Raw genomic sequence first — 115,343 nt, 5'->3', positions numbered from 1 at the left:
ATGGTTTTTAGAGAAGCAATAGGTATAAAATGGGCACTTTCAGTTTTAGAATTTCCAAAACCATATAACCCTATGCCGCTCCTTACCATGTCAAAATGCGCCTCTGGGTAATTTAAAATTCCAGAGGTATTGCATATATGCATCAAAGGCTTATAACCTATTTTTTTATTAAACTTTTTGGCTATACTCTTAAAACTATTTATTTGCTTCAGGCTAAAGCTTTTTTCCATTAAGTCTTCGCTGGCTGCCAGATGTGAAAAAATAGAAACTACTTTAACACATGCCGCTTCATTTATTTTAGAAACTGCGTAATCCACATCATTTTCCGAAAATCCCAGACGATTTAATCCAGTGTTGAATTTAATGTGTATAGGATAATGCTTTTGGTTTTTAGCCGAAGCAACTTTAATAAATTGGTTTAAAACCGTTGCATTGTAAAGACTAGGCTCAAGACAATGGGAAATTAAGTCGGTAAAATTTACAATCTGGGGATGAAGTACCAAAATAGGCGTTTTAATACCCGCCTCCCTTAAAACTATCCCTTCATTTACATAGGCAACTGCGAAATAATCGACTTGAAGTTCTTGCAAGTATTTTGCAATTTCACAGGCATCACTACCATAGGCAAAAGCTTTTACAACAGCTAACAACTTGGTGTTCTTTTTTAACTTGGACTTAAGATGATCAAAATTATGTTTGAGTGCATTTAAATCGATTTCAAGTATAGTTTCTTGGGCTTTAGGCATCAGGTTCTTTGGTTTTAGGGCTAACCTCTTGGGCATCGTGAACTTTCATATTGCGTACCTTATCCCGCATGGTTGCTTTATAATATGCCGCTCTACTTAAGGGTTCATATTCTTCAACTTCACCTAAAAAAACAAGACTATCATTTTTTGCCTTTCGATAACTGTATTGTGCTAAATTTCCTGTTCGGGTACAAACGGCATGTACTTTGGTAACATATTCTGCCGTAGCCATTAAGTTGGGCATAGGGCCAAAAGGATTGCCTTTAAAGTCCATATCCAATCCTGCGACAATAACACGCACCCCTTTATTGGCCAAATCGTTGCATACTCGTACTATTTCATCATCAAAAAATTGGGCTTCATCAATGCCAACCACATCACAGCCATCAGCTAAAATGGGAATATTTGCGGCAGCTGGCACAGGCGTTGACCGAATTTCGTTAGCATCGTGAGACACTACCATTTCTTCATCATAGCGGACATCAAGGACAGGTTTAAAAATCTCCACTTTTTGCCTTGCAAATTTGGCACGTTTAAGCCGCCTGATGAGTTCTTCTGTTTTTCCAGAAAACATGGAGCCACAGATGACTTCAATCCAACCAAATTGTTCTTTATGATTTACAGTATTTTCAAGAAACATTTTGTAAATTTAACACTAAAACCAAGCCGTTGTTCGTTTGTATAAAGGTGGCGTAAATTTATTAAAAATCAAAAGCCTAATGGCTTAATTTCAAAATAAAAAATAATGGAGAAGAAGCTTGAGTCTGAGTTAATAAGTATAGCACATAGAATTTTAAAGTTAAAAGGAAAGGAAGACGTGGTTAAAATGCATGCTGAGGTCTCTGCGCTATACGAAAAGTTAACAGTTTTAAAATTTGCTCACGAAAATTTTGAAGATGCCTTACCTACAATTGGTAGCGATTCCTCTTTTTTTGACATGTTAGATACTGCTTTTAACAATAAAGTAAGTGATAATATTGAAGTAGAAGATAAAATTTACATTAATCTAGATGATGTTGAAGACGACGAGATTATGGAGCCAGTAATGAATAAAATTAAGGACATGGTATCGCATATGCCAGATGATGTTGAAGAGATTGATACGGTTTTTGAAGAAGCCATTCCTGAAAAAAAAACATATAAAAGTAACCTAGAGGAAATTACGGCTGGTTTTGAAAATACACCTGTTTTTGAACCAATTTCTAAAATCAATGATGGCTCAAACAATGAAAAAAAATCCTTAAACGATAAAATAAAAACAGGACGGTTAAATATTGGGCTTAATGATAAAATTGCTTTTATCAAGCACTTATTTGATGGTAAAAATGAAGATTATGACCGTGTTATTTCTCAATTAAATACTACGAGTTCTTATGCCGAAGCCAAGCGGTTTATTTATGATATGGTTAAACCAGACTATGATAACTGGGTTAATCAAGAAGAGCTTGAAATTCGATTTATGGAAATTATTGAAAGTAAGTACGAGTAAAACCTAATGAAGTGCAACAAAATTTAGGTTCCAAGAGAATTGTTTCGATCGATATCTTCAGGGCTCTTGTTATGTTTTTAATGATATTTGTGAATGACTTTTGGACCTTATCAGGCGTTCCAGAATGGTTACAGCATAAAGATGCTTTTGAAGATGGCATAGGTTTTTCGGATGTCATTTTTCCAGCCTTTCTTTTTATTGTTGGGTTGTCCATCCCATTTGCCATTAAATCTAGGCGAGACAAACTACAAAGTAATACTACTATTTTAAAACATGTTTTCAAAAGGGCTTTTGCGCTAATTATCATGGGTTTTTTTATGGTTAATTTTGAAAATATAAATTCTGAGGGAATGATCATAAATAAAGACCTTTGGGAAATTATTATGGTTTTTGCTATTTTTTTAGTTTGGTTGAATTACAAACCTTTTAAATTCCTTGGAAAAAAATCAATTGCACTATTTCAAAGTACAGGTATAGTCCTATTTGTTTTTTTAGCCCTTATATACCAAGGCGGTTTAGTACCTAATCTTGGATGGATGAAAGTATACTGGTGGGGTATTTTAGGGTTAATTGGCTGGGCCTATTTTTTTAATGTAATAATTTACCTCTATTTGGGAGCAAAATTTTTTGCCCTAGTTATAGCTTTTATCGTTTTTCAATTATTAAATGTTCAGGAGTTTTTTTCGGCAACACAGATAACACCATTCAAATTAATTGTAAGTGCTTCTATGCATGCTTCTGTTTGTGCAGGTATGATTATAGGAAGGATGCTTTTAAACTATCAAAAAATAAATAAAACATATTTATTTATTATAGGCTCAATCATATTTACGTTTGTAATTATAGTTTATGGCTTTGCCTTGAGACCCTATTGGGGTGGATTTTCAAAAATTAGGGCTACCCCTTCATGGATTTCTGTTTGTATAGGTATTAGCGCCTTAAGCTTTTTGATTATTTATATTATTGTAGATAAATTTAATTTTAGGATATGGGCTAAACCTATAAAAATTGCTGGAACAAATACACTTACCTGTTATGTTATGCCCTATCTTGTCTATCCTATCATGATTATGACAGGAACTTTGTATTTGCCCGAAAGTATTATCAACGGAAACAAAGGATTATTGAAATCGTTGTTGTTTTCCTTTGTGATAATAGGGATTGTATGGATATTAAATAAATTAAAAATCAAACTTAAAATATAATTTAGTGAGCAAACTCTTTCTGGTACCAACCCCAATAGGTAATTTAAAGGACATGACATTTAGGGCTATTGAGGTTCTGAAGAATGCCGATTTAATATTGGCAGAAGATACCCGCACTTCGGGAAAGCTTTTAAAGCATTTTGATATTGCAACACATATGCAATCGCACCATATGCATAATGAACATAAAACAGTTGATGCTATTTTGCAGAGGCTGAAATCGGGACAGTCTATTGCGTTGATAAGCGATGCGGGAACACCTGCTATTTCAGATCCAGGTTTTTTGCTCGTCCGTGCCTGCATTGAAAACAATATTGAGGTAGAATGTTTGCCTGGTGCTACTGCCTTTGTACCTGCTTTAGTTAACTCTGGCTTGCCAAACGATAAATTTGTATTTGAAGGGTTTTTACCGGTTAAAAAAGGGCGGCAAACCCGATTACAACTTCTGGCTGAAGAAACCCGAACCATGATTTTTTACGAATCGCCACATAAACTCCTTAAAACGTTGACTCATTTTTGTGAGTATTTTGGTGAGGACAGACTCGTTTCTGTCTCTCGAGAGCTATCTAAACTATATGAAGAAACCATTAGAGGAGCAATGAAAGATGTTTTGGAACATTTTACTAATAAACCCCCTAAGGGAGAAATTGTAATTTGTGTTGAAGGGAGAAAATAATTTAAAATTATTAATAGGTATTAATGCCTTTGGTTTTCTTTAACAGATAAAAGCTGTAATTATTTCAAAAGATAAAAACAAAAAATAATGAAACGATTGGGCAGAATAGACCTCTTCGTTTTAAGCATGTTTCCCCTTATTCCATCCATGTTTATCTAAATATTTTTTACCGCTTTTAACGGCATCAACTTCTATGGAAGTACCCATGCTATCATTCCAACGGTTAAGGAAACCAAAGAGTGAAATCACCCCAAGCATTTCAACAATTTCACCTTCATTCCAATGTTCGTATAAATGCTTTTTAATGTTCTCGTCTACAGCATTGGGTATTTGGCTAGCAGCCAAACTAAAATCTAGTGCTGCCTTTTCGGCTTCCGAGAAAGCAGGGTGTGTGCGATATTCCCAAATATTATCCAATTGTTCCTGTTCGGCACCATACCGTTCGGCTGCCCGAATAGCATGAGCTTGGCAATAACGGCAACCAGTAGTATTACTGCTCACCCAAGCAATCATGCGTTTTAAAGCTGAGGTTACCCTACCTTCATTGGCCATAACAGCTTTATTCAAATTAATAAACGCCTTACTAATGGCTGGACGGTGTTGCATAGTGAGTACCGAATTGGGGCAAAATCCCAAAGTCTCGTTAAAAAATTCAGCAAGCATTTTGGTCTCTAAATCATAGTCGGCAGATAAAGGAGGTACTAAAGGCATAATTATATTTTTTAATAGTATTTTTGAGACATACAAGAAACAAAAAACAATTAAATAATGACAAATCATATAACAACAAAGTGGTTGGGCAATACAAAGTTTGAAAGCACTAATCCTTCGGGCCATAATCTTTTTATAGATGCAGGATTAGATGGCGGTGGTAACGGGGAAGGGTATCGCCCTAAGGCATTAATGCTATCGGCATTGGCAGGTTGTTCTGGTATAGATGTTGGGGGTCTTATAAAAAAAATGAAGTTGGAAGTCGAAGATTTCAAAATCGAAATAGATGCTAATCTTACTGAAGAGCACCCAAAATATTATGATAAGGTTACAATGATTTTCTATTTTTATGGGGATAACCTAAATGAAAAAAAATTACAAAAAGCTGTTGATTTATCGGTTGAGAAATATTGTGGTGTAATGGAAATGTTTCGCCAGTTTGCCGATGTTAAAATCAATACGGTTTTTAACCAATAAACATTACAATGAAGCAATTAAATATCTTAATTTTTAGCCTATGGGTTATAGGTTATGTGCATACCCAAGAAAAAACGCATGTAATTTCCCATAATGGAGAAACGATAGTTACAGATCCCTCAAAAGGAAACAATAGTTATAAAAGGTGGGCTGTTTTTCCTAAAAAGACTAAAGACATACGCAGCATTATATTAAACTTAAAATTTCAGTGTCCCGATAGTATACGCTGTGCCGATTGGGATTATGTAGATCATATAAGAGCGCGTCAAAAAAACGATTCTACCGTTTATGAAATTGCACGTATGTTGACGCCTTATGGCGGTTTTTTTCAAAAGGATTGGGGTTTTGAATGGCAGGTTGATGTTACCGATTTTAGTTTGATTCTTAGGGATGAGGTAGAGATTGATTATATACACTCAGGCTATGAAGATAATAAAACGCGGGGCTGGAAAGTGACCGTGGATTTTGAAATTACCTATGGCACCCCAATAGCTAACCCTATTACCATTCACAAAATTTATGATGGGAGTTATAAATATGGTTATGAAGATGACCCTATTGAAAACCATTTGGTTCCAGTAACCATCAAAGCAAATTCTAATACCAGTTTTTCAAAAATGAAGATTCACCAAACCGGCCATGGTATGGATGCTAATGGCTGTGGGGAGTTTTGTAGTAAGTACCGCGATATAGTTTTTAATGGAGAAGTAGTAGACCATAAGGATTTATGGATGGAATGTGGTGACAATCCATTATTTCCACAGGCAGGAACCTGGATTTTTGACCGAGCCAATTGGTGTCCAGGGTATTTAGTGCAGCCCGATGAGGTACTTTTAAAAACTGTATCAGGGAAACCGTTTACTGTCGATGTAAATATGGAACCTTACCAAACCGAAAACCCAAGTGCAAATGAATTGATAAGTGCCTTTGTTATTGAATATGAAGAAGCAAATGCAGCTAACGATGTTTCATTGGTAGATATTATTCAACCCTCGACACGTATTATACACAGTAGAAAGAATCCATTTGGAGGTTTGCCTGTAATTCGTGTAAAAAACAATGGTAGTCAACCGCTTAAAAAAATGACTATTGTCTACCATTTGGAAGGAGAAAAACCTCAAAAATATCAATGGGAAGGAGATGTTGGTTTTGGAGAAGAGACCTTAATAGTTTTACCAACTGAAGTTTTCAGCAAAAAAGATACTGCTCAATTTCATGTGGCTTTGGAAAGGCCTAACGGAAAAAGAGATGTTTTTTCTACTGATAATCTAGGACAATCGACATACCAACGCCCCAATATTTTACCGGAAACTATTATTGTATATTATAAAACCAATAATAAACCTGGGCAAAATACATATGCCATTAAAAACAGCTTCGGGGATATTGCCTTTGAAAAAGACAGTATAGATATGAAACCAAGCACGGTATACTTGGACACCATAAAACTGAACCCTGGTAATTACAACTTTAAGTTTAACGATACTGCTGGTGATGGCTTGGAATTTTGGTTTAAAGCAAGAGATGGTAGAGGAGAGGTGAAACTATTGGATTCTTTGGGCAGGGCTATAAAACAATTTAAATCCGATTTCGGAAGTCATATTAATTATTATTTTACAGTGCGTGACGACATACCTTATGAATTGGATAATAAACCATCCATTGCCGTTTTTCCGGCAAGGACTAGTGGCCCCATTACTTTAGATTATTTTTCCAATACGTCAGCAAACGTAAAAGTGTTAATTGTCGATCAAGAGAATGAGTCTAAAATTTTGGAAGAGCATAACTACTATAATTTTACTAAAGGATCTTTGGATTATAACCTGTCCTACCTTCCTAAGCAACGCTACTATATTAAAGTATATGTAGAGGGAGAAGAGGTCTATAAAAACAGAATTAGGCTAAAAGAATAATACATGCGGTGGACGCTAAAACCAAAACCAGAACTACATAAGGTTGAGGCATTACAACAAGCCCTTCAGGTCGATGCTATTATAGCAACACTGTTGGTGCAAAGGGGTATACAAACTTTTGAAGATGCCAAACGTTTTTTTAGGCCGAGTTTGAACGATTTGCACGACCCATTCTTAATGAAAGACATGGATTTGGCGGTTGCCCGAATAGAAAAAGCTATTGCCAATAAGGAGAATATTTTGGTTTATGGTGATTACGATGTAGACGGAACTACATCGGTGGCTTTAATGGCATCTTATTTAAAGACAAGAACACCTAATGTAGCCACCTATATTCCAGATCGATACGACGAAGGCTACGGTATTTCATTCCAAGGGATTGATTTTGCACATGATAATGGTTTTACACTCGTTATTGCTTTGGACTGTGGTATAAAGGCCATAGACAAAGTTGCTTATGCCAAAGAAAAAAGCATCGATTTTATTATCTGCGATCATCACCGACCGGGAAATGAGCTGCCAAAAGCAGTAGCAGTGTTGGACCCCAAAAGGGGAGATTGTAGCTACCCCTATAAAGAGCTTTGCGGCTGTGGTGTTGGTTTTAAATTGGTACAGGCTTTAGCGGTTCAAGAAGGAAAAACAGTTGAGGATTTAACGGCATATCTCGATTTAGTGGCTATAGCTATAGGAGCGGATATTGTACCCATTACTGGTGAAAATAGGGTGTTGGCTTATTTTGGACTTCAGGTCATTAATCAAATGCCAAGAACTGGTATACAAGCCTTAATAGCTCAAGTCAGAAAACAAGAATTAACCATAACCGATGTGGTGTTTATTATTGCTCCGCGTATTAATGCTGCTGGACGAATGAAACATGGTAATTATGCCGTTGCCTTATTAATGGAAATAGATTTGAATCTGGCCGAGCAGTATGCGGCAGAAATAGAAGTTTTTAACACCGATAGGCGAGATGCAGATAAACAAATTACAGAAGAAGCTTTGGCGCAAATTGAAGCACAAAAAGAACAGGACCGCTATACTACTGTTGTTTATAACGAAACTTGGCATAAAGGTGTTATTGGTATCGTGGCTTCTCGGTTAACCGACACTTATTACAGACCTACATTAGTATTTACAAAAAGTGGTGAAAAATTAGCCGCATCGGCACGCTCGGTGTCTGGATTCGATGTTTATAATGCTTTGGAAGCCTGTAACGCTTATATCGAGCAGTTTGGTGGCCATAAATATGCTGCTGGACTAACACTTAAAGAAGAACATTACGAAGCTTTCAAAAAGGCCTTTGAAGATGAAGTTTCTAAAACTATTGACAAGCATTTATTGACTCCTGAAATTAAAGTCGATGCCAAAATTGATTTACAACAAATAGACTCCAAACTTTGGCGTATCATAAAACAGTTTGCACCTTTTGGCCCTGGTAATATGACCCCTATTTTTATGACCGATGATCTTATAGATACGGGTTATGGTAAGTGTGTGGGTGAAGACGATGCGCATTTAAGGCTTAATGTCACTTCGACTACGCTCAGTGATCAAAATTTAGTCGCTATCGGTTTTGGTATGGGTGATAAACTCGACATTATTTCCAATAAAAAACCGTTTAGTGCAGTTTATTCCATTGATGAAAATGAATGGCAAGGGCGTAAAAGTTTGCAATTAAAATTAAGGGATATAAAAGCATAATTTATGTTAAAGACCGATCCATATGCTGCCTTGCGTATAAGGGAGTTTAATATTTTCTTATTGGTACGTTTTGTGTTGGTATTTGCTTGGTCTATGCAATTTATAGTTATCGAATGGCAGGTGTATAGTTTAACAAAAGACCCCTTATCGCTCGGTATTATTGGTCTTTTGGAAATTATTCCAGCCTTTACCATGGCTTTATTTGCCGGACATATTGTAGACCAAAAGGAAAAACGTAATTTATTGATAACCTGTATCGCTGCGTTTTCATTAATAAGCTTGGGATTATTTTTATTGACCTGGGATAAGGTTGTTTCAGGTTGGTCTACCAAAGCCATATTGTACTGCATTTATGCCTTTGTTTTCTTTGGGGGGTTTTTACGATCGTTTTTTGGTCCAACTATCTTTTCGTTAGTGGCGCTAATTGTACCTAAAAAAATTTACCCTAATGCGGCGACTTGGAATAGTTCAACGTGGCAAATGGCGGCCGTTTTAGGGCCCGCATTTGGGGGTGTTGCCATTGGGTGGATTGGTGTACACTGGTCACTTTGTATCATTTTTGGACTGGTTATACTGTCTTTAATCATTCTAATACAGATAAAACGAAAACCTATACTTAATCCCAAAATTGGGGAGCCAATTGTGCAAAGTTTAAAAGAAGGCTTGAGTTTTGTATTTAAGACCAAAGCTATTTTGGGAGCCATGACTTTGGATATGGTGGCCGTACTGTTTGGTGGAGCCATTGCTTTATTACCTGTTTATGCCCAGGATATTCTAAAGGTGGGGAGTGAGGGATTTGGTATTTTAAGGGCAGCACCCGCCGTTGGAGCATTTATAACCATGCTTATCACAGCCTACATCCCCATTAGTAAAAACGCAGGCATCAAACTATTAGCAGCGATTTTCGGGTTTGGTGTATGTATTATTGTTTTTGGACTGTCCTCGGTATTTTGGATATCTCTATTGGCTCTGTTTTTTAGTGGGATGACAGATGGTGTTTCTATGGTCATTCGTCAAACCATTTTACAAATAAAAACCCCAGACGATATGCGCGGGCGGGTATCTTCTGTAAATTCAATGTTTGTGGGGTCGTCTAACGAATTGGGTGCTTTTGAAAGTGGACTTACCGCCAAACTTATGGGCACGGTAACAGCCGTTGTTTTTGGAGGCACGATGACATTAATTACGGTAATAACAACAGGCTTGGTGTCGCCATCGTTTCGAAAATTGGATTTGACGGAAGATTTGGAATCACACGAAAAGAGTTAATCAATAATGCTTTTAAAGAAAGCCCAAAGTTTATCGCAAGCATTAAAATCTTGCGTGGTATTGCCAACAACTTTTGAAATGAATCGCTGTTCTTTGGCTCCAGGCCATGTGTGGCCACCATTGGTAACCTTAATCAGTTCAATTTTTAAATAGGGGTTTTTAGGGTTGGGGAAAATGCAGTGTTCACTTGTGCAATTATCATTTAACGCTTTGTTTTTTATAGATAATTTTATAGGAAGCTTTTCATTTCCGTTAAGATTGCACATATAAGTAATGCTTTTATCAATGCCCAGAACATGACCTCTACTTTTATTAAACACTTGAATGTCCACTTCTTGATAGGGGAATATTGGATCGGCAGTGCCATGAATAAATAAGATGGAAAATGGCTGTACATTTTTTGATTCTTCAATTTGAATGCTACCAAAATTAGAAGCGACCATGCCAACAGCTTTAATTTTATCAGGTAACGCCATGGCTAGGGTCTGGGACATTAATCCGCCATTCGATATGCCACAAGCAAAAACCGCTTTCGGATTTATGGAATATTTCAATTCGAGCAGTTCGATCAGGTTCTTTATAAAACTTACATCATCTATATTTTTCTTTCTAGAAAAGCTGTTAGTGTCCCGTTTAGGGTTATCGTTCCATGACTTTTTTACGCCGTTGGGATAAACAACAATAAACCCATTTTTATCAGCTAATACATTAAAATATCCTTTAGTGCTTTGCATAATTTGGGTTGCTGTACCACCACCGCCGTGCAACACTAAAATTAAGGGGTGTTGTTTGTCTATAGAATAGGTTTTGGGAAGATAGGTAATGTAGCTTCGCTTGTAGTTATCATGGATAAGAAAATCTTTGTTTTGAGAAAAGCCTGTGTAAACCTTTAAAAACAGCATTAATAATATACATCTAAAAGCCATAAATCAAAATGTTCAAATGGGGGTTATTGACTTAGTTTGAATATTCCTTAAGTTCAAAAGTTGTGCCATCGAAAACGCCATAAGTAAAGTAGCCAATCCAATCACCAAGGTTAATGTATTTGGAGTTTTGGTTAAGGTCTATTTTTAGAGGTAAGTGTCTATGACCAAACACAAAATAATCCCGGTGTTTATTCTCTAATTTACGTTTGCAATAGTGTACCAGCCATTCGTTATCCTCGCCTAAAAACTTGATATCCTCATCGCCTGAAATAAGTTTGTTTTTAACAGAGAGGTATTGTGCCAAACGGACACCTAAATCGGGGTGTAACCAACGGAACAGCCATATACAAAACGGATTTGTAAACACTTTTTTCATGCGTTTATAACCTTTATCCCCTGGACCTAAACCGTCACCATGACCTATAAAAAAAGTCTTATTGTTAAAGGTGAATTCCTTGGGTTTATGGTACACGGGAATATTAAGTTCTTCCTCAAAATAACCGTTCATCCAAAGATCGTGATTCCCCACAAAGTAGTAGATGGGAATGCCAGAATCACTAATTTCAGCCAGTTTCCCTAAGGTTCTGGTAAACCCTTTGGGCACCACTTTTTTATATTCCATCCAGAAATCAAACAAATCACCTAACAAAAAAATAGCAGCAGCGTCTTTTTTGACCAAATCGAGCCATGCCACAAACTTTTTTTCGCGAGGTAAGGAGTCTTCACGCGTTGGTGCGCCCAAATGATTATCGGAAGCGAAGTATATTTTTTTGCCTTCGGGAATTTGCATTTGGTAAATATAAGTAAAGAAGTCGTAAAAATAGTAAATAGCCGCAGTATTCAGTTAGCAGTTCTTGGCTGGCAATGTTCAGCATTTATAATGGTATTTGTAACAAAGCGAGTCTATGATAAGCATTCACCAAGACTATATGTTATCGTATGCAAACCACTCGGCATATGAGCTTTCGGTTTCCTGAAGCTTTAAGGAGTGTAATTTTATATGGTTTGGGAGTCGAGTTTTAATTTTTTTAGCAAAGTCAATAACCATCATTTCGCTGGTGGGTTGGTAGTCTACCAACAAGATATTATGGCCGCGATTTTCCAATTCTTTTGCTAATTCAACATGGGGTGTGTTCTTGTTGAACACCGTAGCATGATCGAAGACATTAACGATTTCTTCTTTTACTATTTTCTTTAAATCACCAAAATCGATAACCATCCCATATTTTACATGGGCAGTATCTGTAATAGGTTTGCCAATAACGGTTACCGAAAGTTTATAACTGTGTCCGTGAACATTTTTGCACTTGCCATCATAGCCATAAAGGGCATGCCCGGTTTCGAAAGAAAATTGCTTGGTTATGCGAATAGCACTCATTGGTTGATAGATTAGTAACACAAAAGTACATGAATTTTTATGTTATTGCAGAGGAAAAACAGTCATTTTGTATAACGGATGCATTTTTAGATTACATTTGCGCACTTTTACCCATAAAGGATCTATGGGGTATTTTTATGAGTCTTTTATTTGAGTCCTTGGACTTTGTAGAGAATCCATTATTTGAACGTATTATTTCGGATTTATCCCAACAGCAATATAGCATTGTTGATGGATTTTTTACAGATGGAGAAGTACATCTATTAAGGAAAGCACTTTTAAAAGCTTATGAAGAAGATGCTTTTAAGAAGGCTGCTATAGGAAACCGGTTAAATGAAACTATAGAACAATCTATTAGAGGCGATTTAATTTTTTGGATAGACGAAACCAAGACTAATGCTAGTGAGTCATTGTTTTTTAATAAGATAAACAACTTGATAGGCTATTTAAATAAGACTTGTTTTTTAGGAATTTTACAAAAGGAATTTCACTATGCCGTTTATCCTAAAGGGACATTTTATAAAAAACATATCGATACTTTTCAAAATGACGATCGCCGTAAACTATCATTTGTATGTTATTTAAATGAAGATGGCTGGCAAAAGGAAAATGGAGGCGAGCTGGTCTTGTATTTAAATGAAGTAGAAAAAGCGATTTTTCCATTACCTGGGAGGGTAGTTATTTTTGAAAGTCAAATCATTGAGCATGAAGTTAAGCTCGTAAATACTGAACGGTTGAGTATTACGGGATGGTTGAAAACGAGATAAATATAAAATGGTAAATGTTCATTTCTATTGCTTAATCATAAGCCCTTGGATTCATTCAATATAAATCAAACCAAAGGTAAAGCGTAGTAAGGTTTTATTTTTTGAAAACAAAAAACCTACTTTCGTTTTCTTCGGTTTACGACGTAAACAATAATTAAAACCAAAGCCAGTAAAAGAAATAAACCGTTTCCGCTTAAAAAGGACATGATATCCATAAATTATTCTTTGTTAATTCGCTTTTTGTTATATCTGTATAATGCATAGGCAAATATGACCAATACCACAAAAGGCAACATAGAGCCAATAAACACCCCTATTTCATAATTTTTGTCTGGTGCATTTTTAATTTTCTCTTCAATATTTACCTGCTGAATTAGGGTTAATAGTATTGACATAACCTTATTATTTATGTTACAAAGTTAAGGGTTTTGTGAAAGTGGTATAAACGTTTTTCTGAATTTTATGATTAGAGGGACTCCTCGCGCAATAATCCATAGCATAATGGCAACGAAAATAGCATAGAGTTTATAATCTAAATTATGAAGAAAGAACAATACGGGTAGAAATATTATAAAGGTAGAAAACAACAATACATTTCGTAAATATTTCATTTTACCAAGTCCTTTAAAGATGCCATCAAAAATAAAAGCCAATGTACAGAAGGGTTGCATGAGTAGTACCAACCAAAAAATATTGTAAAATGCCGTTAAAACAGCAGGGTCTTTGGTGAAAATTTTCCCGATAGGATAATAAATTAAAGCTCCAATACACCCTAAACCAATGCCAACAATAACACCATATTTAATAAGCTTGTTGCTTAGTGCTATAAGCATTTTATATGCTTTTGCACCAAATAATTTTCCCGATAGAATATTACCAGCACTAGCATACCCATCTATAATAAACGCCCCCAAAAACCATAGGTTTATAGCAATGGTATAGGCAGCAATATATTCTGCACCGTAACTGGTGGCAAAGGCACTGGCATAATAAAGGGTAACGTTTAGGGCTATGGTCCTAACAAACAGATTAAGAATCATTAAAACAAACCGCTTTATTTCATGATGAAAAGGAAACCTTGGTATTAAGGGAATATGGGTTTTTTTCAACAAGTAGTAAGTGGCAACTACTGCCATAACCAGTTGGGCTATTACACTGGCATAGGCAGCACCTTTAATGTTCATGGCGGGGATATAACCATCTATGCCATACACCAAAATAACATCCAATACAATATTGGTAATTGTTCCAATAAGCGCAATAACCATGGGGTAATAGGTGTTTTGTAAGCCACGGAACGCACCAAAAATAGCAAAGGTAAACAAGGTAAACGGAAACCCGAGCACACGTATTTTATAATATGTCACCGAATAATCCAAAATTAAATGAGATGCATTGTAGAGTTTAAAAATTTCTCTTGCTAAAGGGTAAGTTGTAGCAATTATAATCAAACTTAAAGAAGTAACAATAAAAATGGCTTGCGCAGGGAGGTTTTTAATCTGCTCTAATTTGTTAGCGCCAACATATTGGGACACAATAGAAGATATAGCACTTCGTGTTTGCCCCAAGACCCAAATAAGCATGGAAATAAAGGTGGTTACAATGCCGACAGCAGCGAGGGACTCTGTGGCATTAACACCTATGTTACCAACAATAGCGGCATCGGTAAGTGATAAAATGGGTTCGGACACACCAGATATTAAAGCTGGAATGGCCAGTTTATTAATGTATTTAAAGTTTATGTGTGTATTCACAAGACCAATTCGTAACAATAGAATGGAAATTCACTTTGTTTCGGAAAGTAAATGTCCCCTATTTTTTTATAGCCGCGAAGTTCGTAAAATTTTAAGTTTCTGGGGTTTTGTGAAAACGTGTCTAATCTTATGGACGTATAGTTATTTTTTATGGCATAAGCTTCTGCATACGCCATAAGTTGTTGAGCATAACCTTTGCCCTGATGGTTGGGATGAACCGCCAAGCGGTGAATATAGATGTTGTTTTTATGTTCTGTTAACCATGGAACAGAAATGTATTCTTTGTCCATAAACGTTGAAACGCTAATGCATCCAACAGAGGTATTTTCTATTTCCAGTATATATAATTCACCCCGTTGAACATCTTTAACAAAAGCAGCTTTATTGGGGTAGGTATCATTCCATTGAAATATACGTTTGGCAATCATGTTTAATGCACAGGCTTTTGTTATCAATAAGATATTATCTATATCTTTAATGGTCCCCTTGCGAATCATTTTAATTTATACTTTTGCATTATAGTTCACCAAATTAGGCTTTTTTAAATAATTTTTGGTGAATAATTTAAAAACACTAAATAAACCTAAATGAAAAACATTTTAGTTCCTGTTGGCTCTTCTAAAAATGCATTAAGCCATTTACAATATGCTGTAGATTTTGCCAAGTTTTTTGGCGCAAAACTTTTTGTGGTACAAGTATATAATGTATATACCAAAGCGGGTACAATGATTAAGGTGGATCATATTATAGAACGTGAAAGTTTAGAGTTTTTAAATAATTTGGTATCGAAAATTGAGACTAAAGGTGTTGAGGTTATTGTTAAAACCTTAAAAGGAAAATTAATCGATACTTTGGAGTTGGCCTGTAAGGCTGCAGAAGTTGATTTAGTTTTAATTGAACCCAGGACTAATTCTATTAGAGATGAAGTGTTTTTAGGCAAAACTTCGGGAAAGATTATAAAGCAAATGCAAGTTCCGGCACTTATTGTTCCAGAGGGCTATAGCTTTTCACAACCTACCAACATTTTAATGGCTATAAAATCGGCTATTATTAAAAAAAAAGGTGTGCTTAATCCTTTAAAGGATATTAAAACACGTTTTAATGCAGTAGTAGATTTACTATTGGTAAAAACACCATATTATAAGGAAGGAGATTTTAACGTAAATAATGATTTAAAATCGCTAGTGAACAATATTACTAAAACTGAAAATGCGACCACATTTCATGGGGTATTACGTCATTACGAATCACACAACCCCGATATGTTATGCGTGGTAAGAAGAAAACGCGGATTTTTTACAAAAAAATGGGAAAAGAATACCATTCTTAAGAAAGCCTTTCACAGTACCATCCCTGTTTTGGTGTTAAGTGGGATGAAATAATTTCTTCTAGGGGAGGGTTCTTTAGTTTTTAAACTTTTAAACCTCTTTTTGTAGCTGTGCGATATGCGTAATTTTTTTCTTTTGTTAAGTTTTTCGGTTGTAAGTTTGTCTAAAATCTTCAATTTAAACGATTCGATTTAACATCTAATCACTTTGTCATTTTTGCGTATAATGTTAAAATTATGTAGACTTTATTCAGGACGAATCATAATTGAAGTAGAACGGTTAGGCTAAACTACGTTTTAAAGTAGTTTAGGTTGTGTTAGCAACCGTGTCATTTACTTACAAAATGTCTTTAGGAATAATTTTTCTGGTCCAAGTTTTTAACCGTTTAATCTTATTGACTTCGAAATCAGGATTGTAGTCTAATGTTGTTTCCCAAGAGTTTTCAGGTTGGAATTCTTCTTCCATTCCAACTAATACTCCTTTTGAAATTTTATCTGATTTAATAATAACAATGCACTCCGTGTTCAAATTGGCACTTCTAGGATCCAGATTAAATGTTCCTATAACAGTTGTTTTTTTATCAATAACCATTGATTTTGCATGAAGTCCAAATATTGGTTTATAGTGCAACGTTTCTTGTAGCTCACTGGTCATTATTCTAGTTCGTTCTAAAGCATCAGGACGATATTCATATATGCGAACACCTGTCCTCAGTAATTTTTCTCTGTCACTTTGATAGCCACCGAAAGCCTCAACATTATCTGTTGAAGCAAGACTGTTAGTGAGTATTCTAATTTTCACTCCACGTTCTACTGCTTCTTTGAATAAATTTCGACTTAGCTCAGTTGTAATTAGATAAGGTGTCTGAATATCAATAGATGATTTGGCATTTTTAATAAGATCAATTAAGGCATTAGTTGAAACTCCACCTCCTCCTAGACCATAAGTGCCATCGTTTTTACCTGGTATGTCTGAAATAAACTCGACATCATCCAGCCAAACCAGCTCGCCAGAGTTCTTTATTTTATTGAATGCAGCTGGTAAATTCGCTATACGTTCTCTCACTTGTGGCCAAAAGTTATCTGGATTACAGGCATATTCATGAAGCTTATCAAATCTATTTTTGGGATAGACTATACCCGGATCTTCGTTTATAATATCTTTTACATTTATACTTAATGAGCTACTCCAAAATTCATCGAAGGATGTATTCACTTCTTTTGATACCTTACCAAACAATAGAATATCCCTATCCCGAAAATTATATTCGTGATCATAGTCAAAATATTCATCAGCAATATTCCGACCACCAGTTATTACTATTTTACCATCTACAATAAAGGTTTTGTTATGCATCCGTTGATTGGCAGATCGAAAATCTGATGTAAATTTCTTGATCTTACTAAAAATGTTCTTGCCCAAATTGACCCCTGGATTATAAATTTTGACTGTAATATTTTCGTGAGAATTAAACATTAATATATCTTGAATGTCAGCATCAACCATTATATCATCAACAAGAATTCTAACTTGAACCCCTCGATCAGCCGCTCTTATCAAATAGTCACAAGCAATAAGTCCAACATTGTCCATTGAAAAAATAAAATATTGAACATCTATGGTCTTTTCGGCATATTCACTTAACCATGCCCTGGCCACCATAGAGCCACTACCATCTTCTAGGACGTAAACGCCCGTAAGGGTATCCATTTGTCCCTTTATATCTTCAAGTTCATTGGAAAGTGATAACGTGTCATTTCGGTGAATACTAGTACAAAAGTCTGTTTCTTGATATTCGTTATTCTTTGAAATACAAGAAGCCAATGTAATCAAACCAATCATATAGTAAGTGCTCAATTTCATGATTGATTCAATGCAATTTTTCATATTTAATATGTATTGTCCTGACAATATTGCTAAAGTTAATAATTAAAATTCAACCAAAATAATTATACATGTTTTTATCCTTTATCAATCAAATCTATTATCTCTGCAATATTAAGTTTGAGCTCACCATAATAATTTTCATTTAGATATTTTCCAGTCAAATAAAAGACAGAAATTAAATTATCAAATTCCTGCTTATTCAGTAATTGTATGTTTGAAGATTCTGTGTTTCTAGGCATTAAACCAAATTTCTTGAAATTAGTATCTATATAGCCATTTCGAAATTCTCCTTGGGTGTAAATCATATCCAAAATTTTTAATCTGGTATAGGCATGCTCTTCTTCTTGAAAACGGACTTTTAATAGAATTCCATTCCAAGAAGATAATTTAGACCTTAATTCGCTATTGGTAATTATCTCCAATTTTCCCGAGTTCAGAATTTCGTTTAGTGTGCCAGGGGCAGGTCTGTATTGAACTTCAGGAATTATGCTATTAAACAGCAGGTAGTTTAATTCAGGTTCAGAAAGGTTTAGTGAATCTGTTAATGTGTAATTGGCAAGCTTTAAGGCATTTTCGAAATAAAAATCACTATTCTTTATTAAATGCTCTAATGTCATTAGGTTTCTTGAGAATTCTGTTTTAAGATCATTTAAATAATGTTGTTCCTCTTTATTTTTTTTTCTGTTTTCATTCCAATTATTGATTTGAAGGGCAATCAAAATTCCTATTACAACGAGTATAATTTCTCCAATGGCATAAACAAGGTATTTGCTGAATTTATTTTTGGAGAGTAGTTTTTGTCTAATTTTTCTAAAGAATTTTATCATTGGTCATTGAATGGTTTTAATGAAGCACAACGGTCAAGGGTAAACGCCGTATACTCTCAAAGGGCGGATGGACGTTTTACACAGTAATGGACATAGTCGTTTTTATTCAGATTAGTTCTGAGGAACTGAAGCATGGATTTGAACAATTTTCCAAGAATTATTTCTTTTTTCAAGTACACCTGTAATTCTAATATCACTCAATTGTATATTTTCATTATCAATAACTAATATCCAATCATTGACATCTGCAAACCAAGCAACATCACAATTCTGACTCAGATAGATATTCATTTTTTTGGAATAGATTTCGGCCTTATCAAATCCTTCAAATTGAGCTATGTGATTTTTTCTCCATTCAGACCAACTATTGTGAAGGTCGGAAATACCAGTACCAAAACTAAGCATACTTTCGTCATGAGCCATAATTTCTGACATAAGGTCAATATCCTTATTTTCAAAGGACCGATATAATTGATTAATGGCTTCTATTACATCTGTTTTTTCATTATCCGAGTCAACTTTAGTAGTACATGAAAACAAAAGAAACAAAATTGATAAAGCAATAAATGGTAAATTTTTAGTGTTCATATTTTAAATATTTGTTTTGTAATTCATACTCTGTTATGCCCAACAACTGTATAAACACATTGTGTTTATGTTTATTATACATACACCAAAATAGGTGTTTATCTATAGAACTTTAAAGATAAGTCCTACAGACTAATTATCATAATAAATTTAGCTGTGGACCATATAAAAATTTAATTTGAGGTGGGCTATGGTGGTGGTTTTTTTTAATAAAAGTAGTTACTAACTAACAATAGATTCTCCACATCACACAATCACAGATGTAATTATATGATGCATAAATAATTCCAAACTAAATTAACTCCTGTACTGACCAATATCATTTCCTGATAATTTCTCAAATAATATCTTTTAACATTAAACTATAAATGGTTTTTATGTCGATACTGACAGTGACCATGTTTACATGTTCCAAAAGCAATGATGATTATAAATATAACAATCATGGTAAAAATGGAAGTTACAATAAAAGTAGAGCGATATAAGGTTTAATGATTAAATTATGTATAAAAAGATGCTAAATATAAAATTAAATGGTAATGAAAAATCCATTCTTAAAAGTGCCTATTCTGTGGAATGTTGTTATTATAATCATTTCAGTTGTTGCTTGTCAGATTCCCCTAATTTTTGGTTTTGCACACTTAGTTGAAGGAATCACGCAAATTATTGAAGGAACAACTCCAAACCATCCAACATTAGTTGCCATCCAAGGTTGGCTAACTGTTATTTCCTATTGTATTGTTGGAGTAGCTCTTTTGGCTATAGCCATAGCCGCACTCATTGCCATAATAAAAAGGGTTTTTAAATAGCTATTTTAGTTACCCACACATATATTACAATCACAGATGTGATTTTTTCAAATAGGATAAATAGGCTTTCCTTAAGACCTTGAACTTTTTTGGTTCAACGTTTGGAAATGCCTGTTTGTAGAAACTGTGAAATACTCGGTTGACAATTGGTACAATTAGCTTTACATGAATAAAATAGTACCTTCAAAATCTACCTTTCTTATTCGGCAAAAAAAAAATTAAATTGGTGGTGGGTTTTGGTGGTGGGTTTTTGCATTAAAATGTATACATTTGCATACTTTTGCTGTGAAATGCAAGTTTGCTTAAAATCGGCAAAAGCCTTGTAAACACTATAAATACTATAATTGGGGATGTAGCTCAGTTGGCTAGAGCGCTTGACTGGCAGTCAAGAGGTCGTCGGTTCGAGCCCGATCTTCTCCACATAATCCACCGCATCTGCGGTGGATTTTTGTTTTGTTTCGGGCGAGAAGCCTGTCCTGAGCAGAGCCGAAGGGAGCTCAATCTTCTCCACAGCAATAGAAAAGCTTTCGAGGAATTGGAGGTCTTTTTTATTTTAAAAAGTTAATGATTTTATAGGTTGCAGTTTGCAACAAAGTGGGCATTTTCTTTTCCAACCATGGATGATGAGCCCCAAAAACATGATTGGCTCCCTCAACAATATGTAATTCACTATTGTTGTTCCATTTATGGAGCTGGTAAGCTTCATCAATAAGCACACTGATATCTGCGTCTCCATGAATAATTAAATATGGTACCTTAAATTGTGAAACGGCACGTTTAATGGTCAATCGCTCTTCGTTGGCAATAAAATCTTCATAAAACTGATAGTAATGGGGCATTTGTTGTTTCGTGCGTCCGTTTAAAACATATTTAACCCCATCTTTTTTCCACTGTTGTACATCACCTGTTGTGGCTGTTCGTTTTCCAAAATCACAAACTCCTGCCAGGCTTATCACTTTTTTTATGCGTGGATCTTCCTGAGCTTTTATGGTCACAATGCCCCCGCCCCGACTGTGCCCAATTAAGCTAATGTTTTTTAAGTCGCCTTCGGTTTTTATAGGGTCACTATTAAAACACCAATCAATTACGGTTTCTAGGTCGTCCAGTTCTTTAGTATAATTATTTTTGCCGAAAGCATCCAAATCGGGGAAATCTATAGGTTGTTCTACTGTGCCGCCATTGTGTGAGAAATTGAATTTTATAAAACAAAAACCCGCTTTGGCAAATGCATTGGCCATTAAATTCCAAGCACCCCAATCCTTAAACCCTTTATAGCCATGACAAAATATGACTATAGGTTTTGGTGAGTTGTCTTCAGTATAAAAAACATCGACCAATATGGGTTTGTTGTGTTTGCCTTCAATAATTATGTTTTTTTGGATGGTCATCATTAAACTTCTTTTTCAACAAAATCAATAGTGGGGTTACAGATTTCAACAATCAGTTTTTTAAGTTCAGTTTCAAAATGGGAGAGGGTTTCTTGAGTAATTAAAGCCTCTTTTCTAGCTCCATAACCTGCTTTATCTTTTTTTGTAAACTTAATAAATCCTGAATTTAAGTTCTTAAACGATATAATTCCAGCTTCTATTGGTAATTTTATATGGTTAGATTGTGACATCATATAAGAATAGGTAAGTACTTGGAAGCTCTTACTGTATTTAGTATAGTCTGTAGTAAGATCTTCCCAATCGACAATTTCTACCTTATTTTGCTGAACGTTTCCCGTTTTATAATCTATAAGCCTTACCATACCATTGTATTCATCTACTCGATCAACTTTGCCAGTTAAGTTAATAGGAAATCCTAACTCTGGAATATTAATGGGGACTACATTATTGACTTCGATAGCTAAAATCTTTATGGTGTTTCCAGCTTCCAGTTGTTTTAATTCCAAGTCTAAAAAATTCGCAACATAACGTTTGGCAATTTCAAAGATGATTAAGTTTTTGCCCTTTGTAATATCACCAGCTTTATATTCCTTCTTAAAATGAAGTGTAACTGTTTTGGAAATATTGGATTTATGAGCTTTGATGATTTCAGGTGTTAGAAATTGTCCCTCTAATGGCTTATAAAACGCTTCCAAAGTATTGTGTACTACCGTTCCCAAAGTGTTTGCTGCAACGGTTTCTTCAACGTCTTCGAGCTCTTTTATACCAAGTACTTTTTCATAATAGAAGTCTATTGGATTTCTTATGTAATTTGTTAGCGATGATGGTGAAAACCCTTTTTCTGCAATAGATTTTAAAGTAGTTATAACATCGCTGGTTTTTTGTATGCTATTCGGCAAAGATTTAATTATTGGTACCTCTGGAGCAATAATATTATGATTGATGTTGTGAATGTTTTCTATTTCCAATTGGGTAATAAAACGACTTTTTTCGCCGCCGACCAGCACATCAGCTTCGGTGTTGTACAAGATGTAAACATTCTTTGCACGCTGTAACAGTCTATAAAAGTGATAGGTGTAAACGGCATCCTTCTCTTTAAAGGTGGGTAGATTGTTTTCCAATTTAACATCGAAGGGAATAAATGAGTTGTTGGATTTACCTGCTGGTAATAGGCCTTCATTTACAGATGAAATAATAACCGTTTCAAAATCCAATACCCGTGATTCCAGCATACCCATAATTTGCAAGCCCTGTAATGGTTCTCCTTGAAAATCTAAAGTTTCAGAAGCTAAAATTTCTTTATAGACCCCATATAAGGCTGAAACATCTTTAATGTGGTGATATGTTGTATTAAGCCTAGAAAGTTCATTAAATAGGGTGTTAAAACGGAATAGATATTCTAAAGCAAGGAGGTTTGATGATTTGTTTTTGTCTAGGTGTGTTTTTAATAATAGAATTAAAGCGGTGCAGTTTTCAATTACTTGTTCAATGGATGTGTCCCAATCCAAGAAAAGAATATCCAATAACTCATGACACTCTGTAACCATCTCCTTTAATTTTGTAAGAGTAACATATACCAAATTAGTATTGTTAATGGTATTAATGATGCTCAAGGCATGATCTACACCTTCAACTATAAACAAAGGCCTAATAAATTGGTGGGATAGTATTTTAATAAGATCCTTAAAATAAAATGTTTTGGAATCCTTTTTATGGATTTCTAATAAGGTTTGAAATAAAGAGGCTAAAGGAACGGACTTTAATGGCAATCCCATAGTAATGTTTAATGCACCAATATTTTTAGGTAAAGAATTTAACACTGGAATTAATAGGTTTTCATCTCCTAAAACAATGGCTGTATTTTGAAAAGAAGGATTTTCTTCTTGGAGATCCTTAAGAATGTTGCCAATATATTTGGCCTGGCCAACTTGTTTTGGAATGCCATATATGGATATGTTCTTTGGTTTACTATAATGGCTGGTTATCCAGTTAAAGGGGTGATGTGAAAAGTAATTCCATTTCGTTTTATGTTGCCTTGTAAAAAATCCTGCATCGTGTATCCTGTTTTCAATAAAAGTGGCGTCTATGTCCCAATAGATTTGAGCTAAATTATGTTCCAGTAATTCTTCAATTATTTTTTTTTCTGCTGTGTTAAGTGCATTAAATCCTAAAAACACATGGCTTTTGTTTCCATTATTTTGAATGTATGCATTTAGATTTTCAACAGCTTTGCGATACATTAATCCTTGATATCCTGAATTTTCATCTAACATAGATTGAGTAAAATCGTTGTAATAACTATTGAGTTTATTCCAAAAAGACAGGTATTTTTTGATGAAATCGGTTTGAGGTGTTTCTAAAGACCAATGTTGATGCTCAACTTCTTTAATAGCACTTAAGTAGTTGAATATTTTTTCCTGCAGAATTAAATAACGATCAATTTCGTTAAAATCCTGTAATAAAAGCTGTCCCCATTTAGTGAAAGATTCAAACGACTCTAAGTCTTCTTTTGGCGTTAATTGTTTATAGCTATTATAAAACAGAAAAAGAAGTTCTGTGTTTGGGATTTTTTTTAATGCTGATAAGTCTTCTACAAATTCTTCTATACTCAATATTTTTGGAGAAAATATAGGTCGATTAATAAATTTGTGGAGTTGATGTTTTAAAAAAAGCCCTGCTCTTTTACTTGGTAAGATAAAAGTGGTTTCGGTGAGATTTGTTTGTTTTTCTTTTAAGTCTGTTAAAACATCAAAAATAAATGTCCTCATTATATAAAAATAAAAAACGCTTCGGAAATCCGAAGCGTTTTTCTACTTATTTTATGTTGATTTAGCTATTAATTATTTAGCTAAATTAATTTCAACACGTCTGTTATTGGCTCTACCAGCTCTAGTTTTGTTTGTATCGATTGGTTTAGACTCTCCGTAACCAAGTGCAGATAATCTAAATTCATCTATACCATTTTTAACTAAGTAATCTTTTACAGAAAGGGCTCTGGCTTCAGATAAAGACTGGTTAAGTTTCTCGCTACCAGTACTATCTGTATGGCCTTCAACTGTAAATTTAGCTGTTGGGTATTCATTAAGGATACCGATAATGTCTTTTAATACAGTTTCAGATTGTGATTTGATAGAAGATTTACCAAGGTCGAATAAAATGGTTTTAGCGTACTCATTCAATGTTTTTTGAATTTCAGCAGTAACTTCAGGACAACCATTATTAGCTACAGTACCTTTTACGTCTGGACACTTATCGTCTTTGTCTAATACACCATCACCATCGGTATCTGGCCATGGGCAACCTTTGTTAGCAGCAGGGCCAGCAGTGTTAGGACAAGCATCGTCACCATCAGTTACACCGTCACCATCAGCATCTGGACATCCAGCTAAAGCTTTTAAACCAGCAACAGAAGGACAATTGTCATCTTTGTCAGCAACACCATCGCCATCAGAATCTGGGCAACCATTAAATTCAGCAGCACCAGCTTCGTTAGGACAATCGTCTTTAGAATCTTCAATACCATCACCGTCAGAATCTGGACAACCATTGAAAGCTTCTAGACCAGCAACATCTGGACAAGCATCATCCTTATCGTAGATGCCATCACCGTCTGTGTCTGTTCCTCCAAATTTAATAGCGATACCAGCAGTATGTTGGAAATGGGTTTGTAAATAGTCTTCAAAAGCATGTTTATATGCAGACTGGATAGTTAAACCAACATTTTCACTAAACCATAGATTGAAACCTAAAGTACCGTTTAAAGTACCAGCACCAATTTCGTCAACCCAAGTGTAACCACCACCTACACCTATATAAGGCTCAAAAGTGTTCCAATCAAAGGCTTGACCTAGACTATATTTAATAGTTCCGTCAACGGCATAGTAAGATAAATCATCTACAGACATAGCGTCTCCGTTAGCATCTTCTCCCCAATTTTCAATTTTATTTATTGAACCAGCAACTCCAAAAGAAAAGCCGTCTGATAAATATTTAGAAACAGAAACTGTAGATAGGGACGGTAAGATGTTGTAGTTGTCTACATCAAAGTACTTACTAAAAATAGTCTCACTAAAAGGGGCGCCATCTCCAGATGGGTAAGCGTCTACTGCGTTTGCACCAATATTAATTTGCCATGGGTTGTTTTTGTCTTGCGCATTTACGTTGCTATACCCAAGTACAAGCAACATTGCGAATAACAATCTGCTAAGATTTTTCATATTCAAAAGTTTAATTTTTAAGTGTTAATCGTAAACAAAAGTAAGTTGTTAATATTTATTAACAAAGACAAATATATAAAAATATTAAAGATTCGATTAATCCATAATGATTATAAATTTAACTTATATACTACTAAAATACGATTAAATACATGGATTGGACGTTGTAATTGTAAAAAAATAAAGTTTTTTTTGTATAAAAAAGCTTTCAATAAAGTTATGCAATATAATGGTTGTTGTATTTTATACCTTTTCAATAGAAATGTTTTTATTTATATAAACCAAAAACTTACCCATAACGCTATACCCCATGTTTTCTAACAGATCTTGATAAAGTTGTAATTGCTGCTTGTGCAATTTGTCCGATGCCCCAGTCTTATAATCAATAATTACAGCTTCGTTGTTAGAGTTTATTACGACACGATCTGGCCTAAGAACAATATTTTGATTGGTAATAATATCTTGTTCATTATAAATGGTTTGATTCTCACCGTAATAGGTGCTTAATATGGGATGTTGTACTATATTTAAAACGTTTGTTTTTAAGGATTTAGCTTGTTGGTTGTTTATAATTCCTTGACTGATATAGTTTTCAATTATAATATCAGTATCATCTTTTGTATATATTTGGGACATTATTTCGTGTATTAAATTTCCTTTTTCTATTGCTTTTTCTTGATGTGTATCCCATAAAAGACCTGATTTTGTAACAATTTTTATGTTATGGTCTTTTTTGTTTGTTGAAATAAATTCTAAAGCAGCTTTGGGTCGTTTTGGTAATATGCTCTTTTTGTGTTCTCTTACAGGATTTCCAAAGCTATATGTTAATTGGGAGTTTTTCCATACATTAAGGTGCTGTAAATAATGGATAAACATACCTGAGTATTTTTTATTCTTACTTTCTTCATTTAAAGCACTATCATTTTTGGAAATGATATAGAGCTGTTCTTTAGCACGTGTTAAAGCCACATACAAAAGGTTTATATTGTCTAACTCCTGCTCTGCTTTGTGTTTATTGTATATGGCCTTACCAGTGCTGCCATATTGCTCAAAATCCTTATTAAAATTAAGTAGGGCGTGGGTAAAGCCAAAGTATTTTTCTGGATTTAAGGGAAACCATTCTTGTGGGTCTCGTTCCAAATAAAGGTTTAAATCGGCATAAGGAAAAATTACTACGGGAAACTCTAAGCCTTTAGATTTATGAATGGTCATTATCTGTATGGCATTAGTTTCTTTAGGAGAGACCACGGAAAGGGTTTCCTTCTTTTTATTGAAGTAATCTAAAAATAACTGTAAATCGGAGCCATATTTTTGAGAAAACTCCAAAACCAAATCGAGATAAAATTGTATATAGGCATTGGAATGTGTTATTAATTTAAATTCCCTAACAATAGCTTCAACCAAATCATATAGCGGAAGCTGTAATAATTCATTAAAATTTATAGATACACCGTAAACTTCTATACTTTTAAAGAATTTTGAAAGTGAAAGGTTTATATGTTTTGTAAAAAAGGCATGTTTGTCATCTTCATTAAATAAACAGGCCAAATGATTTAAAACGGCAACTTTTACTATGTAGTCTTGAGGTTGTGTTAAAAGTGCCAACACATTATTTATAAAAATAACTTCAGCCGAACTGGAAAGCATTAATCCATCTTCAGAAATGACATCTATATCATCCTGAACCGATAAAAATAACGCCAAGTTCTTTTCGTCCTTTTTGAAGCGTGTTAAAATGCAAATATCTTTAAGTTGATACCCATTTTGTAAACAGTGCCTAATGGTTTGTAAAGTCTTATTAGCATATAATTCGTTTTTATCATCTTCTTTTTCAATGTTTAAAAATGATAATTCCACATACCCTATGTCTTTTTTAGTAGGGTTTTGGTGAGAGTTTACATATAGGTTTTTATAATTATTGTTGCTAAAAACGGAGTTTGATAAAAACTTGAAAAATCCATTGTTAAAAACAATTATTTCTTTTGAGCTACGATAATTAGATTCAAGATTATTAACGTCTTGTTTTATCTGAAAAGGCTGAGAATTTACAGTAAATAAGTCTATGAATTGTTCTGCCTTCCCACCACGCCATCTATAAATAGCTTGTTTGGCGTCACCAACAATCATGGCGCTTCCATTTTCAGAGGATAATGAATTGTCCAAAAGAGGAATTAAATTTTCCCATTGCATTATTGAGGTATCTTGAAATTCATCAATAAAATAATACTTTAACTTCTCACCTAATCGTTCATAAATAAAAGGGGTGGGCTGGTCTTTAATCTGGTTGCTTACCACACTATTAAATTCAGAAATCAATAACTTATTCTGTTCCGCTTTAAGTTTTTCTAATTCTTTGTTGATAACGTTTAACACCGATAAAGGTGTTATGTTTTTATAAAAAGCTATTAGAAATTTAAGTTGAAAGACATCTCGTTTGGTGTCGTAAAATGCATTTGCCAATTGAGATTGAATATCGTCTATAATAACAGCAACAGCATTGATAACACGTTTTGGGTATAAGGTCTTACTATCTAGGTCTTCTTGCCATTTAGCATTAAAATTAATATCGAAATTTTTATTTTTAAGATTATTAAAATGTTTGGGAAGATAACTTGAAGAAAAATCATTGTATTCTAAACCTGCTTCAGTGATTAGGGTTAAGGTTGCATTTGATTTTTGTACAATTTGCTCCTCTAAGCCTTTTATTGAATTAATTAAATGTTTCTTAAGAACTTTAAAGTCGGACAAGCTTTTATTAGATAAGTTTTTAACTAACATTGCATCATTTTCGTTAAATAAAAGCTTTCCAATTTTATTAAAATCGTAAGTAATATCCCAGCTTTTATCGTCATCAGCCTTTTCAATGGCAAAATCTACCAATACCTTTGTAAGATCTTTATCGTTTCCTGCACTATTAATTAAACTGTTTACAGCTTCATTTAAAAGAGACTCTTGATCCAGTTCCACTTCAAAATTTAAAGGCAATTTTAAGTCATATGCAAAGGTCCGTATTAATCTATGCGTAAAACCATCAATAGTTGAAATGTTAAAAGCAGCATAATTGTGTACAATAGTGTTTAATAATTTTTGTGATTTTATATGAAGTTGTTCCGGATCTAATCCCAATTCACAGCAAACCGCATGAAACATGTCATTGGGACTTTTAATAATGCTCTTATTGGAAAATTGTTTGAGTGTATCTATAATACGCTCTTTCATTTCAGCTACGGCCTTATTGGTAAAGGTTATGGCCAGTATGTTTTTAAAAAGAAATAAATCCTTGGAGCCAAATAGTATTTTTAAATATTCTTTTACAAGTGTAAAAGTTTTGCCACTACCGGCAGAGGCATTATAAACTTTAAAAGAGGTGTTTTTTTGCATTCATTAAATTTAATTAAAGATAAAAACTATTAATGGTTGGATAACAATTTATTATTTTTAATTGACCTGTTTTATGTGTAATTTTGAAATAAATTAAATACTAATATTTTAAAACAAAAAAATTATGGCTTTTGAATTACCGGAATTAGGATATGCATATGATGCTTTAGAACCACATATAGATGCCCGCACAATGGAAATACACCACTCAAAGCATCATGCGGGATATACCAACAACTTGAACAATGCTATTGCAGGAACAGACTTAGAAGGAAAATCTATTGAAGATATACTTGCTAATTTAGATATGGGTAATGCTGCAGTAAGAAATAATGGAGGTGGATTTTACAACCATTCTTTATTTTGGACAGTAATGAACCCCGAAGGTAAGGGCTATCTTTCGGGAGAGTTAAAAGATGCTATTGAAGCAGCTTTTGGGTCCAAAGAAGGTTTCATGGATGTCTTTTCCAAGGCTGCAGCAACGCGTTTTGGTTCAGGTTGGGCATGGTTGTGTGTGCATAAAGGAGGTAAGGTAGATGTGTGCTCTTCACCAAACCAAGATAACCCACTTATGCCAGGTGTTGGTTGTGGTGGAACACCTATTTTAGGTATAGACGTATGGGAACATGCTTATTATTTAAACTACCAAAACCGTCGTCCAGATTATATTAAAGCGTTTTTTAATGTGATTAATTGGAATGAAGTGGAAAGACGCTATGCTGAAGCAAAGTAATCAGCGAACCAATTTTTCCAATGGTGAAATTGTGTGAGCCGCTTATTTCGAGCGGAGCCGAAGGGTCTAAACAAAAAAAGAGGCTGTCTTAACTATTAAGACAGCTTCCTTTTTATTAAGGTATCATATTTTTTTCAAATCTATAGTTCTTAAGAACCTGAAAAAACTTTTCAGGGCCTATTTTTTGGCTTTCTTCCGGGGGATTAAAATGAAAAAGGTGAACGAGAGTCCACCTTTTTGCCCCAAATCTACCATAAACTTAACCTACTTATGTTATGGTACCGACAAAATTACATCATAACGACAGTTTAATAAAATAATTTAGGCAAACTACTAATATATTGGCTTAATGGGGTTTAGGGTTTTAAACACCTTACAACAGATTAATTTAAATAAATGTACTTATGAATAAATTAAGCACAAAAAAAAGGCGAACGAAAGTTCACCTTTTTAGCCCCAAATCTACCATAAACTTAACCTACTTATGTTATGGTGAATCGAATATATAGGAGTCTTTTGCTACCAAGAAATATTTTAGTTGAAATACAAATATATCGGCTTAAAAGAATATGGGCTAAAAGAAGTTGATTAGGAAGAATTGAATAAAATATTTTAGGAAAAACGCATAAAAAAAGGCGAACGAGTGTTCACCTTTTTTTGCCCCAAATCTACCATGAACTTAACCTACTTATGTTATGGTGATACCAAAGTAAATCTAAAAAATAGAAATTGCTCATTTTCTAGATGAACGGCATTTTTTTTAGTTTAAATGTTGTTTTTTATGGATTAAATGCCAACTTAGAAAAAATCATTAAATTAATAAGCACGTTCTTTATTGCCTTCATAAAAGTTGATAAAAGCGCGATTCACAACCCTATTTCCACCAACGGTCGGGTAGTTACCTGTAAAATACCAATCACCTAAGTGGTTTGGACAGGCTTTATGTAGATTTTCAACAGGTTGGAATATTATTTTTATCTCTGCTTTTACGCTTTTATCGCTTAAAAGTTCAGCTGCTTTATCAGATATTTCTTGATCAGTAAACGGATCGTAAATTTCTTTTACAAAATTCTTTACATTTTTATCTGCCAAATCAGTTTGCTCTAAACACTTTTGATAAACTTCTTCTACAACGTGGTATTTGTTCCTGTCTTTTAAAAGTGCCAATGCGGCCCTAAAGGCTATTAAGGTTTCTAGATTGGCCATATCAATACCATAACAATCGGGATAACGTATTTGAGGAGCCGATGAAACAATTACAATTTTTTTAGGGTTTAACCTATCTAGCATTTTAATGATACTTTTTTTTAAAGTTGTACCGCGAACAATGCTATCGTCGATAATGACCAAATTATCATTGGGTTTAATAACCCCATAGGTAACATCATAAACGTGAGCTACCAAATCATCCCTACTACTGTCTTCAGTGATAAAGGTTCTTAATTTAACGTCTTTTATGGCTATTTTCTCAACTCTCGTTCTTTCTGATAGTATTTCAGTAACCTTTTGCGCTGATAAAGAACGTTGCCCACTTAAAATAGCTGCTGTTTTCTTCTTGTTTATAAAGGCCTCAGCAGTTTCAATCATTCCAAAAAAGGAGGTCTCAGCTGTGTTGGGAATATATGAAAATACAGTATTTTTTGTATCTTCATCAATAGCTTCCAAAACTTTGGGCATTAATAATTTACCCAGCATTTTTCGTTCTTGGTAAATTTCAGCATCACTTCCACGGGAAAAATAAATACGCTCGAAAGAACATGATTTTCTTTCTAGTGGTTCGAGTATTTTTTTAATCGATACTTTTCCTGACTTTTTGATGATAATGGCATGTCCAGGATCTAATTCTTTAACCTCTTCAAACGGAACATTAAAAACGGTTTGTATTACTGGCCGTTCTGATGCTACAACAACAACTTCATCATCTTGGTAATGATAGGTAGGTCTAATGCCTGCGGGATCTCTTAACACAAATGAATCACCATGACCAATAAGCCCGGCCATGGCATAGCCACCATCCCAATTTTTAGCTGCTCGCTTTAATATTTTAGAGACTTTTAAACGTTCGGCAATAAGCGGTGAAGCCTCTCTTTTGTTATAACCTTCTTTTTTAAGGTCTTTATATATTTTGCTAACAGCATCATCTAAAAAATGACCAATCTTTTCCATAATGGTTATGGTGTCGGTATATTCTTTAGGGTGTTGTCCTAGTTCTATAAGGTTATTGAAAAGTTCTTTAACATTGGTCATGTTAAAGTTTCCGGCCATGATTAAGTTTCTGTGCATCCAATTATTTTGCCTTAAAAAGGGATGCACACTTTCTACGCTGTTTTTACCAAAGGTACCATAACGCACGTGCCCTAGTAATAACTCTCCAATATAAGGAATATGTTTTTTTTGCAATGCGACGTCATCACTATATTCGGGATGGGCTCTAAATTCATTATTAACACGCTCGTTAATTTGAGCAAATATATCTTGAATGGGTTGCTGCTGTACAGAACGAACCCTGCTAATGTACCTATCGCCAGGGCTCATGTTTAATTTTATGCTTGCAAAACCAGCACCATCTTGGCCTCTGTTGTGCTGCTTTTCCATCATAAGGTACATTTTGTTTACCCCATAAAAGGCTGAGCCATATTTTTCTTTATAGTATTCCAGTGGTTTTAATAGTCTAATTACGGCTATTCCACATTCGTGTTTTAAAGCATCACTCATTTTTTGTTTTTAATTTATTCTGTCTAAACGTAAAAGTAAATATTAATTAAAAAACGCGCTTCTTTTAAGCGCGTTGGGATTCTGTTAATTCTATATCAAATTTTGTTAATTGTTTAAATTGCATTAATCGTTGGTGAACTTCGATGCTCGATAAATTAACCATACGCTCTGTTCCAAACTTTTCCACACAAAAAGAAGCTAGAGTGGAACCATATATTATGGCATTCTTCATGTTTTCAAACGAAAGATCACCTGTTTTGGCCAAATAGCCAGCAAAGCCACCAGCAAAAGTGTCACCTGCTCCTGTGGGATCGAAAACCTCTTCTAACGGAAGCGCGGGGGCATAAAACACATGCTCATCATGAAATAGTAGGGCACCATGTTCTCCTTTTTTTAGGACAACATATTTAGGGCCCATAGCATGAATCTTTCTTGCCGCTAACACTAAAGAATATTCCCCGGTTAGTTGTCTCGCTTCTTCATCATTTATGGTAATAACATCTACACGCTTAATAACGTTTAATAAATCCTCTAGAGTACTATCCATCCAAAAATTCATGGTGTCCAAAATGGCCAATTTAGGTTTTTGTGTCATTTGATTCAATACGCTAGATTGTATTAATGGGTGTAAATTTCCCAACATAACTATTTCGGCGTCCTTGTAAGCGTCAGGTACTTTTGGGTCAAAATCAGCTAGTGTGTTCAATTCGGTTGCCAACGTATCCCTAGAATTCATGTCATTATGGTAACGACCGCTCCAAAAAAAGGTTTTGCCATCCTTGACGATTTCAACACCAGAAAGGTCAATGTTTTTATCTGACAATAAATCTAGGTATTTTTGAGGAAAATCACCTCCAACAACAGATACTGCTGCGGTATCAACATTAAAATGGGAAGCCGCAAGACCAATAAAAGTTGCGGCACCACCAAGAATTTTATCGGTTTTTCCGAAAGGCGTTTCAATAGCATCAAAAGCCATGGTGCCAACAATTACTAATTTACCCATAAATGAGGAACGCTAATTTTTTGCAAAAGTACATTATTTTTTTTCATTTAAAAACTAGCGAAAACTCAATGAAAAAATAAATATTCGAACAAAGCGATGTCCTGAGTGAGTTGAAGGATGGCTCCTAAAGTAAAATAAATTTTGTGTTTTTTTAAACAAGTCAACAGCTTATTTTCTATCAAAATCGGCTGGAATTTCCCCCCAGGCTTTGGTTTCCCATTTTACAATAACGGTAGTATAGGTGTTATTTTTTAACCAGTCGACAGCTCTGTCTACCAACTCAAAAAGTGATTTGTTTTTATAGGTACGCTCCAATTTGGTATTACAGTTTTTCTTTTTTACCCAACTTATAGCGGTTTTAGAGTCGGTGTAAATAATTCGTTCACTATTGTTCTTTTTCAACAAAGCTAAACCGTGGACTATAGCTAAAAATTCGCCAATATTATTAGTGCCCTCTTCGAAAGGGCCCTGATGAAAAATTTGCTTTTTAGTTTTAGTGTCTACACCACGGTATTCCATTTTACCTGGGTTACCACTTGAGGCAGCATCAACAGCAATGGAATTGTAATTAGGTTGCCCAATTTTTTTTAGCTCGGTTTCAGAAAGGTCACTTTTAAAAGCTGCTTTTTTGCCAACATAATCTTTAAAATCACCTTTTAGAGCTCTTTTGGCCATATCAAACGATTCAAAAGATTTGTATACAGCTCCTTGGTAATCCTTGATTTGGGCTTTACAGTCGTCCCAAGTTTCAAAAACCCCTGTTTTGTGGCCTTTCCATACGGTATAGTATTTCTTCTTTTTTTTGGACATGAATTTTACTAATTAGCACTAATGCTTTCTGTGTTTTTGGAATTTAAAAACCTTGGTAACTAAGGTTCTCAAAGTCACCGTGACAATCTAGTTCTTTAAAAGCTCTTCGAGTGTATCACTGCCCAGCAACCCCTCAACCACCTTTGGAAAATGTTCCATTTCCAGCTCATGGATTTTGGCAGCAACATCTTCCGAGGTGTCATTTGGTAAAACGTCACATTTAGCTTGAAAAATAATGGCGCCCTCATCATAATTTTCGTTTACATAGTGTATCGTTATGCCGCTTTTGGTTTCTTTATTTGCAACTACAGCCTCATGTACGTACATACCATACATACCTTTGCCCCCATATTTTGGCAATAAGGCAGGATGCACATTAATAATTTTATTAGGGAAGGCGTTTATAATAAATTCGGGCATTTTCCATAAAAAACCAGCCAAAACAATCAAATCGGGATTAGTGGTTTTTAATATATTAAGGACATCATTGGTATTAAAAAATGCTATTCTATTAAAGCATAATGAGCTAACGTTAAGCTGTTTAGCGCGATCCAATACTTTAGCCTGCGGATTGTTGCAAAGCACTTGAACAACAGATGCCTTATCGTTCTTTTGAAAAAAACGAATTAAATTTTCGGCATTGGTGCCACTTCCAGAGGCAAAAATGACAATACGTTTCATAAAAGCATATATAGATTAGGATTCTTCGAACAAAAAAAAGAATAATAATTAACAATTAGAAAGGAAAAAGTAAATACTTAAATGTAATTTTAGTAAATTACAGACACATTTTTAATTTAAAGACGTGTTTTAAAAATAAAGTTTTTTATTTTTGCCAACTAATTAAAACTTAAAATTAAAAGATTATGTCAGACATTGCATCAAGAGTAAAAGCGATTATCGTTGACAAATTAGGTGTTGATGAGAACGAAGTAGTAACAGAAGCTAGCTTCACTAACGATTTAGGAGCAGACTCATTGGATACTGTAGAGTTAATCATGGAATTCGAAAAAGAATTTGATATTCAAATACCAGACGACCAAGCTGAAAATATCGCTACAGTTGGTCAAGCTATCTCTTATATAGAAGAAGCAAAATAAGCAAAACACTTTATGGAATTAAAGCGAGTTGTAGTCACAGGATTAGGGGCTTTAACACCAATAGGCAATACCAAAGATGAGTATTGGGAAGGTCTAGTTAGTGGGAAAAGCGGTGCTGCGCCTATAACATATTACGATACCGAAAAGTTTAAAACCAAGTTTGCTTGTGAGGTTAAAAACTTTAACGCGACCGATTTTATTGATCGAAGGGAAGCTAGACGAATGGATAAGTTTGCACAATACGCTATGGTTGCTGCAGATGAGGCCATTGGAGATGCCAAGTTAGATTTAGATAAAGTTAATAAGTTGCGTGTTGGTGTTATTTGGGGGGCAGGAATTGGTGGACTGGAAACTTTTCAGCAAGAAGTTTTAAACTATGCCGAAGGTGATGGTTCGCCAAGGTTTAACCCGTTTTTTATTCCTAAAATGATTGCAGACATAGCTCCTGCAAATATTTCAATTAAGCATGGTTTTATGGGACCTAACTATACTACGGTCTCAGCATGTGCATCTTCAGCCAACGCTATATTCGATGCTCTCAATTCCATTCGGCTGGGGCATTGTGATGTTGTAGTTACTGGTGGAAGTGAAGCAGCGGTAACTATAGCAGGCATGGGTGGTTTTAATGCTATGCATGCGCTTTCTACACGTAACGATAGTCCTGAAACTGCATCAAGACCATTTGATGCTACTAGGGATGGGTTTGTGTTGGGAGAAGGTGCTGGTGCTTTGGTTTTAGAAGAATTTGAGCACGCTAAAGCTAGAGGTGCTAAAATCTATGCAGAAATTGCAGGGGGAGGATTATCATCTGATGCCTATCATATGACTGCGCCTCATCCTGAAGGCATTGGTGTTATTGAGGTTATGAAAAACTGCTTGGAAAATGCTGGTTTAAGTCCAGAAGATGTAGACCATATTAATACCCATGGTACATCGACTCCTCTTGGTGATGTGGCCGAGCTTAAAGCGATTTCGAGTGTATTTGGAAACCACGCCAAAAACATTAATATTAATTCAACAAAATCAATGACGGGTCATTTATTGGGTGCAGCAGGAGCCATTGAGGCTATTGCTAGCATTTTGGCAATAGAGCATGGTATTGTGCCTCCTACAATAAACCATGGTACTGTAGACGAAAACATTGATCCTGAATTAAATTTGACGCTCAACAAAGCTCAAAAAAGAGATGTTAAAGTGGCTATGAGTAACACTTTTGGATTTGGTGGGCACAATGCTTGTGTTCTGTTTAAGAAAATAGATTAAACCTCGAATGAAATAAATCCCTGAATTTATTTGATATAAAGTTTAAATGAAAAACGGTTTATTACATCTGACATTAAAATAAGATAGTAATTATCAGATGAGCATCATTCGTAACATATTAAATTCCCGTTATAAAGGTAACGGGAATTTTTTTATGGTATTAACTAAAATCCTTGGGTTTAAACCTAAGCATATCAAATACTATCGTACTGCTTTTACCCATCGGTCCATGAATATTAGGGATACAAAAGGAAATGCCATTAATTATGAGCGATTGGAGTTTTTGGGCGATGCTATGCTAGGAGCGGTTATAGCATCGCATCTATATAATGAAGTTCCAAGTGGTGACGAAGGTTATCTTACTAAAATGCGTTCTAAAGTAGTTAGTAGAGAGCATTTAAATGAATTAGGAAAGGAATTTAATTTAATTGATTTAGTCGAAAGTAAAATTCCTGCAGGACAATTTGGAGATAATATTCATGGTAATTTATTTGAAGCCTTGGTAGGAGCCATATTTTTGGATAAAGGTTACAAGCACTGTGAAAACTTTATATATAAACGTATTATTACCCCTTATGTGGATATAGAAAAGTTAGAAGGAAAAGTTATAAGCTATAAAAGCCTATTAATTGAATGGTGTCAAAAGGAAAAGAAAACTTTTGGTTACCATGTTTATGAAGATACAGGGAATGATGATGTCAGGCATTTTTCCGTAAAGCTATCCATAGACAATAAGGTTGTGGCTAAAGCTAGGGCTACGTCAAAGAAAAAAGCAGAAGAAAAAGCTTCGAAACGTGCTTTTTTTGCATTTCAGAAGAGTATCTCAAAAATGATTTAAAAAGTAGTTGGCTTAAAAAATTAACTATAACGTTTTAGTATATTTAATTATTAACATTAAGCTAAACTTAAATACCATTAACGTATTAAATGCTATATTTACAGCCTATTAATGTAAGGTTATGGCTGTTCGTAAGCTTGTTCTCGATGATTTTTTTGATGAGGAGCAATATACTTTAATAGGTATTCATTGTACTTTAGAAGACTATCGCCTAGCTTATCTACTCAATAAATATTTAGAGATTAATTTATTGAGAAAACCAGAAGACTTAGATTTTGACAAAGGAAAGTCTGTATATTCAATTTTTGAATGGGAAGATTCCAAACACCTAAAAACCTGGAGTTTGGTTTCTAATATTTGTAAAAGGGAAGAGCAAAATAAAACAACATATGTGTCATTGTTTGAAACTCAAGAACCTATTATAAAAACCTACAACTTAATACCCGAATACAAGCAGGTTAACTTTTTTTTAAAAATTGAAAACGAGTATAATGATTCTAAGGAAAAGTATATTGTAAAACAAATTCTAAGTATTCCTCAAATTGTAACAGCTTATAGCATTGACACAAGTCAATTAAAATCTAAAGCTAATTTAATTTTTAGTTAATGCCAACAAGAAAAAAAACAAAAATAGTAGCAACAATAGGACCCGCTTCAAGTACAAGAGAAGTATTAAAAGGAATGCTGGATGAAGGGGTTGATGTATTTAGGATTAATTTTTCTCATGCCGATTATGAAGATGTCAAAGCACGTATAAATATTATACGTGAGTTAAATAAAGAATTTGGATATAACGCAGCCATATTAGCTGACTTACAAGGACCTAAGCTAAGGGTTGGTGTCATGAAGGAAGAAGTAGTTGTAAGTCCAGGTGATGAAATCATTTTTGCTACAGGGATGTCTTTTGAAGGCACCAAAGAGCGCGTTTATATGACCTACGAACGATTTCCTCAAGACGCAAAACCTGGTGAACGTATTTTATTGGACGATGGAAAGTTAATTTTTGAAGTTGTCTCTACCGATAATCATACCGAAGTAAAGGCAAAAGTGATACAAGGAGGACCTTTAAAATCCAAAAAAGGCGTAAATCTACCAAACACCAATATCTCGCAACCGGCACTTACCGAAAAAGATATAGAGGATGCCATTTTTGCAATTGGTCAGGATGTCGATTGGATTGCGCTATCTTTTGTACGTCATGCCGAAGACTTAATGCAGCTTCGTGATTTAATAGCAGAACATAGTGACTATAAAATTCCGATTATTGCAAAGATTGAAAAGCCTGAAGCTATTGAAAATATTGATAAAATTGTATCACATTGTGATGGTTTAATGGTTGCTAGAGGCGATTTAGGTGTTGAGATACCAGCACAGGAAGTCCCCTTAATACAAAAACAGTTGGTACTTCGTGCTAAAAAAGCAAGAATACCAGTAATTATAGCAACCCAAATGATGGAAACTATGATTTCCAGTTTAACACCAACTCGAGCCGAAGTAAACGATGTTGCCAACTCAGTTATGGATGGCGCAGATGCCGTGATGCTTTCTGGTGAAACTTCAGTTGGAAGCTATCCAATACAGGTTATAAAGCAAATGGCTAACATTCTTAAAAGTGTTGAGGATTCCGATTTAATTCAGGTGCCTCAATTACCGCCGCATATTAGAACTAATCGTTACATTACCAAATCTATTTGTTACCATGCGGCAATAATGGCCAATGAAATTGATGCCAAAGCCATTTCTACTTTAACCAATAGTGGCTATACAGCGTTTCAAATATCGGCATGGAGACCGTCTTGCCATATTTTAGTGTTTACCTCTAATAAGCGCATACTTACCAGATTGAGTTTGTTATGGGGCGTACGTGCCTTTTATTACGATAAGTTTGTAAGTACTGATGAAACTATTGAAGATGTTAATGCTATTGCCTGTAAAAAAGGCTATTTAGGGGTAGGCGATATGTTAATTAGTCTTGCAGCTATGCCAATACAAGAAAAAGGTATGGTAAACACGTTAAGGGTTACCGAAATCAAGACGTGTAATTTTTAGCGGTATTGGGATAGTCATAAAATAAACTATACTTTATATAATACCCGTCTAAATTTAGACGGGTGTTATATAAAATTAAAATTCAAATTTTAACTGTACACTTATACTTCGTTGTTCAACTTTATTTTGGCTCCTGCTTACATCTTTCATTTTTTTGGATTCGGTATTTAAATTGGATAGCGAAATGCCCAATAACCTAACAGAGTTGCTTAGTTTTTCTTGATATAGCAAATCTTTCGCTGTATCTAAAATAATGCTCTTATCACTAATGTAATAAGTCAAGGTTTTACTTCGGGTTTGAAGGGTAAAGTCACTGTATTTTATTTTTAAGGTTATGGTTTTCCCAGCAACCTTACTTTTCGTCAATCGTCGTGAAACCTCATTAGCTATATGTTCTAATTTTTCCAGCATAAATACTTCACTGGAAAGGTTTTCACTAAAGGTACGTTCGGCAGCCAAACTCTTTCGGGTGCGATTGGGTTTTACTTCACTATTATGAATGCCTCGAACCACATAGTAGTAATACCTACCAGATTTCCCAAAATGCTTGTCTAAGTATTCCAAGGATTTTTGTTTTAAATCCAGTCCAGTAAAGATGCCCAATTGGTACATTTTTTCTGAAGTTACTTTACCAACACCATAAAATTTCCTAACATCCAATTCTTCTAAAAATGCAAGAACCTCTTCTGGATTTACTGTTTTTTGTCCGTTGGGCTTATTGTAATCGCTCGCCACTTTAGCGATAAACTTATTAATGGAAATACCTGCCGATGCTGTCAGCCCCACTTCATTTAGAATCCGTTCTCGAATCTCTTTGGCAATTAATGAAGCACTGGGATTTCCTTTTTTGTTTTTAGTAACATCCAGATAAGCTTCATCCAGTGAAAGAGGTTCAACCAAATCGGTATAGTCGTAAAAAATGCTTCTGATTTTTTTTGAGATTTCAGAATACCGTTCAAAATTGGGGCGTACAAAAATAAGTTCTGGGCACAGTTTAGTTGCTAAATTCCCTGCCATGGCACTTTTAACACCAAATTTTCTAGCCTCATAGCTTGCCGCACTTACCACACCACGTTTTCCACCACCACCAACGGCAATAGGTTTTCCTCTAAGGTTTGGATCGTCCATTTGCGCTACAGAAGCATAAAAGGCATCCATATCTACATGAATTATCTTTCGTATGGGAAAATGGTGAGTCATGGTCAACCAAATTTACAATTTAAAGTTTCACTAAGTCATTCAAATTTTCAATCTTTGGGTTATGGCAATAGAAATAGAACGAAAATTTTTAGTGACTTCAGAGGACTACAAAAAAAAAGCCTTCAAAAAAACACGAATCCTGCAAGGGTTTTTAAGCACCCATAAAGAGCGTACAGTGCGTATTAGGGTTAAGGATGACGAAGGTTTAATTACAGTAAAGGGGATATCTTCACAAGATGGTCTGTCTCGTTTTGAATGGGAAAAGACCATTACAGAACAGGAGGCCAAATTACTTTTAAACCTTTGTGAACCAATCATTATTGATAAAATACGTTATGAAGTTAAAGTTGGAAACCATATATTTGAGATAGATGAGTTTTTAGCTGATAATGAGGGCTTGGTGATTGCAGAAGTTGAGTTAAAAAATGAAGATGAGGTTTTTGAAAAACCACATTGGTTGGGTCAAGAAGTTACGGGAAATGTGAAATATTATAACTCACAATTAAGTATCAAGCCATTTAAAATGTGGTAGTCTTGATTTTTTGTGACTTAAAGAACCTCTGCTATAGTAAGGGTTGAATAAATATAAAAGTAAACGATATGAAAAGAACATTAATAAATTTTAGACATGTGAAAAGAGAATTAATTTATGTTTTTATCGGATTGCTTATTTCAGCTTGTAAAACTGAACCCAAAACAACAGAAATTATTACAGATACCATAGTTGACGCAAAGGTAGATTCTATCATTGAAGTGAATGAGGAACCTATACAAAAATCAACAAAAGAAATTAAAGCAGAATTAACAGCAAAAGGATTTAAAACGTTCGACTATTTTGACGAAAAAACACAGGACACCATTTTAATGCAGCAATATTTTATTGCCTTTTTAAAACGTGGCCCTATTCGCGGACAGAACGAAGAGGAAACCGCTGAATTACAGAAAGAACATTTAGCACATTTAGGTAAAATGTATGAGTTAGGTTATGCCGATATTTCAGGGCCTTTTGGAGACGATGGTGATATACGAGGTATTACCATTTATAATGTGCCTAGCTTAAAAATGGCAGACAGCTTAGCCAATGCAGATCCTATGGTAAAGGCAGGTAGATTAGAAATTGAAATTCATCCGTGGTGGGCTGCAAAGGGATTTCCGTTGCGATAGGTTATTTTGAAATAGTGATTTTCCGTTTAGCCTCATTCCCAAAAGCATCAACCACCGTAATACTATGTTCTCCATGACTTGGTTTTATGGCCAGCTCATGGATGTCTTTAGTGCTGCCCATATACCTTTCATCCAAATACCAAAATACCGTGCTTTCAGGTTTTGAATGGGCTATTTTTATAATAAGGTCATTGGTGTTACCACCAAAATCCTTTGGTAAAAAAATGGTGTTGTCTTCCTTGGGATAAATGAATGCAATTGCAATGTCGTTATCTCCTAAGCAATCATTCCTAAACTTGGGTAACGGTTTGTAAAACGGATTTTTACTTTTGTAATAGTGGGCCATCAATGGCGGTAATACAAACCAGGGTTTATGGGTGATGTTTGATAAACTTTCACAAGACGTATTAACCCGATATTGTTCAGTTTTATCTAAATGAACCAAAATATGATACGGACACGGTTTTGTTTTTAAACCACTGTTTTGAATAAACCTTTCCTCAGTGTCATGACAATGCGCAGAAGCCCGATGGCCGCTTTGTTTGCAAATGGTTACTTGCTGCATCGCATCAAAAGGTTTGGCGAACCATTCACTATTTGGGAGTATATCAAATACATCAAAAAGCAGGGGGGCTGCTGCTTCTATACCCACCAATCCTGGACGACCTTCGCCATCGGCATTACCTGTCCAAACGCCTACTACATAGTCTTTTGTAGTGCCAATGGCCCAGGCATCACGAAATCCAAAACTGGTTCCAGTTTTCCAAGCGATTTGTTTAGAGCTATCAAAAAACTCCCAATGGTCATCGCCTTCAGGTCTGTTAACCTCTTTTAAACTTTCGTAGGTCAAATAAATGGAAGCCGCATCATAAAGTATTTTTTCCTGGGATTTGTTTCCAAAGTCAATGGTTTCTGAAGCTAAAACTATGGGTTCACAAAACTCATTTTCAAAATACTCGCTCGACGTTTCAGAATAATGGTTTAAGGTAGAAGAAAGTGCTGCATAACTTTTACATAAATCCCACAGATTGCTCTCGGCCCCACCAAGAATAAGTGACAAGCCATAATGATTGGCATGATAAGTTAAATCCTTTAGGTGTAATTGTTTTAAATAGTGGTAAAACCTATCCAGTCCAAATTGCTGTAGCATTTTTACAGCTGGGACATTTAAGGAGCGCGACAAAGCCCTGCTGGCTGTTACAGCACCATCGTAGGTATTGTTATAGTTTTCTGGATGGTAATTTCCAAACTGCGAAGGCGTATCGGCCACTAAAGTGTTAGGTAGAATATCTCCCGCATCCAATAGGGCAGCATATAATAAGGGTTTTAAAATGCTCCCTGTACTTCTTGGTTTGTCCATTATATCGACATCCTTTTGACGGGATTTATCTGTAGGTGCATTCCCTACATAGGCTAAGACTTGTCGCGTGCGCACATCTAAAACCAGTATGGCAGCATTATGGATTTCATTTTGCTTAAGTTGGTTATAATGGTTTTTTACAATTTGGTTTACTTGTCTCTGAAGTTGTAGATCCAATGTGGTTTGCACCCGTTTACCCGAACGTGTCTTAGCGATTTTCTGCAATAAGTGAGGCGCTATTTGGGGCAACGGAAATGGTTTTTGAGGTAAAGTTTCCGTAATGGCTAATTCATAAGTTAAAGTATCTAAAATTTTATGATCCAGAAGTTTTTTAAGTAAAGCGTTGCGTTTTTGCAACAATCGCTCTTGATTTTTACCAGGGAATATCAAACTAGGCGCATTAGGTAATACGGCCAATGTAGCACTTTCCGCCCAAGATAAGTAGTAAGGGTCTCTATTGAAATAGCGCCATGAGGCGGCATCCAACCCTACAACATTGCCACCAAAAGGGGCGTTGCTAGCGTAGAAGTTTAAAATATTGTCTTTTGAAGTTTTTAGTTCTAAACGTGTCGCTAAAATAAGTTCAATAAACTTTTCAAAATAAGTACGTTCTTGTCCTTTTCGAGATAAACGGATTACCTGTTGTGTAATAGTACTTCCTCCCCGTTTTACGCTCCCCGATTTTAAATTCTCTCTTAATGCTTTAAAAATGGAAACAGGATTAAAGCCAGGATGCCTATAAAAATATTCATCTTCAAATTGAAGGATACAGGTTTTAAACTTTTCTGGGATACTGTCATTATATGGAAATCGCCACTGACCGTCTTTCGCAATTTGAGCACCGAGTAGTTCATTGTTTTTGCTTGTAATTATAGTTGCTGTAGGATCATTAAAAAGCTGTGTAGGTAAGCAGAAATAATATGTGATTAGAAATACAGCAATGACTGTCGACTTTATTTTATGGTGCATTATGTAGCGTAATATTCTTGTCACTTAAATATATACTCTAAACCATCTGTTTTAGACGTGATTTAAGAGAATTTTATAACAATATTAAGGATTAACAAATTCATATTCACGCTCAACCTTACAAACTTTCACATTGTACCAAGTGTACCAATACTGTCTTCCTTTTAGTTGGGCGGCAAGATGATCGGTCTGTTGTTTCCATTGTTTTATAGCCTTCAAACTCTCCCAATAGCTCACCGTTATGCCTACCTCATTTCTAGCACTGTCCATACCTAAATACCCTGGTTGTTGCTTGGCCAATGCAGCCATCTTTTCAGACATTTCTGCATAACCTTCAATAGTATCCTTTTGGGTTGAGGTAAAAATAACAGCGAAGTAAGGCTTGAAGTTTTCCATGTGCTTGTTTATTATAATATCAATGTCTCAAATGTAACGATTATTCAACCTTTCCGACTTTGATTTCTTCAGCCATCAGAAATTAAATTTACCTTCCCTAGGCTAAGGAAGGAATTGGTTTTGGTAATTTCATTATAATTCTCATCCTTTTTAAGGAAATCTAGGTGTTTGTGTTATTTCACAACTTCAATCCATTTGCCTTTAGTTCTCACAAAATAATCATTGTCATACATGGCTTCTGCTTGAATGCCCAGCAAATAATATGTGCCAAGGTAGGACGTATTAAGCATTACCTTAAAGGTTTTGGTGCTTGTTTTTCCCTTTTTGTCCAAATCGAAATAGAAGTTCACACGATCGTCCCTAATATCCGTATGTCTTGCTGGACTTGTTACAGTACTTCCAAAATCGGTAAAACGGGTATTCACAATTTCCCAACCTGATGGAAAAATTTGTGTTAGAGCCACGTCATTGATAGCTTCATCCTTTAAATTACTTACTGTTACAGTAGCCACAAAATCCTGTCCTTGCATTAATTTGGAAACATCAAGTATATTACCATTTAAATTAGAATAACTCACCGATACACTTAATCCGCGCTGCTCAACCAGCTCTTCGCCCAAAGGGAGTTTCCCTAAATTTAAAACATGTACATAAATAATATTTTCACCATTGTTGGTAAAGGACAAGGTATTGTTGCCATCAACACTGTTTAATGAGCGTTGAGCTATGGCTTGTTTGGTGTTTATGGTTTCCATTTTGCCATTAATGGTATAGCTGACGTTTAGGGCTTTGCCCCCATTAGCACCGACCATTTTAGCCATGGCCAATAGGCTATAAGCCGTGGTTTGTGTACTCATCCATCGGTTACTGGATAAATCTTTGGCTATGTATTCGGCCAATTCCCTAGTTTTTGGGTTTTTGGTAAGTACCATGGTTTCCAGAGCCATGGCACGGTTACGGTCTACAGACCCGTAGGTATAATAATCGTTCTTAACAGGTTCAAAACTAATATTAGCCGATTTTGAAATCGACTCACTGGCTTCTTTTTGTCCCGCTAATGCATAAGCCGCAGCCAATCGCCATTTGGCTTCATTGGAAATTTCACTGAATTCCCTTAAACGGTTCATTGCGGCCAAATCGGGACTCCCAGCCAATGCCAAGGTGAACAGCCTATAAGCTTGGGCCAAATCGGAATTATAAGTTCTGTAACTTGGGCGCCATTGCCGAGCGGCTTCCTTTTGATAGCGTAACCAATTGCTCTTAAAGGTTAATGGCAACACAAAGCCCTTCTTTTCAGCCTCAATCATAAAATGGCCAGCATAACTGGTACCCCAATGATTAACTGAACGTTCATCCATCCAATAACTCAATCCACCATCGGGCTTTTGAAAATGTGCCAATCGTTTAATGCCGTTTTCTATATTGGTTTGTATCTGTTGCTTTTTGTCTTGGGTTAAATCGAAGATATCGTTTAAAAATAACTGCGGAAACACGCTCGATGTGGTTTGCTCCACACAACCATGAGGATAGCGAATAAGGTATTGTAACCGTCTTGAAAAATCCATTGGCGGTAAAGTGGAAAACTCCACTAAAGCACTATTGGTTTCCGCAACTCCAAAGGTTGAAAAACTTAAGGTTTCCGAAGCCTTCGCTGCTAAGGTTTTGGTGATTTTTCTTGAACTTATGGGATTTGTGTTTTCAACATCCAATTCTACTTTATAACTGGATTGTTCCCCGTTTCCAGAAGCAATTACTTCTACGGTATTAATGCCCTTGGCCTTACTCACATCCAGTTCAAAATAGGCCATTTGCTCATCAGGTTTGGCAAAGTGTAATGCCTTATTGGCATTACCAACGACCGTAATACCAGAACTAAGCTTTAACGACACTGAAACGTCTTTTACCTTGTTTTCCATAGCAAAAACCGTTACTGGCAGGGTCACTTTTTCACCAGGACTTAATTTTCTTGGTAGGGAAGCCAAGACCATTAACGGTTTTTTTACTTCAACCGATTTATCCGTGCTACCGTAGGCTTCATTTTTAGGGTTTCCAGCAACCACCATAGTCCTAACAGCGCCAATATAATTGGGTAGTTTTAGGGTATGCGAAGCTGGCTCGCCTGCTTTTAATTCAAATGGACCTAAATAGGTGACTACAGGCTTAAAACGGTTAGCCTTTTTATTTTTGCCGGCCGTAGCATTGCCATCACCACCAATAGCAAAGACTTGATCGATACTTCCGGAATAAGCTCCAACTACATCATCGAAGATATCCCAAGTTTTTACCCCTAAGGCTTCACGAGCATAAAACGCATCCCAGGCATTAGGTGTTTTAAAACGGGTTAAATCCAATAAGCCTTCTTCAACCATCGCAATGGAGTAGGTCATGGGTTTGTTGTTTTTTTCTGAAATCGTAATCTTGAAAGATTCTTTGGGGCGTAATACATCGGGCATATTAAGCTGAGGTTCCAATTTGGTGTTGGGATCTTCAACCAGCATAGGAATCACACCAAACAAGCGTATGGGTAAATCGTTGGCTGTAATGGCATGGGGTTGCAATAGGGAAATATTAATAAACACGTTGGGTGCCATTTCCGAAGTTACAGGAATGTCTACCGTGGTTTCTCCTCGTTGTGCTTTTACCCACTTAAAATCCAATACTTCAGTGCCATTTTCAATGCTTACCAATGCCCTGCCTTCGTTGCCCGATTGAAAGGTGATTTTAGCCGTTTCCCCAACTTGGTATTGTTCTTTATCAGCTGAAAACATGAGCATTTTAGCAGCATCCTTATTGGAAGATGATGCATTTTGCCACCAGTTTTTATAAAAATAAGCTGTTCGACCGGTAGCATGGCCACCCACAGGATCAATGATTCTAATAAGGTAGCGACCACGATCTTCGTTGGGAATGTTAAGGTTTAGTGTGGCTTCGCCTTGGGCATTGGTGCTGATTTTTCGACTTAAATATGTTCTGTGGTAATTACTGGAAACATAACTTGATAAATCGTCGTAAGAGGAATTCCACCACCAGCGCCATTCTATCTTATAGATTTTAACTTCAAGATTGTCACGTTTTATAGGCTTTCCATGGGCATCGACCACAACTACATCAAAGCTTTGGTTTTCATCCGTAAAGTAAGAACCGTAGGCATTGCCTTTGGGTGAACGTAAACCGACAAAAGCATCATAAGGCGCATAAGGCTTGTTAAAAGCATCGATTGAAAAGTCACCGCCATTTTCAAACGCTCGAACCAAAAACTGAACGTTTAGCATACCAGGTGCATTTTTGCCTACCGTTAATTTACTATCAATGTTAGCCAAACCTTCTTCGTTGACTTTGCCTTCAAACACATTAATCTCTTCCGTTTGAAAATTGCGAGTAGGGTCGTTAAACACATAATCCTTATAATTTTTAAATCCTGAATACGAGGTGCTAAATTTCGCTTTGACTTCAGCTTTTAAGTTTTTAGCAACTGCACCGTGCAACCATTTTACATCCAGTTTGCCTTTTAGCGGCTCGTTATTGGTTAGCACATCATTTTCAAAATCGATTTTAATTTTTAACCGATTGGGCTTAACAGTTTCCATTTTAAGGGCTTTGCTAAAGGAGGCTCCACCAACCGATACTTTGGCATTGTAATTTCCTGTTTTATCCTCGTTTGACGTTGGTACAGTAAACTTGTAAAAGTTGTTCAGGTTATCGCTGGTAATGTTTTTATAGACCAATTTCCCGTTGGGGTTTGTTATTTCCAACTTTACGGGATGCCCTTTGGGAAGTTTATTCGCCTTATCGTTTAGCATAAAAGTAAGATGAAGTGTATCGCCTGGTCGCCATACCCCACGTTCACCATAAATGTAGCCCTTGAGTCCGCGTTGTAGTTTATTGCCAGAAACATCAAATTTGCTCAAGGATAAGGAGTTGCCATCTTGGAGTCTTATATAAGTGGTATTATTCCCTTTTGAAACGATGGCAAAAGCAGCATGTTTATCGGAATCGATAATGGTCAAACCTTGCTCGTTGGTTATACTGCTGGCTAATTCCTGTTGCTGGTAGTTATAGAGCGAAACTTTAGCATTAGCTTCTGGATTAGTGTTTAAAACATTGGTAACGGCAAAATAGTAGGAGTTGTTGGTACCCTGTTTAGCAATTACCCCTAGGTTTGAAGCTAATAGGTTTTGGGATACAATCCTATTTTCGTTGTAATAGGCATCATGACAGGGGTTGTTTTCTTCACGCCAATTATAGACGTAATTTTTATAGCGGTAAAGGCGGTTGTCCCAATAGGCTTCTTCACGTAATTCTTCATCTTCAGTATATTCGATATCACCAAAATCCTCTTCAAATTCTTCTTCATAATAATTTTCGTAATCATCGCTTTCAGAGGTTTCCCTGCCTTCACAATTGTACAGGGAATAACTTTTATCAAAACTTAGTTCAACGCGGTATATAGCTCCTGCATCGGCTTTAAAGAATTTTGAAAGATCGATACTGTAAGCCCTCCATGTGCCTAAATTTTCAGCTGGGGTTTGTAATTGAATGGTTTGCTTGGCTATACGACGCCCTACTTTTTTAATATCGTAGCTATTCGTGCTGTTAAGGTTATTGTCCTGCAAAAACTGAAGGATATTGTCTTCAAAGATTTTAATGATGCGTACATCGACGGCACTTAAATTAACCGCTTCAAAATTAAATTTGAGTTCTTCGGAATTCGGTAAAAGGGTACCACTATTAATTAATCGGACTTGTGGCTTTAAATCTTCAAATATGATGGTTTCAGAAAACGGGTTTTTAAGTTTATAGCCTTCAGTATTTTTTATTCCCTGAAACACATCGACCTGTATATTGCCAGCCAATTTAGAATCGGGATATACTTTTAGCAAATTACCATCAACAATATATTTTGGGTTCTGCACATTTTGAATGGTCACCAAGCCGTCAAAATTCTGTTGTCTTTTTAAAGGATCTGAAAAATTAATGGCCAAGTATTGTTCTGGGGTTTGTATAACATTAACCTTCGTAATGGTAAAATTGTTCTTGCCGGGAATAACAATGGTATTTTCGCCTTTGTTTGAAGCATTTATGGCTTTTCCATTCCATTTTACTAAGATTTCACCGTCTTCTACTGTGCGTTTAATACTGTCTATTTTAAATTCAAAGTTTTTGGAGGTTTCATTCGATTCATTAAAAACAATAATGAGTTTTTTGGCATTTTGTGTAGCTTCTACCAAATTTTTGGCATCGTTAATAGAAATCACATCAGCCGATTTAATAACGCCCTCCATATACTGCCAATCCTTACTGTACGATTGTAAACTTTGGGTTACGATATTAAAATTGGGTGTTATGGTCTTGAATTGAAAGATGTAGTTTTCATAACCTTTTGGAATATCTTTATAAATGTTATTGAGCTTAACCGTAACGGTGTATTCGGTATTGGGTTCCAAATGTTCGTCTGGGGTAAACACAAGCTCATGATTATTGACAACAGTAAGTTTACCTTCAACATAAGGTGAAATGGTAATTAATTTATCACTTATTTCTTGTCCTGCTTCCCAATCTTCCACATCGTTGACCAAATTAATTTGTATTGAGCCAGCTGCCGACACCATTCCAGAGGTGGTGTAACTAATATAATCCCTAAACTTAAAAAGGTTATCGGTTTTTACATCCTTCTTTTTACAGCAAACAAATAGGAAGATTAGACCAACTAACAGAGAAAACTTTTTTGATGCCATAACATGAGGTTTTTAAGTAAATATAAATTAGAAAAGAAGCGTAAGTGGATTCCTTAATAAAGCTACGGTTAATTTTTAAATTTTAGATTTAGGGTTTTTGTTAAATTACTCTTAAAGTTTAATAAGGGTTTAATCACCATAAATACCAATGTAAAGTTCTCCTTTGTCATTCATAGAAGCCCTATACATACCTTCGGTATTAAACTCCATGCTAATATTTCCATTTTTATCTAAAGCAATAATACCACCAGTACCGCCCATTTGGGTAAGTTTATTTTGAATCACTTCTTTTGAAGCCTCTTCCAAGGTAAGTCCTTTGTATTCCATAAGTGCTGAAACATCATAGGCGACCATACCACGAATAAAAAATTCGCCCCATCCTGTACTTGATACCGCACAAGTGTTGTTATTGGCATAAGTGCCCGCTCCAATTATAGGTGAATCGCCAATGCGTCCCCAACGCTTGTTCGTCATACCGCCCGTGGAGGTACCTGAGGCTAAATTCCCGTGTTTGTCCAAGGCAACGCAACCTACGGTTCCATATTTAGAGTCTTTAATGTCTTCATCATAAAAGGATATTTTGGTATCATGATCCAGTTCGGTATTCTCTTTATTCTTTATCTTTTGAAGTGATTTAAAACGTTTTTTAGTATAAAAGTAACTAGGATCTACGATAGTCAACCCATGCTCTTTGGCAAAGACCTCTGCACCATTTCCCGAAAGCATAACATGAGGTGAATTTTCCATAATGGCCCTTGCAAGACTAATTGGATTTTTAACTGTTGTTGTTCCTGCAGAAGCTCCAGCATTTAAGGTTTTTCCATTCATAATGGAAGCATCGTGTTCGTTTATACCTTCATGGGTAAAAACGGCTCCTTTTCCTGCATTAAATAGTGGAGAATCTTCCAATACATTTATGGTTTTTTCAACGGCATCCAAACTTGTTCCGCCATCTTTCAATATCTTGTATCCCGTACGAATGGCTTCTTCTAGTTTTTTGAGGTATTCCTCTTCCATTTCAGAAGTCATATTCTTCTTTAATATGGTACCGGCACCACCGTGAATGACTATAGCAAACTCTTTTTTTTCCTTTGGTTTAATAGTGTTTTCATTTAATTTATCTTCGGAATTTGAACCATCTAGTTTTTGATTTTCTTTACAATTACAGATAATTGATAAAATAATTAATAAACAAAGTCTTTTTTTCATTGTTTGACTGATTAATTTAACCTATTAAAGGTAGTGTTTTTTAAAACTTTAAGATGGATCTCGAAAGAATAATTATTAGTATCTTAGCTTAAAATTAAATAAATCGTAAAATAATGACGAAAACTAAGGCTGTTACTGCGGATTTCGGAATAAATAAGGTTTTGAAGGAATTAGGTGTTGGGGCTATAAATGAAGGAACTTCAACGGGTTCAGATAATTTTTCAAGTGGAGAGCTAATTGAAAGTTTTTCACCAGTTGATGGTCAATTGATAGGTAAAGTAAAGGCAACTACAAATGAAGATTATGTAAAGGTGATGGACGCTGCAACATCAGCCTTTAAAACATGGAGGTCTATACCTGCACCCCAACGTGGCGAAATTGTGCGTCAGTTTGGAGAAAAGTTACGAGAAAAGAAAGAAGCTTTGGGTAAGTTGGTGTCTTACGAAATGGGTAAAAGCTATCAAGAAGGTTTGGGTGAAGTGCAAGAGATGATTGATATTTGTGACTTTGCAGTGGGGCTTTCCCGTCAGTTACATGGCTTGACCATGCATAGTGAACGTCCGGGACACCGCATGTACGAACAATATCACCCACTTGGTGTGGTTGGAATAATTTCAGCCTTTAACTTTCCGGTAGCGGTTTGGTCTTGGAACACAGCATTAGCTTGGATTTGTGGTGATGTTTGTGTTTGGAAACCTAGTGAAAAAACACCATTATGTGGTGTAGCCTGTCAAAATATTGCAGCCGAAGTGTTTGCTGAGAATAATTTACCCGAGGGCATCTCCTGTTTGATAAACGGAGATTATAATGTAGGCGAATTTATGACCAAAGATTCGAGAATACCTTTAATTTCTGCAACAGGGTCTACCAGAATGGGTAAAATTGTGGCCCAGGAAGTCGCTGGTCGCTTAGGTAAGAGTTTATTGGAGCTTGGTGGTAACAATGCGATTATCGTTACCCCAGATGCCGATATAAAAATGACGGTTATTGGAGCTGTTTTTGGTGCCGTTGGTACTGCTGGTCAACGTTGTACCAGCACACGCCGTTTGATTATACATGAATCGATTTACGATACAGTTAAAAATGCTATTACAGAAGCCTATAAGCAATTGCGAATAGGGAATCCGTTAGATGAAAACAATCATGTTGGTCCGTTAATTGATACCGATGCCGTAAATATATACCAAAAAGCATTGAATAAAATCGTTGAAGAAGGCGGTAATTTAGTGGTTGAAGGGGGTGTACTTTCTGGAGAAGGCTATGAAAGCGGTTGTTATGTAAAACCTGCAATTGCAGAGGCCGAGCCACACTTTAAGATTGTTCAACACGAAACCTTTGCTCCAGTATTGTATTTATTGAAATATTCAGGGGATGTAGAAAATGCTATAGCTATTCAAAATGAAGTTGTACAAGGTTTGTCTTCAGCCATTATGACCAACAATTTACGTGAAGCTGAGATTTTCTTATCACATGCGGGATCTGATTGTGGTATTGCTAACGTAAATATAGGAACTTCGGGAGCGGAAATAGGAGGTGCTTTTGGAGGTGAAAAAGAAACAGGTGGCGGACGCGAATCGGGTTCGGATGCTTGGAAAATCTATATGCGCCGTCAAACCAACACCATTAACTACACAACCAATTTACCCTTGGCTCAAGGCATTAAGTTTGATTTATAGTTAATTAAAAACCTTGTCACAAATCCGAGGTTATCGGCAGGACAAGGTTTATATCATAAAAGATTAATAGCATTACAAATGTAAGAAATTTTAATTAACATATGTTAATTTAATGTAAAACTTTTTCACCTTAGCTATATTGTACTTTTCTTAGCACACGTAAAGACTCTTTGTAAAGGAAATAAAGGTTGCTATCATAGGATTTTAAATAAGCTTTGGACTCGTTAAGCTTGTTTATTGCTTCTGGAAATGCATTAAAATGACAAATTAAATACGTAATAGGTAAGTTTTTTAAATCATTTACTTCATGTTCTGTTAATTTAATTCCTTTCTTAAGTTTATTCAAAATACTATTATTGTTATTGTAAAGATGAAAGAGTATTTTTTTGTCAAATTGTGGTGGTTCAAATAACAACTTGGTTTCTATATTATAATTGGCGTTGTCTGAGAAGTAAATTAGGGTCTCTTCAAGCTTATAATATTTATTTGTGTTTTGAAGCCCAAGATTAACATATTCAACAATCTTAAAACTATCGTCGTTTATTTCAATTGACACTTCATCTAATGCAGAAAAGAAGAGTTTTACTTGTTCGTTAATTAATTCTATATCTACTCTTGAATAAAACGTTTCTTCTTTAACCACCTTTTTTTGTCCCGCCCAACAAACCACAAAGTATTCCTTAAAAACCTTGTATTTAGGGTTATAGTCAACGCGCTTATTCATAAAATCAATAACACCATCTAGAGTATGTTCAATATTATTTTGGGCATTGTTTTCTATAGCGGAAACAATTTGGGAATTAATATCTTTTACTTCAATATCAAAAACTTTAGGCATACTCATACTGCCTTCCCTAAAAAAGACGGAACCTCCATAATATTTCCATATGTTTTTTCTAAGTGAAGTAATTTTATCGTTCGGCCTTATGGTTACCAAACCAACAACTTTGTTACCTGTTAAATGGGGAAAGGGAATGTTTTCATATTGAACTATAGGAGGATTGCTTAAATACGCATTAATGAGGTTTTGAATTTTACTGTCATCAAAAAAATCTACACCTACAATATGATTGTCTTCATCTTCTACTCCAATAACGATATATGAATTGTTTTTAGGGTTGCTATTGGATAGTGCACAAATATGCTTTAAAAATTTAGCCTTACCTTCTTTATAGCTAATATCAACCTTTCTCTTTTTGTCATAAAAACTATTTTCATCATTATGAGCCAAAAGATGTTTTATAAGTAAGCGTTTATTAATCATAAAAAAGTAACGGGTCTTTTTTTATATAAAGTTAATTTTTTAAGTTGTTTATACACTAAATATTCAACGGAAAAATAGTGTGGTTTATCTAAGCAGTCAACACTTTACATAGTTTTTATGCATTTAATGTATTAAACTCTAGAAAGAGGTTTTATTATTGTAATATTGTTTTAAAAAATTGGGTGTAAAATCCAAGACGCTTTTTTATTCGTAGATAAAAATACATGAACTAAAAAACATTCGTATATGAAAAATTTAAAAATTTTAAAGTTTATCTTTCCATTATTCATTTCAACACTTTTCTTTTCTTGTAACGATTCCAATTCAGATGGAGTAAAAGCAGCTCCTACAATTTCAGTGAGGTTAGTGGATGCTCCTGGTGATTATGAGGCGGTTAATGTAGAAATTGTTGATGTGATGATTAAGATGAATGATGATAGTGATGATGAATCAGGCTGGATGTCTCTTGACGCTAATGCCGGCACAGTTAATTTGTTAGATTTTACAGGAGGCATTAGTAAGGTATTAGTTGATAGATTTCCAATCCCAGCAGGAACATTAAGCCAGATGCGTTTAGTACTTGGAGATGGTAATACGGTTGTAATTAAGGAGGGTGATATGAACAAGGAATATAACCTTAAAACACCCAGTGCCCAGCAATCGGGTTTAAAGGTTAAAATCGATGCCTTAATTGAAGAAGGCTTCACCTACGATTATGTACTGGATTTTGATGTTGAAAAATCTATCGTGCATGCTGGTAATTCAAGTAATATTATCTTAAAGCCTGTATTGTATGCAAGCGCAGAGGTTAGTTCAGGAATTATTGAAGGCACTGTTGGTCCAACTGAAGCCTTGCCTGCTTCGGTATCTGTTATAGCCAATGAAGGCACTGCAGATGAATTTGAGATTAACGCCGAAACCGATAGCGAAGGCGCTTTCGCTTTATGGGGTGTACCTGCAGGGACTTATAATGTTTCGGTGATATCTTCTAATGCCGATTATGCTTCTGGAAGTGCAATTGATGTAGTAGTCGTTAACGGAGAAATTACAACCATTGCCGATCCAATTGTATTAATGTTAAATGGGTCTATTAGTGGTACAGTTACAGGAGTTGATGAAGGTGTGGTCATTACCATAGCTATTGATGATGCTGATACTACAAGTGTTGAAGCTGACGATGAAGGCAATTACCTTATTGGAAATGTTGCTCCTGGAAACTATAAAGTAACTATTTCTGCTGAGGGTTATGTAACTCAGGAATTTGATGTTACTATAGATCCGGATGAAGATGAAATAGTTGATGCAGAATTAGTAGCATCTTCATAAACTACAAAATATAATATATACACAAGAGCAACACTTTTAAGTGTTGCTCTTGTGTTTTTTAAGCATCATTAATGCTTGTAGCATCAATATTTTAACCAATCATTAACATCATGTCCCAAATTATTTTAACAATTTGCAATGCTCAAATAAGCATGTTATATTCGGGCTTTTTAAAATTTAACAAATGATGGAAGATACAAGTACAATTGACATTAAGACGATTAACGAGAAAATTGAAAAAGAAAGTGCTTTTGTTGATTTATTGACGTTAGAAATGAATAAGGTTATTGTAGGGCAAAAGTATATGGTAGAACGCCTGCTTATAGGTCTCTTAGGCCAAGGTCATATATTGCTTGAAGGTGTGCCAGGTTTGGCAAAGACTTTAGCTATAAATACTTTGGCACAAGCAGTAGATGGTAGTTTTAGTCGTATACAGTTCACTCCCGATTTATTACCTGCTGATGTTACAGGAACATTAATCTATAACATAAAGGCAAACGACTTCTCTATAAAGAAAGGGCCTATTTTTGCCAATTTTGTATTAGCAGATGAGATTAACAGGGCTCCTGCCAAAGTACAATCGGCGTTACTGGAAGCCATGCAGGAAAAACAAGTTACCATTGGCGATGATACTTTTACCCTAGATAAACCATTTTTGGTAATGGCTACACAAAATCCAGTAGAGCAGGAAGGAACCTATCCGCTACCAGAAGCTCAAGTAGACCGTTTTATGTTAAAAACGGTTATCGATTATCCAAAATTGGATGAAGAACAATTAATCATCCGTGCCAATTTAAAAGGAGATTGGGATAAGGTTAATCCAGTGGTTTCTCTAAAACAAATTTTAAATGCACAAAAAGCTGTTAGGGAAGTGTATATGGATGAAAAAATTGAAAAATATATTTTAGACATCATTTTTGCAACACGATACCCAGAAAAATATAAACTTGCCGATTTAAAACCTTTAATTTCCTTTGGAGCATCACCCCGTGGAAGTATTAACCTTGCTACAGCTGCTAAATGTTATGCCTTTATTAAGCGACGTGGTTATGTTATTCCAGAAGATGTTCGTGCCGTGGTTCACGATGTTTTGCGACACAGAATAGGGATTACCTACGAAGCTGAAGCAGAGAATGTAACTTCAGTAGATATCATCAACAAAATCGTTAATGAAATAGAAGTACCTTAATCAGTAGACAGTATTCGGTTTACAGTTAAATAATTTTTACAACTATAAATGGGTTACTACAACTACATGCTGAAAAAATGGATACTAAAGAATTACTAAAGAAAGTACGTAAGATAGAGATTAAGACACGCCGGTTGTCTGATCATATTTTTGGAGGTGAATACCATTCTACCTTCAAAGGGCGTGGTATGACCTTTAGTGAGGTTAGGCAGTACCAATTTGGTGATGATGTTAGGAATATTGATTGGAATGTTACCGCGCGCTATAACGAACCTTTTGTAAAGGTTTTTGAAGAAGAACGTGAACTCACTATGATGCTAATGGTAGATGTTTCAGGATCGAAACTCTTCGGAACTATAGAACAGTTTAAAAATGAAGTCGTCACAGAAATAGCAGCGACTTTAGCCTTTTCAGCAACACAGAATAATGACAAAATAGGATTGATTTTGTTTTCAGATCAGGTAGAACTTTATATTCCACCTAAAAAGGGGCGCTCACATGTATTACGTATTATTCGTGAATTGATAGAATTTGAACCAGAAAGTAAGAAGACCAATTTGACTGAGGCTTTAAAATTCTTAACCAATGTAATGAAGAAAAAAGCCATCGTATTTGTATTATCCGATTTTATTGTGGAGAATTACGATCATACTATGAAAATTGTCTCAAGGAAACACGACGTAACAGGAATTAGGATCTATGATAAGCGCGAAGAGTTTATTCCTAATTTGGGTATGGTGCAAATGCTGGATGAAGAAACTGGTGAGCTTATGCTGGTAAATACATCTTCAAAGCAGATTAGGCGTAATTATGAAAAATTCCACAGGGAAAAGGTTAATTATTTTAAAGAAAGTTTCTCGCGATCAGGAGCAGGAACCATTGATTGTAGGGTTGATGAAAGTTATGTCAAAAAACTATTGGGATATTTTAAGCAAAGGGGATAAAACGATTAACGATTTATGAATTACGATTTTCGAATTATGAGAATAAAAGCATCGGTCATCGGTCATCGGTCATCGGTCGTGTTTTCTGTATTCTGTATTCTTTGTTCTTTATTCTCATTTGGTCAAGTTAAATCATCAATAGACTCCACTTCCATTACAATAGGAGAACAGATTACCTATAAAGTTGAAGTTGAAACCGATACAACAAACATGGTAGTTTTCCCCGAAGGGCAAACCTTTTCACCATTGGAAATGATAGAGTCTTACAGGATTGACACTATTAAAAATAGCGATAAATACAACCTGATTAAAAAATATGCCCTAACTCAATTCGACTCTGGGGCATATACTATTCCAAGCCAAAAAATACTTGTAGGAGATAAAACCTTTTTTACCGATTCATTAAAAGTTGAGGTTAACAATGTTGTTGTAGATACAACCAAACAGGGGCTTTATGATATTAAACCAATAATTGAGGTTAAAAAGAAAGGGAGCAATTGGTGGAAGTATGTTTTGATAACCCTACTGATAGTTGGTGTTATTGCCTTTTTAATGTATTGGTTTATTTGGCGGCAAAAACCTTTGACCGAAGAACAAAAAATAGCCTTGTTACCGCCTTATGACAGAGCTAAACTAGCTCTAAAAAAATTAGATGAAAGTCATTATTTAGAACAGGCTGAACTGAAAGAATACTATTCAGAACTAACACTTATCATCAGAAAATATTTAGACGAAAAGGTATACGATCATTCCTTGGAAAGTACTACCGAAGAATTGATAAGCAGACTACGGTTATTAAGGGAAGGAAATCAAATAGATCTAAGCCAAGACACCATAAAAAATATAGAAAGTATATTACGACGTGCCGATTTGGTAAAGTTTGCCAAGTCTACTCCAGATATTGCTTTAGCCGAATTGGACCGAAATACGATAGATACTGAGATTGACCATGTAAAAGAAGTCTTGCCAGAACCAACAGAAGAAGAAAAGTTGTTGGATGAGAAATACAGAGAAGAGCTTGCGAGAAAGAAAAAGCGCCGTAAAATTATGGTTACAACAGTAGTTGGTATATCATTACTCATAATGTCTTTTATTGGCTTTTCACTTAAATACGGTTTTAATTATGTAAAGGATACTATTATTGGGCATGACAGCAAAGAATTATTAGAAGGCGATTGGATAACTAGCCAATATGGAGTGCCCCCAGTAACCATTTCTACTCCTAAGGTTTTAAAAAGAACTGAGGTTTCATTACCAGACGAGTTAAAACAACAAATGAGTATGACTTTATTTGCTTATGGTACACTACTAGATGAATTTAGTGTTGTTGTTAATACCACGTTATTAAGTCAGCCTCCAAAAGATGGGATAGATATTGAAAAGACAATAGAAGAGAGCTTAAAGGGTTTAGAAGCTCAAGGAGCAAAAGATATAATAACATTCAACAATGAGTTTGCGACACCTAATGGAGCAGAAGGAGTCAAAACCTATGGTACTTTAAAATTCGATGTGCTTAAAACAGGTAATTTTGTTGAAGCCAATTATGTCATGTTACATTTTATTTCAGAAAACGTGATTCAGCAAATTATGATTACCTATCCGTTAGACGACGTATATGCCGACCAGATTATTGAACGCATTTTAAACTCAATAGAACTAAAACCTGGAGAAGCATAAATGTTAGAAGGTATTGAATTTTTAAATAAAGAGTTTTTTTGGTTGTTGTTGGTGTTACCAATAGTAATTCTATGGCACTTAGTAAAGCGCAATAAACTAACCCCTGAGCTTAAAATATCCAGCTTAAAAGGGTTTAAAACAACTGCATCTTGGTTGCCAAAATTCAAACACGCGCTTTTTGTTCTAAGGCTTTTGTCATTAGTCCTATTAATTACAGCATTGGCTAGGCCACAAACGGTTGATGTTTCTACAAAAACAAAAACTACCAAAGGGATAGATATAGTTATGGCCATAGATGTTTCTGGAAGTATGTTAGCTAAAGATCTGTTACCAAACAGACTGGAAGCCTTAAAAAAAGTTGCTGCCGATTTTATAAAAGGTAGACCGAATGACCGAATTGGATTAGTGGAATATGCAGGTGAAAGTTATACCAAAACACCTATTACGAGCGATAAAGCCATTGTACTTCGTTCATTAAATAGTATAAAATACAACAATATTATTGAAGACGGAACGGCTATTGGCATGGGTTTGGCGACTGCCGTAAATAGGTTAAAGGATAGCAAAGCCAAGAGTAAGGTTATTATTTTATTGACAGATGGTGTTAATAATTCAGGATTTATAGATCCTAAAATAGCCAGTGAATTGGCTGTGGAATATGGCATAAAAACATATACCATTGGTATTGGTACTAACGGTATGGCATTATCGCCTGTGGCAAGAGATCCTAGAACTGGAGATTTTCAGTATCGTAGAATTCAGGTTGAAATAGATGAAGCTCTTTTAAAGGAAATAGCCGATGCAACGGGAGGCAAATATTTTAGGGCAACCGATAATAAAAAGCTAAAAGATATTTATGACGAAATCAACAAACTTGAAAAAACAGATATAGAAGAATTTAAGTTTTATAACTATGAAGAAAAGTACAGACCCTTAGTACTTTTGGCTGGTTTTTTATTGCTATTGGAGCTGATGATTCGCTTTACTGTTTTTAGAAGCTTTATATAATAAAACAAAAAATAGTTTAGGGATTTGGAGTTTTAATATTGGAATTTTAGAAAGATGCAATTAGAAGAAAAAATATGGTTTTGGATTTTAGGAGTCATTCCTATAATTGTGTTATGCTTTTTAATATTGCAACTTTGGAAGCACAATACCCAAAAGAAATTTGCAGATAAGCCCCTGTTAAAAAGACTAAGCCCTAATAAATCATTATTTAAATCGGTGTTAAAAATAGCTCTTATTTGTTTAGTCTTTGCATGTATTGCTATTGCAATGGTAAATCCAAAAGTAGGTACAAAATTAGAAACTGTTAAACGAGAAGGCGTCGATATTGTTTTTGCTATAGATGTATCTAAAAGTATGTTGGCCGAAGACATAGCCCCAAACCGATTGGAAAAGGCAAAACAACTAGTGACTCAAATTGTAAACAACTTGGCGAGCGACCGCATTGGCATTATTGCCTATGCTGGCAAAGCATTTCCACAGTTGCCCATTACAACAGATTATGCAGCGGCCAAGATGTTTTTGCAGAATATGAACACCGATATGCTTTCCTCACAAGGGACAGCCATTAACGAAGCCATTAATCTAGCTAAAACCTATTATGATGATAAAGAACAGACGAATAGGGTATTAATAATCATTTCAGATGGTGAAGATCATAGCGAAGAGGCAGCAGTAGAGGCAAAGGAAGCTATAGAAGCCGGGATTAGGATTTTCACCATAGGAGTAGGAGATCTTAAAGGAGGTCCTATACCAGAGAAAAAAAACGGTGTTGTTGTTAGTTATAAAAAGAATAGTGAGGGAGAAACAGTAATTACCAAATTAAATGAAGAAACATTACAAAACATAGCCAAAGAAGCTAATGGAGCTTACATTAATGGTAAAAACACTAGCGATGTTGTAAATACCATAAGGGAAATATTGAACAATATGGATAAAACTGAGTTTGAAGCCAAGCAATTTTCCGATTTTAAATCACAGTTCCAATGGTTTTTAGGCTTTGCTATTTTCTTTTTAGTCTTAGATATCTTCCTTTTGGAACGAAAAACAGAGTGGTTAAAGAGATTAAACTTGTTTAATGAGAACCTATAATTTTATAAATATTTTAACTAACAAAAATAGAGGGTTTTATATCTTGCTTTAAGAGTTTTTGAAAGATGAAGAAGATAATTTATATAGTGTTTTTATTTAGTATTGGGGTTTCCAGTTCCCAAGAGCTTGACAAATCCCAAAAGTTGGCCTTAAAGAAAGCCAACAACTATGTTTATGAAGGAAATAAACTAATAGTTGAAGATTTTGTTGAAGCAGAGATGGCTTATAGAAAAGCTATTTCAGAACAGCAATCAACAGTTGCGGGGAATTACAATCTTGGGAATTCGTATTACGAAAATGGGAATTTTGAGGAAGCATTGTTTCGCCATCAAGAAGCTATTAAACATACTAGTTCCAAGTCAGAAAAGCATAAGGCTTATCATAACATAGGAAACATTTTAATGCAAAATAAGAAGTGTAAGGAAGCAGTTGAAGCCTATAAAAATGCATTAAGAAATAATCCTATGGATGATGAAACGCGTTATAACCTCGGCTTGGCCAAGATTTGTGCCGAACAACAAAAGGACCAACAAGACCAGAATAAGAACAACGAAAACAAGGATCATCAGGATCAAAAGAACCAGCAAGATCAACAGGATAAAAAAGATCAAGAGGGCGATAATAAAGAAGAAAACAACGAGGACCAAGAAGGTGAGGAGGATAAAAAGCAAGGTGAAGACCAAAAAGATGAAGATGGAAAACCTAAAGACGAAGAAAAGGATAAAGGTAAGGAAGGAGAAAAGGATAAAAAAGAACAGCCTCAACAGCCTAAGCCACAGCCTGGCCAGCTGTCCCCTCAACAAGTAAAAAGTTTGTTGGAGGCCATGAACAACCAAGAACAAAAAGTACAGGATAAAATAAATGCCGAAAAACAAAAAGGTATAAAAATTAAAACCGAAAAAGATTGGTAATAAACTTAGGAGACTGAAGTTAGAAGTATGAAGTTAACCAAATATATATCTATAATAATCTTGTTTGTATCAAGCTTAACTTGGGCTCAAGTAACTTTTGAAGCAAAGGTTAGCAAGAAAACACTTGGGATAAACGAACGCTTACGTGTCGATTTTGAAATGAATCAAGATGGGGATAATTTTAATCCGCCTGGTTTTTCTGGCTTTACTATTGTTGGCGGCCCTAACCAATCGGTTAGTAATTCCTGGATCAATGGTAAGAGAACATATAAAAAAATATATAGTTATGTTTTAGCGCCAAAAAAACGTGGAGATTTTACCATAGGCCAGGCATCGATAACAATTGATGACGAAACCTTTAAAACCATACCAATAGATATTACTGTTACGGCTGCTGTAGAAAAGCCAAAAGACCCTAATGACCCTAATTATATTGCTTCAGAAAATATCCATTTAGTTGCAGAAATATCTAAAACCAGTCCGTATTTAAATGAAGCCATAACGGTAATTTACAAGTTGTATTTGGCACCCAGTATTAATCCTTATGACGTAAATGTCTTGGATAATCCACAGTTTAATGATTTTTGGAATCAAGAAATTAAGTTAAAGGAATTAAAAATGGAAAGAGGCTCCTATAATGGAGAAGACTATAATTATATAGTATGTAAAAAGCTGGTTTTATACCCTCAAAAAACCGGTAAATTGGATATTGAACCGCTAAGCTTAAATGTAGTGGTGTCTGTACCAACCAATAGACGAGATATTTTTGGAAGCCGCATTATGACCCGTTTAAATACAACTGCTGTTAGTAGCAAAAGAATCATTGATGTAAAAGCATTACCAGAAGCAGGTAAACCTGTTGACTTTACTGGAGCCGTTGGCGACTTCTCGTTTAAAGTAACAACCTCTAAAACCGAGTTGGATGCTACAGAATCCTTACAGGCCAAGGTTGAGGTGAGTGGTAAAGGAAACTTAAAACTGTTTAATCTACCTAAAATTTCTTTACCTAGTTCATTGGAAGTTTATGAACCAGAACATTCAGAAAGTGTCAGGACCAATTTAGAGGGTATGCAAGGCAGTATTAGCGATAACTATACTATCGTACCGCAATATAAGGGTAAGTACCCCATACCAAGTATCTCGTTTTCTTATTTTGATTTAGAAACGGAAAGCTATAAACGTCTTTCTTCTGAAGAAATAATTATCGATGTATTGGACGGTCCAATAAACTCTAGCAATGGGAACAACAATGTAGTCTCAGATAATAATATAAAACAACGCATTGTTTTAAATAATGATCAGTTTAAGTTCATAAAAACTAAAACTAGTTTTACTGCAATAAGCACAGCACATTTCTTTAAAACTAAATTATTTTGGTTATTAGTGCTTTTGCCTTTTTTAGCTATTCCATTGGCTATGGTAATTAGAAAAAAGAAAAAAGACATGGCAGCGGACGTGTTTGGAAACAGAATAAGACAGGCAGATAAGTTGGCTAGAAAGTATTTGAGTAAGGCCAAGAGAGAACTTGGAAAAAAAGAAGCCTTTTACATTGCTCTAGAAAAAGCTTTGCATAATTACCTTAAGGCTAAATTACATATTGAAACAAGTGAATTAAGTAAGGATAGAATCAAGGCTTTGTTAAAGGATAAGGGAGTAGATGCTGAAGTAATTACAGGTTTCAACACTATTTTAGAGAGTTGTGAGTTGGCACGTTATACACCAATTACCACAGTAACCATGCAAGACGATTATAATAAAGCAGCAAAAACAATAACATTAATAGATAAACAGGCACGTTAACATGCGATACATTTTATACATCATAACAGTTTTGTTGAGCATTAATACAATGGCTCAAAACGAAGTGTTATTTAATGAAGCCAATACCCTTTATAATGATGGGAAATATGCTGAATCTATTGATATTTATAATCGCATTTTAGGTTCTGGAAAACACTCTGCCGAGTTATACTTTAATTTGGGCAATGCTCATTATAAATTGAATAACATAGCACCAAGTATTTACTTTTATGAAAAAGCCTTACAATTATCGCCAAACGATGAAGACATAAAAAATAATTTGGCATTCGCAAAAAATATGACAATAGACGATATAGACATTATTCCTGAAACCGGATTTGTCAAAGTATTAAATAATATTACCCATTATTTTAGTTTTGATAGTTGGGCAAAAACCACTGTGGTTTTTGTGTTTTGTTTTGTAATCCTGTTTTTAGTTTACTATTTTGCTTATGGGTCTTTAAAAAAACGTATTGCCTTTATGTCCAGTATGGTGTCTTTATTCTTATTCTTTATTTCAATAGCCTTGGCATTCCATAAATATAATTTGGACAGAAAAGACAGACCGGCTATAGTTTTTGTGTCAGAAAGTAAGGTGAAAAGTGAGCCTAATTCCCGAAGTGAAGAATTATTTAGGCTGCATGAGGGTGCAAAAGTTCAAATTTTGGATACCATTAATGATTGGAAAAAAATAAAACTTACCGATGGCAAAACGGGTTGGGTAGTTAATGATGATATTAAAGCACTTTAGACAATTTCACTATCTAAAGGGTTTTTTTCAACAGTTTCAATAATAGAAGGCAAGATTAATGGAATTAATGACTTAACAGGTTTGTAGAGTGCCGATTCCTCTAAATCATCATCACTCATATAAGACATGCTATTGTTTACCTTATCAAAAATAATTAGAAGTACACTTAAAATTAATGCGTATTTCAATCCGCCAAATACTGCTCCTAATAAACGGTTTAAAAGGCCTAGTGCTGCTAAATTAGCAAGTTTAGTTAAAGCCTTGCCAGCTAGAGCAATAGCTAAAACAATAATAATAAAAGTGATGGCAAAGGCAGTAATGTTTATGGTTTTTTCATCCCACTCGACTCTTTCAGATAAAAATTTGGCTGCAAAATTGCTAAAATGAACAGCACCATAAACACCAGCAATTAGCGCAACTATAGAAGCAACTTCAACAAAGAGCCCTTTTATAAAGCCATTAATAATGCCAAATAATATTAAAACAACTATAACAATATCTAAAACACTCATGATGTAAATATATGTATAAATTCTTTTTTAATACCAGATATTAAAAATAGATCAATTGCTTTCTTAACTTTGAACTTTGAAATTTAATTAGCTATGTCTAGAGATCAACAATTAAAGGAACGATGGGAAATGGTAGTCCAAAAGCTATCTAGTCAATTTGCTGATGGAGATTTATTAGATATTGATGCCATTATTTATTTAATAGGCGTTCAGGAACTGGGACAACTTCATAGAAGCTTTAAAAAAGACCAAAAGTTAGATCTCATGCATATAGCTATATGTAAACTTTTAACCCCTTATGGCTATTACGAACTTGATTTCGTTGATGATGATGGCTGGCCACATTACAGGGCAAAAGCTGAGCTTCCTTTTTTAAAAGCAGGGGAACAAAGTGTTTTAATGAAAGAAGCCATTGTTAACTATTTTTTAGAAACAGAGTTTATAGATTGATATTAGGAAGCTTTCAGAACACTTCTATGTATAGTTTCCAGTTATGCCAATATTTTCATTAAATTTGCCCTCAATATTTTGAATACTGGAGAAAGAATCAGTACAAGAGAGATGTCATGATAGATAAGATAAAAGAACTTATTGCCGAAGTAGAAGTCTTTAAAGCCCAATCTAAAGAAGAAGTAGAAGCCTTTAGAATAAAATATTTAGGTTCTAAAGGACTTTTAAAGGAGTTTTATGGGGAATTAAAAAATGTTGCAAACGATCAAAAAAGGGAATTAGGACAAATTATTAATCAGCTAAAAAACACAGCTGAAGATAGAGTTAATACCTTAAAGGCAGAATTTGAAAGCAAAGAAGAAGAGAAGGGTGTTTATGGGGATTTATCGCGCCCTGGCGAGCCAATGCCGTTGGGTGCTCGTCATCCTATTTCAATTGTAAAGAATCGAATTATTGATATTTTTTCGCGTATTGGATTTAATGTAAGTGAAGGTCCTGAAATAGAGGATGATTGGCATAACTTTACTGCATTAAATTTACCAGAATACCACCCTGCAAGGGATATGCAGGACACTTTTTTTATTCAAACCAACCCAGATATTTTGTTACGCACCCATACCAGTTCGGTACAGGTACGTTATATGGAAAACAATAAACCACCTATACGTACCATTTCTCCGGGGAGGGTTTATAGAAACGAAGCCATATCGGCACGGTCGCATTGTTTTTTCCATCAAGTTGAGGGACTTTATATTGACAAGGATGTTAGTTTTGCCGATCTTAAACAAACCTTACAGCATTTTACAACCGAAATGTTTGGTAAAAGTAAGATACGCTTACGCCCATCTTATTTTCCATTTACAGAGCCTAGTGCCGAAGTAGATGTGTATTGGGGATTGGAAACCGAAACCGATTATAAAATGACCAAAGGAACAGGTTGGTTGGAAATTATGGGCTGTGGTATGGTAGACCCCAATGTTTTGGATAACTGCGGCATCGATTCTAAAGAATACTCTGGTTTTGCCTTTGGTATGGGTATCGACAGAATTGCGTTGTTACTTCATCAAATAAGTGATATTCGCTTATTAAGTGAAAACGATGTCCGCTTTTTGGAGCAATTCAAGAGTGCACTATAAATTTTTTAAAGCTTAAAAGGTTCTCTAGTTAGACAATCATTTTGCCATATTTTATTTGTCGTTGCTTGATCTACATTAGCACCTGATAGGATAATTAAAATCGTTTTTTTACCCTTTTGTTTTTGTAACCATTGAAAAGCCGCTGCCATTCCCAATGCACTAGTGGGTTCAATGCGCAATTTGAGTAAATGGGTGAGCCATTGTGTCCAGTAAACGATGGACTCTTCTGTGATTTCATAAAAATCGTCGAGCTGTTTTAAATATTCAAAAGTAATATCACCAATAGCTAAGGTCATGGCGCCATCGGCTAAAGTATTTGGGGCAGAGGTTAACCGTTGAATGCTTTTTTTTCGCAAGGATTCAGCAGCATCATTTCCAGCCAAAGGTTCAGCACCAATAACTTTAGTTTTTTTAGATAGACCTCTAGTGGCTATTAGTGAACCAGACAATAGGCCACCGCCACCGCAGGGTGCAAAGACTGCATCAACTTTTCCAAGGCTATTCATGGCCTCAAAAGCAGCGGTGCCTTGCCCGCAGATAACTTGTTCATGGTTATAAGGTGGAATCCAAAAAGTATTTATCTCTTCCGAAGTTTGTTTTGCTAGGTTATCTACTTCTTGTCGGGTCTTACATAAAACAACTTGGGCACCATAGACTTTTGTGGCCTGTATTTTTACTTTAGACGAATAGTCTGGCATGTATATGGTAGCGGGAACACCAAAATGCTTCGCCGCCCAAGCTACTGCCTGAGCATGGTTTCCAGAACTGTTGGCAACAATATGTTTAGGGTTGTGATTATTTTCAATTAGCCAAGCTATAGTGTTACATGCACCACGAGCTTTAAATGCCCCTATCTTTTGAAAGCCTTCAGCTTTAAAATAAATACTATGTCCTAGCCATGCATTCAATAATGATGAGGTGAGTATGGGCGTTTCATTAACTAAACCAAGAATTCGAGATTTAGCATTTATAATATCCTTTAGTTCTAAAGTATTGCCCATAAAAGAATATAGCTTTCATAATCAATATTATAAAGATAACCTTTATAATATTGAAATGAATTATTTTTGAAGCTTATAATTTATGTTTAATGAAAAAGGATATTGAAATTCCTAAAGTTGAAGGCGTTTTTGTTGCTGTAGTGAATGAGTTTAACAACATCTATAACACATATGATTGGAATGCCTATATTATTAATGATAAAGAGGTTGATTTAGAGATGGTCATTATCGTTACCAGTGGCTATTCCCAAGATAAAACCACTTCGGTATTTAGAAAGCGTATCGATGTATTGCCCAAAAAGAGTTATGCCAAAATTGAACTCATGCAGGAGGAATTGTTTGCACTTAATAATACCTTTAAAGTTTCTTTTTTTGAAGGTAATCGAATGTTCGACAAAACTTACTTGTTTAGAAAAAACACCATTAACATCAAAGCGTTACAGTCTATACCCTTAATGACAGAAAAAGGAGTCTTGGTTAAATAGTAAATCAGAGATTATTTTTTATTTTGTTGGGGTTTAAGAGGTATTTGCACATTAAACGTACTACCATTCTTAAGGTTGCCCACATTTACCAAAGCAGAAGCACAGTATAGGGTGGTTGGAAAGCCATCATTATCAAATAATAACTGTGGGCGCTCTAAGTTCTTAACCTTTATGGTGTCGCCTAATTTAAGCACTACTTCCTTTTTCATAAACAATGGCTTTTCAGGTTTAGACCAAACGATACCATCAACCGACTCTAAAATCGCCAACGCAGGTTCATCATCTGTAATGCGCCCTGTAAAGTCTTTAAAAACCGCATAGAATTTTTGGTGCAAGTTGTGGTACCACACATAGGGATCTTCTGCTGAAGCTATAGAACCATCGTCCATCTTTATGTCGAAAACATAATTATCTAATGGAACAAACGGGCCTGTTGGGCTATCAGATATGGCTACTCCATGCACGCCGCGCCAATTGGGGATGTATATATTACCTTTAAAATACAGCAAGTATTTGCCATCGGATGGACGTTGAACAACTGAAGGATTAACCACAATAATATTGTCGGGTTTGGTTATGGTGCCTTCGGGCGAAGGATTTACAATATTATTAGGTTTAACTCGAGTTCGAGGCGATAGCAAAGGTGCTTCAGGACGCTTAAAATTTCCAGTGATTAATTGATTAAAATCGTCGAAAGCAATAACGCCTATTTTCTGATTTTGCTGCACACGGTCCCGCTTGCTTAGGTTATAGCCTGGAGAACCTTCTGCTTGTATTCCCGGATCACGAGAACCTATGAAGTAAAGATAGTATGTATTGTTAAACTTTTTAATATGCGGATTGTGTACCATCTGTGCATCCCAAGCTAGAGAATCTCCTGTTAACGCCTTGCCTTCTAAAACCATTTTTTGAAATTTAAAATCCCTGTCGGGATAATCGGAAACGGCATAAGCAATTTTGGAATGTAGTACCCAAGATTGGCCAAAAGCAGGAAGCGAATCGCCACATTCCCAAGTACTGTAAAGCATGTGGTATTTGTTGTCATCACCTTTAACCACACTGCCACCCCAAACAAATCGACTTGAATCATTTAACACTGATGCACCTTCCAAAATAGAACCATTTACCTTGGCATCTATTGGCCCTGCTATAACATTTAGCTCAATAGTTTTCTTTGAGTTACAACTTAATAGTGTAATAAGTAAAAAAATGCTAAAGAGACCAAACCTCATAGGTTAATCCAATTTTTCAGTTAGTTTTTTAAATACTTTTTTAGGGTTTTTGTTTTCATAAAGAATGCCATAAACGGCATTAATAATAGGGAGTTTCGTTTTATTAATATTTTTTTGGTTAAGTAAATGGGCGCTTTTTGTAGCATAATAGCCTTCAGCAACCATATTCATTTCCATCATGGCGCTTTTTACGGTATACCCTTTACCAATCATATTGCCAAACATACGGTTTCTTGAAAAAGTAGAGTAACCCGTAACCAATAAATCCCCTAAATAGGCCGAGTTATTGATGTTACGCTTTATTTTGTGCATTTTTTTAATAAAACGTTTCATTTCCCTAATGGAATTACTCATTAGCACACTCTGGAAATTATCGCCATAACCTAACCCATGAGCTATTCCTGCTGCAATGGCATAGATGTTTTTGAGCATTACGGCATATTCCACACCTATAATGTCATCACTAATTTTAGTTTTTATATAATCACTAGATAAGTTTTTAGCTATTGCCTTTGCCTTATTTGCGTCAGCACAGGAAATGGTAAGGTACGATAAGCGTTCTAAAGCAACTTCTTCGGCATGGCATGGTCCAGCTACCACGGCAATATTCTCGAATGGGATATTGTAGGTTTTGTTAAAATGTTCGCCTACCAATAATCCACTTTCAGGAACAATTCCTTTAACTGCCGATACTATTGTTTTGTTGGAAATGTCTGCATCAAGCTTTTTAAGTTCACTGTAAATAAAGGCTGAAGGAATTACAAAAATTAATACATCGGCATAGTTGGCTATCTCGTTAATGTTGTTGCTTAGCTTTAGCTGTTCCAAATGAAATTCAACCGAACTCAAGTAATTAGGATTATGCTGTTCCTTTAATAGATGTTCTTTGGTATATGCACTGCGCATGTACCATCCCACTTCATTTAAATTTTCGCATAACATTTTTACTATGGCAGTAGCCCAACTACCTGCCCCGAAAACAGCATACTTTAAGGAGTTTTCCATATAAAACAAGGATTGTTAAATTCAAAAATAAGCAAAATAATGCTTATGGTTGAAGTTATGATTTATACTTAAATTAATTTTTGGCACGTGTTTTGGAATTGCTTAAACAGAAACTCACAAAATGTTTGATTATGAAGACTGCAAAATTACTCTTAAGCCTATCGTTAATAGCAACCTTGTTTACCTCATGTTATACTGAAGTGATTGTTGAAGATGATCCAGGAATTTCGATTCATCAATTACTAACTTCACATGAATTGTGGTATGTCGATATAAGTAGAACAATTGGCTATGGCGAAACCCCGTTCTTACAAAAGGCGTTCACCATTTCATTTAGAAATGGCATACTATATGCCAATAATAATATAGTTGGATTGGGAGATACCGGAAATGGCTTTGGTATTGATGTAGGGGAATATAATGCCTATGATATGATTTTAGATGTGCATCACGATATTGACGGATTTGAAACTTTTGATGTGTATCAAATAGATAACAATACCATAGAGTTGTATAACCCTAATAATGATACCTCTTACTTTTTAGAGGGTTACCAACGTAGTAACTTCGATTACGATTTTGTATTCTACGATAACATTCATTATTTCCTGCAGGAGTACGAAGCTTGGGAAAAGACTTATACCAGTGAGTTTGGAGTCTTAAATGAGTTTGATAATGAAAACTATTTACAGTTTTTGGCTGGAGGTAATGACTCCGAATTTAGAAGTTCGCAAGATGATTTTGGTAGGGAACCAGCCAATTTAATATGGGATTATACGGGTATTTATAGTGTAGGTGATGTAACGAACAATATGTACCTAAAAACTTTAACATTAGATTATGATTATTTTGACAATGAATATTTTGAATTAAGCGTTATAAATGATGCTAAGATAGAGTTGTTCCACCCGGCATCTGAGACAGTATACGAATTTACAGGTAGAGGCTATATACAGTATTTAAAAACTGCTAAAACAAAAGGCGATACCAATACCGGATCAACAGGTAAGATGCGTAAGCCCAGAAAAGATAAAGTACCTAATCCAAGGGAAAACACAAGAAGTTAAACATATTTTGGTTGGTTATTTAGTTGAAAAGCCGTTTAAAGTGTCATGCTTTAAGCGGTTTTTTATATAATCAAAAGCTAAAACGGTGAAGCTTATTTATAAAAATTCATTTCATCCAAATACGACCAAACATGATCTGGTAGCATGGGTTTAACAAGTTTTCCTGCTTTAATGGATTGGCGTATAAATGTAGAGGAGATTTCCATGATGGGGGCATCAATAAAATGTACTTTATCGTGTTGGTGAAATTGGCTTTCAGTTGTATCTTTAGAAATTCGGGGGTACACATATAAATGGTACTCTTCTAAAATAAGCTCAAAGTTTTTCCATTTATGGAAACTCTTTAAATTATCCTCACCCATAATTAAGGCAAAGGTGTAATCTGGATATTTTTCCTGTAAATGTACCAGTGTATTGATGGTGTAGTTGGGTTGGGTTAGATTAAATTCAATATCGCTAGGTTTAAGTTTTGTATAATCTTGTGTGGCACGGTATACCATTTCCAAGCGTTGGTAATTGTTTAGCAAACTGCTTTTCTTTTTAAAGGGACTTTGCGGTGTCACCACAAACCAAACCTGATCTAAATCACTGTATTCTACCATGTGGTTTGCAATCACTAAATGGCCCACATGTATGGGGTTAAACGAGCCAAAAAATAAACCAACTTTCATTTACAGAAATTTAAGAATTTACAAAATCACCTATTAGTGTTTCAGCCTCTTGAAGTGCTTTCTCTAGGTTGTCGTTTTCAATAATCACGTCAAATAAAGGTGCTGTGGCCAGTTCGGCTGAAGCTTTGGCAACGCGCATGTTTATTTTGTCTTCACTCTCGGTCTTACGTTTTTTTAAGCGTATTTTAAGCTCGTCTATGCTTGGGGGTTTTACAAAAACGGCAATGGTCTGTTCTGGGAATTTACGTTTAATACGTAATCCGCCAGAAACGTCAATATCAAAAATAACATGTTTGCCCTTGGCCCAAATACGTTCAACCTCAGTTTTCAAAGTACCGTAAAAGTTATCACGATATACTTCTTCCCATTCTAGAAAATCCTCTTTCTTTATTTTGTTTTTAAATTCCTCAGCAGATAGAAAATAATAATCCTTTCCATCTATTTCCTCACCTCGTTTGGCACGGGAAGTTGCCGATATAGAGAACTCTAAATTTAAGTGGTCTATACCCAATAAATGCCTTACAATAGTTGTTTTTCCAGAACCAGAAGGAGCTGAAAACACAATTAGTTTACCTTTTTTAGAACTGTTGCTTTCCACTAAAGATTTAAATTTTATACTTGAGAAGTTATTACTTAAAGAACATTCAATAATTGTTCCTTTATTTTTTCGAGCTCATCCTTCATTTGAACCACCAATTGCTGCATGGGGGCATAATTGCTTTTAGAGCCAATGGTGTTAATTTCCCGACCTATTTCCTGACTAATAAACCCTAACTTTTTACCGTTGGAGTCACTGGAGTTTAAGCACTCTATAAAATAATTTAAATGGTTTTTTAAGCGCACTTTTTCTTCTGTAATGTCCAATTTTTCAATATAAAAAATAAGTTCCTGCTCAAAGCGGTTTTCGTCAAACTTGTCTTTTAATTCTTCAACACTTTTATGTAGTCGCTCCCTAACTCCCTGAACACGCTCTGGATCCATTTTAACAACCTCTTCTAGTATGGTGTCAATAGTATTTACCCTATTTCTAAAATCGGACTCCAAAACCTTACCTTCATCCAATCGGTGGTCATTTAAGTCATCGATGGCTTTTTTGATTTCAGCTTCAATCAGTTGCCATTCATTTTCATTAATCTCCTCACGTACTGTATTTAATGCATCTGGAAATCGAACGGCCATTTTAAGAAGCTCAATATCGTCACCATTAACAACTTGACTTAGTTGTTGTATGTACTGCTTAACAACAGGAGTGTTTATTTGAGTTGAGGTGTCTTCGGCAGTAGTTTCAACATAAATGGAAAAATCTATTTTACCACGTAACAGTTCATTAGCAAGCAATTTTCTAATCGCTAATTCTTTTTCTCTATAGATAGAGGGCATTCGTGAGTTTATATCAAGGTTCTTACTATTAAGTGACTTAAGCTCTATGGTTAACTTTTTAGTTGGTAATTGCAGTACAGATTTTCCATAACCTGTCATAGAATGTATCATAGACGGATGATTTAAGTTATGCAAAAGTACATGAATTTTTTCATTTGAAAATTTCCAAAGACATAATAGAAAAATAATATAGACCAATACTGTAAGTGTTGGGACGAAATAGCCAATTATAAAATGACTATCAAAAAATGGGGTTTTGTATCAAAGTATTTTAAGAGACAAATTGCTTTCTTTTGGATAGAAAAATTGGAATAATGAAATGCTACTAAAAAACCTAGGGGCAAAGAATTCAATCTAAGCCCCTAGTAAACTACATAAATAATCATCTTTCGACTAAATTATGTGACTAACTCAAAATAATCTTAACTACATTACAAATGTATATATAGAAGTGATAGGTCGCTACTAATAAACAGACTAGAACTAATACTTTTTTTGCACTTACTAAAAAATTTGTAATATTTTTCATTGTAATTGTATTTAAAGCTTAGGTTTTTATCTGTTATACAATTAAATATTGCTCTAATAAGCTTATAAAGGACTTACCAGGCAAAAAAAGTATATATTTTAGTTTTATAAATAGTAGTAAATTAGGTATTGTAAACTTAAGTTTGTAAAGGAACTTTATTTAAAGATTCCTTTAAAGTGTTTTTTGCTGATTTTTGAATTTAAGGTCAATGCTTTGTTTTATTAATCAATTATGGTAAAAGAATCTGTTAACAATAAATAATTAAATGAAATACTATCAATATATTGTCTTTCTGGCCCTATCAATAAGTGTTTTTTTATGCGGGGCGCAAAATAAAGCTTATGAGCCAACATGGGAGTCTTTAGATTCAAGACCAATACCAAGTTGGTTCGAGAATGCTAAGTTTGGGATATTTATCCATTGGGGACCTTATTCTGTACCAGCGTGGTCACCTAAAGGGACATACTCAGAGTGGTATCAGTATTGGATGCAAAGCAAATCCCTTTTTGGTAATGGCAACTTTAATGGAGATGAAGTAACGGCTTATCACAAAAAAACCTATGGGCCCCATTTTAGTTATTATGAATTTGGTAAAATGTTTAAAGCCGATTTGTTTAAACCTGATGATTGGGCGCAACTTTTTAAAAAGGCGGGAGCAAAATATATTGTATTAACTTCTAAACACCACGACGGATACACTCTTTGGCCCAACGAACAGGCTAATGACAGGGGGTTTGCATGGAATAGTATGGATGTTGGGCCCAAAAGGGATTTAGTAGGAGAATTAACTACAGCTGTTAAGAAAACCAATGTAAAAATGGGCTTATATTATTCACTTTATGAATGGTACCATCCGTGGTGGCAAAATGACAAGGAACGTTTTGTGGATGAACATTTTATTCCCCAAGTAAAAGATCTGGTAACTAAATACAATCCAGATATATTATGGGCTGATGGTGAGTGGGATATGGAAGATGATAAATGGAAATCTAAGGAACTTTTAGCTTGGCTGTTCAATGAATCCAATGTAAAAGATAGCATTGTTATTAATGACAGATGGGGAAAGGGCATTAGAAAACATCATGGAGGTTACTTTACCACAGAATATGAAGCGGAAACGCCCGAATTTGATAAGCCTTGGGAAGAATGTCGCGGTATGGGATTTTCATTTGGGTATAATCGCAACGAAGATGCACAGGACTATAATTCTCCTAAAGCGTTGGTGTTAACATTGGTAAACATTGTAAGTACGGGTGGGAATTTATTATTGGATATAGGACCTGATGCTAGAGGAAGAATACCTGTGATTATGCAAGAACGCTTATTACAAATAGGAAGCTGGCTGGAAAACAATGGTGAAGCAATTTATGGAACACGACCATGGAACCATTCGTTTCAATGGTCATTAAAAGGGGAAAAGAATTATATTCCTAAACAGCATTATTTGGGAGGAGATGTTATTTTAAAACAAACCGTTGATCCTGAGCCAGGTTATGCAGTAAAAGAGTTGTTCTTTACACAAAATAATAAAGCCTATTTTGTAATTATGCCTAAATGGAATTCAGAAATTACTATTAGGAATTTTAAGCCTTCAAAGAATACCAAAATAACATTTTTGGCCACTGGGGAGACCTTATTGGGCAAACAAGCGGGTAAAGATTTTGTTATAACCCTTCCAGTGTATCAGCCTAATAAAATGAAGGAAACCGATAATTATGCATATACCATTAAAATAACAAAAAACTAAGTATTTATGAACAAGTTATATAGTCTATTTATTGTATTAACAATATTTATTTCTTGTAAAACGGATAATGGTCTAGTACTACAAACAAGTAACACAATTGAAGTAACTGAAACTGATTCCAGAGATTCCATCATATTAAAGGCAGCTCATATAATTCCAACAAAAAATCAATACGAAGCGTTAAAAAATGAGTTTATAGCTTTTATCCATTTTGGACCTAATACTTTTACTAGAATGGAATGGGGCAACGGTATGGAAGACCCCAAAATTTTTGATTTAAAAACCTTGGATACTAATCAGTGGTGCGAGGTTATGAAAAATGCAGGGATGACAATGGTTATTATCACAGTAAAGCATCACGATGGTTTTGTGCTTTGGCAGAGTCGGTATACCAAACATGGCATTATGTCGTCACCTTATAAAGAAGGTAAGGGAGATATTTTGAAAGAACTATCGGAGTCCTGTCAAAAACATGGTTTAAAATTAGGGGTTTACCTATCACCGGCCGATCTATATCAAATTGAAAATGAAGAAGGACTATATGGTAATTTAAGCAAATATACAGACAGAACCATTCCAAGACCTGTTGAAGGCCGTCCGTTTGAAAACAAAACCACTTTTAACTTTAATGTTGACGACTATAATGAGTATTTTTTAAATCAGTTGTTTGAGTTGCTTACCGAGTATGGTCCCATCCATGAAGTTTGGTTTGATGGAGCACATCCTAAACGTAAAGGCGGGCAAAAATATAATTATCTGGCCTGGAAAGAGCTAATAGCAACACTGGCTCCACAAGCCGTTATCTTTGGTAAGCAGGACATACGTTGGTGCGGTAATGAATCTGGAGCTACAAGAGATACCGAGTGGAATGTAATTCCTTATCAAAATAATCCTCATAAAATGAACAGTTTTGCAGATATTACAGAGGAAGATATAGCAAGTAGGGAAAAACTTTACGAGGCTAAATTTTTGCATTACCAACAGGCAGAAACCAACACCTCTATTCGTGAAGGCTGGTTTTATAGGGATGAAGATAAACAGAAAGTACGTAGTTCAGACGATGTGTTTGATATTTATGAACGTTCCGTTGGCGGCAATTCAACCTTTTTATTAAATATTCCACCCAATAGGGATGGTAGGTTTTCATATGAAGATGTTCAGGTATTAAATGAAGTGGGCAAACGCATTGAAGCAACCTACACTACTAATTTGTTTGAAGGGGCGACAGGACCTGAAAAGGTTTTGGATGGGGATATTGAAAGTTATGAATTGCTAGATAATTCAAATGAAATTATTATTTCTACGAAGCAACCCGTCACCATTAATCGATTGATGCTTCAGGAAGCCATAACCACACATGGTGAACGCATTGAGGCACATGTACTTGATGCATGGATAGATAATGCTTGGAAAGAAGTTGCTCATGCAACCAATATAGGATATAAGCGCATCTTGCGTTTTAAGGAGGTAACTTCCAACAAATTTAGAATTCGTGTTACGGCATCACGATTTGTTCCTGCAGTTTCAAATGTTTCAGCACACTATTTTAGAACGCGACCACCACAGTTAACCATTAAAAGAGATGTTTCAGGGAAACTCAATATTACTCCAAAAAGACATGAGTTTGGTTGGAAACCTCATGGCGAAGATGCTATAAGTAATTTGAACTCAAGTTTTGAAATCCGTTATACTACAGATGGCACCAAACCAACAAGAACGTCCAAACTATTTAATGAACCTGAAATTGTTGCTTCAACAGAAGTAAAAGCCGTTGCTTTTAGTAAGGATGAACAAGGCAGTATAACATCACAGGTTTTTGGTATTTTAAAGACAGATTGGAAAAGTTTAGCAGGCGACAGTTTTATACCAGAACATTTTGATACAAATGCATTTGATGAAGATCCAAATACCTATTGGCAATCTAAAGCAACAGGTTCTAAACATCATTTAAATATAGATTTAGGAGTTGTGAAAACAATTAATGCCTTTTCGTATACGCCACCAAAAACTAATTTTGATGGCATGATTGAAAAAGGAGTTATATTAATAAGTGATGATGCTATAACATGGAAACCATTTGAAACCTTTGAGTTTGGGAATCTCATAAATGACCCAACCCCACGAACCCACTATTTTAAGGAAGCCCTAACGACACGTTATGTTAGAATTGAGACTAAGACTATTGCAGGAGGCAAACAAACAGCGGCTATTGCCGAGATTGATTTTTTTGAATAACTAAACAGTTTTAATTTAAACCCAGATTATTATAGTGTTTATGGAATACATTTGAAACCAGAGGGTTATTATGTTTGGGGAAATTTTATCAGAAAAAAATATAATGAATTAATAATAAAACCATGAGAATAGACGCACACCAACATTTTTGGATTTACGATCCGGTAAGAGATGCCTGGATAGACGACTCTATGGCAGTCATCCGAAGGGATTTTTTGCCAAAAGATTTAGCCCCAATTTTAAAATCAAATAGCATAGATGGTTGTGTAGCTGTTCAGGCAGACCAAAGTGAAACAGAAACCAATTTTTTGCTTTCCTGTGCCGCACAAAATCCGTTTATAAAAGGCGTTGTAGGGTGGGTAGATTTAAGGTCAGAACAGGTAGAAGATCGTTTAGCGCATTTTTCACAAAGCAAATTATTTAAAGGGGTACGGCACATTGTACAGGCAGAAGCCAATGACTTTATGTTGGGCAAAGCCTTTCAAAATGGCATATCAAAACTGGAGCAGTTTAATCTAACTTACGATATTTTGGTGTTTCCACCACAATTAAAGGCAGCAATGGTTCTGGCAAATAAATTTCCAAATCAAAAATTTGTGGTCGATCATATTGCTAAACCTTATATCAGAGACGGAAAAATTGAGGAATGGAAAGTCGATATGCAAGAACTCGCCAAAGCTGAAAATGTGTATTGTAAAGTGTCCGGTATGGTCACCGAAGCCAATTTTCAACATTGGAAAAAAGATGATTTCACACCTTACCTCGACGTAATTTTTGAGGCTTTCGGAACAAATCGAATCTTATATGGTTCCGATTGGCCTGTATGTTTGTTAGCCGCGAAATATGAACAACAATTGAACATTGTTCGAGAATATATTGAAGGCTTTTCAAAAGAAGAAAAAGATAATATAATGGGACTAAATGCGGGGCGTTTTTATAACTTATAGTCTTAACACCTATTAAAGTGCTTTGTTCTTTAAGGTTCTTTATATTTTTTTATTATCATATATAGTTCAAGTAAGCTTTGAAATTTTTCGCCTACTATTTTTTGAAAACAATTAAATCTTTACCTTGATTTAAAATAATTAAAGGCATTGTCTACTCATTTTCAAAATGCCACATGCTATTAAAAAAGGTGTTTTAAAAAGTATCTTTTACCAATAGAATGAGACTAAAGTTAATATCAAGTGATGTTGCCATTATTTTTTGAAAGCAATTATGATACTAAAAAGTAAAATAAACGAACTAAAAAAATGAGGCTGTGATTATAGGGTAATACTTATTGTTTAATGGTCAATGTATTTAGTTAAAAGAATAAATTTTTAAAATGTTATAACACAGTGCTCGATGAGAACGGTGCGATATTTTAGGTTTGGGTTGACTTAGATAATAAACTACTTTGGTTAACAATTACCTGTTAACTGATTTTTCTCATAGTGTATTGATACTTATAGTATTATATTTATTTTTCATCTAACACATCATCATGAAAAATAATGTAAAAATATGGTATTGGACGCCCCGTATACTCTGTATAATAGCCATTTTATTTATCAGCTTATTTGCTTTGGATGCCTTTTCGCCCGAATTGTCGTTTTGGCAGCAAATAGGTGGGTTTTTAATTCATCTCATACCTTCCTTTATTTTAATAGCCCTACTCATTTTAGCTTGGAAAAAGGAATTCATTGGAGGTATAGTATTTATGATAATAGGTTTAGGCCTAAGCCCTGTTGTATTTTCACATAATTATAGAATGAACCATTCTATTTTTATGAGTTTGGGCATTATTCTAACCATCACCATTCCTTTCGCTATCGTTGGAGTGCTTTTTATTATCAGTCATTTCAAGAGAAAAAGATTAGTGAATCATCGAAGTATAAAAAAATGAGTGCTCAAGTTCAATTTGTATTTCTTTTAAACATGGTTCTTTTGGGGTGCGCTTCTATTGCAAACCCTAACGAGGAAAAAATAAAATATGGGACGGATCATAAATTTGTACAATACATAGGCAATAATACATCTACCCCTACTACTAATGAAGGGAATATGGTGACTCCGGAAACCAATGCGTATTGGATATTACATCCAACAGACACCTTAGGACAAACGGTTAAAGAGAATAAGAGACTTCAAATTACTTCACGAAATATCAATAATAAGGAACACGGAATGGTTTCATATTCGGAACCTAAAAGCCCTGTTGCCATTAGGATTGTAGAAAATTATCTAAAAAGCAAAAACAAGGAGCCAGGAGGTCATTGCCTTATTGTAAGTAAAACCCGTTTTGAAAAGGCGTACAAAGATGTTTATGGGCATTCGGTGTATGAAGACCTTCCTGCTAGTATAGCAACACCTTACTATACGCCGAAAGAGGTATTCGATTTTCTTTATTTTTCTGCTTCAGGCACCCATATAGGGTGGCAAACCTTACCTATTGAATATCGAGGCAGAGGCAATGCCGGGGCCATCGCTTATGCCGGTATGGGGGCACTGGTTGATAGTTTGGGAATATGGCATGGAAAACTCAACCCGGGAGCCATGTTGCAAGTGTGGAGATACCGATTGGATTATGAAATGGTTGTAAATGGCACAAGCGATAAAGATTTTGATCCCTATGGACACTCCTTTATTTTCATGGGCTATGTACGTGATGAAAAAAATAAAATTATTGGCTTACGAATAGCCGACCAGGGATTTCAGAGCTATAGACCACTAAACCCTAATGATTATGAGGTATGGTGGGGGGTCAACCTTAGTATTTAAAAGTATTAGAACCCTTAGACCCAGAAAATTTTAACATTCTTGATAAAATTTGTCTTCAATTTGTGCGTTTGTGACATTGAAGACAAAATTCAATTATTAAAAAGGATGATATTATTATTTTCTATGTTATTTCTTTTTGGCCCCAATAACCAATGGCCTCCTACAGTAGGATTAGCTATGGAACACAGTATCGTTAAAGAAAGGGCTAAGACTCTCTTTAAAGCTAAATCATTAGCTGCCAAAACCGATCCGGATGCAACCTATGCTTCTGCCAAGGCAGATATTCATGAGCTTCGGAAAAATTTAAACGAAAGATATAAAAAGGGTGACATTTCTTTTGACCAGATAAAAATTGAATTTACCAATCATTTAGTAGATAGGATTATTCCACATTGGTATGGTACTCCATGGAGTTTTGAGGGCCATACAGCTGTACCTAATCAAGGTGAGATTGCCTGCGGGTATTTTATTTCTACAACGTTACGTGATATGGGGATAAAACTAAACCGCTATAAATTAGCACAAAAATCACCTATTGACGAGGCTAAGGTGATTAGTTGCGGAACGATCATTCACAACATTGATCAAGATAGTGACACAAAAGCATTTGAGCACATTAATCGACTGACAACCGAAGGACTCTACTTTATTGGTTTTGACAAGGGGCATGTTGGTTATCTTCTTAAACGTGATGGCCTATTGTTTTTGATACACTCTAACTACCTTTCACCGGGATTGGTTTGCATGGAACCTCTAGAAGCTTCTCGGGTTTTTAAAAGTTTTTCAAAATTCCATATTGTTGCTATATCAAATAATGATCTCCTCTTACAGCACTGGCTTAATAGTGACATCATACTGTAAATAGAGATACTTCAAAACAATTTTCAGGAGCTAACAACCGAGCTAATCTAGGGCCGAATAGAGGTATGTGCATGCATCCCAAATTTCATGTGCAGTGAATTAAGGAAAACTACATAACACTTGAAAAAACATGCAATTATTTGGGAGAAAGAATTTTTCTTAATAATTATGTTGCCAAAGACATTAAAATTAATTGTTGGTAATAATTACATTTGGTGTTTAAGTTACATTTAATCAAATTTACTTACTTCTGGTCTAATTAAAGTTATTTTTAAAATAATTTTATTTAATTTAATGTTGTTTCATTTCTTTTAAACTTATCTACTTTTTAAAATCATTATCAATGAAAAGATCTGTTTTTAAAAGAAGCCTACTAAATTTAGAATCAATTTTTTTATGTTTACTAATTGTATTCTGTTTTTCTTTACATGCTCAAAGAAGAAGCAATAATGGCAATAATAGAAATAATTTAAAGCACTGGACTTGGGAAGAAGTAAACAATAATGCGAATTGGAGCCCAAGAGCTGGACTTAAAGTTTTAAATCATCAAAATCAATTTTTTTTATTCGGAGGAAGAACGCCTTTAAATCCAGCGTCTTTACCATTTCCTGTTCCTGGAGCCAGTATAATTTGGGGCGATGTTTGGAAAAGTGAAAACTATGGTAATTCATGGGACAATATTCTTCAAACCAATGATAATTCGCATTGGCCTGCTCGAGCTTATTTTCAGGCTGTTAGCAAAGGAGACTTCATGTATATCATTGGTGGTCAAAATTTTAACATAGTTCAAAATCCAGGCATTCCAAATTTACCTCCTTTTTACTCTCAATCTGATTTTTTTAATGACGTTTGGCGTAGTGAAGATGGGATAAATTGGACAAATATGACGGAGAATGCTGGATGGAGTGCTCGTGCTGGATTAAGCGCTGTGGTTTTTAATAATGAAATTTATGTCATGGGCGGTTCTGTTAATGATGATTCTTCGATTACACCTCAAGGCCCTAAAAGGATTTATTACAATGATGTATGGAAATCTACAGATGGAATAGACTGGGAATTAGTTACTGAGCATGCACCTTGGGCCGAAAGAGCTGGGGGTATTGCAGTAGTTAAAGACAACTACATGTACATGATTGGCGGCGAAGAAGGGTTTACCTGTCCTTTCAATCCAAATTATCCTCCAACACAACAACCACCATGTCTTGACCCTCCATATTTTAATGATGTATGGCGAACACAAAATGGAATAGACTGGGAATTAGTTACTGATAATGCTCCATGGGTTGCAAGACCTGGACATCAGGTTGTGGTGGCACAAAACAGATTTATACTGTTTGGAGGTTTCGGACTTGGCCCAGATAATGGTATAAATCCTGCAAACCCAATGGATGTATGGACCAGTAATAATGGTAGTATTTGGAAAAAAGTTAGTGATTCACCCTGGAATGCGAATAATCCTTCAGAAATAAAATATGATTTTGATACCGTTGTCGTTGAGGGAGAAGGAAATAATTCAGATATGATTTTTAGTTTTGGCGGCGACAGAGAAACATTTAATTTCTTTGATCCTTTTAATTATTTAAATGTAGATAATGATGTTTGGAAATTCTCCTTTGAAAATGAAAATAACCAAAGACAATTAAAACTAAACCAAAAAACACCCATTAAAAATAGTAATACCACAACACTATATTTTGAAATCCCATCCAAGGGAAACGTTCTAATAGAAGTTTATAACTTATTTGGTCAACTTGTTAAAAGGTTTGAAATTACCAATAAAAATATAGGGAAGCATAAAATAGATTGGGATGAATATGATTGTAATGGAAACAAAATAAAAACAGGGATTTACATTTCTAAATTAATATTTAAAGGCAATTCAGTGTCAAATAATATTGTAGTTTTAGATTAAAAGTAAATAACCAAAGACATCAGGGCGGTGCAATAATACCTCATGACTGACCAATATCATTTCTTGGTTTTGTAGTTCTAATTACATTTGTTGGTCATGAAGAATCCATTTTTAAAATTTCCTTTTTGGTTTAATTTTATTATTCTAATTATTTCCCTACCGATTAGCGCATTTGGGTTAATGTTTGGTTTTGCCCATGTTGTTGAAGGAATTAGGCAATCAATTGAAGGTGTTACCCCTCCTCCGGATGCTTTCGAGGGTGGGGTTATCGTTGTCGGCCTTTGTTTGATTGGTATTATTACTTTATTAATTACTATAGGAGCATTCCTTGCCATCCTTGGCGGCAAAAACAAAAGTTAAGTTTGTTTCGCTTTTAATAACTCTTAATGATAGGATGTCATCTTATTATTTCTTAGCAATCTCAAAACAGCTTGAGTCATTTCAATGGAATAATCACGGACACTAATTTTTTTAAATCTTAAATTATCCGAATTTCTCTATAGAATATTATCTGGGATAATACTCTTATTTGTTAAGTTTAAATTTAGTACTGTAAATGAAACATAAAGCAAGAGATTAAGAAACTATCTCCTCTAAAAAGAAACATTTATACGTTAAATACATTAATTATGAAAAAATCATTTTTAATTCTATTGATTTTTATGATGTTTAATTGCGATGCTGAAGATATTGCAGACATAGGCAGTCAACTAACAAAAAACGAAAGATATCAAGTAGGTTTAAGTGCAGTTTGCAGTGATACAAGCAGTAAAACTTGGTATTGTATTTCAAAGGCTGAATATGATAGGCTAGCGGCACTTTCAAGATCTTGTGATATTATCACAATAACTTCTTCTAGTGATAATAAATATACTGGTATTATAACAAGTGATAATAGTTTTCGAAAATCTGAAAGTCCTTGTTTTAACTAGAGTTATGAGTGCTACATTTATTAATAAGCGTATCATTGTGCTTAAAAGCAGCTAAAATACTTCATTATATCTTTTGTAGTCTAATAATTTTCAAGGTATGTTGTTTATTTTCTTTGTAATCATTTTCATAGTTTGATATAATATTGTCTAATAAGTTTATTGTTGTATTCATTGAGTTCTCTTTACCAAAGCTAATTGAGTTTAGCAAAAAAAGTCTGTTTTTTGTTTTTTCACTATCGAACTCAGTTTATTAGTCATGGAGAAGGAAATAATAATAGGCAGTAATAATGAATTGTTAGAATTTATTAAACAAGAAGATATAACAATTGAAGAGGCATTAGAAGTAGTTAGTAAATTTCTAAATGTCATCTGCATAGATTTAAAAATAAAAAAGGAATTAATCGAATCTACTGAATATTATATAAACAAATTTTGCCAAAATCATCTTGCTGAGAAACCATTATTTTTGTCCCCAGTTTGAGACAGCCTTAATTCTTTTTTTGTGGTTATCTTTTTAAATTATATAAGAGATGGTAGACTTTTTATTATAGTATAGTTTCACTAAAAAAGAATTGTTTAAGAGTACAAAAACCGTAGAGTTATATAAGCAAGAAATCCGCAACTTATTAATTAATAATTAGTTACGGATTTTATCTGTACTCAAGGTGGGAATCGAACCCACACGATATTGCTATCACTGGATTTTGAATCCAGCGCGTCTACCAATTCCGCCACTTGAGCATTTCGGACAGCAAAAATATATATTTTTCCCTAAATAATCACAAAAATAGCATTCAATATACTTTTTAGGTAAAAATAAATGTATAAATTTGCACCTCGTTAAAAATCATGTCGTCTTTGTACGCTAAAAAACAAGAAGTTAACTATGCCAATTGTAATTACAGAAGCCAAAATTTTTGCGTGTACCCAAAGTAAAGTTCTAGGAGAAAAAATAGCAAAAGCTTTTGGGACAGAACTAGGCAATGTTATTACTTCTAAATATAGCGATGGCGAATTTCAACCGTCTTACGAAGAATCTATAAGAGGAACACGTATTTTCATTATAGGATCCACGAATCCTGGACCAGAAAACTTAATGGAAATGCTCTTAATGATTGATGCAGCTAAGCGTGCATCGGCAAGGCATATTACGGCGGTATTGCCTTATTTTGGTTGGGCCAGACAAGATAGAAAGGATAAACCTAGAGTGCCTATAGCAGCGAAATTGGTCGCTAAAATGCTTGAATCGGCTGGGGCAACCCGTATTATTACTATGGATTTACATGCCGACCAAATACAAGGATTTTTTGAAAAACCTGTAGACCATTTGTTTGCATCTACAATCTTTTTACCCTATTTAAAAAGTTTAAATCTGGATAACTTAACGGTAGCTTCTCCAGACATGGGAGGCTCTAAACGGGCTTACGCCTATTCAAAGGCATTAGAGAGCGATGTGGTTATTTGTTATAAGCAACGCGCTAAGGCCAACGTCATATCACATATGGAATTAATTGGTGATGTAACGGGTAAAAATGTGGTATTGGTAGACGATATGGTAGATACAGCAGGAACATTGACAAAAGCAGCCGACTTAATGATGGAACGTGGGGCCTTAAGTGTTAGGGCTATTTGTACACACCCTATACTATCTGGAAAGGCCTACGATAATTTAGAAAACTCTAAATTAGAAGAGCTTATCGTTACAGACTCCATTCCTTTATCAAAAGAAAGTGATAAAATTAGGGTGTTGAGTTGTGCCGATCTGTTTGCCGATGTCATGCATCGTGTGCATGAGAACAGTTCCATAAGCTCTAAATTTATAATGTAGCTTATACATGTTCGGCTACTAAAATTGTATAATTTAAATTAATATATAAACAAAATGAAATCAATTACAATCAACGGATCTCAAAGAGAAAGCGTGGGCAAAAAAGCAACAAAAGCCTTACGTAATGCTGGTCAGGTTCCTTGCGTATTATACGGAGGAGATAAGCCAGTGCATTTCTCAGCACCAGAATTGGCATTCTCAAAACTTGTATACACGCCTAATGCGCATACAGTTGTGATTGCTTTAGACAATGGCGAAACATTTAACGCCATTTTACAGGACATCCAATTTCACCCGGTAACCGACAACATCTTGCACATCGATTTCTATCAGTTATTCGAAAACAAAGAAATAACTATGGATATTCCAGTTCAATTTGTTGGAAACTCTAGAGGTGTTAAAAATGGTGGTGTTTTACGTAAAAACAAGCGTAGCTTAAGGGTAAAAGCATTACCAGCTAATTTGCCAGATTTTATAGAGGCAGATATCACACCGCTTAGAATAGGTGGTAAGTTGTATATCACTGCTTTAGAAAACGATGCTTACAGATTTATGCATCCAGATAATACAGTAGTATGTCAAGTAAGACGCTCTAGAGCTTCTATGGATGTTGAAGATGAAGATGAAGAAGAAACAACTGAAGCAACTGCATCTGAAGCTCCAGCAGCAGAAGCAGCTCAGGAATAGATAGTCTATTTTAAGAAATACGAAAAGCATCCCGTTTATTCAGGATGCTTTTTTATTTTTACACAAATTGTGATTAAGTGTTTAGGTTTATTAAGAAATTGTTTAAAAAGAGTGTAAAGCCCTTTATTGTTGAAGAAGAAAACCCTATGAAAAAATTTTTAATTGTTGGTTTAGGTAATATTGGAGAAAAATATGAAAATACACGTCATAATATCGGGTTTAAAATCTTGGATTATTTTGCGAAACAAGAGGAGCTAACTTTTGAAACCCAAAAACTAGGTGAAATAGCAACTTATAAGCTAAAAGGGAGAACATTTACATTGCTTAAGCCAAGTACTTATATGAATTTAAGCGGTAAGGCAGTGCTTTATTGGTTAACTAAAGAAAAAGTACCTTTAGAAAATCTATTGGTGATTACCGATGACCTAAATTTACCTTTTGGAAGCATTCGTTTGAAAACAAAGGGAAGCGATGGTGGACATAATGGGTTGAAGGACATTCAAGACAAATTGAATACCACTAAATACAACCGTTTTCGATTTGGCATAAGCGATGCCTTTAACAAAGGCAGACAGGTAGATTATGTATTGGGTGAATGGACTGTAGAGGAAACCGAAAAACTACCTGAACGCTTAGATAAATCCATAGAACTCATTAAATCTTTTGTGTTATCGGGAGTTAATAATACAATGAATGCTTTTAATGGTAAGTAGGTGTAAGTAATTAAATTGTTGATAGACATATCAATAAAAGTATTATTTTTAGAAAAAAATTCCTCGAATTAATAGTATAGACATGAAAAGAACTACTCTAATATTCCTTTGGATTTCTATTATTGCTTTTACTAAAACTTTTGGTCAAATTGAATCGAAAGAACCACATCTCATTCGTTGTGGTTCTGTAGAGTACAATAAAGCGCTTTTAACTGAGTTCCCCGAAATGATGGGTAGTGATGTTTTTGAAGATAGGTTAAAACAATTTACCGAAGCTTATAAATTACAACGATCTGCTGCTTCAAATAAACTTGCTGTAATAACTATTCCTGTTGTGGTTCATGTATTACATAATGGAGAGCCAATAGGAGATGGCCCAAATTTATCTGAAGCACAGGTGTTATCTCAAATTACAGTTTTGAACCAAGATTTTAGAAAGTTATCTGGAACCAGAGGAGATGGAGGCGGAGTCGATACTGAAATTCAATTTCAGCTAGCTAAGCAAGATCCTAGTGGTTGTCCAACAAATGGTATTGATAGAGTAAATATTGGGCAAGATGGTATTAATGAAAGTAGCCAAAATGATGCCCAAAATCAAATGAATGCGTTAAAACCTTCATCGATTTGGGATGCTACAGTCTATTTAAATATATGGACCGTTAAGTTTAGAGGGGGCTCTGGATTATTGGGGTATGCACAATTACCAGGGGGCTCAGTCAATACAGATGGTGTTGTCTTGGATTATAAATATTTTGGAACAGATGATGATCCTAACGTATCTCTTGCGGGGAGCTATAATTTAGGAAGAACAACAACTCATGAAGTTGGACACTATTTAGGGTTATTACATACATGGGGAGACAATTGGACAGAAGGAGACCCAGATGATAATAGTTGTGGTGATGATGATAATATAGCCGATACACCAAATAGTGGACGTCCCAATTACGGTTGCCCGCAAACTATTCCAGACACCTGTCCTGGAGGTGATGACGATATGATTGAAAATTACATGGATTATTCTGATGATGTTTGTTTTGATACATTTACTGATGGTCAAAAAACAAGAATGCAGGGCATATTGGGATCAACCAGGTCCTCTTTGGCGAGTTCAACAAAAAATAATTTAGTGACTGGAGAAAATAATGACGCTGGAGTTCATGTCGTTATGCTAGAGACTCAAGGATGTAGTCTCAACATGACTCCATTAGTAAAGATTACGAATTGGGGAGATGTTCCCATGACTTCAGCTTCACTGTCTTATAATGTTGATGGAGGTTCCAATATGGTTTATAACTGGTCTGGTAATTTGGCCCAAGGTGTTGAGGAAGAAATTACATTACCTGTATTAGTAAGCACATCAGGAAGTCATACATTTAATATTTCTGTTGCTGGTGTTAATGGGACTTCTGACCAAAGAATTTGTAATGATAATAGCAGCAGTAATTTTATTATAGGCGATTCCTATGATTCAACAACTAAAGTACTTTTAACACTTGTTCTCGATGATTATGCATCAGAAACTAGCTGGGAGTTTAGGGATAGTAGTAATAATTTATTATATAGTGGTAATTATATTAGTCCACAAGACAATAATAAAACGGTTAATGAGGAGTTTAATGTTGTTGCCGATGAGTGCTATACCTTTACCATATTTGATTCAGCTGATGATGGTATTTGTTGTGGCTATGGTGATGGCTCTTATTTGTTAGAAACTGACAATAACACACCGATTGCTTCAGGCGGGGCGTTTACAGATTCAGAAACAGTAAGCATTTCAACCCAAACATTAAGCGTTAATTCGTTTTTTACCAGTAACAGGATAATTTTATATCCCAACCCTACTAGTGATAAACTTAATATTAAGTTGGCTTATGGGAATGTGTTGCCTGAAGGCTACAAAATATATAATATGTTGGGACAACTTGTTAAACAACAAACCATAACCAATATCGACCATTTAGCTATGGAAACTACATTTCTAAATAAAGGTATGTATTTTATTAAAGTATATAAGCAAAATGAATTTATTACTATTCCTTTTGTAAAAAAATAAAATTACTTTTTAGTAAATATATTCTAAGAGGATTTATAATATAATCCTCTTTTTTATTTTTGCTCTAATTATATTAATTTGAAAATACTCAACAAAATAGAAATAAATCAGGGTTCTATTGTCACTATTGGAACCTTCGATGGTGTACATATTGGTCATCAAAAAATTATTTCACGTCTGGTTAATACTGCTAAGGAAGAAGGTTTAAAATCGGCAATACTCACGTTTTTTCCACATCCCAGAATGGTATTGCAAAAAGATGCCAGCATAAAATTAATAAACACTATAGACGAGCGCTATGCCATTTTGGAGTCCTTGGGGTTGGATTATCTGCTCATTAAAAAATTTACCAAAGAATTTTCCCGTATGGGGGCCGAAGATTTTGTTAAGGATATTTTGGTGGATAAACTACATGCTAAAAAGATAATTATTGGTTACGACCATAGGTTTGGTAGAAATAGAAATGCCAACATAGACGATTTAAAACGATTTGGAGACCAATATGGCTTTGCAGTTGAAGAAATCTCTGCCCAAGACATTGATGAGGTAGCGGTGAGTTCTACAAAAATTAGAAACGCATTAAACGAAGGGGATATCATTAAGGCCAATGCTTATTTAGGCTATAATTTTATGCTTAACGGTACGGTTGTTAAAGGCAGGAAATTAGGAAAACAATTGGGTTTTCCAACAGCTAATGTTCATATTAACGAAGACTATAAACTTATACCTAAGCAAGGGGCTTATATTGTAAGTTCGGTAATTGACGGCGTTTTAGTTTATGGCATGATGAATATAGGTGTAAATCCAACCGTAAGTGGAGAAAGGTTGTCTATTGAAGTCCATTTTATTAACTTCAACAAAGATATCTATAACAAAAAAATTAGAATTGAATTATTGCAACGTTTACGTGATGAACAAAAGTTTGACTCTGTGGATAGGCTCAAGGCCCAATTGCTCGAAGATAAAAAAGTCTTGTTGTCGTATATTTTAAATGAAGATAATAACTAAAGAAATATTTCTTTACGCTTACGAATTCACTAAATTTGTCGCTTAAATTTTCATTACATGTTACAGGTCCCATTTATAAGAGAAAACAAAGAGCAGGTAATTAAAGGGTTGGCAAAGCGTAATATTGATGCTGTCATTATGGTCGATGCTGTTATTGCTTTAGATGAAGAGCGAAGAAGCATTCAAACCCAATTGGATAATATCTTGGCCGAGTCTAATAGTATTTCTAAAGAAATAGGATTGTTATATAAATCGGGAAACGTAGAGCAAGCCAATGCCTTAAAAGCAAAGACAGGGGAGTTAAAGGAATCTTCTAAAACGCTTAATGATGCTTTAAACAATAAGGTAACTGAGCTTAATGAGTTACTCTACAAAATTCCAAATGTGCCCAATAATTTGGTGCCAGATGGAAATACCGATGAAGATAATGAAGAAGTCTACCGAGAGGGTGATATCCCTAAATTATTTGAAGGCGCCTTACCACATTGGGAGTTGGCTAAGAAATATGACATAATAGATTTTGAATTGGGGAACAAAATCACAGGAGCTGGGTTCCCAGTTTATAAAGGTAAAGGTGCACGATTACAACGTGCTTTGATTGCTTATTTTTTAGATAAGAATACTGCTGCAGGCTATACCGAATATCAATTACCCCATTTAGTAAATGAAGCTTCAGGTTTTGGTACGGGCCAGTTGCCGGACAAAGAGGGTCAAATGTATCACGTCACAGCAGATAATTTGTATTTAATTCCTACAGCAGAAGTGCCTGGGACCAATATTTTTAGGGACACCTTATTAAACGAAAGTGATTTGCCCATAGGCATTACGGGCTATACCCCTTGTTTTCGTCGAGAAGCAGGAAGTTATGGAGCACATGTGAGGGGGCTGAACAGATTGCATCAATTCGATAAGGTTGAAATTTTACGTATAGAGCATCCCTCCAATTCTTATAGGGCATTAGATGGCATGGTAGATCATGTGAAAACTATTTTAAAGGAACTTAAACTACCTTATCGCATTTTAAGACTTTGTGGGGGTGATTTAGGTTTCACGTCGGCATTGACTTACGATTTTGAAGTGTTTTCTACAGCGCAGGAAAAGTGGTTGGAAATATCCTCTGTATCCAATTTTGAAACCTTTCAAGCCAACCGATTAAAGTTGCGTTTTAAAAACAGCAATGGCAAAAATGAATTGGCCCATACCCTTAATGGAAGTTCTTTGGCCTTGCCAAGGGTACTAGCAGGTATTTTAGAAAATTATCAAACAAAGGAAGGCATTCTTGTGCCAGAAATACTGCAATCCTATACTGGTTTTAGCATCATAAATTAGTAAGACTATACCTTCAAAATATAATAACGCTACTTAAAATCATCGTTGAAATACATGTTTATCATGTTTTTTGACGATTTTTTTATACAATCCTTTGTGTTTTCTTAGATATTTCTCAAGTTAGCACAACCAAATCTCAAATTTAACCTACCATGAAAAATGTTAAACGCATTATTTTGCTTATTACTCTTGTTTTTTTCGTAAGTAAAGTTTTGTTTTCAGATTTCGAAATCATAAAATCTGAAAACAAAATTGCGGCAATTGTTAGTAAATAACACAGGGATTATTTAATTAAAATTATTGTCCCCAATCGAGTAATTATATCGTTTTTTAACTAACGGTAGTTAATAGGCAAATTTATTTTGGTTGGTTAGTGCCCGAATTTCTATTCGGGCATTTTTTATAACCATATTAGCAATGTAGCCAGTTCTCATTTATTATATTTACAATATGAGAGTCCTCTATATTATATGTTTTCTTTTTACACTTGGTGGCGTAGCACAGAACGATGCTATTGCTAAAGACTATTATAATAATGGAGACTTTGAAAAGGCATTACATGAATATAAAAAATTATATGCCCAATCACCTTCCAACATCAATTACATAAACCAAATAGTAAGTACCCATCAGCAGTTGGAACAGTATGATGAAGCTGAGACATTTTTACTAAGCATCATGGAACGGCTTAATTACCCTGCTTTTTTTGTTGAATTGGGATATAATTTTCAGTTGAAAAACGATTTGGATAAAGCAAATAGCTATTACAATAAGGCATTGCTAAGCATAGAGGAGAACCCAAATCATGTATTTGGTATTGCTAGGACCTTTCAAATACATACGCTTTTGGATCAAGCTATTCAATCCTATACCAAAGCCAAAGCGTTAAAACCTGAATTTAATTTTGATCTTCAGTTGGCACAACTGTATGGTGAGCAAGGTAATATTGAACAGATGTTTGTTAGTTATGTAGATTATACATTGTCCAATCCAGTTGCACTTAACACGATTAAACGAGCGATTAATAATTTTATAACGGAAGATAGTACCAATGAAAATAATATTCTTTTTAGGAAAATCCTGCTTAGAAAAATTCAGGAAGAGCCCAATGTGTTATGGAACCGATTATTAAGCTGGCTTTTTATTCAACAAAAGGATTTTAAAAAAGCATTTATACAAGAGAAGGCCATTTTTAATCGTGAAGAAGGAGGTATATCCGGATTGGAAGAGCTAGCACTTATTGCACTTAATGACGGTCAAGATATTATTGCCTTGGATATCTTTACATTTTTAATTGACACTGCCCAAGATATCGACACCCAATTAAGCGCTTACTACAATACTATGCTTATTAAAACAAAGTTGGCAAGTAAAACAGATTATGAAGACATTAATGAGCAATACCTAAAAATATTTGAATTATATGGTAAATTGCCCCAAACCTTGGGTATTCAAATCTCCTATGCCCACTTCTTGGCATTTTATATGGACGACCCTAAACAAGCGACCGAAGTTTTGGAAGCTGCTTTGGAACTGCCCTTGACAGCATTGGAAAAAGCCGAGGTGAAGTTGGAATTGGGTGATATTTTATTACTTCAGGAAAAGTTCAATAAAGCGCTAATTTATTTTTCACAAATACAGCGGAATTTAAAAAACAGCACCATTTCACAAGAAGCGCGCTTTAAAGTGGCTAAGGCAAGTTATTACAAAGGCGATTTTAAATGGGCCGAAGCACAATTAAAAATTTTAAAATCATCAACGTCCCAACTTATTGCGAACGATGCCCTAGATTTGAAATTATTGATTTCAGACAATAAGTATGAAGACTCAACCCAAACGGCTTTAAAGCTTTATGCTAAGGCCGATTTGTTAGCGTTTCAAAACAAAAAAGAGGCTGCAATAGCTATACTTGATAAGATTTTGAAAGCACATAAAACAGAACCTATTATAGCCCAAGCACTATATAAGCAAGGTCAATTGTTTGAGGAGCAAGAACAATATGATAAGGCGGTTACCAATTACGAATTGGTTATTGGCAATTATCGTGATGGTATTTTAATGGACGATGCCCTTTTTAGATTGGCCAAAATATATTTGAAACAGTTCAACGAAGTCGAAAAAGCCAAGTCCTTATTAGAGCAAATTATTTTTCACCATGCTGATAGTATTTATTTCGTAGAGGCTAGGAAATTATATAGAACGTTAAGAGGAGACGCTATTAATTAACAAATTAAAATTTTCAAATTTTAAAACTTGGGGATATTCTTTTTTTGGATTTGAGATTTTAGTTTTTTGGAATTTAATCAATGATACAAGCAGAAACAGAAAGACTCCTACTCTCAAAAATTACATTAAAAGAGGCTTCCTTTTTTGTAGAACTCATGAATACACCAAGTTTTTTAAAATACGTTGGAGATAGGTATATTAAATCGCAGAAAGATGCTAGGGAACATATAAAAAATAGATTTTTAAAAAGTTATAATACGTATGGGTTTGGATACTATAAATTGACCTTAAGGGAACAACCCAATATACCCATTGGTGTTGTTGGTATTTTAAAACGTGAAGTCATGGAACATCCCGATGTTGGTTTCGCATTGCTTCCTCAATATGAAAAGCAAGGCTATGGTTATGAAGCTTCAGTGGAAATGTTGAAATGGGCTAAAGAAAAATTCAAGATTAGAAGGATATTGGCCATTACAGATCCAGATAATGGTAAATCAATTAAGTTGTTGGAAAAATTAGGGTTAACCTTTGAAAAAAGAATAAATCCTTTTGATGAAGACAAGGAACTCTTGTTATTTGCAAAAGATTTATAAATCTAACGCACTAACTAAATCCCAGATAACAATTTAATTACTGAGCTGTTTTTGGAATTTGTTATTTAATTTTTTCGGAATTTTTTAGATTATGATAATATACAACGTCACCGTAAACATAGACGAAAGTATCCACGACGAATGGTTGCAGTGGATAAAAGAACATATCCCACAAGTATTGGGTACTGGTAAATTTGATAAAGCAACGCTATCAAGAGTGCTGGTTGAAGAGGATATGGGAGGGGTTACCTATTCCATTCAATACCGTTCTTATTCCCGAGAGGCGTTAGATACATATTATAGAGAAGATGCCGAACGGTTAAGGACTGATGGTTTAAAAAAGTTTGCCGATAAGATGCTGGCGTTTAGAACAGAGTTGGAGATTATAGATGAATATTCAGTAGAATTTAAGTAATTCCCATTTTAGCAGAGCTAGGAATCCATTTAGATAGTTTACTTTTGTTTTAATCAAAAGTTGAAAATCTGTGGCCGATAATTACCAAGTAAAAGCAAAAAAGCATTTAGGACAGCATTTTTTGAAGGATGAAAACATTGCCCAAAAAATAGCTGATTCCTTAACCTTAAAAGGTTACAAGAAGGTGTTGGAAATAGGTCCAGGTATGGGGGTTCTTACCAAGTATTTACTTAAAAAGGACTTAACAACTTATGTTATAGAAATTGACACAGAATCGGTTGAATACCTAAAAGTCAATTACTTAAATTTGGCATCACGAATTATTGAAAAAGATTTTTTAAAGTACGATTTAAACCAAGTATTTAATAATGATCCTTTTGCTATTATTGGAAACTATCCATATAACATATCGTCACAAATTGTTTTTAAAGCCTTAGAAATGCGTCACCAAATTCCTGAGTTTTCAGGCATGTTTCAAAAGGAGGTAGCACAACGTATTTGTTCTAAGGAAGGTAGTAAGGTATATGGTATTTTATCGGTGTTAACTCAGGCATTTTACGAAGCCGAATACTTGTTTACCGTACCGCCATCGGTATTTAATCCGCCGCCAAAGGTAGATTCTGGAGTACTAAGGCTTATTAGAAAAGAGAATTATACGTTGCCTTGCGGTGAAGCTTTATTTTTTAAAGTGGTAAAAACGGCTTTTGGGCAGCGTAGAAAAACATTGCGTAACAGTTTAAAAACATTCAATTTACCCGATAATTTAAAAGCAAATAGTATATTTGGAAAACGTCCAGAACAATTAAGTGTGCAGCAGTTTATAGAACTGGTGCAATTAATTGAAACCAATATACAAGGATAATAACTTTGTCATTTCGACAGAGTGCAACGACGAGAAATCTCATGTCTGAAGAAAAGGAGAACATACAATTTGAATTGACCGATGCGCTTATCGAGCAAGTGGAGTTGCTTATCGAAACAAAAAACGATAAGGAACTTAAAAAATTGCTGGATGAGTTCCACTATGCAGATATTGCTGAAATTCTAGATGAACTCAATCTGGAAGAAGCCATCTATGTCATAAAATTGTTGGATTCTGAGACAACTTCCGATGTGTTAATGGAGCTTGACGAAGATATTCGTGAGAAAGTTCTAAAAAACCTATCGGACAAAGAAATCGCTGAAGAAATTGAAGAACTAGATACCGACGATGCTGCTGATATTATTGCCGAATTACCTGAAGAACGACAACAGGTTGTTATCTCCCAAATTGAAGACCAAGAGCATAAGGCTGAAATTGAAGAGCTTTTAGCTTATGATGAAGATTCTGCAGGAGGTCTAATGGCCAAAGAGTTAGTAAAAGTTTACGAAACATGGACGGTAGCAGGTTGTTTACGTCGTATTAGGGGTCAGGCTAAAGAAGTAACCCGAGTACACTCCATTTATGTTGTGGATAAGCAGGATAAATTGGTGGGACGTTTGTCCCTAAAAGATTTAATCGTCGCCAAAAGCGAACAAAAAATAGCAGATATTTCGAATAGTAGTGTGGATTGGGTACACGTTAATGATGACGTAGAAGATGTAGCTAAAATCATGGCCAAATACGATTTGGAAGCCATCCCAGTTGTAGACGACAATAAAACGCTGTTGGGAAGAATTACCATTGATGATATTGTAGATGTTTTAAAGGAAGAAGCCGATAAAGATTACCAACTCGCCGCTGGTATTACCCAAGATGTCGATTCAGATGATAGTATTTTAGATCTAACCAAAGCACGTTTACCATGGTTGTTTTTGGGTTTGGTTGGTGGTGTTGGGGCGTTTTTGATTATGGAGGGCTTTCAAGAAGCATTTAATAAATATGCCGTTTTGTTCTTTTTTACGCCGCTTATAGCAGCCATGGCGGGTAATGTAGGGGTTCAATCCAGTGCTATTATAGTGCAGGGTTTGGCAAACGACGATGTTAAAGGCAGTGTTAATAGTCGTTTAATCAAAGAGATGCTTCTTGCAGCTTTAAATGGACTTATTTTAGCTGCATTTTTATTTCTATTTGTATGGGCTTCCAAAGGTGAAATGAATACCGCTTTTGCAATTTCAATATCCTTGGTGGCCGTTATTATTGTAGCAGGGCTCATAGGTACTTTTGTGCCCTTATTTTTAGATAAACGAGGTATAGACCCAGCCATTGCAACAGGCCCATTTATAACCACGAGCAACGATATTTTTGGCATCCTTATCTATTTTTGGATAGCAAAATTGATTTTGGGGATTTAAGCATATTATATGCTGAACTTGTTTAAACATTCCATTATTTTTTACATTTGAGCAATATTCATTTTTTATGAAAATCCTCCATCTCGATACCAATCATCCACTTTTAATAGATCAGCTTAATGATTTAGGATTCGTTAACCATGAAGATTATAAGTCTTCAAGGGCTGACATTGAAGAAAAAATTATGGTTTATGATGGTATAATAATTAGAAGTCGTTTTACAATAGATAGATCATTTTTAGATGCTGCAACTAATTTAAAATTCATTGGTCGAGTGGGTGCTGGGCTAGAGAATATTGATTGTGATTATGCACAACAAAAAGGAGTGCATTTAATAGCTGCGCCCGAAGGTAACCGCAATGCGGTGGGTGAACATACCTTAGGTATGTTGTTGTCCTTGTTTAACAAGCTTAATAAAGCGGACGCAGAGGTTAGGCAAGGCAGGTGGTTACGTGAAGATAATCGTGGTATTGAATTGGATGGCAAAACAGTCGGACTTATTGGTTATGGCAACATGGGAAAAGCCTTTGCAAAGAAACTAAGAGGATTTGACGTTGAGGTTCTTTGCTATGATATTAAAAATGGCGTTGCAGATGAAAACGCGAAGCAAGTTTCTTTAACAAAGCTTCAAGAAAAGGCAGATGTGGTTAGTTTGCATACGCCACAAACCCCTTTAACAATGAATATGATTAATACCGAATTTATTTCTGCCTTTGAAAAACCATTTTGGTTTTTAAATACGGCTCGTGGTAAAAGTGTAGTGACGGCCGATTTGGTTGCGGCATTACAATCAGGGAAAATTTTAGGGGCAGGTTTGGATGTTTTAGAATACGAAAAAGCCTCTTTCGAGAACCTTTTTAAGAGAAGAGATGTTTCAAACAAAATAGAGACAAAAGAAATGGATGAAGAAATGCCAAAGGCATTTCGATATTTAATTTCAGCTGAAAATGTTCTATTGAGCCCACATGTAGCAGGTTGGACGGTTGAAAGCAAAATAAAATTGGCACAGACCATAGTAGATAAGATTAAGGCAAAATTTTGTTAACTTTAGGTTTTACTTAAGTCCATGCTATGCAATACAAAGCCACATCGCCCGATGATTATATCAATCTGGTTCCAAAAGACCATCGGGATGCCTTAATAAAGCTACGAAAAACCATTGCAGCAAACTTACCTGAAGGTTTTGAAGAAGGCATAAACTATAATATGATAGGGTATTACATTCCACATTCGGTTTATCCAAACGGATATCATTGCGATCCAAAACTGCCTTTACCCTTTATGAATATTGCTTCACAAAAAAATTCTATAAATGTATATCACATGGGGATTTATACCAATGAAAGTTTAAAGAAATGGTTTGTGGATACCTATAAAAAGCAATCGACCAAAAAATTGGATATGGGGAAAAGTTGTATACGGTTTAAAAAGGGGGAAGATATTCCCTTTGGTTTAATAGGTGAGCTGGCAGGTAAAATATCAGCTAATGAATGGATAACTTATTATGAAACTGTAATAAAAAAATAAGTTTTAAAAAAGTAATCACTCTAATGAAACATTATAAGAACTTACACAATAACTACTTGCAAAAAGACGATACTGAAACTAAACGTTAGAAGAATAGATGGTCTGTATTTTATGGAAGAAAAACAATCAAGGAAATGATGGTAGCTTGTAGTGGAGTATGTTTACCAAGGATACAAAATACGATAAACCTTCAAAAAATTATGTTTAACTATCGTGTGGAGAACCTCGAGAAACTTATTTAGGTTTTTTAAAGATGAAGACATTACTGTAATTGGCCAAGTTAAAACTTATTAATATGGTAAGTTTGGTTGGATTATAGATAACCGGGAGAATAAAATTGAATTGTGGGAACCTATAGATAGTGCTTTTTTGTAACTTCGTTGCTTCAAATAATTGCTCTTGTCTTACATAGAAATACTAGAATCTTATAACTTAACTGCACTACAATGGATAGCCATAAGTTTTGCGGTTTTTTTATTAGGTCTAGCCAAAGCAGGTGTTAAGGGCATAGGGATTATTATTGTCATTATTCTTGCTTTTGTGTTTGGCGAAAAAGCATCCACGGGGATATTGTTGCCCATGCTTATTGTGGCCGATATTTTGGCTGTGATATACTATAATAGACACACCCAATGGATTTATATTAAAAAATTAATGCCTTGGATGATAGTTGGTGTTTTGATTGGAGTTTGGATAGGCAATGATATTTCAGAGTTACTGTTTAAAAGAATCATGGCGATCATTATTATAGTCTCTGTGTTTATTATGGTTTATACCGAAAACAAAAAGACTTTAGTGTTACCTAAACATAAATTGTTTTCTGGTTCAGCTGGTTTTTTGGCTGGGTTTACAACCATGATAGGCAATTTAGCTGGACCAATATCGAACATCTACTTTCTGGCTACTCGATTACCAAAAAACGAATTTATTGGAACGGCCGCATGGCTCTTCTTTATTATTAATGTGTTTAAGTTACCATTTCACTTTTTTGTGTGGCATACCGTGAGTAAGGAAACCCTAGTTTTAAATTTGGTTATGGTGCCAGCAGTTGTAATGGCTTTTTTTATTGGAGCATCTGTAGTAAAGTTAATCTCTAATTTAAATTACAGGCGCTTTATTTTATTCGTCACGGCTTTGGGAGGTATTTTAATGTTGTTTAGGTAAAATGTGAGTTTTTTTTTGCTAAATTTAAACCACTAATTTAAAATCAATTAAAATGTCTGATGATAAAAATTTAAGAGATGACCTAAATGATATGTTAGGTGACGCTAAGGAAAAAGCAAATGAATTTGCAAAAGAGGCCAAAGAATCAGCTTCAGAGTTTGCTGAAGGAGCTAAAGAAACCTTTGCTTCTGGCGAAAACAAAAAAATATTGGCTGGAGTTTTAGGCATTCTTTTTGGCGGACTTGGTATACATAAGTTTATTTTGGGTTATAATAAGGAAGGAGGGATTCTTCTGGGAGCAACATTAATAGGTATTCTTTTATCATGTGTTGGTATTGGTATTTTGTTTGTTTGGATACCTGGTGTTATTGGATTTATTGAAGGTATCATCTATTTGACGAAGTCTGATTCAGAATTTTATAACACCTATCAAGCAGGGAAAAAACCTTGGTTTTAATATTACAAATAATAAAAAGTCAAAAATATAAGTTTTGGCTTTTTTATTTCATTTTAATATCGTAATATTGCGATATGTAAATAATTAAAATCATGGGAGTAACAAAAACACAAATATTTACAGAGCAACAAAACGATTTGGCTCAGTTATTTAAGGTATTGGGACATCCTGCCAGAGTTGCTATTTTACAGTATATAAGCAATCAAAATGCTTGTATTTGTAATGATTTGGTTGCAGAAATAGGCTTGGCTCAAGCCACCATTTCCCAACACTTAAAAGAACTTAAAACCATTGGATTGCTTAAAGGCGAAGTAGAAGGAAAAAGTATGTGTTACTGTATTGATATTGAGCGCTGGACTGCAATTCAAAAGCAATTGAATCAATTTTTTAATACCACAAAGTCAAACTGTTGTTAAATGAAGTTAACAGGATGAAATTGAGTAATTAGTCTCTTTTTGCCATTACAATAAAACAAAACGGCAATGAAAAAAGTTTAACAAGAAATAACACACATTAAAATAATCATGAAAACACAAGAATTATTCACAGTATTGAAGAGCAATAAAGATAAATCTTTGTTGTTTGAGTATGCGCCTAACTTGTTGGTTGGTGCTAATTATCACATTACCGAAGTAAAACATGTAACAATTGACTCTGTAGATTGTGGTGCACAAACCGATGCATGGAAAGAAACAATCATTCAGTTATGGGAAAGTCCTATGGAGTTGGGTAAAACAGAATATATGTCGGTATACAAAGCTCTTTCTATTTTAAAGAAAGTAGAAAAAATGAAACCGTTTCAATTAACTTCCGAGGTAAAGTTTGAATATGGCAATACGACTTTCCATACGACTCAGTTATTTGTTAACGATTTCGAAATACGAGGTAATAACTTAATGTTTAAATTAGCCGTTGAAAAAACAGATTGCAAGGCAAAATCCACATGTGGCACTTCGACTACGCTCAGTACAAGTGAACCAGAAGAGCAACATGCATTAGTAGAGGAACCCTGTTGTTCACCAAGTGGAAATTGTTGTTAGAAAACAGTTATCATTTCTGAGAAGACAGGAATCCATATGATGAAAAAACCATTTAAAAATAGATTCCTGCCTTTGCAGGAATGACAAATTGAGATGAAAAACATACTTGTTTTATGTACAGGAAATTCCTGTAGAAGTCAGATTGCCCATGGTTACATAAACCATTTTTTGAAAGGGCGAAATGTTGCCGTTTATAGTGCTGGAATTGAAACCCATGGTATTAATCCGGGAGCTGCGGCCATTATGAAAGAAGATGGCATTAGTATAGACCATCACACTTCAAACCATGTAGATGAATATAGCCATATAAACTTCGACTACATCATTACCGTTTGTGACCATGCCAACGAAAATTGCCCATATATCCCAAGTAAGAATGCCCTGCGCTTACACCATAATTTTTATGATCCATCAAAATTAGAAGGAACAGAAGACGAAAAGCATACCGCTTTCTTAAAGGCCAGAGAGGAAATTAAAGCGTATTTTAAGGATTTTGTATCAGAGTATTTTAGGGGTTAATCCCTTTAAAATAAATGTTATTTTTGGATAAACTTTGTTTGTCCAATGAAAAAACCAGCGTTTGTTTTAGGGCTTTTATTCATGATACTTTGCTCTTGTCGAGGAGGTGTAAGAGAAAATAAACCAAATATCATCATCTTTTTTACAGACGATCAAGGTTATGCCGATGTAGGGGTTTATGGTGCTGAAGGATTCGAAACACCGCACTTAGATGCCTTGGCTAATGATGGTATAAGGTTTACCGATTTTTATGTTCCTGCAACGGTGTGTACCCCTTCTAGGGTCGCCTTATTAACAGGGAAATACCCAAAACGCGTGAATATGCAAGAAGGCGTGCTTTCACCATATTCAACTAGCGGACTAGATCCCAATGAATACACACTAGCTGAGTTATTAAAGGACAATGGATATACAACCTCCTGTATAGGCAAATGGCATTTAGGACATTTGGAAGAATTTATGCCCAATAATCAGGGGTTTGATGAGTTTTATGGTGTACCCTATTCCAACGATATGGATGGCTATTATTATTCCCATAACAGTTTTCAATCACCGCCATTGCCGTTTTACAGAAATACAGAGCTCGTTGGTGAAGGTATAGACCAACGCTTATTGACCAAACGGTATACCGAAGAAGCTGTTAAGCAAATAAAAGAGCAGCAAAAAGGGCAACCATTTTTTATGTATTTGGCGCATACTATGCCCCATACCCCATTACATGTGTCTGAGCAATTTTCAGGAAAGAGTACTTTAGGTCTTTACGGTGATGTTATAATGGAGTTAGACTGGAGTATGGGGGAGATTGTTAGCGCATTAAAAGAAGAGGGGATTTATGAAAACACAATAATTATATTTACATCAGATAATGGGCCACAAATTGGTTCTGCAAAACCTTTAAGGGGTAAAAAAGCCCAAACCTGGGAAGGAGGCCAACGTGTTCCAGGAATTATGAGTTGGCCAAAAAAAATACCTAAGGGTACTGTAAGCTCAGAAATGGTGACAACTTTGGACGTATTCCCAACTTTAGCCAAGGTGGTAGGTGCAAATATTGAAACGTTAAAAGGATTGGATGGGGATGATATTTCAGCCTTTATAACACGCCCTAATTCTGTGAAATTAAAAGAACGCCCATTTTATTATTATGCCAGGAACGGTGATTTGGAAGCCGTTCGCTTAGGTGATTGGAAACTGCACATTTCAAAAAGTTTGGGATGGAATGCTAAGGAAGATGGCGAATTTCAAACGGCACTTTATAATTTAAAAACTGATATTGGTGAGCAACATAATATTGCTGAAAAGCACCCAGCTATTGTTGACCGATTAAAGCAAATTATGATTGTGTTTGATGCTGAGTTATATAACAAAGCATTTAAAAACTAATCCCCGTTATTCTCCAGCTTACGTTCCAATTCGGCCTGGAATTCTTCCATAACTGGACGTACGGTGCTTTCTGGAAGATCAGCAATTTTAATGTACATCAACCCATCTACCGCATTATTAAATAAGGGGTCTACATTAAAGGCAACCAGTTTGGCGTTTTGTTTAATGTATTTTTTAAGCAGTACGGGCAAGCGCAAGGCCCCTGGTTCCACTTCATCAATAATTTTATCGAACTTGTTTAAGTCGGCTTCGGTTTCATCAAAAACAAAGTCCTTGTCGGCATCCTTCAACTTCACCTTAAATTCCTTTTTTGGGTGCACGTATTGTGCTATGTAGGGGTCGTAATAATGCGATTTCATAAACTCAATCATCAGCGACTTTGAGAAGTTAGAAAACTGGTTGCTAATACTTACCCCACCAATTAAATACTTATGTTCTGGATAGCGTAAGGTGGTATGTACAATACCTTTCCAAAGTAAAAATAAAGGCATAGGGCGTTGCTGGTATTCTTTAATAATAAAGGCACGTCCCATTTCTATGGACTGGCTCATCATCTTGTACAATTCTGGTTCAAAACGAAACAAATCCTGCAGATAAAACCCGTTAATTCCATAACGGTCAAAAATTAGCGATCCTAAGCCCATACGGTAAGCCCCAACGATAACTTGCTTGTCGTTATCCCATAAAAACATGTGGTGGTAATAACTATCAAAGCTGTCCAGATCTATGGCTTCGTTGGTACCTTCTCCAACTTCCCTAAAGGTAATTTCCCGTAACCGTCCTATTTCCCTTAAAATATTAGGAATATGTTCAGCCTCGGCTAAAAACACTTCATAATTTTTACTTGTTAATAAGCGGTTGTCTTTTTCTCGAAGGGCTTCAACTTCTTGGTTCATAGTATTACTGTCAACCGGAGTAACGATATTTTTAGGAAGTTTAGGGGTTTTTAAGGACGAGGATATATTTTCTAATATTTTTGGTTTATCCTCAAAAGCATTAGACAACATATAGGTTTTTTTGCGCACAAAGTTTGAAAATTCCTCTAGTCCTTCAAACTCTTTTTGATCGGCTACAGCAATGGGTTTCCCAACCCTTACCTTAATCACACGTCGTTTTTGCGTTAATAGTTCCGAAGGTAATTTGGCCGTTCTAAAAGTGTCATTAATTTTTGATAACTTGTAAAATAGCTTACTGTTCTTGGCGTGAAAATAAATGGGTACAATAGGCACTTCAGCTTTTTTAATGAGTTTCATAGCAGCCTCTTCCCAAGGCTTATCAACCACCAATTTACCATCCCTGTAGGTCGATACTTCTCCAGCTGGAAAAATACCTAAAGGATGCCCATCCCTTAAATGTAAAATGGAATTTTTAAATCCAGAAACACTAGACATCACTTCCTTTCTGTCCTCGAAAGGATTAACCGGCATAATATAAGGTTTGAGTGGCTCTATGCGATGCAATAAAAAATTAGCGATAATCTTAAAGTCCTTGCGTTGTTCCAACATTAGTTTTAAAAGCAATATACCATCTATGCCTCCCAGCGGATGATTGGACACGGTAATATATGGCCCTTCTTTGGGCAAGCGTTTTAGGTCTTCCTCGGGAATTTCAAATTTGATTTGGAAATCATCTAAAATACCGTTTAAAAAGTCTAGATCTTTTAGGTGTTTGTTGCTGAGGTAAATTTTGTTGAGGGTGGATATTTTAAGTAGTTTCATTAAAATCCAACCGATGAACGTGCCTATAACACCATATTTATCCATTTGGATGGCCTTGGCAACTTCTTTTGCAGATACTAATCCAGAATGTTGTGGTTTGGTCATGGGCATAAATGTACTAAATAAAACTATTGGGTAACGACTTGAACAGTTTCTTGTGTTAATTGTTTTAATAATACCGTTTTACCAGTTTCGATTTGGAAAATGGCCTTATCATTATAGTGTCTAATGGTGTACAACGACACATTTTGGTGGCAAACCACTTTAAATTTAGCTTTTAATTGCAACAATAATTTGTCCAGATTATTATAAATGTTGTCCACGCATACTGAAAAACTAATAGCCGAATTTTGAATAACGTCCACCTTCATTTTATGCTGATGCAACAAGTTGAAAATATTACTTATGTTTTCTTCAACAATATATGAAAAGTCTAATGAGGACAAACTAATGAGCACTTGATTATTTTTAACGATAAAACAGGGTATCATGGGTTCTAAAACAATATCCTTACATATTTTTGTGCCGTTGGCTTTGGGGTTTAAAAATGATTTCACAAACAAAGGTATTTCCTTACGTTGTAAAGGCTGAAGGGTTTTAGGATGTATTACCGATGCACCATAAAAAGCCAGTTCTATGGCTTCGCGATAGGATATTTTGTTGAGTAATTTGGCATTTTCAAAATAGCGAGGATCTGCATTTAACACGCCCGGAACGTCTTTCCATATGGTTACACTTTTGGCGTTAAGGCAATAGGCAAAAATGGCGGCGGTATAATCGCTTCCTTCCCTGCCTAAACTGGTCGTAAAATTATTGGCATCGCTGCCTAAAAACCCTTGTGTAATGTTTAGCGTTGCTGTGTTTAGGTTTTGGCTTATTAAACGCTGCGTCGCTTCCCAATCAACATTGGCACGTCGGTAATAGGTGTCTGTTTTAATATAATTTCTAACATCTATCCAATTGTTTTTTATATTGACGCTGTTAAGGTATTCGCTTATTATGGTAGTAGAAATTAACTCACCATAACCAATAATCTGATCATAAACAAAATTATAATCGGGCGATTTGTTAGTGTATAAAAAAGTGTTTAATTCATTAAAAAGTGTACTAACGTTTTTAAATACTGAATGGTTCTCGTTGTCGAAAAGTTCTAAAAGGATTTCATTATGGTATTTTTTAACCTCTTGTAATGCACTTTGTAGCTGGGGCTTGTTGTTGAAATAGTTTTTAATGACCACTTCCAGCGCATTAGTGGTTTTTCCCATTGCCGAAACCACGACCAAGGTATTATCATAACCTATAGTTTGTAAAACATTAGCTAGGTTTTTTACACCGTTGGCATCTTTTACTGAAGCGCCTCCAAATTTGAATATTTGCATGTTGGGTTTTATTTGAAGTTATTAGTTAATGGTTATTAGTTATTAGGGCTGTCTTAACAATTTTCACTTTCCAAATAGTCTAGACAAAAAACCTTTTTTCTTATTCTTAATCATCCAAACCAAATCGTTTGGGTGTCTTTCAATAATTTGGTTGGCACCAAATTTCCCCCATGCAAATCCGTTATTATTTTGTCCATTCCTTAAGTCTGCAACTGTCCATTCAACTCCATCAAATTTGCCTAAAAAATCTTTAAATTCAGGGTTGTTAACAGCGAATACCTCTTTTGAAAAACAAAACTCATTATGATTCCAAATAGTCATTACTGTTTTGTCATGAACTTCATTAAGATGACATTTCGCAGGGTTTTCATAAAATTCAAGCAGATGCTGAAGGTAATCATTAAGATTTTGGGAGTGAATAACAAAAACAGCAGGATCATGACAAGCAAAAAACACTTTGCCAAGATTACCATTTTTATCCAAATCCAGAATCCAATAATTTCCAAATCCGTCATGTCCAAGTGTTATAGAGTACTTAGATAGCTCTAAAAAACCAAAATGACCAATTGAGTCAAAATAAACCATCTCTGGGCCATATCCGTCCCACCCTCTAGTTTCTTTTAGTACCTCTATTAACTCGTTGTCAATTTTTTGATTTGGAAAAAGCTCTTTTAGTTGTTCAATTTCTGAATTAGATACTCCCTCCTGAAATTCAAGTTGGTAATTTTCTCCATCTTCATCAGTAAAAGTTGATGATCTGAGTTTGTTTATAATTTCAAGATTTGTCATGTTTTTATCAAATAACCATTATAACTTAATAACCCAATAATTCAATTCTAAACGACTAAATATTATCAACATAATTTTTTATTGCAGTTTCATTTAAATGCACCACGTCCCATTCGCGCATCACATTAGCACCTTTGCTTTCATAGAACTTAATGGCCGGTTCGTTCCAATCCAACACTTCCCAGTTCACACGTTTAACACCTAGCTTATGGGCGTATTTTACAACTTCATTCAGCAGTGCTGTACCAAGTCCACTGCCACGCATGGATTCGCTTACTATTAAATCTTCCAAATGAATAGCCTTGCCTTTCCATGTGGAGTAACGATTATATATTAAGGCGATACCTTCTATTTTTGAGTTAATTTCGGCAACAAAACAATGAAATGCCGGAGCCTCACCAAAGCCATCATTTTGTAAATCTTCAACCGTTACCTCAACCGCATCGGGTTCTTTTTCAAAAACCGCTAATTCTTTTATCAGTTCCAGAACGGCAGACATGTCATCTTTTGTAGCGTCTCTTATTATATAGTCCATAATTGTTTTGAGATTTTTCAAATATAGTTTAAAGTTGATTATTTAAAGCCATGATTAGTTTACGAAAACGTTGTAGTTAGCTAAAATTTGTTGGATATTTGCAGCAAAAAATAACCACGTATGTCCTATAAAAAGCAGACTTTAGGTGAATTTATTATTGAAAACCAGACTTCTTTTAAATACTCCTCTGGGGAATTGTCCAGTTTACTCAATTCCATTCGTTTGGCGGCGAAAGTAGTAAATCACGAAGTCAATAAGGCTGGGTTGGTCGATATTATAGGTGATGTGGGCGATACTAATGTTCAAGGGGAAAACCAGCAAAAGCTGGATGTTTATGCGAATGAAAAGTTTATACAAACCCTTACCAAACGTAACATTGTTTGTGGTATAGCCAGCGAAGAGGAAGACGATTTTATAAGTATTAACAGTCAGGATGAAAACCACCAGAATAAATACGTTGTTTTAATTGATCCCTTGGATGGGTCTTCTAATATTGACGTTAATGTTTCAGTAGGGACTATCTTCTCCATTTACCGTCGTGTTACTCCCATTGGGACTCCTGTTGGACTTGATGATTTCCTTCAAAAAGGAAGTAAACAGGTAGCGGCAGGCTATGTGGTATATGGTACGTCTACCATGCTAGTTTATACTACTGGGAATGGTGTTAATGGGTTTACGCTTAACCCAGCAATAGGGACCTTTTACCTATCACATCCCAATATGCAGTTTCCTTTAGATGGTACTATTTATTCGGTTAATGAAGGGAACTACGTTCATTTTCCGCAAGGCATTAAGGATTATATCAAGTACTGCCAAAAGGAAGAAGGTGATAGGCCATATACATCGCGTTATATAGGATCTTTAGTATCCGATTTCCATAGGAATATGATAAAAGGGGGCATTTATTTATACCCACAGAGTTCTAACAATCCTAACGGGAAATTACGTTTACTATACGAGTGTAACCCTATGGCTTTTTTAGCCGAACAAGCTAATGGTAAGGCCAGTGATGGCTTTACCCGCATTTTGGATATTGAACCTACAGAGTTACATCAACGTGTGCCTTTTGTATGTGGGAGTAAAAACATGGTTGAAAAAGCAGAAGCGTTTATGGTGGGGCATAGAAATTAAACTTTTTGGTAAGTTTATAAACCACTTCGATAAACACATTTCCATAACCTTTTGGTAACTGAGATTATGAAATGAGTTTAATTATCATTCTTTCATATTGGCCTTAATCCACTTGGTACACTCCTTAAAATTGTCAAAAATATGCTCTTTGGGAATTAAATCGGGGATAATATCAATACGTTCCATCATATAACGTGGCTGCTTCAACACGTTGACCAAAAGTACAGTGATACCCGATTTTTCCAAATCAACCAAAACGTCTTCCAAAGCATACAAACCTGACTGATCAATATATTGCATGCGACCGGTTCTAATAATAACGGCTTTAGCATTATTAGGGATTTGTTTTGCCAGTTGTTGGAACTCACTGGTAGATCCAAAAAACAAAGGGCCTTTAATGTGTTTTATAAATACCTGCTCTTTTAAATTTTCAGGAAAATCGACTTCGTCTGCCCAAGCCTTTTCTTTTAGGGGCTCTACATCAGAGCGTTCGGCAGTTAAATCGCCTATCTTCTTCATAAACATTAACGAAGCAATGACCAAACCTATACCTACAGCGTATACTAGATTCCAGAAGGTTGAAAGTAATAAAACAGTAAGCATAATCAATACTTCAGAACTTAATTTTACACCTCCTAGGGTTATATCTCTAGGTAAGCTGGGGATGGCTTTTAAGCCTTTATAGTCCATAACGCCAATGCCTACAGTAATTAAAATACCTGCTAAAACAGCGGCAGGTATTTTAGAGGCCACAGGTCCTAAGCCCAGTAAAATAACGAGTAGCATAATGCCGGCAATCATTCCTGAAAGTTTAGTTTTTCCGCCAGAAGTAATATTTACAACAGTTCTAATGGTCGCCCCGGCACCTGGAATACCACCAAATACGGCAGCGATACTGTTGCCAATACCTTGACCTACCAATTCCTTATTGGGTTTGTGCTTGGTTTTGGTCATGTTGTCGGCTACAACACTGGTAAGCAACGAGTCGATGGCCCCAAGTAAGGCTAGGGTCAATGCCGTGAAAATGTAAGGAGTAAGGCTACTTAAGCTAAAGCTTGTAAAGATTTCCAAATTTGGTACTGGTAGTCCGCTTGGTATTTCTTCAATAGGTCTATAATTCAAACCGAATCCTACGGCAATACCCGACATGATCACTAAGGCAACAAGGGTGCTAGGTACTGCTTTAGTAATACGCTTAAAGCCATAAATGATAATAATGGTGCCAATGGCTAGTAAAAGCTCTAACCAATTAATATGTTCTAATGCCCGTGGCAATACTTTTATGGCTCCGTAAGCCCCAGAAGCATCTTTGGCTGCTAGGGTTTGTGATTCCTTTAAAATATCGGCATCGGTTATTTTTTCAGCACGGCTTATGGTTTCCTTAAAATTTTCTAACACTAAAATACCTTCACCAGCTTCTTCTTTTAGGATGTTTTCTAGAATTACTTCTTCAGCTTGAGGCTTAAATTGATTTACAAATTCTGAATCTTCTTTGGGATAATACCCTAAAGACGGTAAAATTTGGGTCAGCAAAATAATAACACCAATAGCGGTCATAAATCCAGAAACTACAGGATAGGGAATGTACCTAATGTATTTTCCCAGGCCTAAAACCCCAAGACCTATTTGCATTAGTCCCGCCAATAAAAACACAGTAAGTATAATGGGTAGGGCTTTATTAACATCACCGTCGTTAACCGCTATAATACTGGCAATAACCACCATGCTTACGGCTGTCATTGGTGCTGTTGGTCCCGATATTTGCGTATTGGTACCACCAAATAGGGCAGCAAAAAAACTAATAAATATAGCTCCGTATAACCCTGCCGTGGGACCTAAACCAGATGACACCCCAAAAGCCAATGCCAAAGGCAATGCAACAATACCTGCCGTAATACCTCCAAAAGCATCTCCTTTAATATTTGAAAACAAATTCTTCATAGTTGTAGTCTTTTATTTCTACTAATTTACTTTTTTTTAGCACAAAACAAAAAAGTAAGTATAAAGCCTAAAACTATAAGGAGTGTTTAAGATGTTTTATTCTATTGGTTTTTTAAAAGTGGTTTGATTAGAAATTGACAAAAGTGATAATGTTTAGTTGGTCTCTTCCAGAATTCTCAAAAAATTGGTTCATGTAACCTAACTCTACTTTTACGGCATCTGAAAATTTATACCCCAAACCACCGTACAAACGATTTCTATCAAAAACCGAAGATTTTGAGTTTAGGAAAATCTCATTATAAGCTGAAAAATATAACGGGTTTTTACCCGACTCTTTATATTGTAAAGGCACGTTAATCCCTAAGAAGTACCGAAAGCGTAATTTAAAATCTGATTCCACAAAACGTTGCTCAAATCGGTAACGGTGATTTAATTTGACCTGGCCAACAGATTGCTTAGTAATAAACTGCTGGAATATTCTATGCTCGTTGATGGATATTTTATCATCTTCATTAAAATAATTTTCAGATAAGATATAACCATAACCTAACAGGATATTATTTTTGTTTTCGTTAAAACTATACCCTAATCCAGTACGTAATAACAATTGCTCTAAATCACCAATGGCGTTATAATTTCTATATTGGACTTCGTTATGGATGTTCCATTTGTTATTAAGCTTTTTGTTCCCAATATAAATTAACCAATTACCAAAATTACTTTCTTGACCCTGTATGTAGACTAATGGCATTAACATAAAGGTTAATGCCATTAGTATTATTTTCTTTTTCATAAAATTTTCTCCCAACAACGGTTTTTATTCATAAAATGTAACAGCGCCTGTTGCTATGTCGTACATAGCACCAATAATTTTAATTTCTCCATTCTGTTCCATTTCAGCCAAAATAGGACTTTCTTTACGAATTCTTTCTATAGTGAGGTGTACGTTTTTTTCAGATACGCTATCTACAAAATCTAGATTGGAAGAATTTCTTTGACTTTCATTTTTTGGTTCTTCAACAGCATTAACGGCTGGTTCTATCTTTTGAATAAGCTTGGTTAAATTACCCATTTCGGCATGGTCGCAAGCTCCTTTTATAGCGCCACAGCTAGTGTGACCCAGTACCACAATTAACTTAGTTCCAGCTAGTTTGCATGCAAATTCCATACTGCCTAAAATATCTTCGTTAACAAAGTTTCCGGCAATTCTTACACTAAAAATATCACCAAGTCCTTGGTCGAACACCAACTCTGCTGATACCCTCGAATCTATACAGCTTAAAATGGTAGCAAAAGGAAATTGTCCCTCACTAGTATCGTTTACTTGTTCTAAAAGGTTTCTATTGGCTTTAAGATTATTTTGAAATCTTACATTTCCCTCCTTTAGGAACTGTAATGATTTTTCTGGTGTCATTGTGGCCTGTGTTTCTCTTGTATGTGCTTTCATAATTTATTTTTAATTAATGTTCTTTGATTGGAGTGTTTAATTAACCCCCGATAATAATAATGAAATATCTAGATTATTGATAATTTGGTTTATGTCCGACCCTTTTAGCGTTGTCTTTGTTTTTGCTTTTTGGGACGCTCTATTTAAGCAAAGTAAGTTAACATTATTTTTCAAAATATAATTTGAAAGATTTTTAACCGAATTATCATTATGTTCAAAAATATATTCCTCTACATCTTTAGAAAAGGGTTTTGGCCTTTCTTTTAAGGGATGGTTTGGTTTAATCATTTGAAAAGCCTTTAAAGGGCTGTTGGTACAATCCATTAATTCTTTCTCAAAATCAAACTTAAGCGAACCTTCAAAATTATTTAACAGACCAATGTTCAATGCTTTATTTGGTTCAAAGAGATTTTCTTCAGAAGAAATTATAACGGTACCTTTAAAATGTTTCAACACGAAAGGTGTAATAGAATCCCCGGACAATTGTGTTCGCCTTGGTTTTCTTTTACCAAGAACAATAACGTCTGGTTTGTACTCATTAATATAATGCCTTATTTCATCTTTCACATTGCCATAAGATAAAGTATGGCTTATTTCGATACCATGTTTTTTAGAAATAGGTGTAATATTTCTTAATATTACTTTTTTCGTATTAAGGTATTCTTGGTTCATGGTGCGCATGGCCGATAATTGGTTGTCGCTTTTTATAACACCGGAAGGTTCTTTTACGCACAAGATCTCGACCGAGGCGTTGATTATTTTCGCCAGTGACACCGAATTGTTTAGCATCGTATTTACAGGACTTTTAAAGTCTGTAAGCACTGCTATTTTGTATTTATTTGTTTTCATGACGTTTTAATTTAAGCCTAAACTCGATTTAGGTCGTTCTTTAAAAAATTGAACAAAACTAGGCGGGTTTTCTACTACTCCACGTTTAGAAACAAGATTAATGTCAATGTTGCGCTCTTTGGCCTTTATGGCAAAGTCTTCTAAAATTTCGATAATGTCGTTATCCAAGTATCGCGTTTTAATAAGATTGAGCTCTAAGTATGTATCCCTTGGTAAGCTATCCAATTCCTTTAAAATAGCTCCTTTATTGAAAAAGGTTACTTCTTCGGCTAGGGTCATTTTTATTTTATGCTTACCATTACTCTTATCTTCTATATGAAGGAAATGCGAATTTTGGTAACTTTTTAGAAGGATGACAACTACACCAACAGCCAAGCCCAAACCAATACCCCATAGTAAATCAATAAATACGATACCGAGCACTGTAATAGTAAATGGAACGGATTGCTTCCAGCCTAAATCATACATTTGTTTAAATAGCTTTGGTTTAGCAAGCTTATATCCCACTACAAACAAAATAGCTGCCAACACAGACAAGGGGATCATATTTAATAATGTAGGAATTAATACCACAGAGATTAGCAATAAAATTCCATGTATTATAGTTGATGATTTTGAAACACCTCCCGATTGAATGTTTGCAGAACTCCTTACGATTACCTGAGTTATGGGCAAGCCTCCAATTAATCCCGAAATAATGTTACCCGTACCTTGCGCCAATAACTCCCTGTTTGTTGGAGTAACATTTTTGTGAGGGTCTAATTTATCTGTAGCCTCTACACACAACAAGGTTTCCAAACT

Annotated in this window: 104 protein-coding genes and 2 tRNA genes (2 of these 106 running past the window's edge); 63 read left to right on the top strand and 43 right to left on the bottom strand. The window is 35.1% G+C overall.

Features of this window, described 5'->3' with window-relative positions; translation table 11 throughout:
• Both alr and MR053_RS02680 read right to left on the bottom strand, forming a co-directional pair.
• A protein-coding gene (alr, locus tag MR053_RS02685; protein ID WP_242130932.1) for an alanine racemase crosses the window boundary here: on the bottom strand, window positions 1–746 show its 5' portion. The gene continues 364 nt to the left of window position 1, outside the view; 746 of the gene's 1,110 nt are visible here — the first part of the coding sequence; its start codon is at window positions 744–746; the stop codon falls past the left edge of the window.
• Window positions 739–1,386, bottom strand: coding sequence for a thymidine kinase (locus MR053_RS02680; protein ID WP_223549922.1), 648 nt, complete (start codon window positions 1,384–1,386; stop codon window positions 739–741). Before MR053_RS02680 ends, alr begins: the two co-directional genes overlap by 8 nt.
• Window positions 1,387–1,491: 105 nt before the next feature.
• On the opposite strand from MR053_RS02680, the gene MR053_RS02675 reads away from it, so the two are divergent.
• The 3 genes from MR053_RS02675 to rsmI are packed head-to-tail and all read left to right on the top strand — an operon-like array spanning window position 1,492 to window position 4,116.
• Window positions 1,492–2,235: a hypothetical protein gene (locus tag MR053_RS02675; protein ID WP_242130931.1), complete on the top strand. Its 744-nt coding sequence runs from the start codon at window positions 1,492–1,494 to the stop codon at window positions 2,233–2,235.
• 11 nt (window positions 2,236–2,246) lie between these two features.
• Window positions 2,247–3,440, top strand: a complete 1,194-nt coding sequence (locus tag MR053_RS02670) for a heparan-alpha-glucosaminide N-acetyltransferase domain-containing protein (protein WP_242130930.1) — start codon at window positions 2,247–2,249, stop codon at window positions 3,438–3,440.
• Window positions 3,441–3,444: 4 nt separating this feature from the next.
• The gene (gene rsmI / locus MR053_RS02665) at window positions 3,445–4,116 is read left to right on the top strand and encodes a 16S rRNA (cytidine(1402)-2'-O)-methyltransferase (RefSeq protein ID WP_242130929.1); all 672 of its coding nucleotides are present in this window, start codon (window positions 3,445–3,447) and stop codon (window positions 4,114–4,116) included.
• A 120-nt stretch (window positions 4,117–4,236) separates the two neighbouring features.
• Here the strand turns inward: rsmI and MR053_RS02660 are convergent, their stop codons facing one another.
• Window positions 4,237–4,827 carry a carboxymuconolactone decarboxylase family protein gene (locus tag MR053_RS02660; RefSeq protein WP_242130928.1) on the bottom strand — a complete coding sequence of 197 codons (591 nt, stop codon included), beginning with the start codon at window positions 4,825–4,827 and terminating at the stop codon, window positions 4,237–4,239.
• A gap of 57 nt (window positions 4,828–4,884) precedes the next feature.
• Here MR053_RS02660 and MR053_RS02655 point away from each other — a divergent pair, with 57 nt between their 5' ends.
• The 4 genes from MR053_RS02655 to MR053_RS02640 are packed head-to-tail and all read left to right on the top strand — an operon-like array spanning window position 4,885 to window position 10,187.
• Window positions 4,885–5,304, top strand: coding sequence for an OsmC family protein (locus tag MR053_RS02655; RefSeq protein ID WP_242130927.1), 420 nt, complete (start codon window positions 4,885–4,887; stop codon window positions 5,302–5,304).
• An 8-nt stretch (window positions 5,305–5,312) separates the two neighbouring features.
• On the top strand, window positions 5,313–7,217 hold the full coding sequence (locus MR053_RS02650) for a peptide-N-glycosidase F-related protein (RefSeq protein ID WP_242130926.1): 1,905 nt from the start codon (window positions 5,313–5,315) through the stop codon (window positions 7,215–7,217).
• Between the two features lie 3 nt (window positions 7,218–7,220).
• Window positions 7,221–8,918 (top strand): single-stranded-DNA-specific exonuclease RecJ, encoded by a 1,698-nt coding sequence (gene recJ, locus MR053_RS02645; RefSeq protein ID WP_242130925.1) that lies wholly within the window; start codon window positions 7,221–7,223, stop codon window positions 8,916–8,918.
• Between the two features lie 3 nt (window positions 8,919–8,921).
• Window positions 8,922–10,187 (top strand): MFS transporter, encoded by a 1,266-nt coding sequence (locus tag MR053_RS02640; protein ID WP_242130924.1) that lies wholly within the window; start codon window positions 8,922–8,924, stop codon window positions 10,185–10,187.
• On the opposite strand, the gene MR053_RS02635 is transcribed toward MR053_RS02640, so the two are convergent.
• The 3 genes from MR053_RS02635 to MR053_RS02625 all read right to left on the bottom strand — a co-directional run bounded on the left by MR053_RS02635 (window position 10,184) and on the right by MR053_RS02625 (window position 12,491).
• On the bottom strand, window positions 10,184–11,113 hold the full coding sequence (locus MR053_RS02635; RefSeq protein WP_242130923.1) for an alpha/beta hydrolase family esterase: 930 nt from the start codon (window positions 11,111–11,113) through the stop codon (window positions 10,184–10,186). The two genes, MR053_RS02640 and MR053_RS02635, sit on opposite strands and share 4 nt — an antisense overlap.
• A 31-nt stretch (window positions 11,114–11,144) precedes the next feature.
• Window positions 11,145–11,903 (bottom strand): UDP-2,3-diacylglucosamine diphosphatase, encoded by a 759-nt coding sequence (locus MR053_RS02630; protein ID WP_242130922.1) that lies wholly within the window; start codon window positions 11,901–11,903, stop codon window positions 11,145–11,147.
• Window positions 11,904–12,038: 135 nt separating this feature from the next.
• A complete protein-coding gene (locus MR053_RS02625) occupies window positions 12,039–12,491 on the bottom strand; it encodes a 6-pyruvoyl trahydropterin synthase family protein (protein ID WP_242130921.1) in 453 nt (150 codons plus the stop codon).
• Between the two features lie 137 nt (window positions 12,492–12,628).
• Here MR053_RS02625 and MR053_RS02620 point away from each other — a divergent pair, with 137 nt between their 5' ends.
• Window positions 12,629–13,258 carry a 2OG-Fe(II) oxygenase gene (locus tag MR053_RS02620; protein WP_242131777.1) on the top strand — a complete coding sequence of 210 codons (630 nt, stop codon included), beginning with the start codon at window positions 12,629–12,631 and terminating at the stop codon, window positions 13,256–13,258.
• 218 nt (window positions 13,259–13,476) lie between these two features.
• Here the strand turns inward: MR053_RS02620 and MR053_RS02615 are convergent, their stop codons facing one another.
• The 3 genes from MR053_RS02615 to MR053_RS02605 are packed head-to-tail and all read right to left on the bottom strand — an operon-like array spanning window position 13,477 to window position 15,509.
• Window positions 13,477–13,653: a hypothetical protein gene (locus MR053_RS02615; protein ID WP_223551774.1), complete on the bottom strand. Its 177-nt coding sequence runs from the start codon at window positions 13,651–13,653 to the stop codon at window positions 13,477–13,479.
• A 24-nt stretch (window positions 13,654–13,677) separates the two neighbouring features.
• Window positions 13,678–15,012: an MATE family efflux transporter gene (locus MR053_RS02610; protein ID WP_242130920.1), complete on the bottom strand. Its 1,335-nt coding sequence runs from the start codon at window positions 15,010–15,012 to the stop codon at window positions 13,678–13,680.
• Complete coding sequence (locus MR053_RS02605) at window positions 15,009–15,509, bottom strand: GNAT family N-acetyltransferase (protein WP_242130919.1); 501 nt, start codon at window positions 15,507–15,509, stop codon at window positions 15,009–15,011. The genes MR053_RS02610 and MR053_RS02605 overlap by 4 nt, the downstream gene beginning before the upstream one ends.
• Before the next feature lie 90 nt (window positions 15,510–15,599).
• Here MR053_RS02605 and MR053_RS02600 point away from each other — a divergent pair, with 90 nt between their 5' ends.
• Entirely contained in the window at window positions 15,600–16,394 is a 795-nt protein-coding gene (locus MR053_RS02600) for a universal stress protein (RefSeq protein ID WP_242130918.1), read from the top strand.
• Between the two features lie 282 nt (window positions 16,395–16,676).
• Here the strand turns inward: MR053_RS02600 and MR053_RS02595 are convergent, their stop codons facing one another.
• The 3 genes from MR053_RS02595 to MR053_RS02585 all read right to left on the bottom strand — a co-directional run bounded on the left by MR053_RS02595 (window position 16,677) and on the right by MR053_RS02585 (window position 19,642).
• Window positions 16,677–18,227 (bottom strand): phospholipase D-like domain-containing protein, encoded by a 1,551-nt coding sequence (locus tag MR053_RS02595; protein ID WP_242130917.1) that lies wholly within the window; start codon window positions 18,225–18,227, stop codon window positions 16,677–16,679.
• 74 nt (window positions 18,228–18,301) lie between these two features.
• A complete protein-coding gene (locus MR053_RS02590; RefSeq protein ID WP_242130916.1) occupies window positions 18,302–19,054 on the bottom strand; it encodes a DUF6090 family protein in 753 nt (250 codons plus the stop codon).
• A gap of 111 nt (window positions 19,055–19,165) precedes the next feature.
• Window positions 19,166–19,642 (bottom strand): nuclear transport factor 2 family protein, encoded by a 477-nt coding sequence (locus MR053_RS02585; protein ID WP_242130915.1) that lies wholly within the window; start codon window positions 19,640–19,642, stop codon window positions 19,166–19,168.
• Between the two features lie 539 nt (window positions 19,643–20,181).
• Between MR053_RS02585 and MR053_RS02580 the strand changes: the two genes are divergently transcribed.
• Together MR053_RS02580 and MR053_RS02575 are read left to right on the top strand one after the other, a co-directional pair.
• Complete coding sequence (locus MR053_RS02580) at window positions 20,182–20,451, top strand: hypothetical protein (RefSeq protein WP_242130914.1); 270 nt, start codon at window positions 20,182–20,184, stop codon at window positions 20,449–20,451.
• A 346-nt stretch (window positions 20,452–20,797) separates the two neighbouring features.
• A tRNA-Ala gene (locus MR053_RS02575) sits at window positions 20,798–20,871 on the top strand.
• Window positions 20,872–20,999: 128 nt separating this feature from the next.
• Here the strand turns inward: MR053_RS02575 and MR053_RS02570 are convergent.
• From MR053_RS02570 to MR053_RS02555, 4 genes are all read right to left on the bottom strand, one after another.
• On the bottom strand, window positions 21,000–21,839 hold the full coding sequence (locus MR053_RS02570) for an alpha/beta hydrolase family protein (protein ID WP_242131776.1): 840 nt from the start codon (window positions 21,837–21,839) through the stop codon (window positions 21,000–21,002).
• A 2-nt stretch (window positions 21,840–21,841) separates the two neighbouring features.
• Window positions 21,842–24,607, bottom strand: coding sequence for a PD-(D/E)XK nuclease family protein (locus MR053_RS02565; protein ID WP_242130913.1), 2,766 nt, complete (start codon window positions 24,605–24,607; stop codon window positions 21,842–21,844).
• Window positions 24,608–24,679: 72 nt separating this feature from the next.
• Window positions 24,680–26,056, bottom strand: coding sequence for an OmpA family protein (locus tag MR053_RS02560; protein ID WP_242130912.1), 1,377 nt, complete (start codon window positions 26,054–26,056; stop codon window positions 24,680–24,682).
• Window positions 26,057–26,299: 243 nt separating this feature from the next.
• On the bottom strand, window positions 26,300–29,437 hold the full coding sequence (locus MR053_RS02555; RefSeq protein WP_242130911.1) for a UvrD-helicase domain-containing protein: 3,138 nt from the start codon (window positions 29,435–29,437) through the stop codon (window positions 26,300–26,302).
• A 124-nt stretch (window positions 29,438–29,561) separates the two neighbouring features.
• Here MR053_RS02555 and MR053_RS02550 point away from each other — a divergent pair, with 124 nt between their 5' ends.
• Window positions 29,562–30,170: a superoxide dismutase gene (locus tag MR053_RS02550; protein WP_223551764.1), complete on the top strand. Its 609-nt coding sequence runs from the start codon at window positions 29,562–29,564 to the stop codon at window positions 30,168–30,170.
• Between the two features lie 816 nt (window positions 30,171–30,986).
• Here the strand turns inward: MR053_RS02550 and MR053_RS02545 are convergent.
• From MR053_RS02545 to purN, 4 genes are all read right to left on the bottom strand, one after another.
• Complete coding sequence (locus MR053_RS02545; RefSeq protein WP_242130910.1) at window positions 30,987–32,885, bottom strand: amidophosphoribosyltransferase; 1,899 nt, start codon at window positions 32,883–32,885, stop codon at window positions 30,987–30,989.
• 64 nt (window positions 32,886–32,949) lie between these two features.
• On the bottom strand, window positions 32,950–33,891 hold the full coding sequence (locus MR053_RS02540) for a PfkB family carbohydrate kinase (protein ID WP_242130909.1): 942 nt from the start codon (window positions 33,889–33,891) through the stop codon (window positions 32,950–32,952).
• 168 nt (window positions 33,892–34,059) lie between these two features.
• Window positions 34,060–34,701 (bottom strand): ribonuclease H1 domain-containing protein, encoded by a 642-nt coding sequence (locus MR053_RS02535; protein ID WP_223551761.1) that lies wholly within the window; start codon window positions 34,699–34,701, stop codon window positions 34,060–34,062.
• 87 nt (window positions 34,702–34,788) lie between these two features.
• Window positions 34,789–35,382: a phosphoribosylglycinamide formyltransferase gene (purN, locus tag MR053_RS02530; protein ID WP_223551760.1), complete on the bottom strand. Its 594-nt coding sequence runs from the start codon at window positions 35,380–35,382 to the stop codon at window positions 34,789–34,791.
• Window positions 35,383–35,567: 185 nt separating this feature from the next.
• Between purN and MR053_RS02525 the strand changes: the two genes are divergently transcribed.
• From MR053_RS02525 to pyk, 5 genes are all read left to right on the top strand, one after another.
• Entirely contained in the window at window positions 35,568–35,801 is a 234-nt protein-coding gene (locus MR053_RS02525; protein WP_008269813.1) for an acyl carrier protein, read from the top strand.
• 12 nt (window positions 35,802–35,813) lie between these two features.
• Window positions 35,814–37,064 (top strand): beta-ketoacyl-ACP synthase II, encoded by a 1,251-nt coding sequence (fabF, locus tag MR053_RS02520; protein WP_223551759.1) that lies wholly within the window; start codon window positions 35,814–35,816, stop codon window positions 37,062–37,064.
• 97 nt (window positions 37,065–37,161) lie between these two features.
• Window positions 37,162–37,902 (top strand): ribonuclease III, encoded by a 741-nt coding sequence (rnc, locus tag MR053_RS02515; RefSeq protein ID WP_242130908.1) that lies wholly within the window; start codon window positions 37,162–37,164, stop codon window positions 37,900–37,902.
• Between the two features lie 121 nt (window positions 37,903–38,023).
• Complete coding sequence (locus tag MR053_RS02510; protein WP_242130907.1) at window positions 38,024–38,509, top strand: IPExxxVDY family protein; 486 nt, start codon at window positions 38,024–38,026, stop codon at window positions 38,507–38,509.
• Window positions 38,509–39,951: a pyruvate kinase gene (pyk, locus tag MR053_RS02505; RefSeq protein WP_242130906.1), complete on the top strand. Its 1,443-nt coding sequence runs from the start codon at window positions 38,509–38,511 to the stop codon at window positions 39,949–39,951. The genes MR053_RS02510 and pyk overlap by 1 nt, the downstream gene beginning before the upstream one ends.
• 75 nt (window positions 39,952–40,026) lie before the next feature.
• Here the strand turns inward: pyk and dinB are convergent, their stop codons facing one another.
• Window positions 40,027–41,151 (bottom strand): DNA polymerase IV, encoded by a 1,125-nt coding sequence (gene dinB / locus MR053_RS02500; protein ID WP_242130905.1) that lies wholly within the window; start codon window positions 41,149–41,151, stop codon window positions 40,027–40,029.
• A gap of 61 nt (window positions 41,152–41,212) precedes the next feature.
• Between dinB and MR053_RS02495 the strand changes: the two genes are divergently transcribed.
• Window positions 41,213–41,683, top strand: a complete 471-nt coding sequence (locus tag MR053_RS02495; protein WP_242130904.1) for a CYTH domain-containing protein — start codon at window positions 41,213–41,215, stop codon at window positions 41,681–41,683.
• A 68-nt stretch (window positions 41,684–41,751) separates the two neighbouring features.
• Window positions 41,752–42,315, top strand: a complete 564-nt coding sequence (locus tag MR053_RS02490; RefSeq protein ID WP_242130903.1) for a YciI family protein — start codon at window positions 41,752–41,754, stop codon at window positions 42,313–42,315.
• Between the two features lies 1 nt (window position 42,316).
• Here the strand turns inward: MR053_RS02490 and pbpC are convergent, their stop codons facing one another.
• From pbpC to MR053_RS02470, 4 genes are all read right to left on the bottom strand, one after another.
• Window positions 42,317–44,644, bottom strand: coding sequence for a penicillin-binding protein 1C (gene pbpC, locus MR053_RS02485; protein ID WP_242130902.1), 2,328 nt, complete (start codon window positions 44,642–44,644; stop codon window positions 42,317–42,319).
• An 84-nt stretch (window positions 44,645–44,728) separates the two neighbouring features.
• A complete protein-coding gene (locus tag MR053_RS02480; RefSeq protein ID WP_242130901.1) occupies window positions 44,729–45,040 on the bottom strand; it encodes an antibiotic biosynthesis monooxygenase family protein in 312 nt (103 codons plus the stop codon).
• Window positions 45,041–45,213: 173 nt separating this feature from the next.
• The gene (locus tag MR053_RS02475; protein WP_242130900.1) at window positions 45,214–50,775 is read right to left on the bottom strand and encodes an alpha-2-macroglobulin family protein; all 5,562 of its coding nucleotides are present in this window, start codon (window positions 50,773–50,775) and stop codon (window positions 45,214–45,216) included.
• Between the two features lie 129 nt (window positions 50,776–50,904).
• Window positions 50,905–51,984 carry an isoaspartyl peptidase/L-asparaginase family protein gene (locus MR053_RS02470; protein WP_242130899.1) on the bottom strand — a complete coding sequence of 360 codons (1,080 nt, stop codon included), beginning with the start codon at window positions 51,982–51,984 and terminating at the stop codon, window positions 50,905–50,907.
• 113 nt (window positions 51,985–52,097) lie between these two features.
• Here MR053_RS02470 and amaB point away from each other — a divergent pair, with 113 nt between their 5' ends.
• Window positions 52,098–53,660: an L-piperidine-6-carboxylate dehydrogenase gene (amaB, locus tag MR053_RS02465; protein ID WP_242130898.1), complete on the top strand. Its 1,563-nt coding sequence runs from the start codon at window positions 52,098–52,100 to the stop codon at window positions 53,658–53,660.
• A gap of 130 nt (window positions 53,661–53,790) precedes the next feature.
• On the opposite strand, the gene MR053_RS02460 is transcribed toward amaB, so the two are convergent.
• The gene (locus tag MR053_RS02460; protein WP_242130897.1) at window positions 53,791–54,924 is read right to left on the bottom strand and encodes an ATP-binding protein; all 1,134 of its coding nucleotides are present in this window, start codon (window positions 54,922–54,924) and stop codon (window positions 53,791–53,793) included.
• Between the two features lie 246 nt (window positions 54,925–55,170).
• Here MR053_RS02460 and MR053_RS02455 point away from each other — a divergent pair, with 246 nt between their 5' ends.
• From MR053_RS02455 to MR053_RS02415, 9 genes are all read left to right on the top strand, one after another.
• Window positions 55,171–56,250 (top strand): DUF4382 domain-containing protein, encoded by a 1,080-nt coding sequence (locus MR053_RS02455; RefSeq protein WP_242130896.1) that lies wholly within the window; start codon window positions 55,171–55,173, stop codon window positions 56,248–56,250.
• 187 nt (window positions 56,251–56,437) lie between these two features.
• A complete protein-coding gene (locus tag MR053_RS02450; RefSeq protein WP_242131775.1) occupies window positions 56,438–57,439 on the top strand; it encodes an AAA family ATPase in 1,002 nt (333 codons plus the stop codon).
• Window positions 57,440–57,516: 77 nt separating this feature from the next.
• Window positions 57,517–58,383 carry a DUF58 domain-containing protein gene (locus MR053_RS02445; RefSeq protein ID WP_242130895.1) on the top strand — a complete coding sequence of 289 codons (867 nt, stop codon included), beginning with the start codon at window positions 57,517–57,519 and terminating at the stop codon, window positions 58,381–58,383.
• A gap of 15 nt (window positions 58,384–58,398) precedes the next feature.
• On the top strand, window positions 58,399–60,060 hold the full coding sequence (locus MR053_RS02440; RefSeq protein ID WP_242130894.1) for a BatD family protein: 1,662 nt from the start codon (window positions 58,399–58,401) through the stop codon (window positions 60,058–60,060).
• A complete protein-coding gene (locus MR053_RS02435) occupies window positions 60,061–61,068 on the top strand; it encodes a vWA domain-containing protein (protein WP_242130893.1) in 1,008 nt (335 codons plus the stop codon). It begins immediately after the preceding gene.
• 54 nt (window positions 61,069–61,122) lie between these two features.
• Window positions 61,123–62,157, top strand: coding sequence for a VWA domain-containing protein (locus MR053_RS02430; protein WP_242130892.1), 1,035 nt, complete (start codon window positions 61,123–61,125; stop codon window positions 62,155–62,157).
• Between the two features lie 65 nt (window positions 62,158–62,222).
• Window positions 62,223–63,068, top strand: coding sequence for a tetratricopeptide repeat protein (locus MR053_RS02425; protein ID WP_242130891.1), 846 nt, complete (start codon window positions 62,223–62,225; stop codon window positions 63,066–63,068).
• 27 nt (window positions 63,069–63,095) lie between these two features.
• Entirely contained in the window at window positions 63,096–64,868 is a 1,773-nt protein-coding gene (locus MR053_RS02420; RefSeq protein ID WP_242130890.1) for a BatD family protein, read from the top strand.
• A 1-nt stretch (window position 64,869) separates the two neighbouring features.
• A complete protein-coding gene (locus MR053_RS02415) occupies window positions 64,870–65,619 on the top strand; it encodes a tetratricopeptide repeat protein (RefSeq protein WP_242130889.1) in 750 nt (249 codons plus the stop codon).
• Here the strand turns inward: MR053_RS02415 and MR053_RS02410 are convergent.
• Complete coding sequence (locus tag MR053_RS02410) at window positions 65,616–66,131, bottom strand: CvpA family protein (protein WP_242130888.1); 516 nt, start codon at window positions 66,129–66,131, stop codon at window positions 65,616–65,618. The genes MR053_RS02415 and MR053_RS02410 overlap by 4 nt on opposite strands.
• A gap of 93 nt (window positions 66,132–66,224) precedes the next feature.
• Here MR053_RS02410 and MR053_RS02405 point away from each other — a divergent pair, with 93 nt between their 5' ends.
• Window positions 66,225–66,581, top strand: a complete 357-nt coding sequence (locus MR053_RS02405) for a hypothetical protein (protein ID WP_242130887.1) — start codon at window positions 66,225–66,227, stop codon at window positions 66,579–66,581.
• Between the two features lie 116 nt (window positions 66,582–66,697).
• Window positions 66,698–67,717: a phenylalanine--tRNA ligase subunit alpha gene (gene pheS / locus MR053_RS02400; RefSeq protein WP_242130886.1), complete on the top strand. Its 1,020-nt coding sequence runs from the start codon at window positions 66,698–66,700 to the stop codon at window positions 67,715–67,717.
• Window positions 67,718–67,722: 5 nt separating this feature from the next.
• Here the strand turns inward: pheS and MR053_RS02395 are convergent, their stop codons facing one another.
• Window positions 67,723–68,718, bottom strand: a complete 996-nt coding sequence (locus MR053_RS02395) for a serine/threonine dehydratase (RefSeq protein WP_242130885.1) — start codon at window positions 68,716–68,718, stop codon at window positions 67,723–67,725.
• 89 nt (window positions 68,719–68,807) lie between these two features.
• Between MR053_RS02395 and MR053_RS02390 the strand changes: the two genes are divergently transcribed.
• The gene (locus tag MR053_RS02390; RefSeq protein ID WP_242130884.1) at window positions 68,808–69,203 is read left to right on the top strand and encodes a hypothetical protein; all 396 of its coding nucleotides are present in this window, start codon (window positions 68,808–68,810) and stop codon (window positions 69,201–69,203) included.
• An 11-nt stretch (window positions 69,204–69,214) separates the two neighbouring features.
• Here MR053_RS02390 and MR053_RS02385 read toward each other — a convergent pair whose 3' ends face one another.
• Both MR053_RS02385 and MR053_RS02380 read right to left on the bottom strand, forming a co-directional pair.
• Complete coding sequence (locus MR053_RS02385; protein WP_242130883.1) at window positions 69,215–70,435, bottom strand: glycoside hydrolase family protein; 1,221 nt, start codon at window positions 70,433–70,435, stop codon at window positions 69,215–69,217.
• A gap of 3 nt (window positions 70,436–70,438) precedes the next feature.
• Entirely contained in the window at window positions 70,439–71,440 is a 1,002-nt protein-coding gene (locus MR053_RS02380; RefSeq protein ID WP_242130882.1) for an NAD(P)H-dependent glycerol-3-phosphate dehydrogenase, read from the bottom strand.
• A gap of 131 nt (window positions 71,441–71,571) precedes the next feature.
• On the opposite strand from MR053_RS02380, the gene MR053_RS02375 reads away from it, so the two are divergent.
• On the top strand, window positions 71,572–72,507 hold the full coding sequence (locus MR053_RS02375; RefSeq protein WP_242130881.1) for a nicotinic acid mononucleotide adenyltransferase: 936 nt from the start codon (window positions 71,572–71,574) through the stop codon (window positions 72,505–72,507).
• A 92-nt stretch (window positions 72,508–72,599) separates the two neighbouring features.
• On the opposite strand, the gene nadD is transcribed toward MR053_RS02375, so the two are convergent.
• The 3 genes from nadD to MR053_RS02360 are packed head-to-tail and all read right to left on the bottom strand — an operon-like array spanning window position 72,600 to window position 74,669.
• The gene (nadD, locus tag MR053_RS02370; RefSeq protein WP_242130880.1) at window positions 72,600–73,178 is read right to left on the bottom strand and encodes a nicotinate (nicotinamide) nucleotide adenylyltransferase; all 579 of its coding nucleotides are present in this window, start codon (window positions 73,176–73,178) and stop codon (window positions 72,600–72,602) included.
• Between the two features lie 10 nt (window positions 73,179–73,188).
• Window positions 73,189–73,776 carry a guanylate kinase gene (gmk, locus tag MR053_RS02365; RefSeq protein WP_242130879.1) on the bottom strand — a complete coding sequence of 196 codons (588 nt, stop codon included), beginning with the start codon at window positions 73,774–73,776 and terminating at the stop codon, window positions 73,189–73,191.
• Window positions 73,777–73,811: 35 nt separating this feature from the next.
• Entirely contained in the window at window positions 73,812–74,669 is an 858-nt protein-coding gene (locus tag MR053_RS02360) for a YicC/YloC family endoribonuclease (RefSeq protein ID WP_242130878.1), read from the bottom strand.
• 683 nt (window positions 74,670–75,352) lie between these two features.
• On the opposite strand from MR053_RS02360, the gene MR053_RS02355 reads away from it, so the two are divergent.
• The 10 genes from MR053_RS02355 to MR053_RS02310 all read left to right on the top strand — a co-directional run bounded on the left by MR053_RS02355 (window position 75,353) and on the right by MR053_RS02310 (window position 86,018).
• The gene (locus MR053_RS02355; protein ID WP_242130877.1) at window positions 75,353–76,834 is read left to right on the top strand and encodes an alpha-L-fucosidase; all 1,482 of its coding nucleotides are present in this window, start codon (window positions 75,353–75,355) and stop codon (window positions 76,832–76,834) included.
• A gap of 6 nt (window positions 76,835–76,840) precedes the next feature.
• Complete coding sequence (locus MR053_RS02350; protein ID WP_242130876.1) at window positions 76,841–79,069, top strand: alpha-L-fucosidase; 2,229 nt, start codon at window positions 76,841–76,843, stop codon at window positions 79,067–79,069.
• 122 nt (window positions 79,070–79,191) lie between these two features.
• A complete protein-coding gene (locus MR053_RS02345; protein ID WP_242130875.1) occupies window positions 79,192–80,016 on the top strand; it encodes an amidohydrolase family protein in 825 nt (274 codons plus the stop codon).
• 539 nt (window positions 80,017–80,555) lie between these two features.
• The gene (locus MR053_RS02340; RefSeq protein ID WP_242130874.1) at window positions 80,556–80,957 is read left to right on the top strand and encodes a DUF7670 domain-containing protein; all 402 of its coding nucleotides are present in this window, start codon (window positions 80,556–80,558) and stop codon (window positions 80,955–80,957) included.
• Window positions 80,954–81,832 carry a hypothetical protein gene (locus MR053_RS02335; protein ID WP_242130873.1) on the top strand — a complete coding sequence of 293 codons (879 nt, stop codon included), beginning with the start codon at window positions 80,954–80,956 and terminating at the stop codon, window positions 81,830–81,832. The genes MR053_RS02340 and MR053_RS02335 overlap by 4 nt, the downstream gene beginning before the upstream one ends.
• Window positions 81,833–81,892: 60 nt before the next feature.
• Window positions 81,893–82,693, top strand: a complete 801-nt coding sequence (locus tag MR053_RS02330; protein WP_242130872.1) for a hypothetical protein — start codon at window positions 81,893–81,895, stop codon at window positions 82,691–82,693.
• A 343-nt stretch (window positions 82,694–83,036) separates the two neighbouring features.
• Entirely contained in the window at window positions 83,037–84,605 is a 1,569-nt protein-coding gene (locus tag MR053_RS02325; RefSeq protein ID WP_242130871.1) for a flagellar hook assembly protein FlgD, read from the top strand.
• Window positions 84,606–84,701: 96 nt separating this feature from the next.
• Entirely contained in the window at window positions 84,702–84,965 is a 264-nt protein-coding gene (locus MR053_RS02320; RefSeq protein ID WP_223552120.1) for a hypothetical protein, read from the top strand.
• Between the two features lie 269 nt (window positions 84,966–85,234).
• The gene (locus MR053_RS02315; protein WP_223552119.1) at window positions 85,235–85,537 is read left to right on the top strand and encodes a hypothetical protein; all 303 of its coding nucleotides are present in this window, start codon (window positions 85,235–85,237) and stop codon (window positions 85,535–85,537) included.
• Window positions 85,538–85,793: 256 nt separating this feature from the next.
• Window positions 85,794–86,018: a hypothetical protein gene (locus MR053_RS02310; protein WP_242130870.1), complete on the top strand. Its 225-nt coding sequence runs from the start codon at window positions 85,794–85,796 to the stop codon at window positions 86,016–86,018.
• Window positions 86,019–86,194: 176 nt separating this feature from the next.
• Here MR053_RS02310 and MR053_RS02305 read toward each other — a convergent pair.
• A tRNA-Leu gene (locus MR053_RS02305) sits at window positions 86,195–86,278 on the bottom strand.
• A 145-nt stretch (window positions 86,279–86,423) separates the two neighbouring features.
• On the opposite strand from MR053_RS02305, the gene MR053_RS02300 reads away from it, so the two are divergent.
• From MR053_RS02300 to MR053_RS02210, 19 genes are all read left to right on the top strand, one after another.
• A complete protein-coding gene (locus MR053_RS02300) occupies window positions 86,424–87,365 on the top strand; it encodes a ribose-phosphate pyrophosphokinase (RefSeq protein WP_242130869.1) in 942 nt (313 codons plus the stop codon).
• 54 nt (window positions 87,366–87,419) lie between these two features.
• Complete coding sequence (locus MR053_RS02295) at window positions 87,420–88,052, top strand: 50S ribosomal protein L25/general stress protein Ctc (RefSeq protein ID WP_242130868.1); 633 nt, start codon at window positions 87,420–87,422, stop codon at window positions 88,050–88,052.
• 146 nt (window positions 88,053–88,198) lie between these two features.
• Window positions 88,199–88,765 carry an aminoacyl-tRNA hydrolase gene (pth, locus tag MR053_RS02290; RefSeq protein WP_242130867.1) on the top strand — a complete coding sequence of 189 codons (567 nt, stop codon included), beginning with the start codon at window positions 88,199–88,201 and terminating at the stop codon, window positions 88,763–88,765.
• 82 nt (window positions 88,766–88,847) lie between these two features.
• A complete protein-coding gene (locus tag MR053_RS02285; protein ID WP_242130866.1) occupies window positions 88,848–90,821 on the top strand; it encodes a M43 family zinc metalloprotease in 1,974 nt (657 codons plus the stop codon).
• A 78-nt stretch (window positions 90,822–90,899) separates the two neighbouring features.
• A complete protein-coding gene (locus MR053_RS02280) occupies window positions 90,900–91,829 on the top strand; it encodes a bifunctional riboflavin kinase/FAD synthetase (protein WP_242130865.1) in 930 nt (309 codons plus the stop codon).
• Window positions 91,830–91,886: 57 nt separating this feature from the next.
• Complete coding sequence (gene serS / locus MR053_RS02275; protein WP_242130864.1) at window positions 91,887–93,158, top strand: serine--tRNA ligase; 1,272 nt, start codon at window positions 91,887–91,889, stop codon at window positions 93,156–93,158.
• A gap of 450 nt (window positions 93,159–93,608) precedes the next feature.
• Window positions 93,609–95,384 carry a tetratricopeptide repeat protein gene (locus MR053_RS02270; RefSeq protein WP_242130863.1) on the top strand — a complete coding sequence of 592 codons (1,776 nt, stop codon included), beginning with the start codon at window positions 93,609–93,611 and terminating at the stop codon, window positions 95,382–95,384.
• A gap of 80 nt (window positions 95,385–95,464) precedes the next feature.
• On the top strand, window positions 95,465–95,977 hold the full coding sequence (locus MR053_RS02265) for a GNAT family N-acetyltransferase (RefSeq protein WP_242130862.1): 513 nt from the start codon (window positions 95,465–95,467) through the stop codon (window positions 95,975–95,977).
• A 91-nt stretch (window positions 95,978–96,068) separates the two neighbouring features.
• On the top strand, window positions 96,069–96,392 hold the full coding sequence (locus MR053_RS02260) for a DUF4286 family protein (RefSeq protein ID WP_242130861.1): 324 nt from the start codon (window positions 96,069–96,071) through the stop codon (window positions 96,390–96,392).
• A 70-nt stretch (window positions 96,393–96,462) separates the two neighbouring features.
• Window positions 96,463–97,254 (top strand): 16S rRNA (adenine(1518)-N(6)/adenine(1519)-N(6))-dimethyltransferase RsmA, encoded by a 792-nt coding sequence (gene rsmA, locus MR053_RS02255; protein ID WP_242130860.1) that lies wholly within the window; start codon window positions 96,463–96,465, stop codon window positions 97,252–97,254.
• Window positions 97,255–97,295: 41 nt separating this feature from the next.
• Window positions 97,296–98,666: a magnesium transporter gene (gene mgtE, locus MR053_RS02250; RefSeq protein WP_242130859.1), complete on the top strand. Its 1,371-nt coding sequence runs from the start codon at window positions 97,296–97,298 to the stop codon at window positions 98,664–98,666.
• A 67-nt stretch (window positions 98,667–98,733) separates the two neighbouring features.
• Window positions 98,734–99,711, top strand: a complete 978-nt coding sequence (locus tag MR053_RS02245) for a 2-hydroxyacid dehydrogenase (protein WP_242130858.1) — start codon at window positions 98,734–98,736, stop codon at window positions 99,709–99,711.
• 26 nt (window positions 99,712–99,737) lie between these two features.
• Window positions 99,738–100,193 carry a DUF1801 domain-containing protein gene (locus tag MR053_RS02240; protein WP_242130857.1) on the top strand — a complete coding sequence of 152 codons (456 nt, stop codon included), beginning with the start codon at window positions 99,738–99,740 and terminating at the stop codon, window positions 100,191–100,193.
• Between the two features lie 399 nt (window positions 100,194–100,592).
• A complete protein-coding gene (locus MR053_RS02235) occupies window positions 100,593–101,357 on the top strand; it encodes a sulfite exporter TauE/SafE family protein (RefSeq protein WP_242130856.1) in 765 nt (254 codons plus the stop codon).
• A 52-nt stretch (window positions 101,358–101,409) separates the two neighbouring features.
• The gene (locus tag MR053_RS02230; RefSeq protein WP_242130855.1) at window positions 101,410–101,814 is read left to right on the top strand and encodes a TM2 domain-containing protein; all 405 of its coding nucleotides are present in this window, start codon (window positions 101,410–101,412) and stop codon (window positions 101,812–101,814) included.
• Window positions 101,815–101,906: 92 nt separating this feature from the next.
• Entirely contained in the window at window positions 101,907–102,230 is a 324-nt protein-coding gene (locus tag MR053_RS02225; protein WP_242130854.1) for an ArsR/SmtB family transcription factor, read from the top strand.
• Window positions 102,231–102,338: 108 nt separating this feature from the next.
• Complete coding sequence (locus MR053_RS02220) at window positions 102,339–102,854, top strand: DUF6428 family protein (RefSeq protein WP_242130853.1); 516 nt, start codon at window positions 102,339–102,341, stop codon at window positions 102,852–102,854.
• Between the two features lie 93 nt (window positions 102,855–102,947).
• Window positions 102,948–103,373, top strand: a complete 426-nt coding sequence (locus MR053_RS02215) for an arsenate reductase ArsC (protein ID WP_242130852.1) — start codon at window positions 102,948–102,950, stop codon at window positions 103,371–103,373.
• Window positions 103,374–103,418: 45 nt separating this feature from the next.
• Entirely contained in the window at window positions 103,419–104,753 is a 1,335-nt protein-coding gene (locus tag MR053_RS02210; RefSeq protein ID WP_242130851.1) for a sulfatase family protein, read from the top strand.
• Here MR053_RS02210 and MR053_RS02205 read toward each other — a convergent pair.
• From MR053_RS02205 to MR053_RS02190, 4 genes are all read right to left on the bottom strand, one after another.
• Entirely contained in the window at window positions 104,750–106,576 is a 1,827-nt protein-coding gene (locus MR053_RS02205) for a GNAT family N-acyltransferase (RefSeq protein ID WP_242130850.1), read from the bottom strand. The genes MR053_RS02210 and MR053_RS02205 overlap by 4 nt on opposite strands.
• A 23-nt stretch (window positions 106,577–106,599) precedes the next feature.
• A complete protein-coding gene (locus MR053_RS02200) occupies window positions 106,600–107,850 on the bottom strand; it encodes an aspartate kinase (RefSeq protein ID WP_242130849.1) in 1,251 nt (416 codons plus the stop codon).
• A 63-nt stretch (window positions 107,851–107,913) separates the two neighbouring features.
• Window positions 107,914–108,639 (bottom strand): SMI1/KNR4 family protein, encoded by a 726-nt coding sequence (locus MR053_RS02195; RefSeq protein WP_242130848.1) that lies wholly within the window; start codon window positions 108,637–108,639, stop codon window positions 107,914–107,916.
• 55 nt (window positions 108,640–108,694) lie between these two features.
• Entirely contained in the window at window positions 108,695–109,174 is a 480-nt protein-coding gene (locus tag MR053_RS02190) for a GNAT family N-acetyltransferase (protein WP_242130847.1), read from the bottom strand.
• Window positions 109,175–109,294: 120 nt separating this feature from the next.
• Here MR053_RS02190 and fbp point away from each other — a divergent pair, with 120 nt between their 5' ends.
• Window positions 109,295–110,305 carry a class 1 fructose-bisphosphatase gene (gene fbp, locus MR053_RS02185; RefSeq protein WP_242130846.1) on the top strand — a complete coding sequence of 337 codons (1,011 nt, stop codon included), beginning with the start codon at window positions 109,295–109,297 and terminating at the stop codon, window positions 110,303–110,305.
• Between the two features lie 84 nt (window positions 110,306–110,389).
• On the opposite strand, the gene MR053_RS02180 is transcribed toward fbp, so the two are convergent.
• From MR053_RS02180 to MR053_RS02160, 5 genes are all read right to left on the bottom strand, one after another.
• Window positions 110,390–112,246, bottom strand: a complete 1,857-nt coding sequence (locus MR053_RS02180; RefSeq protein WP_242130845.1) for a SulP family inorganic anion transporter — start codon at window positions 112,244–112,246, stop codon at window positions 110,390–110,392.
• 127 nt (window positions 112,247–112,373) lie between these two features.
• The gene (locus MR053_RS02175; RefSeq protein WP_242130844.1) at window positions 112,374–113,039 is read right to left on the bottom strand and encodes a DUF2490 domain-containing protein; all 666 of its coding nucleotides are present in this window, start codon (window positions 113,037–113,039) and stop codon (window positions 112,374–112,376) included.
• Window positions 113,040–113,063: 24 nt separating this feature from the next.
• The gene (locus MR053_RS02170) at window positions 113,064–113,693 is read right to left on the bottom strand and encodes a carbonic anhydrase family protein (RefSeq protein WP_242130843.1); all 630 of its coding nucleotides are present in this window, start codon (window positions 113,691–113,693) and stop codon (window positions 113,064–113,066) included.
• Window positions 113,694–113,729: 36 nt separating this feature from the next.
• Window positions 113,730–114,542 carry a universal stress protein gene (locus MR053_RS02165; protein ID WP_242130842.1) on the bottom strand — a complete coding sequence of 271 codons (813 nt, stop codon included), beginning with the start codon at window positions 114,540–114,542 and terminating at the stop codon, window positions 113,730–113,732.
• Window positions 114,543–114,548: 6 nt separating this feature from the next.
• A protein-coding gene (locus MR053_RS02160; protein WP_242130841.1) for a SulP family inorganic anion transporter crosses the window boundary here: on the bottom strand, window positions 114,549–115,343 show its 3' portion. 798 nt of this gene lie beyond the right edge of the window; the window shows 795 of its 1,593 coding nt (coding positions 799–1,593); its start codon lies beyond the right edge, outside the window — the gene reads right to left on this strand; the stop codon is at window positions 114,549–114,551.

This window comes from Aestuariivivens marinum, assembly GCF_022662175.1.
In the GTDB taxonomy this organism is placed as follows: Bacteria; Bacteroidota; Bacteroidia; order Flavobacteriales; family Flavobacteriaceae; genus Aestuariivivens; species Aestuariivivens marinum.
Note: the sequence above shows the minus strand (reverse complement) of the source record. Positions and strands in the feature narration are given on the sequence as shown.

What these genes read in the sequence shown, in the direction of transcription:
- MR053_RS02680 (WP_223549922.1), bottom strand. Translation starts at nt 1,386, where the DNA reads ATGTTTCTTGAAAATACTGTAAATCATAAAGAACAATTTGGTTGGATT.
- MR053_RS02675 (WP_242130931.1), top strand. Translation starts at nt 1,492, where the DNA reads ATGGAGAAGAAGCTTGAGTCTGAGTTAATAAGTATAGCACATAGAATT.
- MR053_RS02660 (WP_242130928.1), bottom strand. Translation starts at nt 4,827, where the DNA reads ATGCCTTTAGTACCTCCTTTATCTGCCGACTATGATTTAGAGACCAAA.
- MR053_RS02655 (WP_242130927.1), top strand. Translation starts at nt 4,885, where the DNA reads ATGACAAATCATATAACAACAAAGTGGTTGGGCAATACAAAGTTTGAA.
- MR053_RS02650 (WP_242130926.1), top strand. Translation starts at nt 5,313, where the DNA reads ATGAAGCAATTAAATATCTTAATTTTTAGCCTATGGGTTATAGGTTAT.
- recJ (WP_242130925.1), top strand. Translation starts at nt 7,221, where the DNA reads ATGCGGTGGACGCTAAAACCAAAACCAGAACTACATAAGGTTGAGGCA.
- MR053_RS02640 (WP_242130924.1), top strand. Translation starts at nt 8,922, where the DNA reads ATGTTAAAGACCGATCCATATGCTGCCTTGCGTATAAGGGAGTTTAAT.
- MR053_RS02635 (WP_242130923.1), bottom strand. Translation starts at nt 11,113, where the DNA reads ATGGCTTTTAGATGTATATTATTAATGCTGTTTTTAAAGGTTTACACA.
- MR053_RS02630 (WP_242130922.1), bottom strand. Translation starts at nt 11,903, where the DNA reads ATGCAAATTCCCGAAGGCAAAAAAATATACTTCGCTTCCGATAATCAT.
- MR053_RS02625 (WP_242130921.1), bottom strand. Translation starts at nt 12,491, where the DNA reads ATGAGTGCTATTCGCATAACCAAGCAATTTTCTTTCGAAACCGGGCAT.
- MR053_RS02620 (WP_242131777.1), top strand. Translation starts at nt 12,629, where the DNA reads ATGAGTCTTTTATTTGAGTCCTTGGACTTTGTAGAGAATCCATTATTT.
- MR053_RS02615 (WP_223551774.1), bottom strand. Translation starts at nt 13,653, where the DNA reads ATGTCAATACTATTAACCCTAATTCAGCAGGTAAATATTGAAGAGAAA.
- MR053_RS02605 (WP_242130919.1), bottom strand. Translation starts at nt 15,509, where the DNA reads ATGATTCGCAAGGGGACCATTAAAGATATAGATAATATCTTATTGATA.
- MR053_RS02600 (WP_242130918.1), top strand. Translation starts at nt 15,600, where the DNA reads ATGAAAAACATTTTAGTTCCTGTTGGCTCTTCTAAAAATGCATTAAGC.
- MR053_RS02595 (WP_242130917.1), bottom strand. Translation starts at nt 18,227, where the DNA reads ATGAAAAATTGCATTGAATCAATCATGAAATTGAGCACTTACTATATG.
- MR053_RS02590 (WP_242130916.1), bottom strand. Translation starts at nt 19,054, where the DNA reads ATGATAAAATTCTTTAGAAAAATTAGACAAAAACTACTCTCCAAAAAT.
- MR053_RS02585 (WP_242130915.1), bottom strand. Translation starts at nt 19,642, where the DNA reads ATGAACACTAAAAATTTACCATTTATTGCTTTATCAATTTTGTTTCTT.
- MR053_RS02580 (WP_242130914.1), top strand. Translation starts at nt 20,182, where the DNA reads ATGAAAAATCCATTCTTAAAAGTGCCTATTCTGTGGAATGTTGTTATT.
- MR053_RS02570 (WP_242131776.1), bottom strand. Translation starts at nt 21,839, where the DNA reads ATGACCATCCAAAAAAACATAATTATTGAAGGCAAACACAACAAACCC.
- MR053_RS02565 (WP_242130913.1), bottom strand. Translation starts at nt 24,607, where the DNA reads ATGAGGACATTTATTTTTGATGTTTTAACAGACTTAAAAGAAAAACAA.
- MR053_RS02560 (WP_242130912.1), bottom strand. Translation starts at nt 26,056, where the DNA reads ATGAAAAATCTTAGCAGATTGTTATTCGCAATGTTGCTTGTACTTGGG.
- MR053_RS02555 (WP_242130911.1), bottom strand. Translation starts at nt 29,437, where the DNA reads ATGCAAAAAAACACCTCTTTTAAAGTTTATAATGCCTCTGCCGGTAGT.
- MR053_RS02550 (WP_223551764.1), top strand. Translation starts at nt 29,562, where the DNA reads ATGGCTTTTGAATTACCGGAATTAGGATATGCATATGATGCTTTAGAA.
- MR053_RS02545 (WP_242130910.1), bottom strand. Translation starts at nt 32,885, where the DNA reads ATGAGTGATGCTTTAAAACACGAATGTGGAATAGCCGTAATTAGACTA.
- MR053_RS02540 (WP_242130909.1), bottom strand. Translation starts at nt 33,891, where the DNA reads ATGGGTAAATTAGTAATTGTTGGCACCATGGCTTTTGATGCTATTGAA.
- MR053_RS02535 (WP_223551761.1), bottom strand. Translation starts at nt 34,701, where the DNA reads ATGTCCAAAAAAAAGAAGAAATACTATACCGTATGGAAAGGCCACAAA.
- purN (WP_223551760.1), bottom strand. Translation starts at nt 35,382, where the DNA reads ATGAAACGTATTGTCATTTTTGCCTCTGGAAGTGGCACCAATGCCGAA.
- MR053_RS02525 (WP_008269813.1), top strand. Translation starts at nt 35,568, where the DNA reads ATGTCAGACATTGCATCAAGAGTAAAAGCGATTATCGTTGACAAATTA.
- fabF (WP_223551759.1), top strand. Translation starts at nt 35,814, where the DNA reads ATGGAATTAAAGCGAGTTGTAGTCACAGGATTAGGGGCTTTAACACCA.
- rnc (WP_242130908.1), top strand. Translation starts at nt 37,162, where the DNA reads ATGAGCATCATTCGTAACATATTAAATTCCCGTTATAAAGGTAACGGG.
- MR053_RS02510 (WP_242130907.1), top strand. Translation starts at nt 38,024, where the DNA reads ATGGCTGTTCGTAAGCTTGTTCTCGATGATTTTTTTGATGAGGAGCAA.
- pyk (WP_242130906.1), top strand. Translation starts at nt 38,509, where the DNA reads ATGCCAACAAGAAAAAAAACAAAAATAGTAGCAACAATAGGACCCGCT.
- dinB (WP_242130905.1), bottom strand. Translation starts at nt 41,151, where the DNA reads ATGACTCACCATTTTCCCATACGAAAGATAATTCATGTAGATATGGAT.
- MR053_RS02495 (WP_242130904.1), top strand. Translation starts at nt 41,213, where the DNA reads ATGGCAATAGAAATAGAACGAAAATTTTTAGTGACTTCAGAGGACTAC.
- MR053_RS02490 (WP_242130903.1), top strand. Translation starts at nt 41,752, where the DNA reads ATGAAAAGAACATTAATAAATTTTAGACATGTGAAAAGAGAATTAATT.
- pbpC (WP_242130902.1), bottom strand. Translation starts at nt 44,644, where the DNA reads ATGCACCATAAAATAAAGTCGACAGTCATTGCTGTATTTCTAATCACA.
- MR053_RS02480 (WP_242130901.1), bottom strand. Translation starts at nt 45,040, where the DNA reads ATGGAAAACTTCAAGCCTTACTTCGCTGTTATTTTTACCTCAACCCAA.
- MR053_RS02475 (WP_242130900.1), bottom strand. Translation starts at nt 50,775, where the DNA reads ATGGCATCAAAAAAGTTTTCTCTGTTAGTTGGTCTAATCTTCCTATTT.
- MR053_RS02470 (WP_242130899.1), bottom strand. Translation starts at nt 51,984, where the DNA reads ATGAAAAAAAGACTTTGTTTATTAATTATTTTATCAATTATCTGTAAT.
- amaB (WP_242130898.1), top strand. Translation starts at nt 52,098, where the DNA reads ATGACGAAAACTAAGGCTGTTACTGCGGATTTCGGAATAAATAAGGTT.
- MR053_RS02460 (WP_242130897.1), bottom strand. Translation starts at nt 54,924, where the DNA reads ATGATTAATAAACGCTTACTTATAAAACATCTTTTGGCTCATAATGAT.
- MR053_RS02455 (WP_242130896.1), top strand. Translation starts at nt 55,171, where the DNA reads ATGAAAAATTTAAAAATTTTAAAGTTTATCTTTCCATTATTCATTTCA.
- MR053_RS02450 (WP_242131775.1), top strand. Translation starts at nt 56,438, where the DNA reads ATGGAAGATACAAGTACAATTGACATTAAGACGATTAACGAGAAAATT.
- MR053_RS02445 (WP_242130895.1), top strand. Translation starts at nt 57,517, where the DNA reads ATGGATACTAAAGAATTACTAAAGAAAGTACGTAAGATAGAGATTAAG.
- MR053_RS02440 (WP_242130894.1), top strand. Translation starts at nt 58,399, where the DNA reads ATGAATTACGATTTTCGAATTATGAGAATAAAAGCATCGGTCATCGGT.
- MR053_RS02435 (WP_242130893.1), top strand. Translation starts at nt 60,061, where the DNA reads ATGTTAGAAGGTATTGAATTTTTAAATAAAGAGTTTTTTTGGTTGTTG.
- MR053_RS02430 (WP_242130892.1), top strand. Translation starts at nt 61,123, where the DNA reads ATGCAATTAGAAGAAAAAATATGGTTTTGGATTTTAGGAGTCATTCCT.
- MR053_RS02425 (WP_242130891.1), top strand. Translation starts at nt 62,223, where the DNA reads ATGAAGAAGATAATTTATATAGTGTTTTTATTTAGTATTGGGGTTTCC.
- MR053_RS02420 (WP_242130890.1), top strand. Translation starts at nt 63,096, where the DNA reads ATGAAGTTAACCAAATATATATCTATAATAATCTTGTTTGTATCAAGC.
- MR053_RS02415 (WP_242130889.1), top strand. Translation starts at nt 64,870, where the DNA reads ATGCGATACATTTTATACATCATAACAGTTTTGTTGAGCATTAATACA.
- MR053_RS02410 (WP_242130888.1), bottom strand. Translation starts at nt 66,131, where the DNA reads ATGAGTGTTTTAGATATTGTTATAGTTGTTTTAATATTATTTGGCATT.
- MR053_RS02405 (WP_242130887.1), top strand. Translation starts at nt 66,225, where the DNA reads ATGTCTAGAGATCAACAATTAAAGGAACGATGGGAAATGGTAGTCCAA.
- pheS (WP_242130886.1), top strand. Translation starts at nt 66,698, where the DNA reads ATGATAGATAAGATAAAAGAACTTATTGCCGAAGTAGAAGTCTTTAAA.
- MR053_RS02395 (WP_242130885.1), bottom strand. Translation starts at nt 68,718, where the DNA reads ATGGGCAATACTTTAGAACTAAAGGATATTATAAATGCTAAATCTCGA.
- MR053_RS02390 (WP_242130884.1), top strand. Translation starts at nt 68,808, where the DNA reads ATGAAAAAGGATATTGAAATTCCTAAAGTTGAAGGCGTTTTTGTTGCT.
- MR053_RS02385 (WP_242130883.1), bottom strand. Translation starts at nt 70,435, where the DNA reads ATGAGGTTTGGTCTCTTTAGCATTTTTTTACTTATTACACTATTAAGT.
- MR053_RS02380 (WP_242130882.1), bottom strand. Translation starts at nt 71,440, where the DNA reads ATGGAAAACTCCTTAAAGTATGCTGTTTTCGGGGCAGGTAGTTGGGCT.
- MR053_RS02375 (WP_242130881.1), top strand. Translation starts at nt 71,572, where the DNA reads ATGAAGACTGCAAAATTACTCTTAAGCCTATCGTTAATAGCAACCTTG.
- nadD (WP_242130880.1), bottom strand. Translation starts at nt 73,178, where the DNA reads ATGAAAGTTGGTTTATTTTTTGGCTCGTTTAACCCCATACATGTGGGC.
- MR053_RS02360 (WP_242130878.1), bottom strand. Translation starts at nt 74,669, where the DNA reads ATGATACATTCTATGACAGGTTATGGAAAATCTGTACTGCAATTACCA.
- MR053_RS02355 (WP_242130877.1), top strand. Translation starts at nt 75,353, where the DNA reads ATGAAATACTATCAATATATTGTCTTTCTGGCCCTATCAATAAGTGTT.
- MR053_RS02350 (WP_242130876.1), top strand. Translation starts at nt 76,841, where the DNA reads ATGAACAAGTTATATAGTCTATTTATTGTATTAACAATATTTATTTCT.
- MR053_RS02345 (WP_242130875.1), top strand. Translation starts at nt 79,192, where the DNA reads ATGAGAATAGACGCACACCAACATTTTTGGATTTACGATCCGGTAAGA.
- MR053_RS02340 (WP_242130874.1), top strand. Translation starts at nt 80,556, where the DNA reads ATGAAAAATAATGTAAAAATATGGTATTGGACGCCCCGTATACTCTGT.
- MR053_RS02335 (WP_242130873.1), top strand. Translation starts at nt 80,954, where the DNA reads ATGAGTGCTCAAGTTCAATTTGTATTTCTTTTAAACATGGTTCTTTTG.
- MR053_RS02325 (WP_242130871.1), top strand. Translation starts at nt 83,037, where the DNA reads ATGAAAAGATCTGTTTTTAAAAGAAGCCTACTAAATTTAGAATCAATT.
- MR053_RS02320 (WP_223552120.1), top strand. Translation starts at nt 84,702, where the DNA reads ATGAAGAATCCATTTTTAAAATTTCCTTTTTGGTTTAATTTTATTATT.
- MR053_RS02315 (WP_223552119.1), top strand. Translation starts at nt 85,235, where the DNA reads ATGAAAAAATCATTTTTAATTCTATTGATTTTTATGATGTTTAATTGC.
- MR053_RS02310 (WP_242130870.1), top strand. Translation starts at nt 85,794, where the DNA reads ATGGAGAAGGAAATAATAATAGGCAGTAATAATGAATTGTTAGAATTT.
- MR053_RS02300 (WP_242130869.1), top strand. Translation starts at nt 86,424, where the DNA reads ATGCCAATTGTAATTACAGAAGCCAAAATTTTTGCGTGTACCCAAAGT.
- MR053_RS02295 (WP_242130868.1), top strand. Translation starts at nt 87,420, where the DNA reads ATGAAATCAATTACAATCAACGGATCTCAAAGAGAAAGCGTGGGCAAA.
- pth (WP_242130867.1), top strand. Translation starts at nt 88,199, where the DNA reads ATGAAAAAATTTTTAATTGTTGGTTTAGGTAATATTGGAGAAAAATAT.
- MR053_RS02285 (WP_242130866.1), top strand. Translation starts at nt 88,848, where the DNA reads ATGAAAAGAACTACTCTAATATTCCTTTGGATTTCTATTATTGCTTTT.
- serS (WP_242130864.1), top strand. Translation starts at nt 91,887, where the DNA reads ATGTTACAGGTCCCATTTATAAGAGAAAACAAAGAGCAGGTAATTAAA.
- MR053_RS02270 (WP_242130863.1), top strand. Translation starts at nt 93,609, where the DNA reads ATGAGAGTCCTCTATATTATATGTTTTCTTTTTACACTTGGTGGCGTA.
- MR053_RS02265 (WP_242130862.1), top strand. Translation starts at nt 95,465, where the DNA reads ATGATACAAGCAGAAACAGAAAGACTCCTACTCTCAAAAATTACATTA.
- MR053_RS02260 (WP_242130861.1), top strand. Translation starts at nt 96,069, where the DNA reads ATGATAATATACAACGTCACCGTAAACATAGACGAAAGTATCCACGAC.
- mgtE (WP_242130859.1), top strand. Translation starts at nt 97,296, where the DNA reads ATGTCTGAAGAAAAGGAGAACATACAATTTGAATTGACCGATGCGCTT.
- MR053_RS02245 (WP_242130858.1), top strand. Translation starts at nt 98,734, where the DNA reads ATGAAAATCCTCCATCTCGATACCAATCATCCACTTTTAATAGATCAG.
- MR053_RS02240 (WP_242130857.1), top strand. Translation starts at nt 99,738, where the DNA reads ATGCAATACAAAGCCACATCGCCCGATGATTATATCAATCTGGTTCCA.
- MR053_RS02230 (WP_242130855.1), top strand. Translation starts at nt 101,410, where the DNA reads ATGTCTGATGATAAAAATTTAAGAGATGACCTAAATGATATGTTAGGT.
- MR053_RS02225 (WP_242130854.1), top strand. Translation starts at nt 101,907, where the DNA reads ATGGGAGTAACAAAAACACAAATATTTACAGAGCAACAAAACGATTTG.
- MR053_RS02220 (WP_242130853.1), top strand. Translation starts at nt 102,339, where the DNA reads ATGAAAACACAAGAATTATTCACAGTATTGAAGAGCAATAAAGATAAA.
- MR053_RS02215 (WP_242130852.1), top strand. Translation starts at nt 102,948, where the DNA reads ATGAAAAACATACTTGTTTTATGTACAGGAAATTCCTGTAGAAGTCAG.
- MR053_RS02210 (WP_242130851.1), top strand. Translation starts at nt 103,419, where the DNA reads ATGAAAAAACCAGCGTTTGTTTTAGGGCTTTTATTCATGATACTTTGC.
- MR053_RS02205 (WP_242130850.1), bottom strand. Translation starts at nt 106,576, where the DNA reads ATGACCAAACCACAACATTCTGGATTAGTATCTGCAAAAGAAGTTGCC.
- MR053_RS02200 (WP_242130849.1), bottom strand. Translation starts at nt 107,850, where the DNA reads ATGCAAATATTCAAATTTGGAGGCGCTTCAGTAAAAGATGCCAACGGT.
- MR053_RS02195 (WP_242130848.1), bottom strand. Translation starts at nt 108,639, where the DNA reads ATGACAAATCTTGAAATTATAAACAAACTCAGATCATCAACTTTTACT.
- MR053_RS02190 (WP_242130847.1), bottom strand. Translation starts at nt 109,174, where the DNA reads ATGGACTATATAATAAGAGACGCTACAAAAGATGACATGTCTGCCGTT.
- fbp (WP_242130846.1), top strand. Translation starts at nt 109,295, where the DNA reads ATGTCCTATAAAAAGCAGACTTTAGGTGAATTTATTATTGAAAACCAG.
- MR053_RS02180 (WP_242130845.1), bottom strand. Translation starts at nt 112,246, where the DNA reads ATGAAGAATTTGTTTTCAAATATTAAAGGAGATGCTTTTGGAGGTATT.
- MR053_RS02175 (WP_242130844.1), bottom strand. Translation starts at nt 113,039, where the DNA reads ATGAAAAAGAAAATAATACTAATGGCATTAACCTTTATGTTAATGCCA.
- MR053_RS02170 (WP_242130843.1), bottom strand. Translation starts at nt 113,693, where the DNA reads ATGAAAGCACATACAAGAGAAACACAGGCCACAATGACACCAGAAAAA.
- MR053_RS02165 (WP_242130842.1), bottom strand. Translation starts at nt 114,542, where the DNA reads ATGAAAACAAATAAATACAAAATAGCAGTGCTTACAGACTTTAAAAGT.